Source organism: Acidovorax sp. JHL-3 (assembly GCF_000526295.1).
Taxonomy (GTDB): domain Bacteria; phylum Pseudomonadota; class Gammaproteobacteria; order Burkholderiales; family Burkholderiaceae_C; genus Acidovorax; species Acidovorax defluvii.
Genome location: NZ_JAFU01000001.1, coordinates 2950515 through 3062598, shown reverse-complemented (window position 1 = coordinate 3062598; position 112084 = coordinate 2950515). Strand labels below are relative to the sequence as shown.

Annotated in this window: 105 protein-coding genes, 3 tRNA genes, 1 other RNA gene and 2 riboswitches (2 of these 111 only partly in view); of the genes, 71 read left to right on the top strand and 38 right to left on the bottom strand. The window is 63.8% G+C overall.

Annotated elements, in window-relative coordinates:
- Together murI and K226_RS0114240 are read right to left on the bottom strand one after the other, a co-directional pair.
- Positions 1–581 carry the 5' portion of a glutamate racemase gene (gene murI, locus K226_RS0114245; RefSeq protein WP_024815463.1) on the bottom strand. It extends 280 nt beyond the left edge of the window, so 581 of the gene's 861 nt are visible here — the first part of the coding sequence; its start codon is at positions 579–581; its stop codon lies beyond the left edge, outside the window.
- Between the two features lie 101 nt (positions 582–682).
- Positions 683–2251 (bottom strand): fumarate hydratase, encoded by a 1569-nt coding sequence (locus K226_RS0114240; protein WP_024815462.1) that lies wholly within the window; start codon positions 2249–2251, stop codon positions 683–685.
- A 217-nt stretch (positions 2252–2468) separates the two neighbouring features.
- Here K226_RS0114240 and fumC point away from each other — a divergent pair, with 217 nt between their 5' ends.
- Positions 2469–3875, top strand: coding sequence for a class II fumarate hydratase (fumC, locus tag K226_RS0114235; protein WP_024815461.1), 1407 nt, complete (start codon positions 2469–2471; stop codon positions 3873–3875).
- A gap of 129 nt (positions 3876–4004) precedes the next feature.
- On the opposite strand, the gene proX is transcribed toward fumC, so the two are convergent.
- The 4 genes from proX to K226_RS0114215 form a co-directional block, all read right to left on the bottom strand.
- Positions 4005–5021, bottom strand: coding sequence for a glycine betaine/L-proline ABC transporter substrate-binding protein ProX (gene proX, locus K226_RS0114230; RefSeq protein WP_024815460.1), 1017 nt, complete (start codon positions 5019–5021; stop codon positions 4005–4007).
- 63 nt (positions 5022–5084) lie between these two features.
- Positions 5085–6347: a glycine betaine/L-proline ABC transporter permease ProW gene (gene proW / locus K226_RS0114225; RefSeq protein ID WP_024815459.1), complete on the bottom strand. Its 1263-nt coding sequence runs from the start codon at positions 6345–6347 to the stop codon at positions 5085–5087.
- Positions 6344–7600 carry a glycine betaine/L-proline ABC transporter ATP-binding protein ProV gene (gene proV, locus K226_RS0114220; protein ID WP_024815458.1) on the bottom strand — a complete coding sequence of 419 codons (1257 nt, stop codon included), beginning with the start codon at positions 7598–7600 and terminating at the stop codon, positions 6344–6346. Before proV ends, proW begins: the two co-directional genes overlap by 4 nt.
- Before the next feature lie 587 nt (positions 7601–8187).
- Positions 8188–8787 carry a TIGR00645 family protein gene (locus K226_RS0114215; protein WP_024815457.1) on the bottom strand — a complete coding sequence of 200 codons (600 nt, stop codon included), beginning with the start codon at positions 8785–8787 and terminating at the stop codon, positions 8188–8190.
- Between the two features lie 142 nt (positions 8788–8929).
- On the opposite strand from K226_RS0114215, the gene acs reads away from it, so the two are divergent.
- Both acs and K226_RS0114205 read left to right on the top strand, forming a co-directional pair.
- Positions 8930–10924, top strand: coding sequence for an acetate--CoA ligase (acs, locus tag K226_RS0114210; protein ID WP_024815456.1), 1995 nt, complete (start codon positions 8930–8932; stop codon positions 10922–10924).
- Positions 10925–11109: 185 nt separating this feature from the next.
- A complete protein-coding gene (locus tag K226_RS0114205) occupies positions 11110–11577 on the top strand; it encodes a hypothetical protein (protein WP_024815455.1) in 468 nt (155 codons plus the stop codon).
- Positions 11578–11716: 139 nt separating this feature from the next.
- On the opposite strand, the gene K226_RS0114200 is transcribed toward K226_RS0114205, so the two are convergent.
- A complete protein-coding gene (locus tag K226_RS0114200; protein ID WP_024815454.1) occupies positions 11717–12022 on the bottom strand; it encodes a c-type cytochrome in 306 nt (101 codons plus the stop codon).
- A 116-nt stretch (positions 12023–12138) separates the two neighbouring features.
- Here K226_RS0114200 and K226_RS0114195 point away from each other — a divergent pair, with 116 nt between their 5' ends.
- Both K226_RS0114195 and ilvD read left to right on the top strand, forming a co-directional pair.
- On the top strand, positions 12139–12381 hold the full coding sequence (locus tag K226_RS0114195) for a TIGR04438 family Trp-rich protein (RefSeq protein ID WP_024815453.1): 243 nt from the start codon (positions 12139–12141) through the stop codon (positions 12379–12381).
- Positions 12382–12470: 89 nt separating this feature from the next.
- On the top strand, positions 12471–14327 hold the full coding sequence (ilvD, locus tag K226_RS0114190; RefSeq protein WP_024815452.1) for a dihydroxy-acid dehydratase: 1857 nt from the start codon (positions 12471–12473) through the stop codon (positions 14325–14327).
- A gap of 132 nt (positions 14328–14459) precedes the next feature.
- Here ilvD and K226_RS0114185 read toward each other — a convergent pair whose 3' ends face one another.
- Both K226_RS0114185 and K226_RS0114180 read right to left on the bottom strand, forming a co-directional pair.
- Positions 14460–17417 carry a DEAD/DEAH box helicase family protein gene (locus K226_RS0114185; protein ID WP_035241103.1) on the bottom strand — a complete coding sequence of 986 codons (2958 nt, stop codon included), beginning with the start codon at positions 17415–17417 and terminating at the stop codon, positions 14460–14462.
- Positions 17414–19450 carry a site-specific DNA-methyltransferase gene (locus K226_RS0114180; RefSeq protein ID WP_024815450.1) on the bottom strand — a complete coding sequence of 679 codons (2037 nt, stop codon included), beginning with the start codon at positions 19448–19450 and terminating at the stop codon, positions 17414–17416. The genes K226_RS0114185 and K226_RS0114180 overlap by 4 nt, the downstream gene beginning before the upstream one ends.
- A 98-nt stretch (positions 19451–19548) precedes the next feature.
- Between K226_RS0114180 and K226_RS0114175 the strand changes: the two genes are divergently transcribed.
- Both K226_RS0114175 and lgt read left to right on the top strand, forming a co-directional pair.
- Positions 19549–19986: a hypothetical protein gene (locus tag K226_RS0114175; RefSeq protein ID WP_024815449.1), complete on the top strand. Its 438-nt coding sequence runs from the start codon at positions 19549–19551 to the stop codon at positions 19984–19986.
- A gap of 123 nt (positions 19987–20109) precedes the next feature.
- Positions 20110–20937, top strand: coding sequence for a prolipoprotein diacylglyceryl transferase (lgt, locus tag K226_RS0114170; RefSeq protein WP_024815448.1), 828 nt, complete (start codon positions 20110–20112; stop codon positions 20935–20937).
- Between the two features lie 52 nt (positions 20938–20989).
- Here lgt and K226_RS0114165 read toward each other — a convergent pair whose 3' ends face one another.
- On the bottom strand, positions 20990–21823 hold the full coding sequence (locus K226_RS0114165; RefSeq protein ID WP_024815447.1) for a hypothetical protein: 834 nt from the start codon (positions 21821–21823) through the stop codon (positions 20990–20992).
- A gap of 353 nt (positions 21824–22176) precedes the next feature.
- Here K226_RS0114165 and K226_RS0114160 point away from each other — a divergent pair, with 353 nt between their 5' ends.
- The 5 genes from K226_RS0114160 to K226_RS0114140 all read left to right on the top strand — a co-directional run bounded on the left by K226_RS0114160 (position 22177) and on the right by K226_RS0114140 (position 27797).
- Positions 22177–22845 carry a GntR family transcriptional regulator gene (locus tag K226_RS0114160; protein ID WP_024815446.1) on the top strand — a complete coding sequence of 223 codons (669 nt, stop codon included), beginning with the start codon at positions 22177–22179 and terminating at the stop codon, positions 22843–22845.
- Positions 22842–24329 (top strand): malonyl-CoA decarboxylase, encoded by a 1488-nt coding sequence (locus K226_RS0114155; RefSeq protein ID WP_024815445.1) that lies wholly within the window; start codon positions 22842–22844, stop codon positions 24327–24329. Before K226_RS0114160 ends, K226_RS0114155 begins: the two co-directional genes overlap by 4 nt.
- A gap of 64 nt (positions 24330–24393) precedes the next feature.
- Complete coding sequence (locus K226_RS0114150) at positions 24394–25386, top strand: tripartite tricarboxylate transporter substrate binding protein (protein WP_024815444.1); 993 nt, start codon at positions 24394–24396, stop codon at positions 25384–25386.
- Between the two features lie 20 nt (positions 25387–25406).
- The gene (locus tag K226_RS0114145; protein WP_024815443.1) at positions 25407–26225 is read left to right on the top strand and encodes an enoyl-CoA hydratase/isomerase family protein; all 819 of its coding nucleotides are present in this window, start codon (positions 25407–25409) and stop codon (positions 26223–26225) included.
- Between the two features lie 6 nt (positions 26226–26231).
- A complete protein-coding gene (locus tag K226_RS0114140) occupies positions 26232–27797 on the top strand; it encodes a malonyl-CoA synthase (protein WP_024815442.1) in 1566 nt (521 codons plus the stop codon).
- 109 nt (positions 27798–27906) lie between these two features.
- Here the strand turns inward: K226_RS0114140 and K226_RS0114135 are convergent, their stop codons facing one another.
- Positions 27907–28350, bottom strand: coding sequence for a universal stress protein (locus K226_RS0114135; protein ID WP_024815441.1), 444 nt, complete (start codon positions 28348–28350; stop codon positions 27907–27909).
- Positions 28351–28455: 105 nt separating this feature from the next.
- Here K226_RS0114135 and K226_RS0114130 point away from each other — a divergent pair, with 105 nt between their 5' ends.
- The 9 genes from K226_RS0114130 to K226_RS0114090 all read left to right on the top strand — a co-directional run bounded on the left by K226_RS0114130 (position 28456) and on the right by K226_RS0114090 (position 36484).
- The gene (locus tag K226_RS0114130) at positions 28456–30897 is read left to right on the top strand and encodes a cation-translocating P-type ATPase (protein ID WP_024815440.1); all 2442 of its coding nucleotides are present in this window, start codon (positions 28456–28458) and stop codon (positions 30895–30897) included.
- The gene (gene ccoS / locus K226_RS0114125; protein WP_024815439.1) at positions 30897–31034 is read left to right on the top strand and encodes a cbb3-type cytochrome oxidase assembly protein CcoS; all 138 of its coding nucleotides are present in this window, start codon (positions 30897–30899) and stop codon (positions 31032–31034) included. The genes K226_RS0114130 and ccoS overlap by 1 nt, the downstream gene beginning before the upstream one ends.
- Positions 31035–31098: 64 nt before the next feature.
- A complete protein-coding gene (gene ccoN / locus K226_RS0114120; RefSeq protein ID WP_024815438.1) occupies positions 31099–32538 on the top strand; it encodes a cytochrome-c oxidase, cbb3-type subunit I in 1440 nt (479 codons plus the stop codon).
- An 18-nt stretch (positions 32539–32556) separates the two neighbouring features.
- Complete coding sequence (gene ccoO / locus K226_RS0114115; protein WP_024815437.1) at positions 32557–33189, top strand: cytochrome-c oxidase, cbb3-type subunit II; 633 nt, start codon at positions 32557–32559, stop codon at positions 33187–33189.
- 12 nt (positions 33190–33201) lie between these two features.
- Complete coding sequence (locus tag K226_RS0114110; protein ID WP_024815436.1) at positions 33202–33339, top strand: cbb3-type cytochrome c oxidase subunit 3; 138 nt, start codon at positions 33202–33204, stop codon at positions 33337–33339.
- 24 nt (positions 33340–33363) lie between these two features.
- Positions 33364–34278, top strand: coding sequence for a cytochrome-c oxidase, cbb3-type subunit III (ccoP, locus tag K226_RS0114105; protein ID WP_024815435.1), 915 nt, complete (start codon positions 33364–33366; stop codon positions 34276–34278).
- Positions 34279–34355: 77 nt separating this feature from the next.
- Positions 34356–35801, top strand: coding sequence for a cytochrome c oxidase accessory protein CcoG (ccoG, locus tag K226_RS0114100; protein ID WP_024815434.1), 1446 nt, complete (start codon positions 34356–34358; stop codon positions 35799–35801).
- 65 nt (positions 35802–35866) lie between these two features.
- Entirely contained in the window at positions 35867–36139 is a 273-nt protein-coding gene (locus K226_RS0114095; RefSeq protein WP_024815433.1) for a FixH family protein, read from the top strand.
- Positions 36140–36190: 51 nt separating this feature from the next.
- Positions 36191–36484 (top strand): hypothetical protein, encoded by a 294-nt coding sequence (locus tag K226_RS0114090; RefSeq protein ID WP_024815432.1) that lies wholly within the window; start codon positions 36191–36193, stop codon positions 36482–36484.
- A 56-nt stretch (positions 36485–36540) separates the two neighbouring features.
- Here K226_RS0114090 and fnr read toward each other — a convergent pair whose 3' ends face one another.
- Positions 36541–37263 carry a fumarate/nitrate reduction transcriptional regulator Fnr gene (gene fnr / locus K226_RS0114085; RefSeq protein WP_024815431.1) on the bottom strand — a complete coding sequence of 241 codons (723 nt, stop codon included), beginning with the start codon at positions 37261–37263 and terminating at the stop codon, positions 36541–36543.
- Between the two features lie 181 nt (positions 37264–37444).
- Here fnr and hemN point away from each other — a divergent pair, with 181 nt between their 5' ends.
- The 4 genes from hemN to K226_RS0114065 all read left to right on the top strand — a co-directional run bounded on the left by hemN (position 37445) and on the right by K226_RS0114065 (position 43397).
- Positions 37445–38827 carry an oxygen-independent coproporphyrinogen III oxidase gene (gene hemN, locus K226_RS0114080; RefSeq protein WP_024815430.1) on the top strand — a complete coding sequence of 461 codons (1383 nt, stop codon included), beginning with the start codon at positions 37445–37447 and terminating at the stop codon, positions 38825–38827.
- 31 nt (positions 38828–38858) lie between these two features.
- Positions 38859–39596: a sulfite exporter TauE/SafE family protein gene (locus K226_RS0114075; RefSeq protein WP_024815429.1), complete on the top strand. Its 738-nt coding sequence runs from the start codon at positions 38859–38861 to the stop codon at positions 39594–39596.
- Positions 39597–39687: 91 nt separating this feature from the next.
- On the top strand, positions 39688–40959 hold the full coding sequence (locus K226_RS0114070) for an HD-GYP domain-containing protein (RefSeq protein WP_024815428.1): 1272 nt from the start codon (positions 39688–39690) through the stop codon (positions 40957–40959).
- A complete protein-coding gene (locus tag K226_RS0114065) occupies positions 40956–43397 on the top strand; it encodes a bifunctional diguanylate cyclase/phosphodiesterase (protein ID WP_024815427.1) in 2442 nt (813 codons plus the stop codon). The genes K226_RS0114070 and K226_RS0114065 overlap by 4 nt, the downstream gene beginning before the upstream one ends.
- Before the next feature lie 85 nt (positions 43398–43482).
- Here K226_RS0114065 and K226_RS0114060 read toward each other — a convergent pair whose 3' ends face one another.
- From K226_RS0114060 to K226_RS0114050, 4 genes are all read right to left on the bottom strand, one after another.
- Positions 43483–44298 carry a sulfite exporter TauE/SafE family protein gene (locus tag K226_RS0114060; RefSeq protein ID WP_024815426.1) on the bottom strand — a complete coding sequence of 272 codons (816 nt, stop codon included), beginning with the start codon at positions 44296–44298 and terminating at the stop codon, positions 43483–43485.
- A 74-nt stretch (positions 44299–44372) separates the two neighbouring features.
- A non-coding RNA gene (gene ssrS, locus K226_RS19565) (6S RNA) lies at positions 44373–44552 on the bottom strand.
- A 70-nt stretch (positions 44553–44622) separates the two neighbouring features.
- Positions 44623–44982 carry a cell division protein ZapA gene (locus K226_RS0114055; RefSeq protein WP_024815425.1) on the bottom strand — a complete coding sequence of 120 codons (360 nt, stop codon included), beginning with the start codon at positions 44980–44982 and terminating at the stop codon, positions 44623–44625.
- The gene (locus tag K226_RS0114050) at positions 44979–45200 is read right to left on the bottom strand and encodes a hypothetical protein (protein WP_024815424.1); all 222 of its coding nucleotides are present in this window, start codon (positions 45198–45200) and stop codon (positions 44979–44981) included. Before K226_RS0114050 ends, K226_RS0114055 begins: the two co-directional genes overlap by 4 nt.
- Positions 45201–45236: 36 nt before the next feature.
- A riboswitch (cobalamin riboswitch) is annotated at positions 45237–45474 on the top strand.
- 80 nt (positions 45475–45554) lie between these two features.
- Between K226_RS0114050 and K226_RS0114045 the strand changes: the two genes are divergently transcribed.
- The 14 genes from K226_RS0114045 (at position 45555) to K226_RS0113970 (ending at position 59721) form a co-directional block, all read left to right on the top strand.
- Positions 45555–47456, top strand: a complete 1902-nt coding sequence (locus K226_RS0114045; protein ID WP_024815423.1) for a TonB-dependent receptor domain-containing protein — start codon at positions 45555–45557, stop codon at positions 47454–47456.
- Positions 47457–47568: 112 nt separating this feature from the next.
- Positions 47569–48942 carry a cobyrinate a,c-diamide synthase gene (locus K226_RS0114040; RefSeq protein WP_024815422.1) on the top strand — a complete coding sequence of 458 codons (1374 nt, stop codon included), beginning with the start codon at positions 47569–47571 and terminating at the stop codon, positions 48940–48942.
- A 2-nt stretch (positions 48943–48944) separates the two neighbouring features.
- Complete coding sequence (locus tag K226_RS0114035) at positions 48945–49544, top strand: bifunctional adenosylcobinamide kinase/adenosylcobinamide-phosphate guanylyltransferase (protein WP_155886552.1); 600 nt, start codon at positions 48945–48947, stop codon at positions 49542–49544.
- Positions 49541–50500 carry an ABC transporter substrate-binding protein gene (locus K226_RS0114030; RefSeq protein WP_024815420.1) on the top strand — a complete coding sequence of 320 codons (960 nt, stop codon included), beginning with the start codon at positions 49541–49543 and terminating at the stop codon, positions 50498–50500. Before K226_RS0114035 ends, K226_RS0114030 begins: the two co-directional genes overlap by 4 nt.
- Positions 50497–51573, top strand: coding sequence for an iron ABC transporter permease (locus tag K226_RS0114025; protein WP_024815419.1), 1077 nt, complete (start codon positions 50497–50499; stop codon positions 51571–51573). The genes K226_RS0114030 and K226_RS0114025 overlap by 4 nt, the downstream gene beginning before the upstream one ends.
- Positions 51574–52362, top strand: coding sequence for an ABC transporter ATP-binding protein (locus K226_RS0114020; RefSeq protein WP_035241091.1), 789 nt, complete (start codon positions 51574–51576; stop codon positions 52360–52362).
- 34 nt (positions 52363–52396) lie between these two features.
- Positions 52397–52966: a cob(I)yrinic acid a,c-diamide adenosyltransferase gene (gene cobO, locus K226_RS0114015; protein ID WP_024815417.1), complete on the top strand. Its 570-nt coding sequence runs from the start codon at positions 52397–52399 to the stop codon at positions 52964–52966.
- Between the two features lie 335 nt (positions 52967–53301).
- Positions 53302–54288, top strand: a complete 987-nt coding sequence (gene cbiB, locus K226_RS0114000) for an adenosylcobinamide-phosphate synthase CbiB (RefSeq protein WP_051463542.1) — start codon at positions 53302–53304, stop codon at positions 54286–54288.
- Positions 54285–55343 carry an aminotransferase class I/II-fold pyridoxal phosphate-dependent enzyme gene (locus K226_RS0113995; RefSeq protein ID WP_035241088.1) on the top strand — a complete coding sequence of 353 codons (1059 nt, stop codon included), beginning with the start codon at positions 54285–54287 and terminating at the stop codon, positions 55341–55343. The genes cbiB and K226_RS0113995 overlap by 4 nt, the downstream gene beginning before the upstream one ends.
- The gene (locus K226_RS0113990) at positions 55340–56833 is read left to right on the top strand and encodes a cobyric acid synthase (protein ID WP_035241086.1); all 1494 of its coding nucleotides are present in this window, start codon (positions 55340–55342) and stop codon (positions 56831–56833) included. The genes K226_RS0113995 and K226_RS0113990 overlap by 4 nt, the downstream gene beginning before the upstream one ends.
- Before the next feature lie 21 nt (positions 56834–56854).
- A riboswitch (cobalamin riboswitch) is annotated at positions 56855–57046 on the top strand.
- Positions 57047–57090: 44 nt separating this feature from the next.
- Complete coding sequence (gene bluB / locus K226_RS0113985) at positions 57091–57849, top strand: 5,6-dimethylbenzimidazole synthase (RefSeq protein ID WP_024815413.1); 759 nt, start codon at positions 57091–57093, stop codon at positions 57847–57849.
- Between the two features lie 98 nt (positions 57850–57947).
- Positions 57948–59018, top strand: a complete 1071-nt coding sequence (cobT, locus tag K226_RS0113980) for a nicotinate-nucleotide--dimethylbenzimidazole phosphoribosyltransferase (protein WP_024815412.1) — start codon at positions 57948–57950, stop codon at positions 59016–59018.
- 83 nt (positions 59019–59101) lie between these two features.
- On the top strand, positions 59102–59326 hold the full coding sequence (locus K226_RS0113975; RefSeq protein WP_024815411.1) for an AbrB/MazE/SpoVT family DNA-binding domain-containing protein: 225 nt from the start codon (positions 59102–59104) through the stop codon (positions 59324–59326).
- Positions 59323–59721 carry a type II toxin-antitoxin system death-on-curing family toxin gene (locus K226_RS0113970; protein ID WP_024815410.1) on the top strand — a complete coding sequence of 133 codons (399 nt, stop codon included), beginning with the start codon at positions 59323–59325 and terminating at the stop codon, positions 59719–59721. Before K226_RS0113975 ends, K226_RS0113970 begins: the two co-directional genes overlap by 4 nt.
- Before the next feature lie 144 nt (positions 59722–59865).
- Here K226_RS0113970 and K226_RS0113965 read toward each other — a convergent pair whose 3' ends face one another.
- The 5 genes from K226_RS0113965 to K226_RS0113945 all read right to left on the bottom strand — a co-directional run bounded on the left by K226_RS0113965 (position 59866) and on the right by K226_RS0113945 (position 64650).
- Positions 59866–60996, bottom strand: a complete 1131-nt coding sequence (locus tag K226_RS0113965; protein WP_024815409.1) for a GGDEF domain-containing protein — start codon at positions 60994–60996, stop codon at positions 59866–59868.
- Between the two features lie 205 nt (positions 60997–61201).
- Positions 61202–62122, bottom strand: coding sequence for a dioxygenase (locus K226_RS0113960; protein WP_024815408.1), 921 nt, complete (start codon positions 62120–62122; stop codon positions 61202–61204).
- Positions 62123–62161: 39 nt separating this feature from the next.
- Positions 62162–63142: a tripartite tricarboxylate transporter substrate binding protein gene (locus tag K226_RS0113955; RefSeq protein WP_024815407.1), complete on the bottom strand. Its 981-nt coding sequence runs from the start codon at positions 63140–63142 to the stop codon at positions 62162–62164.
- Positions 63143–63178: 36 nt separating this feature from the next.
- Positions 63179–63454: a muconolactone Delta-isomerase gene (gene catC / locus K226_RS0113950; protein WP_024815406.1), complete on the bottom strand. Its 276-nt coding sequence runs from the start codon at positions 63452–63454 to the stop codon at positions 63179–63181.
- An 11-nt stretch (positions 63455–63465) separates the two neighbouring features.
- Positions 63466–64650, bottom strand: coding sequence for a muconate cycloisomerase family protein (locus K226_RS0113945; protein WP_024815405.1), 1185 nt, complete (start codon positions 64648–64650; stop codon positions 63466–63468).
- 151 nt (positions 64651–64801) lie between these two features.
- Here K226_RS0113945 and cynR point away from each other — a divergent pair, with 151 nt between their 5' ends.
- Positions 64802–65698 carry a transcriptional regulator CynR gene (gene cynR / locus K226_RS0113940; protein ID WP_024815404.1) on the top strand — a complete coding sequence of 299 codons (897 nt, stop codon included), beginning with the start codon at positions 64802–64804 and terminating at the stop codon, positions 65696–65698.
- A gap of 202 nt (positions 65699–65900) precedes the next feature.
- Here cynR and nth read toward each other — a convergent pair whose 3' ends face one another.
- A complete protein-coding gene (gene nth, locus K226_RS0113935) occupies positions 65901–66539 on the bottom strand; it encodes an endonuclease III (protein WP_024815403.1) in 639 nt (212 codons plus the stop codon).
- 117 nt (positions 66540–66656) lie between these two features.
- Here nth and K226_RS0113930 point away from each other — a divergent pair, with 117 nt between their 5' ends.
- On the top strand, positions 66657–67847 hold the full coding sequence (locus tag K226_RS0113930) for a PLP-dependent aminotransferase family protein (protein WP_024815402.1): 1191 nt from the start codon (positions 66657–66659) through the stop codon (positions 67845–67847).
- Positions 67848–67855: 8 nt separating this feature from the next.
- On the opposite strand, the gene K226_RS0113925 is transcribed toward K226_RS0113930, so the two are convergent.
- Positions 67856–68488, bottom strand: a complete 633-nt coding sequence (locus tag K226_RS0113925; RefSeq protein WP_024815401.1) for a TetR/AcrR family transcriptional regulator — start codon at positions 68486–68488, stop codon at positions 67856–67858.
- Between the two features lie 56 nt (positions 68489–68544).
- Here K226_RS0113925 and K226_RS0113920 point away from each other — a divergent pair, with 56 nt between their 5' ends.
- The 4 genes from K226_RS0113920 to K226_RS0113905 all read left to right on the top strand — a co-directional run bounded on the left by K226_RS0113920 (position 68545) and on the right by K226_RS0113905 (position 72816).
- Complete coding sequence (locus K226_RS0113920) at positions 68545–70659, top strand: NADPH-dependent 2,4-dienoyl-CoA reductase (RefSeq protein WP_024815400.1); 2115 nt, start codon at positions 68545–68547, stop codon at positions 70657–70659.
- A gap of 376 nt (positions 70660–71035) precedes the next feature.
- Positions 71036–72031 carry an aldo/keto reductase gene (locus K226_RS0113915; RefSeq protein WP_024815399.1) on the top strand — a complete coding sequence of 332 codons (996 nt, stop codon included), beginning with the start codon at positions 71036–71038 and terminating at the stop codon, positions 72029–72031.
- A gap of 97 nt (positions 72032–72128) precedes the next feature.
- The gene (locus K226_RS0113910) at positions 72129–72347 is read left to right on the top strand and encodes a SlyX family protein (RefSeq protein WP_024815398.1); all 219 of its coding nucleotides are present in this window, start codon (positions 72129–72131) and stop codon (positions 72345–72347) included.
- A 115-nt stretch (positions 72348–72462) separates the two neighbouring features.
- Positions 72463–72816, top strand: coding sequence for a DUF6172 family protein (locus tag K226_RS0113905; protein ID WP_024815397.1), 354 nt, complete (start codon positions 72463–72465; stop codon positions 72814–72816).
- On the opposite strand, the gene K226_RS0113900 is transcribed toward K226_RS0113905, so the two are convergent.
- Positions 72817–74079 (bottom strand): DEAD/DEAH box helicase, encoded by a 1263-nt coding sequence (locus K226_RS0113900; protein WP_024815396.1) that lies wholly within the window; start codon positions 74077–74079, stop codon positions 72817–72819.
- A gap of 327 nt (positions 74080–74406) precedes the next feature.
- Between K226_RS0113900 and K226_RS0113895 the strand changes: the two genes are divergently transcribed.
- From K226_RS0113895 to K226_RS0113885, 3 genes are read left to right on the top strand one after another with little or no spacing between them, the layout of a single operon-like run.
- Complete coding sequence (locus tag K226_RS0113895) at positions 74407–74892, top strand: DUF2721 domain-containing protein (RefSeq protein ID WP_024815395.1); 486 nt, start codon at positions 74407–74409, stop codon at positions 74890–74892.
- Between the two features lie 10 nt (positions 74893–74902).
- Positions 74903–75271, top strand: coding sequence for a translation initiation factor Sui1 (locus tag K226_RS0113890; protein WP_202899889.1), 369 nt, complete (start codon positions 74903–74905; stop codon positions 75269–75271).
- A 2-nt stretch (positions 75272–75273) separates the two neighbouring features.
- Entirely contained in the window at positions 75274–75516 is a 243-nt protein-coding gene (locus tag K226_RS0113885) for a DUF3820 family protein (protein WP_024815393.1), read from the top strand.
- Between the two features lie 143 nt (positions 75517–75659).
- Here the strand turns inward: K226_RS0113885 and K226_RS0113880 are convergent, their stop codons facing one another.
- Entirely contained in the window at positions 75660–76571 is a 912-nt protein-coding gene (locus K226_RS0113880) for an HTH-type transcriptional regulator ArgP (RefSeq protein ID WP_024815392.1), read from the bottom strand.
- A gap of 70 nt (positions 76572–76641) precedes the next feature.
- Between K226_RS0113880 and K226_RS0113875 the strand changes: the two genes are divergently transcribed.
- Both K226_RS0113875 and K226_RS0113870 read left to right on the top strand, forming a co-directional pair.
- Entirely contained in the window at positions 76642–77277 is a 636-nt protein-coding gene (locus K226_RS0113875) for a LysE/ArgO family amino acid transporter (RefSeq protein ID WP_024815391.1), read from the top strand.
- Positions 77278–77452: 175 nt separating this feature from the next.
- Positions 77453–78067, top strand: coding sequence for a DUF1566 domain-containing protein (locus K226_RS0113870; protein WP_024815390.1), 615 nt, complete (start codon positions 77453–77455; stop codon positions 78065–78067).
- A gap of 153 nt (positions 78068–78220) precedes the next feature.
- Here K226_RS0113870 and K226_RS0113865 read toward each other — a convergent pair whose 3' ends face one another.
- Positions 78221–78694, bottom strand: a complete 474-nt coding sequence (locus tag K226_RS0113865; protein ID WP_024815389.1) for a group III truncated hemoglobin — start codon at positions 78692–78694, stop codon at positions 78221–78223.
- The gene (gene ytfE / locus K226_RS0113860) at positions 78685–79428 is read right to left on the bottom strand and encodes an iron-sulfur cluster repair protein YtfE (RefSeq protein WP_024815388.1); all 744 of its coding nucleotides are present in this window, start codon (positions 79426–79428) and stop codon (positions 78685–78687) included. The genes K226_RS0113865 and ytfE overlap by 10 nt, the downstream gene beginning before the upstream one ends.
- 91 nt (positions 79429–79519) lie before the next feature.
- Between ytfE and K226_RS0113855 the strand changes: the two genes are divergently transcribed.
- Complete coding sequence (locus K226_RS0113855) at positions 79520–80008, top strand: Rrf2 family transcriptional regulator (RefSeq protein WP_024815387.1); 489 nt, start codon at positions 79520–79522, stop codon at positions 80006–80008.
- Between the two features lie 29 nt (positions 80009–80037).
- On the opposite strand, the gene serB is transcribed toward K226_RS0113855, so the two are convergent.
- The 4 genes from serB to mfd all read right to left on the bottom strand — a co-directional run bounded on the left by serB (position 80038) and on the right by mfd (position 85241).
- A complete protein-coding gene (serB, locus tag K226_RS0113850) occupies positions 80038–80754 on the bottom strand; it encodes a phosphoserine phosphatase SerB (RefSeq protein WP_024815386.1) in 717 nt (238 codons plus the stop codon).
- Positions 80755–80837: 83 nt separating this feature from the next.
- Positions 80838–81011 (bottom strand): DUF3149 domain-containing protein, encoded by a 174-nt coding sequence (locus K226_RS19560; protein WP_081739383.1) that lies wholly within the window; start codon positions 81009–81011, stop codon positions 80838–80840.
- A gap of 96 nt (positions 81012–81107) precedes the next feature.
- The gene (locus K226_RS0113840; RefSeq protein ID WP_024815385.1) at positions 81108–81764 is read right to left on the bottom strand and encodes a hypothetical protein; all 657 of its coding nucleotides are present in this window, start codon (positions 81762–81764) and stop codon (positions 81108–81110) included.
- 3 nt (positions 81765–81767) lie between these two features.
- A complete protein-coding gene (gene mfd, locus K226_RS0113835) occupies positions 81768–85241 on the bottom strand; it encodes a transcription-repair coupling factor (protein ID WP_024815384.1) in 3474 nt (1157 codons plus the stop codon).
- A 96-nt stretch (positions 85242–85337) separates the two neighbouring features.
- On the opposite strand from mfd, the gene K226_RS0113830 reads away from it, so the two are divergent.
- Positions 85338–86183 carry a 2-C-methyl-D-erythritol 4-phosphate cytidylyltransferase gene (locus K226_RS0113830; protein WP_024815383.1) on the top strand — a complete coding sequence of 282 codons (846 nt, stop codon included), beginning with the start codon at positions 85338–85340 and terminating at the stop codon, positions 86181–86183.
- A 25-nt stretch (positions 86184–86208) separates the two neighbouring features.
- Entirely contained in the window at positions 86209–86688 is a 480-nt protein-coding gene (gene ispF / locus K226_RS0113825) for a 2-C-methyl-D-erythritol 2,4-cyclodiphosphate synthase (RefSeq protein WP_024815382.1), read from the top strand.
- Between the two features lie 121 nt (positions 86689–86809).
- Here the strand turns inward: ispF and K226_RS0113820 are convergent, their stop codons facing one another.
- On the bottom strand, positions 86810–88333 hold the full coding sequence (locus tag K226_RS0113820) for a sensor histidine kinase (protein ID WP_024815381.1): 1524 nt from the start codon (positions 88331–88333) through the stop codon (positions 86810–86812).
- 7 nt (positions 88334–88340) lie between these two features.
- Positions 88341–89072, bottom strand: coding sequence for a two-component system response regulator OmpR (gene ompR, locus K226_RS0113815; RefSeq protein WP_024815380.1), 732 nt, complete (start codon positions 89070–89072; stop codon positions 88341–88343).
- A gap of 217 nt (positions 89073–89289) precedes the next feature.
- On the opposite strand from ompR, the gene K226_RS0113810 reads away from it, so the two are divergent.
- Positions 89290–90003 carry an SIMPL domain-containing protein gene (locus tag K226_RS0113810; RefSeq protein WP_024815379.1) on the top strand — a complete coding sequence of 238 codons (714 nt, stop codon included), beginning with the start codon at positions 89290–89292 and terminating at the stop codon, positions 90001–90003.
- A gap of 185 nt (positions 90004–90188) precedes the next feature.
- Here K226_RS0113810 and K226_RS0113805 read toward each other — a convergent pair whose 3' ends face one another.
- Positions 90189–90971: a 3-hydroxybutyrate dehydrogenase gene (locus K226_RS0113805; RefSeq protein WP_024815378.1), complete on the bottom strand. Its 783-nt coding sequence runs from the start codon at positions 90969–90971 to the stop codon at positions 90189–90191.
- 69 nt (positions 90972–91040) lie between these two features.
- Here K226_RS0113805 and K226_RS0113800 point away from each other — a divergent pair, with 69 nt between their 5' ends.
- From K226_RS0113800 to rimO, 6 genes are all read left to right on the top strand, one after another.
- The gene (locus K226_RS0113800) at positions 91041–92066 is read left to right on the top strand and encodes an alpha/beta fold hydrolase (RefSeq protein ID WP_024815377.1); all 1026 of its coding nucleotides are present in this window, start codon (positions 91041–91043) and stop codon (positions 92064–92066) included.
- The gene (locus K226_RS0113795; RefSeq protein WP_024815376.1) at positions 92063–94276 is read left to right on the top strand and encodes a bifunctional (p)ppGpp synthetase/guanosine-3',5'-bis(diphosphate) 3'-pyrophosphohydrolase; all 2214 of its coding nucleotides are present in this window, start codon (positions 92063–92065) and stop codon (positions 94274–94276) included. Before K226_RS0113800 ends, K226_RS0113795 begins: the two co-directional genes overlap by 4 nt.
- Positions 94277–94387: 111 nt before the next feature.
- A tRNA-Val gene (locus tag K226_RS0113790) sits at positions 94388–94464 on the top strand.
- 377 nt (positions 94465–94841) lie between these two features.
- Positions 94842–95222 carry a hypothetical protein gene (locus K226_RS0113785; protein ID WP_024815375.1) on the top strand — a complete coding sequence of 127 codons (381 nt, stop codon included), beginning with the start codon at positions 94842–94844 and terminating at the stop codon, positions 95220–95222.
- A 186-nt stretch (positions 95223–95408) separates the two neighbouring features.
- Positions 95409–95972 carry a polyhydroxyalkanoate synthesis repressor PhaR gene (gene phaR, locus K226_RS0113780; RefSeq protein WP_051463489.1) on the top strand — a complete coding sequence of 188 codons (564 nt, stop codon included), beginning with the start codon at positions 95409–95411 and terminating at the stop codon, positions 95970–95972.
- 61 nt (positions 95973–96033) lie between these two features.
- A complete protein-coding gene (rimO, locus tag K226_RS0113775; RefSeq protein WP_024815373.1) occupies positions 96034–97425 on the top strand; it encodes a 30S ribosomal protein S12 methylthiotransferase RimO in 1392 nt (463 codons plus the stop codon).
- 196 nt (positions 97426–97621) lie between these two features.
- Here the strand turns inward: rimO and efp are convergent, their stop codons facing one another.
- From efp to K226_RS0113760, 3 genes are all read right to left on the bottom strand, one after another.
- A complete protein-coding gene (gene efp, locus K226_RS0113770; protein ID WP_024815372.1) occupies positions 97622–98176 on the bottom strand; it encodes an elongation factor P in 555 nt (184 codons plus the stop codon).
- A 148-nt stretch (positions 98177–98324) separates the two neighbouring features.
- Complete coding sequence (earP, locus tag K226_RS0113765) at positions 98325–99479, bottom strand: elongation factor P maturation arginine rhamnosyltransferase EarP (RefSeq protein ID WP_024815371.1); 1155 nt, start codon at positions 99477–99479, stop codon at positions 98325–98327.
- Complete coding sequence (locus K226_RS0113760; protein WP_024815370.1) at positions 99476–100381, bottom strand: LysR family transcriptional regulator; 906 nt, start codon at positions 100379–100381, stop codon at positions 99476–99478. The genes earP and K226_RS0113760 overlap by 4 nt, the downstream gene beginning before the upstream one ends.
- Positions 100382–100526: 145 nt before the next feature.
- Between K226_RS0113760 and K226_RS0113755 the strand changes: the two genes are divergently transcribed.
- The 11 genes from K226_RS0113755 (at position 100527) to K226_RS0113705 (ending at position 111468) form a co-directional block, all read left to right on the top strand.
- Positions 100527–101759, top strand: coding sequence for a CaiB/BaiF CoA-transferase family protein (locus K226_RS0113755; RefSeq protein WP_024815369.1), 1233 nt, complete (start codon positions 100527–100529; stop codon positions 101757–101759).
- Positions 101756–102736 (top strand): hydroxymethylglutaryl-CoA lyase, encoded by a 981-nt coding sequence (locus K226_RS0113750; protein ID WP_024815368.1) that lies wholly within the window; start codon positions 101756–101758, stop codon positions 102734–102736. The genes K226_RS0113755 and K226_RS0113750 overlap by 4 nt, the downstream gene beginning before the upstream one ends.
- A 66-nt stretch (positions 102737–102802) precedes the next feature.
- Entirely contained in the window at positions 102803–103780 is a 978-nt protein-coding gene (locus tag K226_RS0113745; RefSeq protein ID WP_024815367.1) for a tripartite tricarboxylate transporter substrate binding protein, read from the top strand.
- 72 nt (positions 103781–103852) lie between these two features.
- On the top strand, positions 103853–104833 hold the full coding sequence (locus K226_RS0113740) for a tripartite tricarboxylate transporter substrate binding protein (protein WP_024815366.1): 981 nt from the start codon (positions 103853–103855) through the stop codon (positions 104831–104833).
- Positions 104834–104945: 112 nt separating this feature from the next.
- On the top strand, positions 104946–106937 hold the full coding sequence (uvrC, locus tag K226_RS0113735; RefSeq protein ID WP_024815365.1) for an excinuclease ABC subunit UvrC: 1992 nt from the start codon (positions 104946–104948) through the stop codon (positions 106935–106937).
- A 31-nt stretch (positions 106938–106968) separates the two neighbouring features.
- The gene (gene pgsA, locus K226_RS0113730) at positions 106969–107535 is read left to right on the top strand and encodes a CDP-diacylglycerol--glycerol-3-phosphate 3-phosphatidyltransferase (RefSeq protein WP_024815364.1); all 567 of its coding nucleotides are present in this window, start codon (positions 106969–106971) and stop codon (positions 107533–107535) included.
- Positions 107536–107605: 70 nt separating this feature from the next.
- Complete coding sequence (locus K226_RS0113725; protein ID WP_024815363.1) at positions 107606–108691, top strand: tartrate dehydrogenase; 1086 nt, start codon at positions 107606–107608, stop codon at positions 108689–108691.
- A gap of 303 nt (positions 108692–108994) precedes the next feature.
- The gene (locus K226_RS0113720; protein ID WP_024815362.1) at positions 108995–109267 is read left to right on the top strand and encodes an HU family DNA-binding protein; all 273 of its coding nucleotides are present in this window, start codon (positions 108995–108997) and stop codon (positions 109265–109267) included.
- A 15-nt stretch (positions 109268–109282) separates the two neighbouring features.
- Positions 109283–109358 (top strand) — tRNA-Val (locus tag K226_RS0113715).
- Positions 109359–109418: 60 nt separating this feature from the next.
- Entirely contained in the window at positions 109419–111332 is a 1914-nt protein-coding gene (locus tag K226_RS0113710; RefSeq protein WP_024815361.1) for a SurA N-terminal domain-containing protein, read from the top strand.
- Positions 111333–111392: 60 nt separating this feature from the next.
- Positions 111393–111468, top strand: a tRNA-His gene (locus K226_RS0113705).
- 518 nt (positions 111469–111986) lie between these two features.
- Here K226_RS0113705 and K226_RS0113700 read toward each other — a convergent pair.
- Positions 111987–112084 carry the final stretch of a phasin family protein gene (locus K226_RS0113700; protein ID WP_024815360.1) on the bottom strand. Its footprint extends 451 nt past the window's final position, so 98 of the gene's 549 nt are visible here — the last part of the coding sequence; its start codon lies off the right edge, out of view — the gene reads right to left on this strand; it ends in the stop codon at positions 111987–111989.

Below are 112084 nucleotides of genomic sequence, written 5' to 3'. Positions count from 1 at the left end.
TCGATGTGGCCCGTTTCGGTACCAAATGTGCCCATCGCGCCGATGTAGCGTGCACACAGTGCTCTGGGTTCGGTAGCAAAAGGGTCGGTAGGCAAGGGCCGCGCCGTGCTGTCCTCGATGGCGCGTGCCAGGCCATCGCAGGGCTGGACAATGAATTCAGCCTGTCCGGCCAGCGACGCCAGCAGCCTGGAAAATTTCTCGCTGGTCAGCGTGCCGCGCGTACCGATGACGCCAATGCGCCCGGTTTTGCTCAACGCTGCAGCGGGCTTTAGGGCGGGCTCCAGCCCCACCAGCGGCAGATCGGGCTGGCTGCTGCGCACCTCATGGATGGCGGCAGCCGTGGCCGTGTTGCAGGCCACCACCAGCGCCTTGATGTGGTGCTGTTCACGCAGGTAACAGGTAATGGCGTGCGTACGGGCGCTGACAAAAGCGTCGCCCCGCGCATCGCCATAGGGTGCATTGCCGCTGTCGGCCAGATAGACAAAGCGCTCGTGGGGCAATTCGGCGCGCAGCGCCTGCAGCACGCTCAGGCCCCCGATGCCACTGTCGAAAACGCCGATGGGTTGCGCAGCACGGTTCATGGTGTCAGGCAGGTAAAGGAAACAGGGGCAGGGCGGATGGTTTCACCCGCTGTGTGCAGAGGCAACCCCGCGCCATCGGCGCGCCGCCATGCCCGTTGGCGTCAGGCTGCTGCGACTTCGATGCCCTTGAATTCGCCTGTGGCGATGCGCTTTTGCCACTCGGCGGGGCCGGTGATGTGGGCGCTGGTGCCGCCCGCGTCCACGGCCACGGTGACGGGCATGTCTACCACGTCGAATTCGTAGATGGCTTCCATGCCCAGGTCTTCAAAGCCCACCACCTTGGCGGTCTTGATGGCCTTGCTGACCAGGTAGGCGGCACCGCCCACGGCCATCAGGTAAGCGCTCTTGTGGTTCTTGATGGACTCGATGGCGACCGGGCCGCGCTCGGCCTTGCCGATCATGGCAATCAGGCCGGTCTGCTCCAGCATCATGTCGGTGAACTTGTCCATGCGCGTGGCGGTGGTCGGGCCGGCGGGGCCCACGGCCTCGTCACGCACGGGGTCGACCGGGCCCACGTAATAGATCACGCGGTTGGTAAAGTCCACGGGCAGCTTCTCGCCCTTGGCCAGCATGTCCTGAATGCGCTTGTGTGCGGCATCGCGGCCGGTGAGCATCTTGCCGTTGAGCAGCAGCGTGTCGCCGGGCTTCCAGCTGGCCACTTCTTCCTTGGTGAGGGTGTCGAGGTTGACCTTCTTGCTCTTGTTGTAGTCGGGCGTCCAGTTCACGTTGGGCCACAGGTCCAGGCTAGGGGGCGTGAGGTACACGGGGCCCGAGCCGTCCATCACAAAGTGCGCGTGGCGCGTGGCGGCGCAGTTGGGGATCATGGCAATGGGCTTGCTGGCCGCGTGCGTGGGGTACATCTTGATCTTGACGTCGAGCACCGTGGTCAGGCCGCCCAGGCCTTGGGCGCCAATGCCCAGGGCGTTGACCTTTTCAAACAGTTCGAGGCGCAGGGCTTCGACCTTATCGAGCGCGGGGCCGCCGGTCTTGGCGGCTTCGGCCTTGGCCTGCAGCTCGTACATGTCCAGGTCGTCCATCAGGCTTTCCTTGGCCATGAGCACGGCTTTTTCCGCCGTGCCGCCAATGCCGATGCCCAGCATGCCGGGCGGGCACCATCCGGCACCCATGGTGGGCACGGTTTTGAGCACCCAGTCCACCACGCTGTCGCTGGGGTTGAGCATGTACATCTTGGATTTGTTCTCCGAGCCGCCGCCCTTGGCCGCCACGGTGATGTCCACGGTGTTACCAGGGACGATCTCGGTGAAGATCACGGCAGGCGTGTTGTCCTTGGTGTTCTTGCGGTCGAACTGGGGGTCGGCCACCACGCTGGCGCGCAGGGTGTTGTCGGGGTGGTTGTAGCCACGGCGCACGCCCTCGTTGATGGCGTCGTCCAGGCTGCCGGTAAAGCCTTCCCAGCGCACGTCCATGCCCACCTTCAGGAAGACGTTGACGATGCCGGTGTCCTGGCAGATGGGGCGCTGGCCCGTGGCGCTCATCTTGCTGTTGGTCAGGATCTGCGCAATGGCGTCCTTGGCAGCGGGGCTCTGCTCACGCTCGTAGGCGCGGGCCAGGTGGGCGATGTAGTCGGCGGGGTGGTAGTAGCTGATGTACTGCAACGCGGCGGCGATGGACTCGATCAGGTCTGCTTGGCGAATGGAGGTCGTGGTCATGGCAGGTGGGGTCAGTGGGGTAAATCGCGAACCCTGAATTATCCCCCTGCGGGCTTGCGCGGTGCTGTCAGGCACGATGGTGGGGCGGTGGCTGGCGCAAGAGGCGGCGGCGGCGACCCCAATGGGTAGCGCAGCACAGCGTTGCATGGGTATGCTGCGCCCTGGTGTTTCTATCCCTTCATTCCATTGGCTCGCAGAGCAGCAAGGCAGAACTGTGATGACATCCCGACCCGACCCGACCGCAGTCCGCACCGAGAAAGACAGCTTTGGTCCCATCGATGTGCCCGCCCAGCGCCTGTGGGGCGCGCAGACCCAGCGTTCGCTGCAGCATTTTGATATTTCGGGCGAGCGCATGGCGCCGGAGCTGATTCGTGCCCTGGCCCAGGTCAAGCGCGCCAGCGCCTATGTGAACAATGCGCTGGAACTGCTGAATGCCGCCACGACCACGGCCATTGTGGCGGCGGCCGACGAGGTGATTGAAGGCGGCCATTTGCAGGAGTTTCCGCTGGTGGTATGGCAGACCGGCTCGGGCACCCAGACCAACATGAACATGAACGAGGTGCTGGCCAACCGCGCCAGCGAGCTGCTGGGCGGACCGCGCGGCGAGGGGCGCCTGGTGCACCCCAACGACGATGTGAACAAGAGCCAGTCGAGCAACGATGTCTTTCCCACCGCTATGCACCTGGCCGCGGTGGAGGCGCTGACGCACCGGCTGCTGCCTGCCTTGCAGCAACTGCGCACCACGTTGGCGGACAAGGCCACAGCCTTTGAAGACATCGTCAAGATTGGCCGCACCCATCTGCAAGACGCCACACCGCTCACACTGGGGCAGGAAATATCGGGCTGGGTGGCGCAGCTCAAGCATGGCGAGCAGCATGTGCGTGCGGCACTGCCGCACCTGTGCGAGCTGGCGCTGGGCGGCACTGCCGTGGGAACGGGGCTCAATGCGCCCGCCGGTTATGCCGCGGCGGTGGCGCGCGAACTGGCCGACCTGACGGGGCTGCCCTTGATCACCGCGCCCAACAAGTTCGAGGCCCTGGCCAGCTGTGATGCGCTGGTGCATGGCCACGGTGCGCTCAAAACCCTGGCGGCCAGCCTGATGAAGATCGCCAACGACGTGCGCTGGCTGGCCAGCGGGCCGCGCAGCGGGCTGGGCGAAATCACGATTCCCGAGAACGAGCCGGGCTCGTCCATCATGCCGGGCAAGGTGAACCCCACGCAGTGCGAGGCACTGACCATGCTGTGCGCGCAGGTGATGGGCAACGATGTGGCCATCAACATCGGCGGTGCTTCGGGCAACTTCGAGCTGAATGTGTTCCGCCCCCTGGTGATCCACAATTTTTTGCAAAGCGTGCGCCTGCTGGCCGACGGCATGGCCAGTTTCAACCACCATTGCGCCCAGGGGATCGAGCCGCACCGCGCCCGCATGGCCGAGCTGGTGGAGCGCTCACTGATGCTGGTGACGGCGCTGAACCCGCACATCGGCTACGACAAGGCCGCGCAGATTGCCAAAAAGGCCCACACCGAAGGCAGCAGCCTGCGCGATGCGGCCATTGCCTCGGGCCATGTCTCGGCCCAGCAGTTTGACGCCTGGGTGGTGCCGCAAGACATGGTGGGCCGATAGCCGACACCCGCCAGCGCCCGTGGTGCTGCACGCCAGCAGTCATGCAGGGACTTGAAATGCTATAAAAAACATAGCTGCTAGCGCTTTATGGTATTGCGCTAGAGCCTGTTTTTTTCATTAATTTGCGTGCTATTTTGCCGCGGCAATGGCCTGGGCAATCCAGCTGTCAAACGTCTTTTGGTGCGCCTTGATCCAGCCGTCGGTGTGGCGTGCGATGTCGCTGGCCTTGTTTTCGCCCCGGCTCATGCGCAGGTTCTGGGCGTTGATGTCGGCCACGGGCAGCTGCATCACCTCAAACAGCCGGGCGGCCGCCGGGTTCTGGTCGGCAAAGGCCTTGTTGGCCATGATGTGTTGCTGGTTCACCTTGAACCCGTAGTTTTTGCCGTTGGACAAACGGGTGTCGTCCTGCGCTGCGGCCGTGGGGGAATCGGGCACCTCCAGCCAGACCACATCGGTGCCGGGGCGCAGCACGGCGCTCACCCAGTAGGGCGTCCAGGTGTAATAAAGGATGGGCTGCCCTTGTTTGAAGCGGGCAATGGTGTCGGCGATCAGCGCGGCATAACTGCCCTGCTTGTGGGTGATGGAGCCGCCGAGCTGGTAGTTTTTGAGGTGGCGTTCGATGGCCAGCTCGCAGCCCCAGCCAGGGTTGCAGCCGGTCAGGTCGGCCTTGCCGTCGCCGTCGGTATCAAACAGCTTGGCCAGTTGGGGGTCTTTGAGCTGGGCGAGGTTGGTGATCTGGTAACGCTCGGCGGTCTTCTTGTCGATCAGGTAGCCCTGGGCGGCGTTGTCGGAGTACACGCCCTTGCGGTAGAGCTTGGCGTCGCCACCGCTGTTTTTGTAGAAATCGGCGTGCAGCAGATTCCAGTGCGTTGCCATGAAGGTGGCGTCGCCGTTGGCAATGGCCAGGTGCTCTGTAGCGGGCTCCAGGTCTTTCATGGGCTGCACGTCGTAGCCCAGTTTTTCCAGGGCGCGCGCAACCAGCAGGGTCTGGAAGGCCTCTTCGGCAAGCGAGCTCTTGAGGGGCTGCACGCTCACGCCCTTGCCGGGCAGGTTTTGCGCATGGGCGGCTCCTGCCAGGCCGAGGGCCAGCAAGCTGGCAGCGATGGCGGTCTTGGCGCCGTGGGTGAAAAGTGGCTGATTGGACATGGCTGCGGTCTCCTTGAATGAGGGTGCGGGAAATTCGATCAATGGTGGTATGCGGCCCAAGCCCTAGCGGCGGGCCGGTGCCAGATCGGCGGGGGCTTCAGGTGCCGCCGACGCTGCGGGTGTGGTGGTGGCGGTGGCGGTGCGGCGCACCAGGCGCCACGCCAGACCGGCCGGTCCGGTCTGCCACCAATGGCGCACGCCCCGGCGCGGCCGGCCCATGGCCTGGGTGATGCGGTCCAGCGTGACGGCCAGCAGCACAATGCCCAGACCGCCCACGGTGGCCAGGCCCATGTCCAGGCGGCCAATGCCACGCAACACCATCTGGCCCAGGCCGCCCACGGCAATCATCGAAGCGATCACCACCATCGACAGCGACAGCATCAGCGCCTGGTTGATGCCCGCCATGATGGAAGGCATTGCCAGCGGAAGCTGCACCTTGACCAGCAACTGCCAGGGTGAAGCGCCATAAGCACGCGCGGCTTCGATCAGGTCGGGGCGCACCTGGCGCAACCCCAGGTTGGTCAGGCGCACCAGCGGCGGCAGCGCAAACACGATGGTGACAATCACCCCCGGCACGTTGCCAATGCCAAACAGCATGACCACCGGCACAAGGTAAACAAAGGCGGGTGTGGTCTGCATCGCATCCAGAAACGGGCGCATCCAGCGCTGGGCGCGGTCGCTGGCTGCAAGCACAATGCCCAGCGGCAGACCGATCACGATACAAAATGCCAGCGAGGTCAGCACCAGCGACAGCGTCACCATGGCCTCGGACCAGATGCCCAGCATGGCCACCACCAGCAGCGAGGCCACGGCGACCAAGGCCACGGCGCGGCCGGCAAACTGCCACGCCAGCAGACCCAGCAGCGCCACCATGGCCAGCGTGGGTACGCCGGTGAGCAGGCCTTCCACCCAGGTCAGCGTGCCGTCAATCGGCGCGCGCACCGTCTGGAAGAAGGGGCGAAAGTTCTCCACCACCCAGCCCAGTCCCTCGTTGATCCACGATTCGATGGGCAAAGAGCCATCCCACAGTTGCTGGATGTGCCAGCCACGGGACGCGGCATCGGTGCTGTCCAAAGACGTGGTTGCGGCCTGTTCCGGGGCATCCAGCCAGCTGCCGTTGCTGTCGGTGGCGTCACTGCCGGCCGGGGCTGCGCCCCATGGGTCGGCGTTGTCGGTGGTTGCTGCCGTAGAGGGCGCATCCGACGCTGCGGCAGGCAGATCCCAGGGCGTGACGGCTGCGCCGGAATCTCCCGCTGTGGCCCAGGGGGCGGTATCGGCGGGCGGTGGCAGCGCGGTTGCCGCGGGCGTGTGCAGTGCATCGGTCATGCGAAGCTCCTTTCTTGGGCGATGGTTTCCTCAGGCGGTGCCGAGGGCGGAACCGGCGGGGTGTCGCGGTCCAGAAACTTTAGCAACGTGGTTTTGCTGATGGCGCCCTGAAATTCGCCTTGCGGCCCCAGCACCGGCAGTGCGCAGGGCGCCTGCGCCACCTGGCCAAACAGGTCGGCCACCGCCATGTCGGCGGCGATGGGCTCCACATTGGGCAAAAAGGCGTGTTGCAAACCCCTTGGCCCCACATGGCCCTCGAGTGCGGTGCGCAGCGAATCGGCCGACACGGTGCCCAGGTAGCGCTGCGTGGGACTAATCACGTAGGCAAAGTCACCGTCCTGCTCTTCGAGCTGCTTGAGTGCGGCGCGCGAGCCCCGGTCGCTGTGCTCGGATACCACGGTGAAGCGCTTGCGCGCAATATCGCCCGCCTTGAACACGGCAGCAGCATCCACGCCCCGCACGAAGTTGCGCACGTAGTCGTTGGCGGGGTTGCGCAAAATATCGTCGGGCGTACCCACCTGCACCACCTGGCCGTCCTTCATGATGGCGATGCGGTCACCGATGCGCATGGCCTCGTCCAGGTCGTGCGAGATGAAGACGATGGTGCGCCGCCGGACCTGCTGCAGGCGCAGCAACTCGCTTTGCATTTCGGTGCGGATGATGGGGTCGAGTGCCGAGAAGGCCTCGTCCATGAGCAGGATGGACGGATCGGACGCCAGCGCGCGCGCCAGGCCCACGCGCTGCTGCATGCCGCCCGACAGCTCGTCGGGATAGCTCGCGCCCCAGCTGGCCAGGCCCACCTGCTCCAGTGCCTGCGCTGCCTGCGCCTGGCGCTCGGCCCGGCCCACGCCCGCCAACTCCAGCCCCAGGGCGGTGTTGTCGAGCACATTCATGTGCGGCATCAGCGCGAAAGACTGGAACACCATGCTGATGTCCTTGCGCCGCAGTGCGCGCAATTGCCCACTGGTCAGGCTGCTGATGTCGGTGCCGTCCACCAGAATGCGGCCGGCCGAGGGCTCGATCAACAGGTTGAGCAGGCGTACCAGCGTGGATTTGCCAGAACCGGACAAGCCCATGACCACAAAGATTTCACCCGCCTCAATGGTGAAAGTGGCGTCGAATACGCCGATCGAGTTGCCGGTACGCTCCAGAATCTCGTGCTTGCTGCAACCCTGGCGGACAAGCTCCAGTGCCTGCTGCGGCGCATCGCCGAAGATTTTGAACACATGGTCGATGGTGATTTTTTTTGCCACGCTGGTGGATCTCCCTCGTTGAATGGGTGGAACACAGCCCGCCCGCCATTGGCGGACAGGTTCGAAGCCCTTGTGAGGCCCTGATGCGGCGGCCAACCCTGGCTGAGATCAGCACACGGGAGGGCACGAAATGGATAGGCACTGGCCGTGCCAGCTTGGCCCGAATGGCACGCAAGGTGGTGCGCAAGGGCCAGAGGTGTGTTCCGGCAGCGGACCCGGGGGAGGACGCTGGGACCACGGCTGCCACCGGGCAAAGGCACGGCGGCGGGGCATCAGGGACAAACTTTGACGGGCTGGAGCGACCGCGAAGGCCACACCAGGAACACATTGCAACCCCGTTGGGGCTGAATTACCTGCGTTGCAGGTGGTGAATGAGAACCGAAGTATACGGATTCAGTGTTTTTGGGTCAAAACAGGGGTTTTTCAAAACCGGGTATACACGCGCGTTGTTCCGGTCGCGATGCGCCCCGACCGGGTCCCGTCGGCGGGGGCATCCTTCTTTTATAGAGGTGTGCTTGCTATAAAATTAATAGCTTCATGCGCTTTATCTATAAGCGCTTGAGGTTAATTTGACTAAAAATTATGGCTCAATGCTTTACATGGCTGCTGTTGAGCAGCTTGTCGGTGTAGGCAATGGCCAGTGCACTGGTAAGGAAGACCACATGGATGATGGTCTGCCACATCAGCACCTTCACGTCGTAATTGGCGGCGTTGATGAAGGTCTTGAGCAGGTGGATGGAGCTGATGCCGATGATTGACAGGCCCAGTTTCACCTTCAGCACCGAGGCATTCACGTGTCCCAGCCATTCGGGCTGGTCGGGGTGGTCGTCCAGGCCCAGCCGGCTCACAAAGGTTTCATAGCCGCCCACGATCACCATGATGAGCAGGTTGGAGATCATCACCACGTCGATCAGCGCCAGCACCACAAGCATGATCACGGTTTCGTTCAGCGCGGTGATCTGCACCTCGGGCTTGTAGCCGATGCTGGTCACCAGGGCCTGTAGCGCCGTCTGGCTGCCAAACACTGCTTCGACCAGGTGCCAGAGTTCGAGCAGGAAATGCCACACATACACGGCCTGCGCCGCAATCAACCCGAGGTAAAGCGGCAGCTGCAGCCATCGGCTGGCAAAAATCAGCGCAGGCAGGGGACGCAGGGGAGACGGGGGTTTGGGCGTTGGGGTGGACATGAAGGCCTGAGCAGGAAATGGAATGACGCCGGATTTTAGGTTGCGCGCGGGCTGACAAGCTTTAAGCTGAGGCCCGTCAGTGGCTTGTAAGTGGGGTGGCAGACAGTACCGCACAGTTCCATCAGACCCAGGAGACAACACCATGAGTTCGCCCAATTCCTCTATCGAGTCCGTGCTCGTCGAAAACCGCGTGTTTCCGCCCTCGGACGCGATTGCCAAGGCAGCCCGCATTTCGGGCATGGCGGGTTACGAAGCGCTGTGTGCTGAGGCCGACAAGGATTTCGAAGGTTTCTGGGCCCGCCTGGCACGCGAAAACCTGCAATGGACCAAGCCTTTCACCCGCACCCTGGATGAATCCAATGCGCCGTTCTATCAGTGGTTTGCCGATGGCGAACTCAATGCATCGGCCAATTGCCTGGACCGCCACATCGGCACCCCCACCGAAAACAAGACGGCCATCATCTTCGAGGCCGACGACGGCGCGGTAACCCGCATCACCTACAAAGAGCTGCTGGCCCGCGTGAGCCAGTTTGCCAACGCCCTCAAGGCCCACGGGGTGGAGAAGGGCGACCGGGTGTTGATCTACATGCCCATGACGATCGAAGGCGTTGTCGCCATGCAGGCCTGCGCACGCATTGGCGCCACGCACAGCGTGGTGTTTGGCGGCTTCAGCGCCAAGGCGGTGCACGAGCGCGTCATCGACGCGGGTGCCGTGGCCATCGTCACGGCCAACTACCAGATGCGCGGCGGCAAAGAGTTGCCGCTCAAGGCCATCATCGACGAAGCATTGGCCACTGGCGGCTGCGACACCCTGCGCAACGTGTTTGTGTACGAGCGCACGCCCACGGCGTGCAACATGGTCGAGGGGCGCGACAAGACCTTTGCCCAGGCACTGGCCGGCCAGAGCACCGACTGCCCGCCCGTGGCGGTGGGTGCCGAGCACCCGCTGTTCATCCTCTACACCTCGGGCTCTACCGGCAAGCCCAAGGGCGTGCAGCACAGCACGGGCGGTTACCTTTTGTGGGCCAAGCTCACGATGGAATGGACGTTTGACCTGCGTCCCGACGACATCTTCTGGTGCACGGCCGACATTGGCTGGATCACGGGCCACACCTATGTGACTTATGGCCCGCTGGCCGCAGGCGCCACGCAGATCATCTTTGAAGGCATCCCCACGTTCCCGAATGCCGGGCGCTTCTGGCAGATGATCGAGCGCCACAAGTGCTCCATTTTCTACACCGCTCCCACGGCCATCCGCTCGCTCATCAAGGCAGCCGAGGGCGATGCGGCAGTGCACCCCGCGCGCTCCGATCTTTCGAGCCTGCGCATTCTGGGCAGCGTGGGCGAGCCTATCAACCCCGAAGCCTGGATGTGGTACTACAAGCATGTGGGCGGCGAGCGTTGCCCCATTGTGGACACCTTCTGGCAAACCGAAACCGGCGGCCATGTCATCACGCCGCTGCCCGGTGCAACGCCGCTGGTGCCCGGCAGCTGCACGCTGCCACTGCCCGGCATCACTGCTGCCATCGTGGACGAAACAGGCAACGACGTGGCCAATGGCGCGGGCGGCATCCTGGTCATCAAGCGCCCATGGCCCAGCATGATCCGCACCATCTGGAACGACCCCGAGCGCTTCAAGAAGAGCTATTTCCCTGAAGAACTCAAGGGCTACTACCTGGCCGGCGACGGCGCCGTGCGCAGTGCCGACCGTGGTTACTTCCGCATCACCGGCCGCATTGACGACGTGCTCAACGTCTCGGGCCACCGCATGGGCACGATGGAAATCGAATCGGCACTGGTCGCCAAGACCGACTTGGTGGCCGAAGCCGCCGTGGTGGGCCGCCCCGACGATGTGACCGGCGAGGCAATTTGCGCTTTTGTGGTGCTCAAGCGTTCGCGCCCCACCGGCGACGAGGCAAAGGCGATTGCCAAAGAGCTGCGCGACTGGGTGGCCAAGGAAATCGGGCCGATTGCCAAGCCCAAGGACATCCGATTTGGCGACAACCTGCCCAAGACCCGCAGCGGCAAAATCATGCGCCGCCTGCTGCGCTCCATCGCCAAGGGCGAAGCCATCACCCAGGACACCAGCACGCTGGAAAATCCCGCAATTCTGGATCAGTTGTCGCAGACCAACTGATCCAGAAGGGCGCCGCAGGCGCCCGCGCGCAGCGCTTGCACAGAGTGCCACCTGCACTTGCCACTGTAGGACGGCACCGGCACCTTCCAAAGTTCCAGGCCGGGTGACGTGGTCATGAGGTACAACACAGCATCTGCATCCTGGCCATGTCGGCCGGGGTGATGCTTGCCTACCGGAGTACTTTCATGCACATGCGATCAACCATCTTGCTGTTCATCGTGCTGGCCATCGCCGCACTGGCCGCGCTCAACTGGGAAATACTGGCCGCTTCATCGCTGGTTTCCGTGGGGTTGATGACCTTTGAGGCACCCCTGGGGTTGCTGATGTTGGGCTTGACCACGCTACTCGGCGTGTTCTTTGTGGCCTATGTGCTGTCCTTGCAGGGCTCGGTGCTCATGGAGACACGTCGCCACACCAAGGAGCTGCAAGCCCAGCGCGAACTGGCGGACAAGGCTGAAGCGTCGCGTTTCACGGAACTGCGCAGCTTCCTTGAGGCCCAGCACTTGAAATCCCATACCGATTTGCTGGCGCGCCTGGACATCCTGGAGTCGCACCTCGCGGCCAGGGCAGAAGAGTCTGACAACACCACTGCCGCCTATGTGGGGCAGCTCGAGCAACAGTTGCTGGGACGCCCTGGCTCCAGCGTGGTGTGAAGCAACGCCTTGCCGGTTGTGCTCGGCCAAAGTGAGGAGTGCGCGGTGTGAAGCGCCCAAAACAATGGCCGCGTTTCCCGGAGGGAAAGCGCGGCCAGAGGATGCGGAGCGTTGCGCTCCGCAGCGGGCATGGGCCGAATTACTTCTGCGTCATCACCCAGGCAGCCAGCTTCTTGGCATCTGCTTCAGCAACTTGAGCGTTGGCGGGCATGGGAACGGGACCCCACACGCCAGAGCCGCCCTTGATGATCTTGGTGGCAAGCTTGTCGACAGCGTCTTTTTGGCCGGCGTACTTGGCTGCCACATCCTTGTAGGACGGACCAACCATTTTCTTGTCGACAGCGTGGCAAGCCATGCAATTCTTCGAAGTGGCCAAGGCCAAGTCAGCCATTGCAGGAGCTGCGACCGACAGTGTCATGGCAAGAGTAATCAGCGTACGTTTCATGGTGGGTTTCCTGAGGTTGAGTTACAGTGCTTTCAACGAAATTGTAGTGACTTGGGTTGACATTGCCACGCCTTTTGTCAATTCATTCATCAGAATTGTGTTTTTTGGAGATAACCATGTATCTGTTAGGTCTCGGTCTCGTTCTGGCGCTGCTCAAATATCTTGAAATCGGACCCGTCGCTGCATGGTCCTGGTGGTGGGTGCTGTCGCCGTTTGCCATCACCACCTTATGGTGGGCATGGGCCGACTCCACGGGCTACACCAAGCGCAAGGCCATGGAGAAAATGGACCAGCGCAAGCAAGACCGCATCAACAAGCACAAAGAAGCGCTGGGGATCCAGCCGCGCAAGCCGCGCTAGGCATGGTGGCGATGCCCGACCGCCAGCTGTCGCGATAATTGCGTACACATTGCCCCTGATTCCCGCGTAACCCTTTACCCCACATCACGATGCCCGTTTACCGCTCCAAAACCTCTACCGCCGGTCGCAACATGGCAGGTGCGCGCTCGCTCTGGCGTGCCACCGGCATGAAGGACGACGACTTTCAAAAACCCATCATTGCGGTCGTCAATTCGTTCACGCAGTTCGTGCCGGGGCATGTGCACCTCAAGGACATGGGCCAGCTGGTGGCGCGCGAGATCGAAGCGGCTGGCGGCGTGGCCAAGGAATTCAACACCATCGCCGTAGACGACGGCATTGCCATGGGCCACGACGGCATGCTGTATTCGCTGCCCAGCCGCGACATCATTGCCGACTCGGTGGAATACATGGTCAATGCGCATTGCGCCGACGCCATGGTATGCATCTCCAACTGCGACAAGATCACGCCCGGCATGCTTATGGCTGCCATGCGCCTGAACATCCCCGTGGTGTTTGTCTCGGGTGGCCCGATGGAAGCGGGCAAGGTCAAGCTGGCCAACCCCGGCACGCACAAGCTCGAATTCAAGAAGCTCGACCTGATCGACGCCATGGTGATGGCGGCTGACGACAATGTTTCAGACGCCGACCTGGCCGAGGTGGAGCGCTCTGCGTGCCCCACCTGCGGGTCCTGCTCGGGCATGTTCACCGCCAACTCGATGAACTGCCTGACCGAAGCGCTGGGCCTGTCGTTGCCCGGCAACGGCACCGTGGTGGCCACGCACGCTGACCGCGAAGCCTTGTTCAAGCGCGCCGGCCACCTTGCAGTGGAACTGTGCAAGCGCTACTACGAACAGGACGATGCCACGGTGCTGCCGCGCTCGATGGGCTTCAAGGCCTTCGAAAACGCCATCACGCTGGACATCGCCATGGGCGGCTCCACCAACACCATCCTGCACATCTTGGCCATTGCCCAAGAGGCCGAGATCGACTTTACCCTGGCCGACATTGACCGCCTCTCGCGCGTCGTGCCCCAGCTGTGCAAAGTGGCACCCAATACCGACAAATACCACATCGAAGACGTGCACCGCGCGGGCGGCATCATGGCCATTCTGGGTGAGCTGGACCGTGCGGGCAAGTTGCACACTGACACCCCCACCGTGCACGCCAAGACGATGAAGGACGCACTGGACCAGTGGGACATCGCCCGCAACCCGTCGCAAGCGGTTCAAACCTTCTACAAGGCCGGCCCCGCCGGCATCCCCACCCAGGTGGCGTTCAGCCAGAGCACCCGCTGGCCCAGCCTGGACATCGACCGCGCCAAGGGCTGCATCCGCTCTGCGGACCATGCTTTCTCGCAAGAAGGTGGCCTGGCGGTGCTGGTGGGCAATATCGCGCTCAACGGCTGCGTGGTGAAAACGGCCGGGGTTGATGACGCACTGATGGTGTTCGAAGGCCCAGCCCACGTGGTCGAGTCGCAAGACGAAGCGGTGGCCAACATCCTGGCCGACAAGGTCAAGGCAGGTGACGTGGTGATCGTGCGCTACGAAGGCCCCAAGGGCGGCCCCGGCATGCAGGAAATGCTCTATCCCACCAGCTACATCAAGTCCAAGGGCCTGGGCAAAGCCTGCGCGCTGCTGACCGATGGCCGCTTTTCGGGTGGCACCTCGGGCCTGTCCATCGGCCATGCCTCGCCCGAGGCCGCAGCCGGTGGCGCGATTGGCCTGGTGCGCAATGGTGACCGTATCCGCATCGACATTCCCAACCGTTCCATCAACGTGCTGGTGTCGGACGAAGAGCTGGCCAAGCGCCGCGCCGAGCAAGACAAGCTGGGCTGGAAACCCGCGCAGCCACGTCCGCGCAAGGTGTCCGCCGCCCTCAAGGCGTATGCCAAGCTGGTGATGTCGGCCGACAAAGGTGCCGTGCGCGACCTGTCGCTGCTCGACTGACACCGCCCGGCGCGCAGGCGCTGCGCACAAAAACCCGCCGGTGGCTCGCACGGCGGGTTTTTTTATGGTGCTTTGTTTTTGATAGCTGGTGACGTTTATTCCATCAGCGCCAGAGGCTGTTTTGCCTGTCAATCAAAGCAAACTGGCTTGTAGCGATGCGCTGGCCAGTGGCCGCAGCCTTGCGTAGTCCAGCAACTCTGCCAAGTGTGCCCCTTTGGCCTGCCATTCGTGCACCACGTTCTCGGCCAGCAGCACGTAATGCCAAGGCAGGCCCTGCCGGTGTTTTGGTGCCAAGGCATTGATGCGCTCGCACCACGCGATGGCCGCTTTCAGTTTGCGTTGCACGTTGGGGTGAATCGCCTGCTGCTGCGCCTTGGTTTCCACCAGAAAAATACCGCTGGCCGTGCGCACCAGAAAGTCCGGCGAATAGAACGCGGGCAGCCCATCGTCCTTCACATAGCGCAGGCGGGCAAAAGTGTGGCGGTTTTCGCTGATCTTGCAAAACGCCAGAACCTGCGCATCGGCCTGCGCCCAGTGGATGAAAGCGCGCTCCAGCCCTCCATTGCGCGCGGGCCAACCCAGGCGGGTGTAGATGCACTTGCTCACCTCCACCGAATGGGCCTCCCGCAGCATTAGGCGCGGCACTTCGCTCAGGTAGCGCGCGTGCACCTCGGTGTGGCCGCTGGGGTGCTGCTCTTCGGATTCGAGCAGCGCCACGGCAAACACCTTGGTAATGTGCTCCACCACCGGCTGCAGCAGCAAAAGTCGCCAGTTTTCATCTTCCAGCGGGTTGAAGGCGGCGCCAAACAGCCGCGTCCAGATGTAGTCGTCCAGCCAGCCAGTCAAATCGGCGGTATTGACCTGCAAATAGGGCTTGGCCAGGTGCGTGGCAATTTTGTTGCCCTTCGGCAATGGTTCGCTCAGCGCCTGGCTGATGCGCCGCGTCAGGCGCGCCAAATAGTCGTTGTAGCCGCCCACGTTCATCACCGCACCATCGACGCGGTAGTCGCCAAACAGTGTGGCGCTTTGCAGGTCTTGCGAGATGAAGGTGTCGCCCTTGCCCAGCAAGCCGCGCAAGGCGTCTGCCGACATCGCCGTGAAGGCGGGCAGCGCCTGCACATCCACGGCGGCATGGTCGCGCAGTTCGTCCGCCTCGCGCAGGATGAATGGAATGCCGAAGTCAAATTTCTCGAAGCCCTCGCGCAGCTCGGCGGCGATCACGTCGCCGGTGCTGGAGGTGTCGTCCATGCTGTCGCCCGTGGTGCCCGCCACGCCTTCCTTCAGCAGCTCGTCGTAAAACGACTGGAAGGCCGGGTGCTCGACGATGCTCAGCACATCGATCAGGTTGGCCGGTTCCTGCCCGGCGTTGATGCGCTCGCGGTTCTCGCGTTTCAGGTCCGTGTATTCAGCGTCGCGCCACATCAGCCGCAGGCCCCGGCCAATGGTTTGCTCCAGCAGAATTTGCGCTTGTGAACTGCGCAGTGGAACGATGACGCAGATGTTGTTCACGTCAAAACCCTCGCGCAGCATCAGCACGCTGACGATCACGCGCGGCGTGGCGTGCTTGTCCACGCTGAACAGGCGCTCGCGCACCGGTGCCCAATCCTTCTCGCCCAGCTCGGCCTTTTTACCCGAGTCGATGGTCATCACCTCGTCCGGCTGCAAGCCTTCCTGCTCTTGCAGAAACTGCGCGACCAGGGGCGACACTGTGGTGTCTTCGCACACCACCAGCATCTTGGGGTGGCGCGCGGGGTCGATGCGGGCAAAGTCCGCCTCCAGCTTGCGCAGTTTTTTGAGGCCAGCCCTCAGCATCACGCGCTGGCCTTCGCTCAGGGCCGGGTTGCCCGCCTCGTCCCGCTCGGCTTTGAACTCCAGCGGCAATGCGCCTATCTCCTTGCGCCGGTCCAGCACCAAAGACTTGACCAGCCCGGCGCGCATGGCGGCCTTCAGGTCAAAGTCGGTGACGATGTGCGCAAAGTACAGCTTCTTTTTGTTCTTGCCGCTGCCCACGTCGTTGTACGGTGTGGCAGAAAAGTCCACCTGCACAAAGCGCCGGCCCTTGGTTTCGGCAATGCGGCTCAGGCTCTTTTGCCACTCCACCTCGGTCACCTCGCCCTCGCGCTTGAACTCGTGGATGTGGTGCGCCTCGTCGTTGAACACCATCAGCTCAGGCAGAGCGGCCAGAAACTCCAGCACGTCGCCGCGCGCATAGCGGCGGTCGAGCACGTCCAGGCTGTTGCCCGTGGCGCGGCCGGGCGTCAGGGGCAGCACGGCGTTCACCACCTGCTGCGGCTCCAGTGGCGCGCCAGGCGCTTCCACTGCTTCCACGTCGTCCACCACCTCGCCCTCGGCCAGCAAATGCCAGTTGGTGATGGCGATCATGCCGTTGCCCGTGGCCTTCAGGCCGACCTCGCCCTTGCTGCACACATTGCCGCGCACAAAGGCAAACACTGCGTCGCGGTGCGCCTCGGGGATGAACAGGTCGGCAAACTGCGCCATGTCTGAAGTGGCGAAATCTCTTGCCCCGCTTGCGCTGCCTGCTATCAATTTTCCGCAAAATGCATCCAGCAGACGCTCGTACACAATCAGCCCCGGCGCCACCACCATGAACTGACGGGTAAAGCGCGCATCGTCCTGCCCCTCGGCCAGCGCTGCGTTTTTGTTCAGCAGTTGCCAGATCAGCAGCGCCTGCAGCACCCAGGTCTTGCCCGTGCCCGTGGCCATCTTGAAGCAGTATTTGGGGTGCGCGTGCTTCGCGGCAGACACCTCGGTCAGCCGGGTGCCCGCCAGCAGCGCATCGGGCGCCACCTGCTGGTACAAATCCTGCAACGATGCCGCGCCCAGCACCTCGTGCGCCACGATGGCATTCAGGATGGCCTGCTTTTGCCCGGCATGAAAGTTCAGCCCGCCGCGCGCAGCCACCATGTCTTCGCCAAACCACCATCGCAGCAGGTCCGCCGTGGTGGGGGTGACGAGATCCAGTATGTCGGCAGCCCCGGATTCAAGGCCCAGGCTCAGTTGCCGGGTTCTGGCCGTCAGCCCGGTGGACAGGGCCATGGGGTCGTGCGGGGTTTGCAGCGCGCTCGTCATGCGGCCTCCACCGTGGTCACCACCTCGGCCTCAAAGCCAAATACATCCACTACCCGCACGCACACCCGGCGCGGGCCGCTGTGGGCGGGCACGCTCAAAGTGGCCTGCGTCACGACGCGCAGTGCGTCGGCATCGTTGGCTGTGTTGCCCCGGTAGTCTTGCCACACCGAGCGAAATACTTTGCCGTCGTAGTCCGGGTCCACCGCCCAGTATTCGATCAGCGCCAGCGGCTCGGCATTGGCCACGGCCTGCAGCTTGGCGCGGTTGGTGTCGTCGAGGTTGATGGCCTCGGGCGAGAGCAGCACGTAGTTTTTCAGGCGCACGCTCAGGGTTTCTTCGCTGCCCTGCACGCGCCGCTGTACCGGGTGAATTGTCAAATACTGCAAGCTGGAAAAGCGCACCTGCCCGCGCAGCTTGTCGATGCCGCCCTTCTTTTTCAGGCGGTCCATCAGGTCGGGCGGAATCACCAGGACTTCGAGCCGGTCATCGTTCAGCGCGGTGATGGTTTCGCCAATGCTGGGCTCAAAGTTCCAGCCCAGCACCACCACGCGGTCCCAGCCGCCCAGCAGGTTGTCGCGCTGGGCAATGGCTTTCTTCAGGGTGGCGGTGCCGGTGAGCTTGTTGGGCGAATCGGCCAGCACCAGCGTTTTGCTGCCACGCCGGCCATTCAGTTCGACGCCCGCAATCTGGCCCAGGTTGCGCTGCGGGTTGACCTCGGACGGCAGGGGCAGGGCGCCGTACAGCGACAGCACGATCTGCGACAGATCGCCAATGCGGAAGTCTCGCCCCAGCGTGGCCTTGGCGGCTTCTACCTGGTAATCACCGATGGCCTGGTAGAGGAAAGGTTTCGCTTCGAGGTCGATCAGGCGCTTGCGCATGATCATGCAGGCGGGTTTGCCCAGTTCGGTGGTGATCCAGCGGCGGCTCAGTTTTTCGGCGACGGCGGCGGTGGTGCCGGAACCTCCAAAAACGTCAAGAACGATCCCGTTCCTTGGGCACGACGCATGGAATATTCGCTCAAGAAGCTGCTCTGGCTTTTGGGTTGCGTAGTCGACCCGCTCTTTGGATGAGGATGAAATGATGGGGATATCCCACACGTCAGAAACGGCTTTGCCCTCAGCCAGTATTTCATCAACGCGCCGCAGCTTGTTTTTTGAATTGCCTTTGCCCCCGGGCATCCAAATCCATTCGACATTATTTGCATCTACATGAATTGCTTGCTTCCTGCTCTTCATGAGGTCGTCTTTAGTCCACTCCGTCTTCGGCATAACAAAATGCGTTTCGGTGCCTTTCCCGTAGAAGAACAAAACGTCGTGTTTGCGATTGAAGAATCCCGGTAAGTCCATCATGCGAAACGAGTAGTCCCAAACGATCTCGTTTTTGAAGTTGCCTTTCCCAAACACCTCATCCATCACCAGCTTGACGTAATGCCCCACATGCCAATCCAGATGCACATAAATCGAGCCGGTGTCCGCCAGCAATTCCCGCATCAAGATCAGGCGCGGCGTGATCATGGCCAAGTAGGACGCGGTGCCGTCGCTCCAGGTGTCCGAGTACGCAAACTGCTCAATGACCGTGGGCTTTTGCTCCAGCTCCACGCCCGGTAGCGTGACCTTGGTGCGGTAGTCGGCCTTGCTGTCGAATGGCGGGTCGATGTAAATCAAATCGACTTTGCCGCGCAGGCTGGGCGTGTCTTCATCGCCCGCCAGCAGTGCGGCCATGGCCAGCAGGTTGTCGCCGTAGATCAGGCGGTTGGCCCAAGGCGCCGGGGTCTGAGTCTCGGGTGCGGTGCCCAGCGTGGCTTGCGGGCTGGCCAACAGGCTACCTTGCCCCGGTGCGAACACGTTTTGCTGCGCGCTGCGCTGTTGCTGCGTCACCCAGTCTTGCGCAGCGCTGTCCTTGGCGGGCAACACCACCTCGCGCGTTTGCAGGCGCACGCGCTGGCGGCTTTCCAGGCTCTCCAGGATGCGTTCGGCTTGTTTGCGCCCGTTGGCGACGATTTCGGGGAGTTGTTCGAGCAGGGATTTAGGCATGGAGAGGCAAAGGTCTTACAGAACATACCCAAAAGGGGACGTTTTGCGTCAACTGTAAGGGATTTTTGCTGGCGGTTCCGTTGCCAACTTGCGCTCCTATGAGTGAAAAGCAGGAGTTCAGTGAGCGACTACGGGCAGCCATGCAGGCACTGCGCTTGGCGCCCAGCGCGGCCGTTCTGGAACGCGAGTTCAATCTGCGGTGGTCGGGCAACCCCATTCGCAGGCAGGCAGCATGGAAATGGCTCAATGGCGAGGCGATACCCACACAAGACAAGCTGCAGGAGCTCGCCCGCTGGCTCAAGGTGGAGCCGCACCACTTGCGGTTTGGTGAACATGCGCTTCGACATTTGCGCAGTGAGCAGAAGCGCTGGGACGAAGGCGTGGGCTACCTGGAGCGCGAAACCTTCGACGCCTTCCTGCAGTTGCCCGCCCCGCAGCGCAAACTGATCCGCGAAGTCATCCTGACTTTTGCCAAAGTGCACCAGGGCGGCGCGGCGCCACGCGATGCCTCGGCAGGCAAGGCATCGTCGGATTAATCAAAAACCATAGCTGCTTGCGCTTGCTGCATAAGCGCTAGAGCCTAATTTTGCTCAAAAACCCGGGGATTGCTGCTGTGGTTTTCACCCCGGCCCGCAGCGCCGGGCACAATACCGGCCACCATGCTGACCTATCCCCACATCGACCCTGTCGCCCTGCAGATTGGCCCGTTGGCCATCCACTGGTACGGCCTGACGTATCTTGCGGCCTTTGGCCTGTTCATGCTGCTGGGAATTCGCCGCCTGCGCCATGAGCCCTTTACCTCCATCACCGGGCCGGGCGCCTGGTCGCGCAAGGATGTCGAAGACATCCTTTTTCTGGGCGTGGTAGGGGTGGTGGCCGGGGGCCGACTGGGCTATTGCCTGTTTTACAAACCCGGCTATTACCTCACCCATCCCCTGGAGATCTTTGCCGTGTGGCAAGGCGGGATGAGCTTTCATGGAGGGCTGCTGGGCGTGATTGTGGCCATGCTGTGGTTTGCCCATTCGCGCAAGCGGTCCTGGCTGCAGGTGGCCGATTTTGTGGCGCCCTGTGTGCCCACGGGGCTGGCGGCCGGGCGGGTGGGCAACTTCATCAATGGTGAGCTGTGGGGCCGCTTTGCCAGCCCCGACTTGCCTTGGGGCATGGTCTTTGCGCACAGCGGGTCGATGCAGCCGCGCCATCCGTCGCAGGTGTACCAGTTTCTGCTGGAAGGCCTGCTGCTGTTTGTGCTGCTGTGGCTGTATGCGCGCCGCGAGCGCCGCCCAGGCCAGGTGGCGGCAGCGTTTCTGGTGGGTTACGGCACGTTCCGTTTCATCGCCGAGTATTTCCGGGAACCCGATGCCTACCTGGGTCTGCTTTCGCTGGGCATGAGCATGGGCCAGTGGCTGTGCCTGCCCATGATCGCGGGCGGTGTGGGCCTGTGGCTGTGGGCGCAACGCCAGCCAGTGGTTGCTCGGAAATTTGGGTGAAATAAGGCTCTAGCGCTTGATGGGTAAGCGCTAGCAGCTATTAAAAGCATAGTTACTGCCGGGCGCTGAGTTCGGCCACCTGCTGGCGCAGGGCAGCGTTTTCGGCCGTCAGCTCGGCAATGCGCTGCTGCAGGGCGGCCACGGTGTCGGGTGCGGGTTCGCCTGCCGACACCACCGGTTCTGCGCGTGGCTTGCGCTGGGCTTCGCGCACGCGCTTGGCTGCCTGCTTCAGCTCATCCTTGCCGGCCATGGCGGCTGCCACCTGTTCTTCGGCGGGCAGGCTGGCCACCGCGGCGGCCGCGTTGATCGAGATCGTGCCGGACTTGACCGCCGCCACCACTTCGGGGGCCGCCTGCTTGCGGATCTTTTCGATCATCACCACCTGGCTGCTGCTCAGCCGTGCGGCCCTGGCAATGGCTTCACGGCTGCTCAGGGGGTCGGTGGGCGGCGGCTGGGTGACAGGGGCCGAGGGCTCTGCGTTGCTGGTCGCGTCGTGTTCGTTGTGCGCGGCGTGCCCGGCGGGCGTTTGCGAAGGGCTGGATGCCGCCAGTGCTGCGGCGCGCCGCTCGGCCACGATCTCGCGTTTGCGCAGTGCCAGCACGCCACGCTGAAAATCCGAAACGCTGCGCCGCCCCAGGTGCTGGTCGATCATCCACAGGTGCACGTCCTGCATCGACTGAAAGCGCGTGTTCTGTACCGTCTGGAACGGCAGTCCATGCTTTTGGCAGATGCCATAGCGGTTGTGGCCGTCCACCAGCACATCGCCCCACAGCACCAGGGCGTCGCGGCAGCCCTCGGCCAGCAGGCTGCGCTCCAGAGCTTCGTGCTCCTCGGGGGTCAGCGGGTCGATATAGGCTTTGAGGTCTTGGTTGATGACGATGTTCATGGCGGTATGGGTGGGCAGGGCAGGGGCGGCATTGTAGGTGCACGGGGTGCGGTGCAGGCCGGTGCTGGCCGTCAGCCGGGGGCCTTGGCAGTGCGCTACCGAAAGAGGGTGGGGGCGGCACTGGACAAGGTGTCCAGCCACCGCGGGCCGTTGGGGCCTTGGCCTATAACGCCTCGTGCTGGAAAGCCCTGATGGATTTAGTTCGCATCATTTTCCATAATTATGAAAAATTACATTGAATGTGCTGCCTTGGCGTCGTGTTCGATGCGATTGCTGGATGATGCGTCTTGGGCCTGTGTCGGGGTGGCAGCACCCCATGCCGGGCCCGGTCAACCCAGGAGCCATTTGCCGCCATGCGCCCCGTTCCCAACTCTCTGCACGACGAAGCCGCATCGCGGCTGCGCGAGCAGATCTTTGCGGGGTCGTTGCCGCCGGGCAGTTTTCTGGACGAGGCCGCGCTGTGCGAGCGACTGGCCATATCGCGCACTCCCCTGCGCGAGGCGCTCAAGGTGCTGGTGGCCGAAGGCTTGCTGCGCCACGAGCCGCGCCGTGGCTGCTTTGTGGCCGAGGTCACCGAGCGAGATCTGGACGAAATTTTCCCCGTGATTGCCTTGCTGGAGGGCCGGGCGGCGCATGGGGCCACCTGCCGGGCAGGCGATGCCGATGTGGCAGCGCTGCAAGTGCTGCACCAGCGCCTGCAGCAGTGTGCCGCCGAGGGGCGCATTACCGACTACTACGCGGCCAATCACGCCATTCACGAAGCCTTCATCACGCTGGCCGACAACCGCTGGCTGGCCCAGGCGATCGGCGATTTGCGCAAGATATTGCGCCTGGCCCGTTTGCAGCAACTGCATGCACCGGGCCGCCTGCAGCAAAGCCTGGCCGAGCATCTGGCGGTGTTTGACGCCCTCAAGCGCCGCGACAGCGAAGCGGCGGAGGCCGCCATGCGCACCCATCTGCTGCACCAGCGCGAGGCGCTGCGTGATGTGGCCCGCAATCAACAATCCAGGTTGAACCCATGACCAACACCACCGAATGGATCACCCGCAGCGTGTCGCGGCTGCGTTCCGGGGCGTCGTCCACCGACAAGGCACCCAAGGCGTCCAAACCCGCGGCCGACAAGCAGGTGGCCGATGGCGCAGCCACCAAGGTGCCAGCGCCGCGCTCCACGCACGAGCGCCTGCAGGCCACGCTGCGGCGCGGCAATGAGTCGCTGTCGCCCCGCGCCCTGCGCCGCCTGCTGGCCGATCTGCAAGACGTAGTGGCGCCACAGGTCAGCGAGCTGGAAGGTGGTCGCCGTGCCCAGGTGGTCGCCGGCTGGTACGGCCAGGCCGAGCCCGAAGAGCGCCGCGACATGTGGTTGCTGCTGTGCGAGCAGTTTGCGCCCGATGCCACGCGCTTTCAATCGGCGCGCCAGCGCTACGAAGCCGCCGCCGGCACAGCCGACGAAGGGCAGGCCGAAATCAGCCTGCGCCGGGCCCTGGTGTCGCCGCGCACGCGGCTGATGCAGCGTTTTGCCGTTTTTCCTGAGGGCATGCGCTTTCTGGTGGACTTGCGCGCCGAGCTGCTGCCCCAGCTCAAGTCCGACAAACGGCTGGTGGCGCTCGATGCCGATCTGGAGCACCTGTTCACCACCTGGTTCGACGTGGCCTTTCTGGAGCTCAGGCGCCTGTCGTGGGATTCGCCGGCCTCGCTGATCGAAAAGCTCATCAAATACGAGGCCGTGCACGACATCCGCAGCTGGGCAGACCTGAAAAATCGGCTCGACAGCGACCGCCGCTGCTACGGCTTCTTTCACCCGCGCCTGCCCAACGAGCCGCTGATTTTTGTGGAGGTGGCGCTGGTGGACCGCATATCCAGCAGCATCACGCCGCTGCTGGACGAGGCGGCGGCACCTGCCGATCTGAAAAAGGCCACGACCGCCATCTTCTATTCGATCAGCAACACGCAGCCGGGGCTGCGCGGCGTGAGCTTTGGCGATTCGCTCATCAAGCATGTGGTGGAAACGCTCACAGCCGAGTTTCCGCGCCTGCGCACTTTTGCCACGCTGTCGCCCATTCCGGGCTTTCGGGGCTGGCTGGGCAAGAATGCAGGCGCCATGCTGGAGCGCCTTGACGAAAAACGGCGCACCGAGCTGGGCCGGGCAGTGGGGGCCGAGCCGCCGCAGTCTGCCCATCTGCTTGCTGCCGCAGACAAGGCGCTGGAGCTGGACGCGCGCTCGCCCGTGCGCCAGATGTTGATGGAATGTGCCGCTTACTATCTGGGGCGCGAGCTGCAAGATGGCAAACCCGTGGACGCAGTGGCGCGGTTTCACCTGGGCAACGGCGCCCGTGTGGAGCGCATCAACTGGGCAGGCGATCCGTCGGCCAAGGGAATGAAACAATCGTTTGGGCTGATGGTGAATTATTTGTACGACCTCAAGCGCATCGACAAGCACCGCAACCTGCTGGCCCAAGGCAAGGTGCCGGTGTCGGGGGACATCGATAGCCTGTGCCGCGGCGGATAGGCAGCACGCCAGGGCTTTGGGGGGGCTTTCTCTTTCCATTTTTACAACGACGACAGGAGACAAAATGAAAGAACACCGCATGCAACGCCGCACGCTTTTGGCTGGCGCCACCGCAGCCGGGCTGGCAATGGCCACAGGCGGCAGCTGGGCGCAGTCGGCCTGGCCCAACAAGCCTGTGAACCTGGTGGTGCCGTTTCCCGCCGGGGGCGGCACCGATGCCTTTGCCCGCCCCCTGGCCGCACAGTTTTCCAAGGTCACGGGCAAGACGCTGGTGATCGACAACCGGGGTGGGGCGGGCGGCACCGTGGGCGCCAGCTACGCGGCCAAGGGCGCCCCCGATGGCTACACCCTGTTCATGGGCGCTGTGCACCACGCCATTGCGCCGTCGATGTACCCCCGGCTCGATTACAACATCGAGAAGGATTTCGTCCCGCTGGCGCTGCTGGCCAATGTGCCCCAGGTGCTGGTCATCAACCCCAAGGCCGTGCCGGTCAGCAATTTCAAGCAGTTTTTAGAGCACGTCAAGCGCAACCCCGCCAAGCTCAACTACGGTTCGGCCGGCGCCGGCACCTCGCACCATCTGGCTGGCGAGCTGTTCAAGCAGCAAACGGGCACCTTCATCACGCACATTCCTTACCGCGGCGCCGGCCCGGCGCTGCAAGACCTGATTGCTGGCAATGTGGACATGATGTTTGACGGCCTGGGCTCGTCGGCCACGCACATCAAGAGCGGGCGCATCAAAGCGCTGATGGTGTCGGGCAATCAGCGCAACCCTGCCTTCCCCGATGTGCCGTGTGCCGCCGAGGTGGGCCTGCCCGACTACACCGTGACCACCTGGTACGGCCTGTGGGCGCCCAAGGGCACGCCGGCCGATGTGCAGGCGCGCATCGTCGAAGACATTCGCCGCATCGGCACTGCCGACGAAATCAAGGCCATCTGGGCCAGCAACGGTGCCGACTACGGAGGCATGACGCAGGCGCAGTTTGCGAGCTTTGTCAGCGCCGAGGTGGGCCGTTGGGCGCAGGTGGTCAAGGCCGCTGGCGCCAAGCTGGACTGAAGCACGCAGAAAGGGATCGTATGCCTGGGGAAGTTGTCGCGGCGCGGGCCGCAGGAGCGGCCGGCGAAGCGGGTGTGGTGCAGGTCACGCTGCGCCACACCGGCCGGCTCAACGCGATGTCACGCGCCATGTGGCGCCAGCTACGCTCTGTTTTTGAGAGCATTCAGCGCAATACAGATGTGCGCTGCGTGCAAATAGAGGGGGCAGATGGTACTTTCTGCGCTGGCGGCGATATTTCGGAATATCCGGCGTTCCGTTTCGACGCCGCCGCGCTGCGCGACTTCCACGAAAACGACGTCTGGGGTGGGCTGCAGGCCATGCTCGATTGCGACGTGCCCATCGTGGCGCACATCACCGGGGCCTGCATGGGCGCTGGCGTGGAGATTGCCAGCTGTTGCGATATCCGCATTGCCGGCAGCAGCGCACGCTTTGGCGCGCCCATCGCCCGGCTGGGTTTTCCCATGGCGCCGCGTGAAGCGCAGCTGGTGGCGGGCGCGGTGGGCGATGTCACCGCACGCCAGATGCTGCTGGAGGCAGCCACCTTTTCTGCAGCAGAGATGCTGGCACGCGGGTTTTTGAGCCGCGTGACCGAGCCCGCACTGCTGGCCGCCGATGCGCTGGGCACGGCCTGCCGCGTGGCAGCGCTGGCGCCTGGTGCTGCACGCATGAACAAGCAGACTTTTCGGGCATTAAAAGTGCCGCAAGCGCCCGATGGTAAAGCGCTGGCAGCTATTGAAAATATAGTAAATGGCACACCCGACCCCTATGCCTACGCCGACAGCGCCGAGCACCGCGAAGGCATCGCCGCCTTTTTGGCCAAACGTTCTCCTGTTTTTTGATTTGCCATGACCCAACCGAACAGCAACTCCAACCTGTTTTGCGCCCTGCGCGCCGCTTTTCCTGGCGACCTGGACCAGATCGCCGTCGAAACCACCTCGCCCCAGGGCGAGCCGCTGCTCTACACCTGGCGCGACCTGGACCACGCCAGCGCGCGCATCGCCAATCTGCTGGCGTCACTGAAGTTGCCTTCGGGCAGCCGCGTGGCGGTGCAAGTCGAAAAGTCGGTCGAGGCGATGCTGCTGTATCTGGCCACGCTGCGCGCGGGCTATGTGTTTTTGCCGCTCAATACCGCCTACCAAAGCGGCGAGATTGAATACTTTGTGGGCAACGCCGAGCCCGCTGTGGTGGTGTGCACGCCGGGCAACTTTGGCTGGGTGTCCAAGATCGCCTTCAAGGCGGGCACGCAGCATGTCTTCACACTGGGCGACGACCGCACGGGCAGCCTGCTCGATCGTGCCGCGCCCCATGCCGACGTTCACCAGCCTGTTGACAAGGGGGTGGATGACCTCGCCGCCATTCTGTACACCAGCGGCACCACGGGCCGCAGCAAGGGGGCCATGCTGACGCACGGCAACCTGCTGAGCAATGCCGTCACGCTCAAGGACTACTGGGGCTTCCAACCCGGCGATGTACTCATCCACGCGCTGCCGATCTTTCATGTGCACGGACTGTTCGTGGCCATCCACGCCGCGCTGCTCAACGGCAGCAAGATGATCTGGATGGCGAAGTTCGACCCCAAGGCCGTGCTGGCGGCCATGCCGCGCGCCACCGTGTTCATGGGCGTGCCCACGCTGTATGTGCGGCTGCTGGCCGAGGCGGGGTTGAACAAGGACGCCACGAAGAACATGCGCCTGTTCATCGCAGGCTCGGCGCCGTTGCTGATTGAGACCTTCAATGCGTGGCGCGAGCGCACCGGCCACACCATTCTGGAGCGCTACGGCATGAGCGAGACCATCATGCTCACCTCCAACCCCTATGGCGGCGACGCGCGCCATGGTGGCCAGAGCGAGCGGCGCGGCAGCACCGTGGGTTTTCCACTACCGGGGGTGGGCTTGCGCGTGGTCGATGACGCGGGCAAGGCCTTGCCGGTGGGCGAGATCGGCAACATCCAGGTGCAAGGGCCCAATGTGTTCAAGGGCTACTGGCGCATGCCCGAGAAGACGAAAGAAGAGTTCAGCGCCGACGGCTGGTTCAAAACCGGCGATGTGGGCAAGGTGGACGAGCGCGGCTACGTGAGCATTGTGGGCCGCAGCAAGGACCTCATCATCAGCGGCGGCTACAACGTGTATCCCGCCGAGATCGAGAGCGCCATCAACGACATGCCGGGCGTGGCCGAGAGCGCGGTGGTGGGGGTGCCGCACCCCGATTTTGGCGAGGTGGGCGTGGCCGTGGTCATTGCCAAGCCGGGCGCAAAGCTCGACGGCGACGCCATCCTGGCGCAACTCAAGTCGCAGCTGGCCAATTTCAAGATTCCCAAGCGCTGCTTTGTGGCCACAGAGTTACCGCGCAACACCATGGGCAAGGTGCAAAAGAACCTGCTGCGCGAGCAGCACAAGGGTTTGTTTGCCTGAACGCCCGGCTTGCCGACCATGAAAAAACGGGGCCATTGTGGCCCCGTTTTGCTTTACTTTTAATAGCTGCTAGCGCTTATGGGTAAAGGGCTAGAGGCTTATTTAATGCTTAACGCAGCACCAGCACAGGAATGTGCGAGTGGGTCAGCACATGCTGGGTTTCGCTGCCCAGCAGCAGGCGCTTGATGCCTTTGCGGCCGTGGGATGCCATCACGATCAGGTCGCACTTGTGCTTTTTGGCAGCCGAGATCACGGCTTCTGCCACCAGGTCGGACTTGGCGATCACGGCCTTGACCGTCACGCCCTCGGCGCTGCCCTGGGCTTTCACTTTGTCAACGAGTTCCTGGGCGGCGTCGCTCCATTGCTGCTCGATGCGTTTCACGTCAACCATGTCAACCGGCATGCCGCCCTCAAAATAGCTGCGCGGGTAGCGCGGAACCACCTTGAGTGCCACCACCGTGGCGCCCGACAGGGCCGCCAGGGACAGGCCAGTTTCAACCGCCTTGTTGGACAGTGCAGAACCGTCGGTGGCAACCAGAATGCGTTTGTACATGCTTGACTCCTCGAAATAGGGATGATGAGAGCTTAGAGAGGACCACGATTCGCCGCTTGATCCAGGTCAATGTGCGTGTCATGCTACCTTCGGTAGGCTAGAACCATGTCCACGAACTCCTCCACTTTGCCAGATATGGCGGCCCATGTGCTGCTGGACGACCCCCAGGAATGGGCGGCCTTTGGGCGCATGCGCCGGTCTTCGGGCAGCAATACCCGAGATGCGGCGGCTGCGCCGACCGCGCCTGAGGCGCCAGAAGATGTGGTGTCCGACCCGGTGTGGGAGTCCAACGTCGTGCTGGAGGGCATGCACTGCACCGCCTGCGCCTTGACCATTGAAGACGCCCTGCGGGCGGTTCCGGGCGTGGAGCAGGTGGATGTGAGTGGCGCAACGCACCGGGCGCGTGTAGTTTGGCGCCCCAACCAGGTGCTGCCATCGCAGTGGATGGCAGCGGTTCAGAAGGCGGGCTATCGTGCCTTGCCTGCCATGGACTCCCACGCCCGCGAACAGCGCCAGCGCGAGAGCCGGCTTGCGCTGTGGCGCTGGCTGGTGGCGGGCTTTTGCATGATGCAGGTCATGATGTACGCGTGGCCCGCCTACGTGGCGCAGCCGGGCGATCTGACCGGCGAAATGGAGCAATTACTGCGCTGGGCCTCGTGGGTGCTGACGCTGCCGGTGGTGTTCTTTGCCTGCGGACCGTTTTTCACCAGCGCGCTGCGGGATATCCGCCAGCGCCGCATCAGCATGGACTTGCCGGTGGCTCTGGGCATGGGCATCACCTTTGTGGTGAGCACGGCAGGGACGTTCGACCCTTCGGGAATCTTTGGCCGCGAGGTTTTTTACGATTCGCTGACCATGTTTGTCTTTTTTCTCCTGACCGGTCGGTGGCTGGAGCTGCGTTTAAGAGACCGCACGGCCGGTGCGCTGGAGGCCGTCATGAACCGCCTGCCCGACAGCGTGGAGCGGCTGGGGGCCGATGGTGTCTTTGCACGCGTGGCCGCCCGTCGGCTGGCTGTGGGGGACACCATTCGTGTGCTGCCGGGCGAGGCTTTTCCTGCCGATGGCTGCATTACGCGAGGCAACACCCAGGCCGATGAAGCCCTGCTCACGGGTGAATCCACCCCGGTTGAGCGCCCCGAAGGCAGTCAGGTAACGGCGGGCAGCTACAACCTTCAGGCGCCGGTCGAGGTGAGGGTGGAGGGGATTGGTGGTCAGACCCGTTTCGCCCAGATTCTGGCCTTGATGGAAAGCGCTTCATTGCAAAAGCCCCGCCTCGCCCAACTGGCGGACCGTATTGCGCGGCCCTTCCTCTTGGCTGTGTTGCTGGCGGCCGGGCTGGCGGTTGTCTGGTGGTGGCCTTCTGACCCGGGCCACGCGCTGATGGTGGCCGTGGCGGTGCTTATCGTCACCTGCCCATGCGCCTTGTCTTTGGCTACGCCGGTGGCCATGTTGACGGCGGCGGGCACGCTGGCCCGCCATGGCGTGCTGGTGCGCAACCTGCAGGGGCTGGAGGCCCTGGCCAGCGTGGATGCACTGGTGTTTGACAAGACAGGCACGCTCACCCGGGACGGCATGGCTGTGCATTCGGTGCGGTGCGCACCAGGGCTGGACCGGGACGAGGCCCTGGCTCTGGCCGCCACGCTGGCGCGGCAGTCCATGCACCCCGCGTCCCGCGCCATTGTGGCGGCGGCACCGGCGGACAGCACTCGCTGGAGCGCGTTGAGCCTGCGTGAAGAGGCGGGCCAGGGGTTGACCGCCGAAGTGCACGACGCATCGGGCAGCGCTGCCCCGCGCTGGCTGCGCTTGGGTTCGGCTCGCCACGCGGGGGTGCCCGCGCAAGATGGTGGCGAGGCGCTGCAAGTGGTGCTTTCGGGGCAGGGGAGCGACGGCCAGTTCACTGAACTGGCGCGGTTTGATGTGATTGAAGATGTACGGCCCGAGGCAGCAGAGGTGGTGCGTGCGCTGCAACAGGCGGGAGTGTCGGTGCAGATATTGTCGGGAGACCGTCTGGGCGCGGTGCAGCGGGTGGCCACGCAGGCAGGCATATCCCAGGCGCAGGGCGAATGCACCCCCCAGGACAAGCTGGTTGCCTTGCAGGGGCTGCAGGCGCAGGGGCGCCATGTGGCCATGGTGGGCGATGGCCTCAACGATGGCCCAGTTCTCGCCGGGGCCAATGTATCGTTCGCCTTTGGGCGTTCGGTGCCGCTGGCACAATCACGTGCTGATTTCGTGGTGCTGGGGGGTAGCCTGTCGCTGGTTGCGCAGGCCGTGCTGCTGGCGCGTCAGACCTTGCGCGTGGTCAGGCAGAATCTATGGTGGGCTGCAGGCTATAACGCGCTGTGCGTGCCCTTGGCGCTGGTCGGCTGGATGCCGGCCTGGCTAGCGGGGCTGGGCATGGCGCTCAGTTCGCTGCTGGTGGTGCTGAACGCTGCCCGTTTGTCCCGTGCCTTGCCGGGTGCGCAGGCATCTGGCCCGTACATGCCAGAACAGGTGAAAGGCCCAGCCCCCATGACCACTGCTTCCCAATCTTCCCTGGACCCGGTCTGATGGACATCCTGTATTTGCTGATCCCCTTGTCTGTTATTTTGGTCTTGATGGTCCTGGCAGGTCTGTGGTGGGCGATCTATCACGGCCAGTTCGAGAGCGTGGAGCAAGAGGGCGAGCGTATTATTCGGGACGATTGACATGCATCAATGTCAAATAACCCTACTTAAATAAAACTATTCCAGTAATAAAACGAGGTGCCCGATGGATTCTCCAAAAACAATGACTGCGCACTACAACGACACGGTTGTGCGTCAGTTTTCTATCATGGCCGTGGTCTGGGGGGTGGTTGGCATGCTGGTGGGCGTGTTCATCGCCGCCCAGCTTGCTTGGCCAGAACTCAATTTCGGTATTTCCTGGCTTAGTTATGGGCGCTTGCGACCACTGCACACCAACGCGGTGATTTTTGCGTTCGGTGGTTGCGGCCTGTTTGCCACCAGCTATTACGTGGTGCAGCGTACGTGCCAGACGCGCTTGTTCGCACCGTCGCTGGCTGCGTTCACCTTCTGGGCCTGGCAGCTGGTCATTGTGGCTGCGGCGATCAGCTTGCCCCTGGGTTACACCCAGGGCAAGGAATATGCCGAACTGGAATGGCCTATCGACATCCTGATTGCCGTGACCTGGGTGTCCTATGCCATCGTGTTTTTTGGCACGATCGGCACGCGCAAGGTCAAGCATATCTATGTGGCCAACTGGTTCTTTGGGGCCTTCATCCTGGCGGTAGCCTTGCTGCACATTGTCAATAGTGCTGCCATTCCCGCAGGGTTCATGAAGAGCTATTCGGCCTATGCGGGTGTTCAGGATGCCATGGTGCAATGGTGGTACGGCCACAATGCTGTGGGCTTTTTCCTCACCACCGGCTTCCTGGGGATGATGTATTACTTCATCCCCAAGCAGGCGGGCCGTCCGGTGTACAGCTATCGCCTGTCCATCGTGCACTTCTGGGCACTGATCTTCACCTACATGTGGGCGGGCCCACACCACCTGCACTACACCGCGCTGCCTGACTGGACGCAATCGGTGGGCATGGTGTTCTCCCTGATTCTGCTGGCCCCGAGCTGGGGCGGCATGATCAACGGAATCATGACCCTGTCGGGCGCCTGGCACAAGCTGCGTGACGACCCCATCCTGCGCTTTTTGATCGTGTCGCTGTCGTTCTACGGCATGTCCACGTTCGAGGGTCCGATGATGTCCATCAAGACCGTCAATGCCCTGAGCCACTACACCGACTGGACCGTGGGTCACGTGCACTCGGGTGCCTTGGGTTGGGTGGGTCTGATCACCATGGGTTCGCTGTATTACATGGTTCCCCGCCTGTTCGGGCGCGAAAAGATGCACTCCATCAAGGCGATTGAGCTGCACTTCTGGATGGCCACCATCGGTATCGTGCTGTACATCGCCGCCATGTGGATTGCCGGTGTGATGCAGGGCCTGATGTGGCGCGCCATCAATGCGGACGGCACGTTGACCTATACCTTCGTTGAAAGCGTGAAGGCAACCTATCCGTTCTACGTGATCCGCGTGGCCGGTGGGCTGCTGTATCTAGGCGGCATGATCATCATGGCCTGGAACGTGTGGGCAACCGCTATTTCTGGTCGTTCGGTCAAGGTAGCCATTCCCGCCGTGAACGCTGCCCACGCCTGAGCCCGAAGGAGCCCATTCATGTCTGATAAAAACCAAAATGCTTCTGCCGGCTTCACCCATGAAAAGGTGGAAACCAACAATTTTCTGATGATCGTGCTGATCCTGCTGGTGATCGCCATCGGCGGCCTGGTGGAAATCGTGCCTCTGTTCTTTCAGAAGTCCACAACCGAGGCGGTAACCGGCGTGCAGCCGTACTCGTCGCTTCAGCTGATGGGGCGCGATGTCTACATTCGTGAAGGTTGCTACAACTGCCATTCACAGATGATCCGGCCCTTCCGCGCAGAAACCTTGCGCTATGGCCACTACTCGGTTGCTGGCGAATACGTGTACGACCATCCGTTCCAGTGGGGCAGCAAACGCACCGGCCCTGATCTGCATCGTGTGGGAGGAAAGTACAGCGACGAATGGCATCGCATTCACCTGAACAATCCGCGCGACGTGGTGCCCGAGTCCAATATGCCCGCGTATCCATGGCTTGAGAAAAACACCCTTGATCCAGCCGATGTAGCCCCGCGCATGAATGCGCTGCGAACCGTGGGCGTGCCTTATACCGATGAGCAGATCGCTGCGTCTGCCGCTGATGTGAAGGGCAAGACCGAGATGGATGCCTTGGTGGCTTACCTGCAAGTCATGGGCCGTGCGCTCAAGTAAAGGAAATTTGCCATGGACATCACGACCATGCGCATCGTCGCCACACTGGCATCGATGGCTTGCTTTATTGGCATCTGGGTCTGGGCCTACAGGGGCCGCAACAAGTCCAGGTTTGATGAGGCAGCCCAGCTGCCCTTCAAGCAAGATTGACCTTCACCAGAACGAGAACATCCCATGAGTGACTTCACCAGCAATTTCTGGTCGGTCTTTGTGACCACGCTGACCCTTGTCGGCATCATCGCCTGCGGCATTCTGCTTTGGATGGCGGGCCGCAAGAAAGTCTCGGCCACGGCCGACAACACCACCGGCCACGTCTGGGACGAGGATCTGGTCGAAATGAACAACCCCCTGCCGCGTTGGTGGGTGTGGCTGTTCGTTATCACCATCGTCTTTGGTCTGGGCTATCTGGCAGCCTATCCCGGTCTTGGCACCTTCACAGGCAAGCTGAACTGGACGCAAAAGGGCGAGTACGAGGCCGAAATGGCCAAAGCCAAGGCGGAAATCGAGCCTCTGTATGCACGCTTTGCGTCCATGAAGCCTGAAGACGTGGCCGTGGATCCGCAGGCACATGCCATTGGCGAGCGCCTGTTCATGAACAACTGTGCCCAGTGCCACGGTTCGGATGCTCGTGGCAGCAAGGGTTTTCCCAACCTTGCGGACAACGACTGGCTGCATGGCGGCAACCCCGAAAAGATCCGCGAAACCCTTGAAAAGGGGCGCATCGGCAATATGCCTCCCATGGCTGCTGCCGTCGGATCTCCGGAAGATGTCCGCAATCTGTCGCACTATGTCTTGAGTCTTTCGGGCAGCCCCCATGATTCCGTGCGGGCATCCTTGGGTAAGTCCAAGTTTGTCTCATGCGCGGCCTGCCATGGTATGGACGGCAAGGGCAACCAGGCTCTGGGAGCCCCCAACCTGACGGACGACATCTGGTTGCACGGCTGGGGCGAAGCGGCCATCACCACTATGATCAATAGCGGCAAGGTCAACGAGATGCCTGCGCAAGCAGACAAGCTGTCAGAAGCGCAGATCGGCGTGCTGGCTTCCTATGTATGGGGCTTGTCCAACAAGCCCGCCGCAGCCCGCTGAAATCGGGGCGACCCCGCCACCTCTGGCTGGGGTCGTCGTCCTGAAGTGTTTGTTTTTCTGCCTCCACCGCCAGCACCATGAAATCATCTGACAGGCCACCGCGCAAGGTCATTCCCATTGCGGCGGCCACACCCGATCCATCGGCAGAGGGCGAATTTGTTTCCCTCTACGAGGCGCAAAAGAAGATTTACCCGCGATCCATCAGTGGGTACTTTGCGCGTTGGCGGTGGGCCATGGTGTTTCTGACCCAAATCGTTTTTTATGGGTTGCCTTGGCTTGAGTGGGGCCAGCGCCAGATGGTGCTGTTTGATCTGGGTGCTCGCCGTTTCTATATTTTCGGCTTGGTTCTGTACCCACAGGATTTCATCTATCTGACGGGGCTGCTGATCATTTCGGCGCTTTCGCTGTTTCTGTTTACTGCGGTTGCGGGCCGGTTATGGTGCGGATTTGCTTGCCCACAAACGGTCTACACCGAGATATTCATGTGGATCGAGCACAAGATCGAGGGAGATCGCAGTGCGCGTCTGCGGCTGGATGCGGGCCCCTGGACATTTGAAAAAATCCGCAAGAAGTTCCTGAAGCAGGCCGTATGGGTGGCCGTGTCCCTTTGGACCGGTTTCACCTTTGTGGGTTATTTTGTGCCGATTCGGGAGCTGGGTCCTGAGCTGTTGGCTTTTGCTGGCGGCTGGCAGATTTTCTGGGTGCTTTTCTACGGATTGGCCACCTACGGCAATGCCGGTTTTATGCGGGAGCAGGTGTGCAAATACATGTGCCCCTATGCCCGTTTCCAGAGCGCAATGTTCGATCGAGATACGCTCATCGTCACCTACGACGAAGCCCGAGGCGAGCCGCGTGGCCCCCGAGTCAAGACGGTGGACTACAAGGCCAAGGGGCTGGGCGACTGCATTGACTGCACCTTGTGTGTTCAAGTGTGCCCGGTGGGTATTGATATCCGCAAGGGTCTGCAATACGAATGCATTGGCTGCGGCCTTTGCGTGGATGCCTGCAATACCGTGATGGACAAGATGCACTACCCCAAGGGCTTGATACGGTATTCAACCCAGAATGGTGTTCTCAATCGCTGGAATCAGTCGCAAATTTTGCGACATGTCTTGCGCCCTCGTGTGCTCATCTACACCGCCGTTCTGGTCGCATTGTGCGTGGGTATGTTAGTCAGCCTCACAACACGGACACCGCTCAAAGTGGATATTGTGCGGGATCGCGCCGCCTTGTCCCGCATTGTGGCGGGGGGCAAGCTTGAAAATGTTTATCGGCTGCAAATCATGAACGCTACAGAGGCTACGCAGCGCTATCGCATTTCAGCATCGGGCCTGGATGGCCTTGAGGTGGCCTCGGAGCAAGAGGTAGACATAGGCGCTGCGGAGTCTCGTTGGGTCGCAGTGCGGTTGCAAATCCCCTATGGATCGGCACCTCCAGGTTCTCACGCGATTCATTTCGACATTTCAGCGCTGGAAAGCGGCGGCAAAGTGGCTGAAAAATCCATTTTCCTGGTTCCACGCTGAGTGAAAGTCACTGTGCCCTACATGGTGGTTTGTGCGCTGTATTGCTGATGTTTCAAGGAGATTCCATGTCGTCCAACCCCGTTATCAATCGTGAACCGCAACCTTGGTGGAGATTCGGTCATGTCTGGCTGGTGATTGCCGGGCCGGTCATTGTGGTGATCGCTGGTTTTGTCACCTTGTGGCTGGCCATCAGCCGCCCAGACCCCGTTGTGGCCGAAGACTATTACCGCAAGGGGCTTGAAATCAACCAGACGCTGGCGCAACCAGAAAAAAGCTTGGCTCCTGCACTGAAAGCCCGGAACCACGCGGCGACTCCTGCCGGAGATCAGCCCCGCTGAGTTGGCACTCCGCATGCGCAATCTTTTGCCAAGATTAAAGGAAACAAGACGATGTGGACACAACGCCTGATGTGGATTGCATGGCCTGCCTTCATGGTGGCGGGCATTCTCGAAATGCTGGTTTTTGCCATGGTGGATCCGCAGGATCTGCATTGGTTTGGCCAGCCCTTGACGCTGTCTCGCGAGGGTGTCTACACCCTCGCTTTTTTCGTGTTCTGGATCATCACCATGGTTGCCAGTGCTATGACAACCCTGCTGTCCATGTCACCTTTTGAGCTCAATCGTTGTCCTGTGCCTGCGCATGCTCGGCCCGACGATTGTCACAAAGTGACGCCCTGCCCGTAGCCGCCATGCCGTTGCAGTGAGGCGACTCAGTGGGGGGCGCGATTTCAGGTGGCTGCTCAGTGGCAGGCCTGTTGGTTGTTGACGATTCGCCTGAGGGCTTCGGTGTCCAGAATGCGAACGTGGCGCTGCTTGACTTCCACGATGCCGTCTTCCACAAATTTGGAGAACGTTCGGCTCACCGTTTCCAGCTTGAGACCCAGGTAGCTGCCGATTTCCTCTCGTGTCATTCGCAGCACCAGCTCTGATTGAGAGAACCCGCGGGCATGAAGGCGTTGCACCAGATTGAGAAGAAAGGCTGCGAGGCGCTCCTCTGCGCGCATACTGCCAAGCAAAAGCATCACGCCGTGCTCGCGCACGATTTCACGGCTCATGATCTTGTGAACGTGGTGTTGCAGTGCAGAGACTTCGCGCGACAGCTCTTCGATGCGATCGAAAGGCATGACACACACTTCGGCGTCTTCGAGCGCGACGGCATCGCAGGTGTGGTGATCGTTGACGATGCCATCCAGTCCGATGATTTCACCGGCCATCTGAAAGCCCGTGACCTGATCGCGTCCGTCTTCCGTGGCGACGCAGGTCTTGAAAAACCCGGTACGGATGGCATAGAGCGAAGTGAACGACTCGCCATTGCGAAACAGCGTACTTCCCCGTTTGATTTTTCGTCGTACAGCCACGACTTCATCAATCCGTTGCAGCTGCTGCTCGTTCAGACCAACGGGCATGCAGAGTTCTCGCAGGTTGCAGTTGGAGCAGGCGACTTTGATGGTTTGCGGATTCATGGACACTGGAGTCTAGTTGGGCAGGGATAATTGGTGTGTGGCTGGCGGGACGCGATTTGTGCGCTCGGCTGCTGACATGAATCAAATTGTCGCCGCTACGTCCGACCATCCTCTTGATTAAAGTCAAGGACGTTGGGCGAAGGGTACGGCACAGTACTGCTGCACGCAAGGATATTTTCCAATGACCGCTGTTTCACCAGAACTTCTGCGCCGTTTTGACGTGCCAGGGCCCCGTTACACCTCATACCCAACGGCCGACAGGTTTGTCGAAGCTTTTGGGCAGGAGGATTATGCCCTCGCGCTTTCGCAGCGTCGGCTTGGCACCACGGCGATGGCGTTGCCATTGTCCCTGTACGTCCATATCCCCTTTTGCGAATCGCTGTGTTACTACTGCGCTTGCAACAAAATCATCACCAAGCACCACGACCGTGCGGATGTGTACTTGCGCTACTTGAGCCGCGAGATTGATCTGCACACGGCCCATTGCGGCACCGGGCAGGTTGTCAGTCAGCTGCATTTGGGGGGGGGAACACCTACGTTCCTCTCGGACGATGGATTGCGGCAGCTCATGGCCACGCTGCGGCGCAGCTTCACTTTCGCCCCGGGCGGAGAGTACTCCATCGAAGTGGACCCACGCACTGTCACGGCAGATCGGCTGGCGGTGCTGGCCGAGTTGGGCTTCAATCGTCTGAGCTTCGGCGTTCAGGATTTCGATGCCGAGGTTCAGAAGGCCGTGCACCGCATCCAGCCCGCAGAGCAGGTCTTCGCGCTCGTGGAGGCGTCGCGCGCGCTGGGCTTTGAGTCGGTCAATGTCGATTTGATCTACGGGCTGCCACGCCAGACACCCGAGTCATTCGACCGCACTTTGGCTCAGGTGGTCCAGTTGCGCCCAGACCGGATTGCTCTGTATGCCTATGCGCACTTGCCAGATCGCTTCAAGCCTCAGCGGCGCATTCTCTCGACAGAACTGCCCGCGGCGTCAGCCAAGGTGACCATGCTCTCGCGCTCGCTGGACACTTTCATGGAAGCCGGGTATGTCTATGTGGGCATGGACCATTTTGCTTTGCCCACCGATGCTTTGGCCGTTGCCAAGCGGCAAGGGCGACTGCACCGCAATTTTCAAGGTTACAGCACCCAACCCGATTGCGACCTCATTGGCTTGGGGGTGTCGGCGATCGGCAGGGTGGGTGCCACCTACAGTCAGAACGCCAAGTCGCTCGAGGAATATTACGACCATCTGGACCAGGGACGTTTGCCTGTGGTGCGTGGATTGGCGCTGAACCGTGACGATCTGGTCCGAAGGGCTGTCATCATGGCGCTCATGTGCCAAGGTGAATTGCAGTTTGAACCCATTGACCAAGCGTGGCTTATTGATTCTCGGAAGTATTTTGCGCCCGAGCTGGAGCAGCTGGAGACCATGGCCGAACAAGGTCTTGTTGTGCTGAATTCAGAGAGCATCAAGGTGACGGCCATGGGATGGTTTTTTGTGCGCGGCATCGCAATGGTGTTTGACCGCTATTTGCAGGCGGACCGCAATCGGGCCAGGTTCTCACGCATCATCTAGCGTTGACTGAATGGACTGTGCACCCTAATAAATGCTTGCGCCTCTCGCCGTAACTGCCTTGTTCATGGGTCTCGCAGGCGGGCCCCATTGCTTGGCCATGTGCGCTGCACCTTGCGGTGCGCTGGTGGGGCAGGGCGGGGCGCGTTCCACTGCGGACGAAACCGGCAACGTTGCGGTTCAGGCAGTGCAGTGGGTTCCGCAAGGCGGCATGCCGCGCCGGTTGCTGGCGTTTCACCTTGGGCGCCTGTTTGGCTATGCCGGGGCGGGCGCGCTGGCAGCGCTGGCCATGGAGAGCCTGGCCTGGCTGACGCAGCAAACCATGGCCCTGAGTCCGGTATGGACCTTGATGCACGTTGCAGTCATGGCCTGGGGCTTGATGATGATGGTGCAGGCGCGTCAGCCGGTGTGGGTGGAGCGGGCCGGGCGCACGGCTTGGCGCCGCGTGCAACCTCTTGTCCGTGCACCTGGAGGGCTGATGGTGGCGGGGCTGCTTTGGGCCCTCATGCCTTGCGGATTGCTTTATTCGGCGCTGCTGGTTGCCGCGCTCAGCGGTGGTGCACTGCAGGGCGCCGTCACCATGCTGCTTTTCGGAGTGGGCAGCGGTCTTTGGCTTGTGGGTGGCCCTTGGTTGTGGGGCCGCTTGCGTACACGCATCAATGCGGTGCGCGCCAGCTGGGGAACCCGGCTGGCGGGGGCGCTACTGGTGGGGGTTGCTGGTTGGGCCCTGTGGATGGATCTGATCTACAAACCCTCCTTGTGGTGCCGTTAGTTGCAAGGCAACCGTGTTGGAGTCGGTGATCGGGCGATAATTGCAGTAACTCTTGGTGGAATTCATCTCACCATGTATCTTTTTATGTGCTGTGAATTCTTCCCTCCTCATTGACATCAGTCAGCTTCGCATCGGCATGTACGTTCAGTTGGACGTGGGCTGGTTGCACCATCCTTTCCCAGTGAGCCGCTTTCGCATCGTTTCGGCGAGCCAGATTGCCACGCTCAGGGAGCTTGGTCTTTCCGAAGTTCGTTACTATCCCCATAAAAGTGATCCCGCACTGGACGCGGTCGTGGCCAAGGTGCCTGATGTGGACGACCCGGAATTGGCAGCAGACCCGGTTGTCCCGGCTGTAATTGCAGATTCCATCGCCGCCCAGAATCGCGCCCACTTGCAGCGTCAGAACCAGCTATTGGCCGCATGCAACCAGCGTTTCGAGGACGCGACACGGCAGTATCAGGCCGTAGAGCGTGCAGTTGGCGCGCAGCGAGACCTGGCTCGCCATCACAGCGAAGCGCTGGTGGCGGACTGCCTGAAGGAATTGCTGCAGAACGGGGACGTAGTGATCCGTCTCCTGTCAGAAGGCGTGGGCGAGAGCAGCGCGCTGCACCCCGTCAATGTCATGGTGGTCAGCCTCTTGCTGGGCAAGGCTTTGGGCATGAAAACCCCGGAAATGCACCAGCTCGGGATGGCTGCGTTGCTGCACGATCTGGGCAAGCTCAACGCACCAGCTGACGCCGGGCTCACTCCGGCCGCGCGAGAGCGTTATGAGGCGCATGTGGGGCATTCAGTCGCTTTTGCCCAGCAAATGGGACTGTCAGATGCTGTTCTGACCGCAATAGCCCAGCACCATGAAATGGCAGACGGTAGCGGATTCCCCCTGCGTCTCGTGGGCGAAGATATGGGGCGCGCGGGCCAGATTCTGGCCTTGGTCAATCACTACGACCGCATGTGCAACCCGGTGGGAAGTGTGGAGGTCCTGACTCCCCACGAAGCCCTTTCGGCGATTTTTGCCCAGCTCAAGTCGCGCTTTGATCCGGTGGTACTGGGAGCCTTCATCCGAATGATGGGGGTTTATCCGCCAGGATCCGTAGTTCAGCTGGTGAATGACCGTTACGCGATTGTGGTTTCGGTCAACTCTTCCAGGCCGCTGCGCCCCAAGGTGATTGTTCACGACATCCGCGTTCCCAAGGACGAGGCGCCGGTGCTGGACCTGGAGGAGATGCCCGAACTGGGTATACGACGCAGTCTGAAGCCTGCCCAGTTGCCTCGCGATGCACTCGATTACCTGTCGCCTCGCAAGCGGATCTGTTATTTTTTTGAGCGCGCCGTAGACCCCGGTTCCGATAAGGCGCAAGCGTGAGTCTTTTTCCGACGCACGCCTGGCTGGATGGCTTGCTGGAGGCCGTTTGGCTCGTGGACGAAAAGAGCCTGTGCATCTTGCAGGTGAACAAGGCGGCGGAGCGGTTGGCTGGACTGCCAGGCAGCGACATGGTAGGCAAGCCCGTGACAAGCCTGGCAGCGACGCCCCAGGACCATGCCTTCTGGGCCGAGCCCAAGGCCACCCTTGCAGCTGGCATTCACTCTCACACCAGCATGTTGCGAGCAGATGGTGTGCTGGTGCCTGTGGATCGACGCGTCACATGGGTGAACCCGGGCGATGGGCACGCTGTTCTCATGCTCACCATGCTGGACCGCAGTGCCCAGAACGCTACCGAGCAGGAGCTGGAAACCTTGCTCTCCGAATTGCGCGCCACCCTCGACTCCGCTGCCGACGGCATGCTGGTGTGCGGGCTTGACGGGCGCGTGCGTGCCTTTAACCAGCGGCTGGCGCAAATCTGGAATATTCCGCGGGCGCTATTGCTGCAGCGCAATGACGCTGCGGTGCACGAGCATCTCTCATCCATGGTGGTGGATGTAGAGGACTATCAGGCGCGCCTTGCCGCCATTGAATGTGAGCCGCTGCTGGAGCGCACCGACATCCTGGAGTTGCACGGCGGCATGACGGTGGAGCGCCGCGTTGTGCCCCAGCTTCACAAGGGACGACCCGTGGGACGTGTGTATTCCTTTCGGGACATCACCCGCCAGACCGAGGTGCAGGCTAGCCTGCGTCTGGCGGCACGGGTTTTTGATTCCAGCCTGGACGCCATCTTCATTGCAGATAGCCAGCACCAGCTCATGCGCATGAATCCGGGCTGCGAGCGTTTGGTTGGGCCTTGCTCTGCAGCGTTTGAGGGATGCCTGGCGGCGTCCTTGTTTGGTAGTGGTTCGGACGCATCCTTCATGGAACAGGTGCTGGCCGGATGGGATCGTGAAGGCTTCTGGGAGGGCGAGCTCTGGTTGCCACGCGACAACGGTGCCTACTGCGCCGTGCATCTTTCATGGGTTGCGCTGCGCGATGATGAAGGCCGGGTTGTACAAAGCATTGGCTTCATGCGCGACCTCACGTTGCAGCACGCGGCCCAGAAACGCATTGAAGAACTTGCCTACAGCGATGTGCTGACCGGTTTGCCCAACCGGTTGCTGCTATCGCAGAGGGTGCACACCGCGATTCAGGGCGGGCGGGCCAGCGACACCGGCTTTGCCATCCTTTTCCTGGATCTGGACCGGTTCAAGATCATCAACGACTCTCTGGGCCATCCCTTTGGTGATCGGGTATTGCAGTTGGTCGCCGAGCGCCTGCAGGCTTGCCTGCGACAGACCGACATGTTGTGCCGCCTCGGTGGCGACGAGTTCGTGATTTATTTGCATGGCGCCGACGCCGTGGTGGCGGAAAGCGTGGCAGGCCGGATACTGGACGACATGCTCAGGCCGTTCTTGCTGGATGGCATGGGGTTCTCCATCCAGTGCAGCATTGGCATGGCGCTGTATCCGCAAGACGGGGTCACGCTGGACGATCTCATCAAGCAGGCCGACACGGCTATGTACCGCGTCAAGGAGCGGGGGCGTGGCAGCTATGGCTTTTACCAGCCACAGATGAACGCCAACCTGCTCTCGCGCATGAAGCTCGAGCACGCCATGCGCCAGGCGCTGGGTGAGCAGCGCCTGTCTGTGCATTATCAGCCGCAGGTGAACCTCATTACCGGCAGGATCATCGGGGCAGAGGCGCTGATCCGATGGATGGACCCTGAGTTTGGTGCCGTATCACCCGCACAGTTTGTGCCGTTGGCTGAGGAGTCCGGCTATATCGTGACGCTGGGGGCATGGGTGATGGAGCAGGCTGTGCGCGAAGCTGCGCAATGGATGCGGGATGGCATGCCCATTGTGGTGTCCGTCAACGTTTCTGCGCTGGAGTTTCGCCAGGCCGATTTCGTGGAACGTCTGACGCGTCTGCTGGCAGTGCACCAGTTGCCACCGACCTTGCTCGAACTGGAGCTGACCGAAACCATCTTGCTGCAGGATGCGCACGAAATGGAGCTGCGCTTGGGAGCCCTGTCAGAGCTTGGTGTGAGCCTCGCCATCGACGACTTTGGGACGGGCTACTCCAGCCTTGCTTATCTGAAGAAGCTGCCCATCCACAAGCTCAAGATCGACCAGTCGTTCGTGCGGGGCCTGCCCGAAGACGATGGGGACCGTGCCATTGTCAGTGCTATCATCAGCATGGGGCGCGCGCTGCATATCGAAGTGGTGGCAGAGGGTGTGGAAACATCTGCCCAACGCGCCGTGCTGCAACAGATGCAGTGTGGCCATTTTCAGGGATACCTGTGTTCGCCTAGCCTGCCTTCGGCCGAGTTCCGGCAACTGCTGGGCAAGTCCACCCTCGGGCTGGCGCAGTTTGCGCCAGAGAGGCCTGCCACCTAGACTGGGCGAATAGCTCGCTCCCGCAGCGCAAGAGCACGGGGAGGGCGCTCAGCATGTGGCCTTACCGTATCGCAGGGGGTTTCCCTCAGAACGCGGACACGCCCTTCCAGAGCATGTAGGCCGCCAGCACGAACAGCAAACTGGCAAACACACGTTTGAGCTGTTTCACGGGCAGTTGGTGCGCGGCGCGGGCGCCCAAGGGCGCTGTCATGACGCTGCAGGTGGCGATGACTGCCAGAGCCGGCAGCCAGATATAGCCGAGCGAGGCTGCGGGCAGGCCGTCCACGGATTGACCGCCCACCGCATAACCCACCACATTCGCCAAGGCAATCGGAAAGCCCAGTGCGGCACTGGTGGCGACGGCATTGTGAATGGCCACGTTGCACCAGGTCATGAAGGGCACGCTGACAAAACCACCACCGGCACCCACCAGGCCGGACAGGAAACCAATCAGCCCCCCGGCCGCCAATTGACCGCCGGGTCCCGGCATCTGTCGGGACGGCGCCGGTTTTTTGTCCAGAAACATCTGAAATGCGGAGAAGCTCACAAAAAGCCCGAAGAAGATCGCCAGAAATGCACCCTTGAGCAGCGAAAAAACGCCCAGGCTCGCCACCAGTCCGCCGATAACGATGCCCGGCGCCAGCCGCTTCACGCTGTCCCAGCGCACCGCACCCCGCTTATGGTGTGCGCGCACGCTGGAAATCGAGGTGAACATGATGGTGGCCATGGAGGTGGCAATGGCCATCTTGACGGCGAGATCGGGGGCTACTTGCTGGTGGCCCAGGATGTAGGTCAGGAAGGGCACCAGCAGCATGCCACCACCAATGCCGAGCAGGCCCGCCAGAAAACCTGTGCCCAGACCGAGGATTCCGAGTTCAACAATCAGAAGGGGGTCGAGCATCATGCAAAGGATTCCGGGGGTACTGAAGGCGCGACGTCTGCGCAGAGCGTTGCTGCACTGACGGGGGCAAAAAGAGGGTGTCTGCAAGTGCCACCGGACCGGCATCCTGAACCGGGGGTTCAGGTGGGCGAGGGCAGCCAGGCGTTGGGTTCATCTGACGCGAGATGATCACGCTCACCGGGCGATGTACCAAGCCCGTGCTCAATGAGCATTGGTTCAAGGAAATATAAAGCCCGGCAGCACCGCAGACACCTCCATTGTAGGCGCTGGATGCATGCCCTGCAGGCGCTGCCGTTGTAAACAGTGGCTGCAGGTGCGATTTGCTCAGAGCAGTCGCCCGTCTTCCCCCAAGGCGTCATCCAGGCGACGCACAAGCGCCTGCAGCTGCTGATCATCGGTGCTCGCGTCGAAAGGCTGGCTTGTTGACCCGATGGTGTGGGCGTGACCGGCTGGTTGTGCACGCTCGGCCGCCAGGTCAGCGGCTTCGCGGTCGGCAATGTCAAACGCCAGATTCAGCGCCGCCAGCACGGCAATGCGTTCGCGCGACCGCACCTTGCCGGCATCGCGGATGCGCGTCATGGCGGTGTCTACACGCTCCACCGCTTCCAGCAACCTTGACTCGTGCCCTTCGGGGCAGGACAGCAGGTAGCTTTGCTGCAGGATCTGCACCTCGATTTGTTTCATTCGGCGTCCTTGGGGGAGGGGGCGGTGGGCAGGCGTTCCAGCAGGGCATCCACCCGGGCGCGGGCGGCGCTCAAGCGTGATCTGAGGGAGTCGCGCTCTTGCGTGAGGCTAGCCACCTGGCTTGCCAGCAGGGCGTTGGTGCGCTGGAGTTCCGCGTGGCGCAAGAGCAGCCGCTCAACGCGTTCGGCGATCTGGTCGGTGGTGGAAGGAGCGTCCATACTGCCAACGATTGTAGAGGGGTGCACCTGGAATGCCCTTAAAATCGCGCCGTTGGTGCTCGCGGTGTGGTTCACATACCGCAGTTCAACGGGAAGCAGGGAGGTTCCGCCAAACATGGTGGGCCCAGCCTGCGCTGCCCCCGCAACGGTCAGCGGACGAATCATCCGATTCCCTCTTCATTCACACGCCACTGGGTGCCTTGAACAAGCGCCTGGGAAGGCATTGGAGGGTGCTCCGCCAGCCCGGATACCGGCCAACACGGTGGTTTCGTGCGCCTTTCAGGGCAAACGAAGCCTTGTCACCCACATGCTGGCGGGGAAGCCGGCTCGGGTTGTTTGTTGATGATGATTCCTATGAAAATCCGTACCCCTCGTGCGCGCCGTATGGCGCCGCTGTGCCTGCGCCCCTGCGTGCTGGCTGTCCTGTCGCTGGTGTCTGCCCAGGTGGTGGCGCAAGCGCAGCCATGGGCTGCGCCCGTACTGCTGGCGCAAAACGCACGCATGCCTTCGCTGCAAGACACCATGGTGACCGCCACGCGCACCGAGCAGCCCCTGGCCGATCTGGTGGCCGACGTGTCCATCGTGGACCGCGAAACCATCGAAGGCAGCGGTGCCACGGGCCTGGCCGATGTGCTGGCACGCCTGCCGGGTATCGAGATTTCACGCAACGGTGGCGTGGGCAACGCCAGCAGCGTTTTTCTGCGGGGCGCTGAATCGCGCTTCACGGCGGTCTATATCGATGGCGTGCGCATTGACTCGCAGTCCACCGGCGGCGCGCAGTGGGAGCAGATTCCCCTGTCGCAGATCGACCGCATCGAGGTGCTGCGCGGCCCGGCCGCTGCGGTCTATGGATCGGACGCCATTGGCGGCGTGATCCAGCTTTTCACCCGCCGGGGCGAAGGCCCCGCCAGGCCCTCTGTGGGCGTGGGCATTGGCAATCAGGGCACCCGCAAGATCGAGGCCGGCATCAGCGGCGCTGCCGGGCAGGATGGGGTGTTTGATTATTCGCTGGGCATTGCGCGTGAAATCAGCGATGGTTTTGACGCCAAGGTGAGCGGCTCCCACAACCCCGACCGCGATAGCTACCAAAGCACCTCGGGCAACGCACGGCTGGGCTTGCGCATCAATGCCCGGCACCGTCTGGATGCGACGCTGCTGGCCAGCCGCATGAAATCAGGGTATGACGATTTCTCCTACAGCCCAGCCAAGCCCACAGATGACCGCAACATGAACCGACTGCGCACGGCAGGCCTCACCTGGGCGGCGCAATGGTCGGATGTGTACAGCACGCGCGTGTCGATTACCGATTCGGTCAACCGCTACGAGACCACGCCATCGCTTTACCTCACCGAGACCCAGCTGCGCGGCTACCTCTGGCAAAACGATTTCCGCTGGGGCGCACATCGTTTCAGTGCCGCCCTGGAACGCCGCGAAGACGACCTGCAAAACGCCCCCATCCAGAATGGCCGCTCGCAGGACGCGCTGGCTCTGGGCTATGGCTTCAACGCGGGGCGCCACACGCTGCAGCTCAATGTGCGCCACGACTCCGACAGCGAGTTTGGTGGCAAGGACACGGGCAGCGCGTCGTATGGCTACGCCTTTGCCCCGCGCTGGCGCGCCACGGCCTCGGTGGGCACTGCTTTTCGGGCACCTACCCTGTACCACCGGTTCAGCGAATACGGCGTGGCCACGCTGCAGCCCGAGACCAGCCGCAACGCCGAACTGGGCTTGCGGTATGCACAAGACCGCAGCAGCTTCTCGGTGGTGGCTTACCGCAACCGGGTCTCGAACCTGATCTCGTTCGCGGGTGCAGGCACCTGTGCATCTGCCTTCGGTTGCTATGCCAACACGGCCCGCGCGCAGTACGAGGGTGTAACGTTTGCCGGGTCTTACCACCTGTCGGGTGTGCAGCTTCACGGCTCGCTCGACCTGCAAAACCCACGCGACCTGGACACGGGCAAGCAGCTGGCGCGCCGGGCCAAGCGCCATGCCACTCTGGGTGCCGACACGCGCATTGCCGACTGGACCCTGGGCGCCGAGGTGCAGGCCTCGGGTCGCCGGTTTGACAATGCGGCCAACACCAATGTGCTGGGGGGCTATGCGCTGTTCAACCTGTATGCAAGCACCCGCATTGCCCGTGATTACACGCTGCTGGCCCGCATCGATAACCTGGCCGACAAGGACTACCAGTTGGCCCGCACCTACGCCACACCTGGCCGTACGCTCTATGTCGGCGTGAAGTGGGCGCCGCAGTGAACATAGCCCCCAAGCTCTCTCACTTCGTGTGGTCGCTGCCCCCCGAGGGGGCGCAGCCTTGCTTGGGGCGGCCCGGCGCGGCGGCTCAGTCTCTGGTCGGTACGCGCTCAGCATGACTCCACCTTCATCGGCCCGCTGCCCGGCGCTGCTGGTCGCCGCACCCGCGTCCGGCCAGGGCAAGACCACCGTTACGGCGGCCCTTGCGCGGCTGCATGCGCGCAGGGGACTTCAGGTGCGGGTGTTCAAGTGCGGGCCCGACTTTCTGGACCCGCACTGGCACCAGCTTGCCAGCGGGGCCCCGGTGCACCAGCTCGACCTGTGGATGACGGGCGAAGCCGACTGCGCCCGGCGCCTGCATGCGGCGGCGCAAGAGGCCGACCTCATCCTCATCGAAGGCGTCATGGGCCTGTTCGATGGCGATCCGAGTGCGGCCGATCTGGCCCAGCGCTTCGATGTGCCGGTGCTGGCGGTGGTGGACGCGTCGGCCATGGCTGGCACGTTTGGTGCACTGGCGTTTGGCTTGCAGCACTACCGCCCGGGTTTGCCTTGGGCGGGCGTGCTGGCCAACCGCGTGGGCAGCGCACGCCATGCCGACATGCTGCAGGCTGGCTTGCGCGAGCCCCAGGATTGGCTGGGTGCCGTGATGCGGGTGACCTTGAAAGCTGATGTGGGCGCTGCCCGTGCTGCCGGGGCCTTGCTGCCCGAGCGGCACCTGGGCCTGGTGGCGGCGCACGAGCTGCTGGACAGCCAGCAGCGCCTGGATGCCGCTGCCGACGCGCTGGCGGCCACGCCGCTGGGGCAGATGACGGCCCAGGACCTGCAACGCTGGGCGGTGGATTTCCCCGCGCCCGCGCACACGGCTGCCGTGCCCGCCTTGCTGGCGGGCCGCACGGTGGCCGTGGCGCGCGATGCCGCGTTCTGCTTCATCTACGCCGCCAACGTGCAGTGCCTCACGCATATGGGCGCGCGCGTGGTATTTTTTTCGCCCCTGCACGACGCGGCGCTGCCCCAGTGCGACGCCGTGTGGCTGCCCGGTGGCTACCCCGAGCTGCACGCCGCGCAGATTGCCGCCAACACCGGCATGCAGGCCAGCCTGCGTGCACATGTGGGCGCAGGCAAGCCGCTCTGGGCCGAGTGCGGCGGCATGATGGCGCTGATGGAATCCATCGCTCTGGCCGATGGCAGCACCGCCCCACTGTGGGGGCTGCTGCCCGGCCAGGTGACCATGCAAAAGCGCCTGGCAGCGCTGGGGCCGCAGCAACTGGCCGTGGCGGGGCATACCCTGCGTGGCCACACGTTTCATTATTCGACCTGCGACAGCAGCGCCACCGTGGTGGCCCGCACGGCCCGGCCGGGTGAAGTGCCCGCGCCGGATGCTGGCGAGGCGCTGTACCAGCAGGGCAGCATCCACGCCAGCTACTTTCACGCGTGGTTTCCTTCCAGCCCCGAGGCTGTGGCCCACCTGATGGGCGGAGTGCCCCTATGACCATGCCGCACGCAGCCATCACCACCGAACTTATCCTGGGCGGCCAGAAAAGCGGCAAGTCGCGCCGCGCCGAGCTGCTGGCGCGCGACTGGCTGGCGCAGGCGGGCGACCACCGCGCGGTGCTGATTGCCACGGCAGAGGCCTGGGACGACGAAATGCGCGAGCGCATCGCGCGCCACCAGCGCGACCGCGCCGCACGCGTGCCGGGCCTGCAGACTGTGGAAGAGCCGCACGACGTGGCCGCAGCCGTAGCGCGGCACAGCGCTGCCCACACGCTGGTGGTGGTGGATTGCCTCACGCTGTGGCTCACCCACTGGACAATGCCTTTCGGTGTGGAAACCATGGATATTGAGCAAAAACAGGCTCTAGACCATATCTGGCAATCGCAAGCAGCTATGTTTTTTGAAGCGATCAGGCAGTCCCCCGGGCCCGTGGTTCTGGTGGGCAACGAAATCGGTCTGGGCGTCATCCCGATGGGACGCGAGGTGCGTGCCTTTGTCGATGCCCTGGGCACGCTCAACCAGCAAGTGGCGCAGTTGTGCCCGCGCGTCACCCTCATGGCGGCCGGGCTGCCTTTGATTTTGAAAGAACCCCGCCCATGAAACCAACCCCCGTGCGCCGCATCCTGTGGGTGATCGCCATCCTGGTCGCGCTGGGCCTGCTCATGGCCGGCCTGGCGCAGGCGCAGGCGCAGACGCAGACGCAGACGCTGATATCTGCCCCGGCCATCCAGGTCACCGACGACCGTGGCCGCACCGTCACGCTGCCACGGCCGCCCCAGCGCATCGTGAGCCTGCTGCCCTCGCTCACCGAAGCCGTCTGCGCGCTGGACCAGTGCCATCGCATGGTGGGGGTAGACCGCTATTCCAACTGGCCCGAAGCCATTACCCGGCTGCCGCAGGTGGGTGGCGGGCTGGACCCGAACATTGAGGCCATTGTGGCGCTGCGGCCTGATGTGGTGTTGATGGCAACGTCGTCGCGCGCGTCGGCCCGGCTTGAATCGCTGGGCGTGGCGGTGGTGGCGCTGGAGCCCAAAACCCACGCCGACGTGCAGCGCGTGTTGGGCAAGATCGGCCAGGTGCTGGCCGTGCCCGACGCGCAGCGCGTGTGGCGCCGCATCGACGCCGCGGTAGAGGCGGCAGCGCAGTCGGTGCCGCCCGCCGCCCGTGGCGCGCGTGTGTATTTCGAGGTGAACCGGGGGCCCTATGGCGCGGGCACCTCGTCGTTCATTGGCGAAACGCTTACGCGCCTGGGCGCCCGCAACATCCTGCCCACAGCGCTGGGGCCTTTTCCCAAGCTCAACCCCGAATACGTGGTGCGGGCCGACCCGGACCTGATCATGGTGGGTGCGCGCAGCGTGGAGGGCCTGGCCGAGCGCCCCGGCTGGGGCAGTCTGCGCGCGCTGCGCGAGCAGCGGCTGTGCGTGTTCTCGCCCGAAGAATCCGACGTGCTGGTGCGGCCCGGTCCGCGCATGGCCGAAGGCGCGCGCCTCATGGCCGGTTGCCTGGCCAGCAAGGCAGTGCCTGCCGCCACGGGCGCTGCGGCGGGGCGTTCATGAGCTTGTCGGTTGCACGGCGCGGGCGCTGGCTGGGGCTGGCGCTGGTGTTGGCCAGCCTGCTGCTGATGCCGCTGGGCACCAGTGTCGGCAGCGTGGGGCTGGAAAACCTGTGGCCCGCATTGTTTGGCGACGGCACCGAGCCCGCAACCCGCGCCACGGCCTGGCAGATCGTGTGGGACATTCGCCTGCCGCGCACACTGGGCGCCTGGTGCGCCGGGGCCCTGCTGGGCCTGGCGGGCGCGGTGGCGCAGGGGCTGTTTCGCAACCCGCTGGCCGACCCGTATCTGTTGGGCAGCGCCTCGGGCGCGTCGCTGGGTGTGGCCTTGGCGCTGGCGCTGATGGGCGGCGGTGCGGGCATGTTGGGGGGCGCATCGGCTGCAGCGGCCGTGTCGGTGTTTTCAAGCCACTGGCTGGTGCGGCTGGGGCTCACCGGGGCCGCATTTGCCGGGGCCGTGCTGGCGGTGATGCTTACGCTGGCACTGGCGCGCGGGGTGCAGCACACGCTGCGCCTGCTGCTGGCGGGCGTGATTGTGGGTGTGGTGCTGGGGGCCTTCACCTCGCTCATCTTGCTGATGTCGCCCGATTCGTTGCAGGCCATGCAGGCCTTTTTGCTGGGCTCCACCGGTTTTGTGGGCTGGACATCGTGCCTGTTGATGGCCGGGGTGTGGCTGCTGTGCCTGGTGGCGGCCTGGGCGCTGTCGCGCGTGCTCGATGGCCTGGCGCTGGGCGAGTCCACCGCGCACAGCCTGGGTCTGCCGCTGGCGCCGCTGCGTGCCGCCTTGGTGGCGGTGCTGGCGCTGGCCACGGGCACAGCCGTGGCCCAGACGGGGTTGATCGCCTTCGTGGGCCTGGCGGCGCCGCATCTGGTGCGCGCGGTGGTCAAGGTGCCGCATGGCCGCCTCATGGGGCTGGCCAGCCTGATGGGCGCCGTGCTGCTGGCGGCGGCCGATTTGCTGGCGCGCGGGCTCATCGCCCCGCAAGAGCTGCCGGTGGGCGTGCTCACCGCCGTGCTGGGCGGTGGCTACCTGCTGTGGCTGATGCACCGGCGCACCGGCCCCGGGGGGCTGCTATAAATGGAATTTGCTACCAAAAATATAGCTGTAGGGGCTTATGGTGTAGGCGCCAGCATCGGAAAAGCTTCTGTATTGCACGGCATTACGCTGCAGCTCGCGGCCGGCCGCTGGACGAGCATTGTGGGCCCCAACGGCGCGGGCAAGTCCACCTTGCTGCGTGCGCTGGCGGGGCTGATGCCGTGCAGCGGCAGCGTGCATCTGCTGGGCCGTCCGCTGGCCGAATGGCCGCGCGGTGATCGGGCTCGGGCCCTGTCGTGGCTGGGCCAGAACGAGGTGGCTGCCGATGACCTCACGGTGTATGACGTTGCCATGCTGGGCCGCCTGCCGCACCAGCCCTGGCTGTCGCCGCCCAGCGCGGCCGACCATGCTGCGGTCGAGCAGGCCTTGGGCGCCACCCAGGCGTGGGACTGGCGCCACCGCGCGCTGGGCCAGCTCTCGGGCGGCGAGCGCCAGCGCGTGCTGCTGGCCCGGCTGCTGGCTGTGCAGGCGCAGGTGCTGCTGATGGACGAGCCCCTGGCCAACCTCGACCCGCCGCACCAGTCCGACTGGCTCTTGCTGGTGCGCGCCCTGGTGGCGCAGGGCAAAACCGTGGTCAGCGTGCTGCACGAGGTGTCGTTTGCGCTGCAGGCCTGCGACATGGTGGTGCTGGCGGCAGGCCGCGTGCTGCACCACGGCGCCTGCAATGCGCCCGCAACGCACGCCGCGCTGGAGCAGGTGTTTGACCACCGCATACATGTGCGGCAACTGGAAGGCATGTGGATGGCGCTGCCCCGCTTGCAGGCCCCCTGATGCTTATCCCTTTTCCTCTTGAAAGACCCATTCGATGCAGATTGAAGCCGCCCCCACTGAAAAACGCTACGAAAAACCCGAGGGCGAGCGCCGTGGCCTCGTCATCGTCAACACTGGCGATGGCAAGGGCAAGAGCACCGCAGCCTTTGGCCTGGCGCTGCGTGCGCATGGCCGGGGCAAGGCCGTGAAGATTTACCAGTTCATGAAAGTGCCCACGGCGCGGTTTGGCGAGCACCGCATGTTCGAGCAGATCGGCATCCCCATCGAAGGGCTGGGCGACGGCTTCAGCTGGAAGAGTCAGGACCTGGAGCATTCGGCGCAGCTGGCGCGTGACGGCTGGGAGAAGGCGCGTGCCGCCATCCTGTCGGGTGAATACTTCATGGTGGTGCTGGATGAAATCACCTATCCGTTGATCTACGGCTGGCTGCCGCTTGAAGGCGTGCTGCACACCCTGCGTGAGCGCCCCCGTGATGTGCATGTGGTGCTCACTGGCCGTCGTTGTCCCGAAGAGATCATCCAACTGGCCGACACCGTGACCGAGATGCGGCTGGTCAAGCACGCGTTCAAGGCGGGCGTGCCCGCGCAGCGGGGCATTGAGGACTGATGGTGACGGCAGCGGATGGCGCAGACAGCGTGCATCCTTACCTCCAAGCCTTTGCGCCAGGTGAGGCATGGGCGTGTACCGGGCAATTTTTGAACGAGGCGGCACGCGCCCGTTCGCCGGCGGCCATGCGCACTGCGTGGGCTTCATGCAGCCCTGACGCAGCGACCCGAGGACGCGGAGCTGATCGGCTTGCAGTGCCCGGGGCCGGTGCAGGCGATTGATGACGAGCCCCTGCTGGTCCCCTCCGGTTGGGCCCGGCGCCAGCCGCTGGATGCGCTGGCGTCTGTCGGTGCCTGGAGCCAGGCCAGCATCCTGTTTCCCTGAGAATGGACACCATGGATCTCGAAGTTTTAGGGTTGCCCCAATCCCTGGGGACCGCGTTGTGGGGTGCGATGGCCTTGTTAATGGCGGTGTGGCTGGACCGCCTGGTGGGCGAGCCGCCCGAGCGCGTGCACCCCGTCGTGTGGATGGGGAAGGTGCTGCGCTGGTGGGGCGAGCGGCTTGCGCCGCTGTCGCCCAGGGCGGCAGATTGGAAGTGTTTTTGGGCTGCAGCGCTTGTCTGGTGTGCGCTGGCAGCTATGGTTTTTGTGATTTTCTGGGGCCTGCAACGCGCCGCAATGCAACTGCACTGGGTGCTGGCGCCAGCAGCGATGGCGCTGCTGCTCAAACCGCTGTTCGCCTGGCGCATGCTGTGCGACGAAGTGCTGGCCGTGGAAGACGCCCTGGCCCGCTCGCTCCCAGAAGGGCGCGAGCGCCTGGCGCGCCTGGTGAGCCGGGACGTGTCGCAACTCAGTGCACTGCAGGTGCGCGAATCGGCCATTGAGTCGCTGGCAGAAAACCTCAACGACTCGGTGGTGGCGCCGCTGTTCTGGTTTGCACTACTGGGCCTGCCCGGCGCCGCGCTGTACCGCTTTGCCAACACGGCCGACGCGATGTGGGGCTACCCCGGAATGCGCGGCGGGCGTTACTGGCAATGGGCGGGTAAATGGGCAGCGCGCGCAGACGATGTGCTTTCGTGGCTGCCCGCGCGCATCACGGCTTTATTGCTGGCGCTGACCGTGCGTGGCCTGCCGCTGCGCACGCTGGCGCGCCAGGCACGTAAGACCCCCTCGCCCAACAGTGGCTGGCCGATGGCGGCGATGTCCATGGCACTGGGGGTGCGGCTGGCCAAGCCGGGGGTGTATGTGCTCAACGGCAAGGGCCGCGATGCCGGGCCGCTCGATACGCGGCGCGCGCAAAAGCTGGTCTCCCTGGTGGTGATGGTGCTGGTGCCGCTGGCGGCAGTGGCTCACTTCCTGGTCGCCCTGGCGACCGGCGCATGACCCACGTGGTGGCGTTCCCCATGCATGGTGGCCCCGATGCCGCAGGCGTGCCGCTGCACGATTTTTCGACCAACAGCAACGCTTGTGGCCCGTGCCCCGAGGCACTGCACGCCGTGCAGTCGGCCGATGCCACGCGCTACCCCGACCCGGCCTACACGGCGCTGCGCGAGGGTTTGGGTGCTTTTCATGGCGTGACCCCGGCGCGCATTGTGCTGGCGGCCAGTGCCAGCGAGTTCATTCACCGCATGACCGCCCTGGCCGCACAGCAAGGCGCGGTGCAGGTGGCAGTGCCGCCGCACAGCTATGGCGACTATGCCCAGGCTGCGCAAGTGCGCGGGCTCGATGTTGTGCGGGGAGGTGGTGCTGCGGCGGGTTTGCAATGGGCGTGCGAGCCATCCAGTCCGCTGGGTCGGGCAGATCCTGCGGTGCGCACATGGCAGGACGGCAGCACCGTCGCTGCGCTGCGCGTGCTCGACTGCGCTTATGCGCCGCTGCGGCTGGACGAGGAGGGTGCCTGGGCTGGATCGCCATCGCCGCACCTGCCATCGGCCTGCTGGCAGCTGTGGACGCCTAACAAGGCCATGGGGCTGACGGGCGTGCGTGCGGCCTATGCGGTGGCGCCAGCAGATGCCGATGAGCGGGTCGATGTTTTGAACGCCATGGCTCCCTCGTGGCCCGTGGGGGCACATGGGGTGGCTTTGCTGCATGCGTGGATGCAGCCCGCGGTGCAGCAGTGGCTTTTGCACAGCCTTGGTCGACTGCGCGACTGGAAAACCCGCCAGCATGGGCTGTGTGCCGACATGGGTTGGCAGGTGCAGCCGGGCAGCCTGGCCAACTACTTTTGCGCACGACCCGATGGCTTCGCCCAGTCAAAAGCCTTTTTGCAAATACTCCCCGGCTTGCGCAGCGCTGGCATCAAGCTGCGCGATTGCACCTCGTTCGGCTTGCCTGGCGTGGTGCGCCTGGGTGTGCTGCCACCTGCTTCGCAGGACGCCCTGGCTGCCGCGTGGCGCGGGATTCAGGTGACCCTCCCCCATCAGAAAGACATGGCATGACAACGACTTTTCTGGGGCGCCCCCTGGCCCGCTGCGTCATGGTGCTGGGCACCACCAGCGGCGCTGGCAAAAGCTGGCTCACCACCGCGCTGTGCCGTCACTACGCCCGTCAGGGCCTCAAGGTGGCGCCCTTCAAGGCGCAGAACATGAGCAACAACGCGCGTGTGGTCGAGGGCATAGACGGCGCCTGGGGCGAGATCGGCTCGGCGCAGTACTTCCAGGCCCTGGCCGCGCGCGCTGTGCCTGATGTGCGCATGAACCCGCTGCTGCTCAAGCCCGAGGCCGACACGCACAGCCAGGTGGTGTTGATGGGCCAGGTAAGCGCAGAGCTGACAGCCATGCCCTGGCGCGGCCGCAGTGAAAAGGTTTGGCCGCAGATCGCGACAGCGCTCGATGCGCTGCGCGCCGAAAACGACGTGGTGGTGATCGAAGGCGCGGGTTCGCCTGCCGAGATCAATCTGCACGCCAGCGACATCGTCAACATGCGCGTGGCGCGCCATGCGCAGGCGCGTTGCCTGCTGGTGACCGACATCGACCGGGGTGGTGCCTTCGCCCACCTCTACGGCACCTGGGCGCTGCTGCCCGAAGACGAGCGTGCGCTGATTGCAGGCTTTGTGCTCAACAAGTTTCGGGGCGATGCTGCCTTACTGGCGCCCGCGCCGCAAATGCTGCAAGCGCTGACCGGCGTGCCTACCGTGGCCACCATACCGATGTGGTGGCAGCACGGCCTGCCCGAAGAAGACGGCGTCTTTGACGACCGCACGCTGACCGCCGGTGCCGTGCACACCACGGTGGCCGTAGTTGCCTACCCGCGCATCAGCAACCTCGACGAATTCCAGCCGCTCAAGAACGTGCCCGGCCTGCGCCTGCAGTGGGTGCGCAGCCCGGCCGACGTGGCGGGGCTGCGGCGCAACGACTGGATTGTGCTGCCGGGCTCCAAGGCCACAGCCGCCGATCTGGCCTGGCTGCGCACGCAGGGGCTGGACCAATCCATCGCCGCGCACGCGGGCCGGGGCGGCACCGTGCTGGGCGTGTGCGGTGGCCTGCAGATGCTGGGCGAGGCGCTGATCGACCCCGAGGGCATCGACGGCAACGGCCCCGGCCTGGGCCTGTTGCCGCTGGTCACCGTGTTCGAGCCCGCCAAGACCGTGCGGCGCACCAGCGCAGCCTTCGGGCAGCTCACGGGCGCCTGGGCACCGCTCTCGGGCGTGCGTGCAGAGGGCTACGAAATCCACCACGGCCAGACCGCCCAGCACCCCGCCATGGCCGCCAAGGGCGACGTGGTGCGCGAAGTCATGCCCGGCATCGCCTGGCAGAACCCGGCGGGCAATGTGCTGGGTTTGTACCTGCATGGTTTGTTCGAGGATGCCGCCGTGCTGCACGCCCTGTTCGGCGCCCAGGCGCCCACGCTGGAGACCGTGTTCGACGGCCTGGCCGATGGCGTGGCCCGGCACTTCGACCCGGGCGTGCTGGACGCGCTGATCGCGTAAGAAATGCGCGGCTTGCGGCTGCTATCATCGCGCCCCTCAGGTGCCCAATGCGATGAAGCAAAGGGAGAATCGGGAAGGCGGTGCAAATCCGCCGCGTGCCCAACGCTGTAAGGACGATGACCCCCGCTCAATGCCACTGGCCGCCAAGGCCGGGAAGGCGCGGGGGCCAGATGACTCCAAGCCAGAAGACCGGCCTGAATATTCAACGCGCTGCAAGGCCAGGCAGCGCGCTACCTATTCACGCACAGGGGACTGCAATGAATACCGCACCGGCGCAAGCCACGCCCAGCGCGCACGCCTTCACGCAAGAAGCCCGTGACGCCATCTACCACGCCATCTTTTCACGCCGCGACGTGCGCGGGCAGTTTTTGCCCACGCCCGTGCCCGACGAGGTGCTCAGCCGCATCCTCACCGCCGCGCACTACGCGCCCTCGGTGGGCTTCATGCAGCCCTGGAACTTCCTGGTGGTGCAGTCGCAGGAGACCAAGCGCCGCGTGCACGACGCCTTTGCCAAGGCGCATGCCGAAGCCGCCGATATGTTCGAGGGCGACAGGCGGGCCACCTACCAAAAGCTCAAGCTCGAAGGCATCGTGGAGTCGCCCATCGGCATCTGCATCACCTGCGACCGCGAGCGCACCGGCCCGGTGGTGGTGGGGCGCACCCACATGAAAACCATGGACCTGTACAGCAGCGTCTGCGCCGTGCAAAACCTGTGGCTGGCCGCGCGCGCCGAAGGGCTGGGCGTGGGCTGGGTCAGCATCTTCCATCAGGCCGACCTGCAAGAGGCGCTGGGCATCCCCAAGGGCATCACGCCCATCGCCTACCTGTGCGTGGGCTACGTGAGCCACTTCCACGCCAAGCCCGAGCTGGAAACCGCTGGCTGGCTGCCGCGCCTGCCCATGAAAGACCTCGTGTACTTCGAGCAATGGGGCCGGCGCGACGACCAGCAGCCGCTCATCGCGCATTTGCAGCGCGACCAGGCCGCCGCCCAGCGCGGGCGCGAAGCCCTCGCCTGACCTTGCCACCACGCGCGCCGACCCGGCGCGCACCGCCTTTGATCGCGCGGGCCTGCGTGTGCGGACCGCGCTCCACCTGATTGAAAGTTGAACAAGCCATGAATACCCACTTGCCGCTGATTGCCGACATCGCCGACCCGCAGCTCACCCAGGCCCTGCAGCACAAGCTGGACCACAAGACCAAACCCCTGGGTTCTCTGGGCCGTCTGGAGCAGCTCGCGCTGCGCATCGGCCAGATTCTGGGCACCGAATCGCCCCGGCTGGAGCAGCCGCAAATGGTCGTCTTCGCGGGCGACCACGGCTTGGCCGCGCGCGGCGTGTCGGCCTTCCCCAGCGACGTGACCTGGCAGATGGTCGAGAACTTTTTGGCCGGTGGCGCTGCCGTCAGCGTGCTGGCGCGCCAGCATGGCCTGGCGCTTACCGTGGTGGATTGCGGCGTTGCGCGCGACATTGCGCCGCGCGCTGCCGTACCCGGCCAGCCCCAGCTGCTGGTGCGCAAGGTGGCTGCCGGCACGCAAGACGCGTCCATCGGGCCCGCCATGACGCCTGCGCAATGTGCCCAGGCGCTGCACAACGGCATGGATGTGGTGCGTGGTTTGCCCGGCAACGCGCTGCTGCTGGGCGAAATGGGCATTGGCAACACCTCGGTGGCGTCGCTGTTGCTGGCGCGGCTGTGTGGCGTGTCGCTGGAGGACTGCACCGGCGCCGGCACCGGCCTGGATGCGGGCGGGGTGGCACGCAAGCGTGCCGTGCTGGCGCAGGCGCTGGCGGCCAATGAAGGCGCGGTCAACCCGCTCGACGCACTGGCCGCGCTGGGCGGCTTCGAGGTGGCCACGCTGGTGGGCGCCGTGCTGCAGGCTGCGTCAGAGCGCCGTGTGATCGTGGTCGATGGCTTCATCACCAGCGCCGCCGTGCTGGTGGCTGCCCGCCTGCAGCCCCACGTGCTGCAGCGCTGCGTGTTCGCCCACGGCTCGGCCGAGCCGGGCCATGCGCACATGCTGGCGCACCTGCTGCCTGGCCAACAGGCCCAACCGCTGCTCGACCTGGGCCTGCGCCTGGGTGAAGGCTCGGGCGCGGCCCTGGCCTGGCCGCTGTTGCAATCGGCTTGTGCCGTGTTGCGCGAGATGGCCAGCTTTGAGGCGGCGGGGGTGGCAACGCAGTCGGTGTGAGCGGTGTGAGGCATGAGGCGCGCACGGTTTTGACGCTGTGCCGCACTCGCGTTAGTATTACAGACGTTATTACGAAAGCGACCATGCACACCCTCAAACTTACCCAGATCGGCAACTCGGTCGGCGCCATCTTTCCCAAAGAGTTGCTGGCGCGCCTGCAGCTCGAAAAAGGTGACGAGCTGTACGTCACCGAAACCCCCGACGGCCTGCGCATCACCACGCACAACCCTGAATTTGAAGCGCAGATGCGCGTGGCGCGCGAGATCATGAAAGAGCGCCGCGCCGTTTTGCACGAGCTGGCCAAATGACGCGCGAATGGGTCTGGCTGGACCGCGCCGTCATCCTTGCCATCCACGATATGCAACTGGCTGAACACGGCGGCGGCGCGGGTGTGCGCGATGCCGGCTTGCTCGACTCGGCGCTGGGCAAGCCCCTGCACCTGCAGGCCTACGGCGAGCCGCCCCCTGACGCGGCTGCGCTGGCCGCCTCGTATGGCTACGGGATCTCTCGCAACCATCCATTTATCGACGGCAACGAGCGCACCGGCTTTGTGGCGGCTGAGCTGTTTTTGCGCCTCAATGGACTGGCGCTGCACGCCGACGATGCGTCGTGCGTGCTGACGATGCTCGCTGTCGCCGCAGGCGACATGCCAGAAGAAGAGTTTGCCGCGTGGCTGCGCGCGCACACTGCGGCGCGGGCATGAGTTGATTTGAAAATTTAAGCTATTTAGGCCTCTGGCGCTTATATGGTAAGCGCTAGTAGCTATCAATAGAATAGCTAGCGGGGTGGCTGCCATGGTGTGCGCGTGTGCGTGGCGCGCCAGGCGGTGCTCCCAAATGGCAGCTGATCAACCAACGCAGGTCTGGTTGCGCCCCTGTTCCTTGGCTTGGTAAAGGGCGGCGTCGGCGCGCGATAGCATGGCGTCCAGGGTGTCCGCCGGGCCGTGCCAGCTGGTCACCCCGATGCTGAGCTGGCAATCGAGCGGGTGGCCGGCCTGCAGCAGGGCATGGATGCGTTGCGCCACACGGCTGGCGGCAAGGGCATCGGTGTCGGGCAACAAGACCAGAAACTCTTCGCCCCCATAGCGACCCAGCCGGTCCTCGCTGCGCAAGGCCGCTGCCGTACAGGCCGCGAAATGCACCAGCACCGCATCGCCGTGCTGATGGCCGTGCGTGTCGTTCACCATCTTGAAGTTGTCCAGGTCGAGCATCATGATCGACGGCCCGTGGCCATAGCGGCGGGCGCGGTCCAGTTCTTCCTGGCACGCCAGCATGACGGCGCGGCGGTTCAAGGCCTGGGTGAGCGAGTCGTGCGTGGCCAGGTGCTCCAGCTCGGTGCGCAACCGGTCGGTGGCCAGCAGGATGGCGCCGATGGACAGCATCAGCACCGTCAGCACATAGGCGCCGATATACACCGTCTGGTAAAGCGAGGACTCCATGATGTCGTTGCCCGCCCGGCCCATTAGCACCGAGATGAACCGCGTGCACAGCACCAGGATGTGCGTGGCCAGAACCACCTGGACCAGGCGCATGGGAAAGCCCTTCCCACCGTGACGCCAGAGAAAGCGCAGGTGCGCGCCGTACAGCGTGGCCATCATCAGCGTGAAGATGGCGATGCGCAGCGAATAGCTGGGCGCAACGTAGGTCAGCCACATGAATACCACTGTGGACGCTGCCATCACGCTGCCCCACACGACCCACCCCCCACCATGCCCCAGGAATCGACGGCTCCCGATATAGTGAACCGTTGCGCCCAGCACCAGCGCCTGGTTGGCAAGCACCATGGTCAGCAAATCGGGCAGCTCGTCCCGTGCGCTGAAGAGCACGGTGGAGGCCAGCCACAGCACCGGTGCGGCCGCCCAATAGTCCAGACCGCGGATATTGGGCGGGTAGTTGCGCCGCATGAACAAAAGCACCACCGCCATCATGGCGGACATGAAGCCACCCATGGCTATGAGGGAACGCGGATCGAGTTGCATTTTCCGGCGTTGGGTGAGGGGGCGGGCTATGTAAGGAAGTGTTTCGTTCAGTATAGTCAGCCCGCCCATTTTGGGCGAACGAATTTGTGCAGTGGCAGGCCGCAAGCGGTGCGGATGCTGTGCTTGGCTTGGTCAACGCAGTGCAACCGGCATAAGAAAAGCCGCCCACTGGTGGGCGGCTTGGGGTTTGTGAGCGCCGTGCCGCTCAGGTGGGGGTGGTCACACGCTCCATGCGGGTGAGCGGCAGGGCTTCATCGGCATTGGTGGCCGTTTGCATCACAAAGTTGAACTTTGAGCGCGTGAAGGGCGCATGGATGCACAGCGATTCGTAGCCTGCGGGCGCCACGTTCTTCTCCAGCCCCACGATCAGGCCATCGCGCGTGGCGAAGGCAAAGTCGTCGTCAATGTAGGTGTCGCCCGGAATGTTGACCTGTGTGGTCAGCGTGCGCATGCCCGGCGCCACCACCAGAAAGTGGATGTGCGCGGGGCGGTTGCCATGGCGGCCCAGGGCCTCGAACAGCTCGGACGTGGGGCTGTTGGGTGGAATGGCGTAGCCCGGTGGCAGGAACGAGCGAAAGCGGTACTGGCCCTTGGCATCGGTCTCGATGCGGCGGCGCAGCTCATAGGGCTTCATGCCGGGGAAAAAGTGCGAATAGCCGCCCTGCTCATTGGCATGCCATACATCCACGGTGGCGTGGGGTACGGGTTGGCCGTTCAGGTCCAGCACCTGGCCTTCCATCACAAACACTTCGCCCTTGGGTTCGCCTTCGTCAAGGCGCACTTCGACCTGGGACATGGGCGCGCCCGCCACAAACAGCGGACCTTCGATGGCGCGCGGCGTGCCGCCGGTGCGGCCCGCCTTCGCGTCGGCCTCGTCGGCGCGGATGTCGAGCAGGCGGTCAAAGCCCAGGCCTGCGGTGATCAGGCCTGTCTGGCCCGCGGCGCCCAGGCGTGTCAGCCAGCCGGTGGCAGCCCAGAACTCGTCCGGCGTCACATCGAGTTCGTCAATGGTCTTGAACAGATCGGTGACGATGCGCTCGGTCAGCTGGCGCACGCGCGCGTTGCCGGGGGCCATTTTCTTGGTGTTGACCAGCTCCAGCAGTTGGGCCTGGGTGAGTTCGGACATGGATGTCTCCTCTGTGGGATGGAATGAATGAGCGTGGGTTCAGTCGAGCTTGATGCCGCGCTCGGTGATCAGCTGGGTCCAGCGCTCGGACTCGCGCGCCAGGTGTTGGGCCAGCTCGTCGGGGGTGGAGCCCACGGGCTCGGCGCCGATGGTTTCAAAGCGTTTGGCCACTTCGGGGTCTTTCATGGCGTCCAGCAAAGCTTTGTTGAGCTTGCTGACGATGGCCTTGGGCGTGGCTGCTGGCATGAACACGGCAAACCAGGGTGACACTTCATAGCCGGGCACACCTGCCTCGGCCAGCGTGGGCACGTTGGGCAAGGTGCTGGAGCGCTTGGCCGTGGTCACGCCCAGGGCGCGCAGCTTGCCCGACTCGATGTGCGGGCGTGCCGAGGTGATGCTGTCAAACATGTAGTTGACCTGTCCGCCCAGCAGGTCGGACACGGCCGGGCCGCTGCCCTTGTAGGGAACGTGCAGCATGTCCAGCTTGGCCAGTGACGTGAACACTTCGCCCGCCAGGTGAATGGAGGTGCCGTTGCCGGCCGACGCATAGGTGAGCTGGCCGGGGGCCTTGCGGGCAGCGGCGATCACATCCCGTGCGGTCTTCACATCGGGCTGGGTGGCGTTGGTGACCAGCACATTGGGCACCACGGCCAGCACGCTCACGGGCGCAAAGTCCTTCACCGGGTCGTAGTTGAGCTTGCCGTACAGGGGCTTGTTGGTGGCCATGCCGATCGACGTGATCATCATCGTGTAGCCGTCGCCCGGTTGTTTGGCCACGAAGTCTGCACCAATGTTGCCGCCAGCGCCCGGCTTGTTTTCAATCACGAAGGGCTGGCCCAGCGACTTGGCGGCCTTTTCGCCCAGCGTGCGCGCGATGGCGTCCATGGCGCCGCCGGGCGGGAAGGGCACCACCCAGCGGATGGGCTTGTTGGGCCAGTCGGCAGCCGCAGCTTGTGCGTGGGCAGTGATACCGAGGCCGGCAAGGGCCAGCAAGGCCAGCAGATTGCGTTTGGAGTGCATGGTGTTTGTCTCGTGGGTTTTGTGGTGAGAGGTGGCTCAGATGGCCGAGGGATGCTGCGCCAGCGGGGTGACGGAGATCTTCATGAATGGGAACAGCGGCAGGCCTTGCAGCAGTTGGTGCAGTTCATCGTTGGAAGCCACATCAAAGATGCTGTAGTTGGCGTATTCGCCCACCACGCGCCAGATGCTCTTCCAGCGGCCGTCGCGCTGCAGGTCCTGCGAATAGGCTTTCTCGCGGGCCTTGATCTCGTTGGCTTGCTCTGTGGGCAAGTCGCGCGGAATGTTCACATCCATACGTACCAGAAACAGCATCGGTGTTCTCCTTAAACGGGGGTGGGGGTGTGTGCGGCCATGTCCACATGCACGGCGGTGAGGCCCTGGCGGGCGCGGTCAAAGCGTTCGAGCTGGGCCAGCGAGATTTCGACGCCAAAGCCGGGGCCGTCGGGCAGTTGCAGCTCGAAGTCGACGATGGGCATCTGGGATTCGACGATGTCGTCCACCAGCAGTTGCGGGCCGAACAGCTCGCAGCCATGGTGCGCGCTGCCCAGCGTGGCAAACACATGCGCCGATGCAGCGCTGCCCAGCGAGGTCTCCAGCATGGTGCCGCCGTACCAGCCGATGTCGGCGGCCTCGGCAATGGCGGCCACCTTGCGCGTGCGCACCAGGCCGCCGTGCTTGGCCACCTTGAGCGAGAACACATGGCTGGCTTTTTCGCGCGCCAGCATCATGGCGTCCTGCGGGGTGCAAACGGTTTCGTCGGCCATGATGAGCGCGCCATCGAGCGTGGCGGTGAGGTGCTTGAGCGCCTCCACGTTCCACTGCGCCACGGGCTGCTCGATCAGCGTCACACCGGCTTCGACCAGCTGGGGCAGGTAGCGGCGTGCGGTGTTGCCGTCCCAGGCCTGGTTCACGTCCACGGTGAGCTTGGCCTTGCCCTGCAGGCCGCGCGCGATCTGCGACACATGGGCCACGTCGTCCTGCGGCGCGCGCGCGCCGATTTTCATCTTGAAGATGTGGTGGCGTTTTTGTTCCAGGCGCAGGTGGGCTTCCTGCAGGTCGCGCTCGACATCGCCGCTGGCCAGCGTCCAGGCCAGGGGCAGGCTCTGGTGCACCTTGCCGCCCAGCAGTTGCCAGGCGGGCAGTGCGAGAGTGCGGGCCACGGCGTCGATCAGCGCCATCTCGACGGCGCTCTTGGCAAAGGCGTTGCCCTTGCAGGCCTTGTCCATGCGCGCCAGGGCGGCCTCAAAGCCGCCCGCGTTCTGGCCGACGAGGGCGGGCGCGAGGTAGTTTTGAATGGCGTGCAGGATGCTCTCGGGCGATTCTTCGTTCCAGGAGGGGCCGCCGATGGTGGCCGCCTCGCCAAAGCCGGTGGCGCCGTCCTTGAGCCACACCTGAACGATGACTGGACTTTGGCGGCTGATGGAGCCAAACGAGAGCTTGTGCGGGCGGATCGTGGGAATGTCCAGAATCCGCGCCTGCATGCGTTCGATGGTGAAGCGGCTATGCATCGATGTGTACCTTGTTGGTTGGGCCGGGGCAACTCGCTGGCCCATCAGGGAGTCAGAAAAAAGGCAAGATTAGATTTAATCCGTGTGACGTTCCAATGATTTATTTGCGACTTATCATTCGATTTTGTCGAACGAATAAGGGGTGTCTTTGATGGAGATACGGCAGCTTCGCTACTTCCTGGACATCGCCCAGACCGAGCACCTCACCCAGTCTGCGCAGAACCTGTTTGTCACCCAGTCCACCTTGTCGCATGGTCTGCGCCAGCTGGAGCAGGAACTGGAGATTCAGCTCTTTGACCGGCTCGGACGGGGTCTGCGGCTGTCGCAGGCGGGGGCGGCGTTTCGCGTGCATGCCGCCCGCGCCTTGCAGGAGATCGAGGCCGGACGCATGGCGCTGGCTGACATGACGGGGTTGCAGTCGGGCACGCTCACCGTGGGCGTCATTCCCACCTTTTTGCACACCCTGGTGCCGGCCACGGTGGCGGCCTTCAGCATGGCGTATCCCAGGGTGAACATCGTGGTGCGCGACCTGCGCGCCGGGCCCATCGAGGAGCAACTGGTTGAGGGCCTGCTGGATGTGGGCATTGCCTTTCACCCCACGCAGCGCGAGGAGGTCGAGACCGAGCCCCTGTTCGAGGAGCGCATGCAACTGGTGGTGAACCGCGCCCACCCGCTGGTGCGCCGGCGCAGCCTGGCCCTCAAGGGCCTGGCCCAGGTGCCGCTGGCCATGCTGCCACGCGCTTTCACCACGCGTCGCCTGGTTGACGACAGCCTGCGCGAGGCTGGCGTGCAGCCCTGGGTGCGGGTGGAGATGGAGTCTGTGGAGGGCCTGATCGACGTGTGCCGCTGGGGGGATCTGGCATGCATCGTGCCCGAGCGCGCAGCGCGCCAGGCGCCAGACATGCATGCCATTCAGCTGCATTCGCCGCAAATGGTGCGCCACGCCGGCATTCTGTGGCGCCGTGGCACATCCCGCAGCCGGGCTGCTGTCGAGTTTGCGGCCTTGCTTCGGCCAGAGCATCGGCTGCCCGGCGGGCCTGTGCGCTGAGGTGGGGCGCAGGCGCGTGCCATGCTCACGCTGGCGCTCGCACGGTGTCGCTCAATAATAGGGGTTAAATATGCCTCTGGCGCTTATGTATAAAGCGCTAATAGCTATGTTATTTGTAGCGAAATTGCCGCTGCAACGGTGCCTGCAAAAGTGCGCTGTTGGTCCGTCGGCTGCGCGGCGATGCCCTGGCGCTTCAGGGGTGTCATGGTGCCGGCGTCTTGGGCTGAAAGTCGCAGTACGGCGCCACCAGGCATTCCCAGCAGCGCGGCTTGCGTGCCTGGCACACATAGCGGCCCAGCAGGATGAGCCAGTGGTGCGAATCCACGGCGTAGGCGGGTGGCACGCGCTTCATCAGCTGCATCTCCACCGCCAGCGGGTTTCTGCCCGGGGCCAGACCGGTGCGGTTGCTCACGCGAAAAATGTGCGTGTCCACCGCCATGGTGGGCTCGCCGAACGCCACGTTGAGCACCACGTTGGCCGTCTTGCGGCCCACACCGGGCAGGGCTTCGAGCGCCTCGCGCGTGCGCGGCACCTGGCCGCCGTGTTGCTCCACCAGGATGCGGCAGGTCTGCAGCAGGTGGCGCGCCTTGCTTTTGTAGAGGCCGATGGTCTTGATGTAGCCCTCCAGGCCGTCCTGCCCCAGCGCCAAGATGGCCTGCGGCGTGCCTGCCACCGGGAACAGCTTGCGTGTGGCCTTGTTCACGCCCACGTCGGTGGCCTGGGCCGACAGCAGCACGGCGGCCAGCAACTCGAACACGGTGGTGTATTCCAGCTCGGTGTTGGGCAGCGGGTTGGCCGCCTTCAAGGTGGCAAAAAAGGGTTCGATCTGCGCGGTTTTCATGGCGGGCAGTGTAGGGCGCAGGCACGGCATGTTTGCGGGTCGCCGTCGGCAAAGCCGCAATTGGCGGCTGCCGATTGGCGACAATGCGCTATTGCCCGTCCACTGAAAGCACCGTCCATGCAATTTGCCGACCGCCTGAACAACGTAGAAACCTCCGCCATCCGCGAACTCTTCAAGCTGCTGGGCAAGCCCGGCATCATCAGCTTTGCGGGCGGCTTTCCCGACAGCGCCATGTTCGACGTGGAAGGCATCCGTGCTGCGAGCAACGCCGCCCTCTCCGAAGAACCTGGCGCTGCGCTGCAATACGGCGCGACCGAAGGCTACAACCCGCTGCGCGAACAGCTGGCGGCCTTCATGACCAGCAAGGGCGCCAAAGAGGTGGCGGCTGACAACCTCATCGTCACCACCGGCAGCCAGCAGGCGCTGGATTTGCTGGGCAAGACGCTCATCAGCCCCGGCGACAAGGTCATTGTGGAAGGCCCCACCTTTCTGGCCACCATCCAGTGCTTTCGCCTGTATGGCGCTGAACTCATCAGCGCGCCCATTGATGGCAATGGCGTAAAGACCGACGAGCTGGAAAAACTCATCGCCGAGCACCAACCCAAGTTCGTCTACCTGATCCCCACCTTCGGCAACCCCAGTGGCGCCATGCTGAGCCTGGAACGCCGCAAGGCCGTGCTGGAGATGGCTGTGAAGCACAACACGCTGATCGTCGAGGACGATCCCTACGGCGACCTGTACTTTGGCGACGCGCCGCCCCCCAGCCTGCTCAACCTGTCGGCCAGCGTGCCCGGCAGCCGCGAGCTGCTGGTGCACTGCGGATCATTGAGCAAGGTGCTCTCGCCCGGCCTGCGCGTGGGCTGGATGATTGGCCCGGCCGAACTGCTGGCCAAAGCCACCATGTGCAAGCAGTTCTCTGATGCGCACACCAGCACCTTTGCCCAGGCCACGGCGGCGCAGTACCTCAAGGCGGGCCGCATGCCTGCCACGCTGGCGAACGTGCGCAAGGTGTACGCCGAACGCGCCCAGGCCATGGGCGATGCGCTGCGCAACGACCTGGGCGATGCCATCGAGTTCGTGCAGCCGCAGGGCGGCCTGTTTGTGTGGGCGCGCCTTACGGGCGCGGGCGGCAAGGTGCAGGATGGCAATGTGCTGGCCAAGCGCGCCATTGAAAAGGGCGTGGCCTTTGTGCCTGGCACGCCGTTCTTTTGTGCCAACCCCGACCACGCCACATTCCGCCTGTCGTTCGCCACGGCCGATGCCGACAAGATCCGCGAAGGCGTGGCCCGCCTGGCGCAGGCGTTGTAAACAGCTTTTTACGCCCGCACCGCCCGCCATGCAGCGGCGGCCAGTTCTTCCCGGTAGATGGCGGGCGAGGTCAGGGCGCTCGGGCCCTCCTGGCCAGATAGCCAGGCGCGACAATAGCTTTGCACCGGGCCCATCACCAGCGAAGGCATTAGCTCGCAAGGCAGGTTGCGCACCGCGCCCGCCTGGCGGTGGGGTTCGAACCATGCCACCAGGGCCTGGTTGCGGCGGCTGGCGGCCTGGGCCAGATCGGGCGTGCGCGGGCCTGCCGCCACGGCGCTGCGCGCCTGGAATAAAAAGCGCGCCCGCTCGGGTTGCGCCACTACCCAGTCCAGATAGCCCGTGACCAGGGCGCGCACGCCTGCTTCGACACCACGCGCGGCATCAAGCTGCGCCTGCACGCTGCGCGACTGGTCGTGAAAGATGTCGAAGAACAGCGCCGCCACGATGCCGTCCTTGTTGCCGAAGTGGTGGTAGATGCTGCCCACGCTGGCCCCGCAGCGGGCGCGCACGCCGTCGATGGAAACGGCATCCACCCCGCCATCCACCGCGCAGGCCAGCGCGGCGTTCAGGATGTCCTGGCGGCGGTCGGTGGTTGCTTCGGAGGTCGGGGCGGACAGGGTAGGGGTGATACGGCTTGCCATGGAACAGGATTCTAGAATAAAGTTCTAGAAAAACCTTCTACTCCTCACGAGACGCCATGTATTCCGCCACCACCACCGCGCCCGCAACTTCCGCCCCCACGCCACCCACGCCTAGTGCCGCCCTGTATCCGCACCTGCTCGCCCCGCTGGATCTGGGCTTCACCACCATCAAGAACCGCGTGCTCATGGGCTCCATGCACACGGGGCTGGAAGACGGGCGCGACCTTACGCGCATGGCGGCGTATTTTCGCGAGCGGGCCGAGGGCGATGTGGGGCTGATCGTGACCGGCGGCTTTGCACCCAACATCGCAGGCTGGGCCAAGCCGTTTGCGGGCACGCTGGCCACCTCGGGCGCCGCCAGGCGCCACCGGGTGGTGACCGACGCGGTGCACGGCGCGGGCGGCAAGATCGCGCTGCAAATTTTGCACACGGGCCGCTATGCCTACCACCCGCTGGCGGTGGCCCCGTCGCGCTTGCAGTCGCCGATTTCACCCTTCACGCCGTTCGCGCTGTCTGCGCGCGGGGTGGAGCGACAGATCCGCGCGTTTGTGAACTGCGCCATGAAGGCGCGCGAGGCGGGCTACGACGGCGTGGAGGTGATGGGTTCCGAGGGCTACTTCATCAACCAGTTCCTGTCGCAAACCACCAACCTGCGCACCGACGCCTGGGGCGGCGATTACAGCCACCGCATGCGCCTTCCGGTGGAGATTCTGGCCCGCATGCGCGAGGCCGTGGGGCCGGACTTCATCATCATCTACCGCCTGTCGATGATTGACCTGGTGCCCGGCGGCAGCGCCTGGGACGAGATCGTCACCCTGGGCAAGGCCGTGGCCACGGGGGGCGCCAACATCGTCAACACCGGCATCGGCTGGCACGAGGCGCGTGTGCCCACCATTGCCACCAGCGTGCCGCGTGCGGCGTTTGCCTGGGTCACGCAAAAGATGAAGGCCGAGTTTGCGGCGGCGGGCATCACCACGCCGCTGGTCACCTCCAACCGCATCAACACACCTGAGGTGGCCGAGCAGGTGCTGGCCGATGGCTGCGCCGACATGGTCTCGATGGCGCGGCCGCTGCTGGCCGATGCGGCGTTTGTGAAGAAGGCCGCGCAGGGCCGGGCCGACCGCATCAACACCTGCATTGCCTGCAACCAGGCCTGTCTGGACCATGTGTTTCAGAACAAGACCAGCAGTTGCCTGGTGAACCCGCGCGCCTGCCACGAGACCGAGCTGGTCTATCGGCCGGTCACCGCGCCTTCGGACCGCAAACGCATTGCCGTGGTGGGCGCCGGGCCGGCAGGCCTTACCGCCGCCACCGTGGCGGCCGAGCGCGGGCATGAGGTGCACTTGTTCGATGCCGCAGCGGCCATCGGTGGTCAGCTCAACATGGCCAAGGTGGTGCCGGGCAAGGAAGAATTCCACGAAATGCTGCGCTACCTGGCCACGCGGGTGCATGACACCGGTGTGCACCTGCACCTGAACCAGCGCGTGCAGGCCGCTGACCTGATGGATTACGACGAGGTGGTGATCGCGACCGGCGTGGAGCCGCGCGACCCCCAAATCCCCGGCCAGGACCACCCCAAGGTGCTGAGCTACATCGACGTGCTGCGCCACGGCAAGCCCGTGGGCCAGCGCGTGGCCGTGATCGGCGCGGGCGGCATCGGCTTTGATGTGGCCGAGTTTCTGGTGCACGGCAACCACCCTTCCACCACGCTCGACCTGCCGGCCTGGAAGGCCGAGTGGGGCATCACCGACCCGGCCGAGGCGCGCGGAGGTCTTGCCACCGCGGGCCCGCATGTCACGCCACCAGCGCGCCATGTGACACTGCTGCAGCGCAAAAAGGGCAAGCAGGGCGCCGGGCTGGGCAAGACCACGGGCTGGATTCATCGCACCACGCTCAAGATGAAAGCGGTGGAGATGGTGGGCGGCGTGAACTACGAGCGCATTGCCGACGAGGGTTTGCTCGTCTCGTACGGCGACAAGCGCGAGAACCCCACCTGGATCGCCTGCGACACCGTGGTGCTGTGCGCCGGGCAGGTGCCGCTGCGCGCTCTGGCGCAGGCGCTGGAGGGCCAGGGCATCAAGCCGCACCTGATTGGGGGCGCGCTGGAGGCGGGCGAGCTCGATGCCAAGCGCGCCATCGACCAGGCGGCGCGGCTGGCGGCACGGCTGTAAGAACCTGTTCAAGATCTTTTCATGGGGTACGTTGCCCCGCAAAGGCTGTGGCCGCAAGGCGCAAACCACAGCCGGGCTGGTGGCCCGGCGAGGATTTGCAACGCCGCGGACGCAGCCTTTGCGGGGCAACCCGAAGGGCATGGCTCCAAAACCGCCGCGCTCGTCGTTGCCCACCTTGCCCATACATGGGTATGGGCTGCGGCGTGCGCCTAGAGCGTCGCGGTTTTGAAGCCATGCGGACCCCATGAAAAGATCTTGAACAGGTTCCAAGGGCCCGCTAGGTCGAGGCTTTGGCCGCAGTAGCATGCTGTGCCGGTCTGGGCAGAGGGTGCCGGGCCGGTGCTTTCCGCTCTTACCCACACTCCAGGCCCATTCCATGCAATACCGCAACCTTGGCAAAAGCAATCTCCAGGTCTCCCGTCTTTGCCTGGGCACCATGATGTTTGGTGACCAGACCCCGCGCGAAGAGGCAGCCGCCATCGTGGCCGATGCCCATGCCCAAGGGGTGAACTACATCGACACGGCCGATGTGTACACCAAGGGCGCTTCTGAAACCATGCTGGGCGAACTGCTGCGCGGCCAGCGCCACCACTGGGTGCTGGCCACGAAGCTCGGCAACCCGATGTCGGACCGCGTGAACGAGGCGCACTATTCGCGCAGCTGGATGCTGCGTGAGGTCGAGGCGAGCCTCGGGCGGCTGCAGACCGACCATGTGGATATTCTCTATCTGCACCGCGACTACAACGGCATGAACCTCGAGGAGCCCCTGCGGGCGCTCGATGCCATGCTGCGCGCGGGCAAGATCCGCTACTGGGGCGTTTCCAATTTTCGGGGCTGGCGCATCACGGAGCTGGTGCACCTGGCCCGGCAGATGGGCATGCCGGGGCCGGTGGTGTGCCAGCCCTACTACAACCTGCTCAATCGCATGCCCGAGGTCGAGATATTGCCGGCCTGCGCCCACCATGGCGTGGGCGTCACCCCTTACAGCCCGGTGGCGCGCGGCGTGCTCACGGGCAAATACCTGCCCGGTCAGCCACCGGTGGCCGGCTCGCGGGCCGCACGGGGTGACAAGCGCATCGCTCAGACCGAGTGGCGCGAAGAGTCGTTGCAGATCGCCCAGACACTGCAGCAGCATGTGCATGAGCGGGGAGTGACGCTGGCCCAATTTGCCACGGCCTGGGTGCTGGCCCACCCGGCCGTGAGCTCGGTGATCGCCGGGCCCCGAACCCTGGCACAGTGGCAAGACTATGCCCCCGCGCTTGGCTATGCCCTGACCGAAGAAGACGAAGTGCTGGTGAACTCGCTGGTGGCGCCGGGCCATCCGTCCACGCCGGGATACAACGATCCAGCCTACCCGCTGGATGGGCGGTAGGCCGCAGCGCTCCCACGGGCCCGTGGGTTGCGCTGCAAATGGCTTTCCTCCATTCCGAACCCGGATTGCTTTTCCCGGATTGCGTTCCAATAGCGCCATGCAAGATTCCTCCCCCCTCGAACAGCGACTGAACGATCTGGAGATCAAGGCCAGCTACACCGAAGACCTGCTCGATCAGCTCAATCTCACCGTTTATCGCCAGCAGCAGCAGATTGACGACCTGGCCCGTGAACTGCTGCGCTTGCGCCAGCAGGTGCCCGAGGGCGGCGGCGCGGCCCCGCGCAACCTGCGCGACGAGCTGCCGCCCCACTACTGATGGACTGGCCGGGCAGGCTGCCGCAGGGGGGCCCGCAGGCACTGAAAGCTGTGTGCAGCGCGGCCTTTAGTTCTTGGATTTGTTGATGCCACTGCCGCAGGCGGTACGATCACCCATGAAAAAAACTTTCCAGCTCCACATTGAAGGCAAGAACCGCGACCGCGTCCTCGAAGCCATCAAGCATGAAATCCGCAAGTACATCAAGCGCGAGCGCGGCCGCCCCGTGCCCGCCGGGGCGGATTTTTGGGATTTCGACTGCAAGTTCGGCAGCACTGAAGCAACCGCCGAAGTGGCCCACCTTGCTGCCCTGATCGGCCTGATTGACGGCGTGTCCCGCGAAGGCGGTGCGCAGTTTTATGTCGAAATTCTGGCCAAGGGCGGGCATCGCCAGGCCCGTCCTGCCCAAGTGGCCGAAGAAGGCGAGGGCGGCGACACCATCGACGCCAACAACGTCAAAGACGCCGACTGATCACGCTTCTTTCTCACCTGTTGCCGCTTGCGCTGCTGCAGCGGCAGCGCGCAGCTTGTCCTTCTTGCTGGGCCGCTTGCCCTTGATGCCGCCCGTGCCCGCTGCCGTGCCCTCGGGGGCCACCTCGGTGGGCTCGAAACCGGGGATCTGCTCGCGCGGCAGGGTGAGGTGCTGGCGGTTCTCGATCAGGCGCCAATGCGCTTCGGTGTCGGCACTGACAAAGCTCACGGCCATGCCGCTTTCGCCCGCGCGGCCCGTGCGGCCGATGCGGTGCACGTAGTCCACCGCAGAGCGGGGCAAATCGTAGTTCACCACCGCAGGCAGCTGGGCAATGTCGATGCCACGCGCTGCCAGGTCGGTGGTCACCACCACTTGCCAGCGGTCGTCCTTGAACTCTTGCAGCACCTGTTTGCGCGCGCCCTGGCTCAGACCGCCGTGGAACGGTGTGGCAAAGATGCCGGCCTTGTAGAGCTTTTCGGCGACATGTTCGGCCGCATATTGCGTGGCCACGAACACCAGCACGCGGCTCCATTCGTTCTCCTTCACCAGGTGGCGCAGCAACTGCGTGCGGCGGCTGGCGTCTACCGCAATGGCGCGCTGCACGATGCACGGTTCGTTCGCAGGGGTGTCGGCCACGGCCACGCGCACGGGGTCTTTCAGCAACGACTCGGCCAGCGTTTGCACGTCTGCCGGAAAGGTGGCCGAAAAGAACAGGTTCTGGCGCCGCGCTGGCAGCAGCGCCAGGGTGCGCTGCAGTTCCTCGGCAAACCCCAGGTCCAGCAGCCGGTCGGCTTCGTCCAGCACCAGCAGGTTCACGCTGGCAAGCTGCAGCGCGTTGTGGTCCACCAGATCGAGCAGGCGGCCCGGCGTGGCGACCACCACATCGGCACCACCGCGCAAGCCCATCATCTGGGGGTTGATGGAGACGCCGCCAAACACCACGGCCACCTTCACGGGCTGGGGCAGGTGCTGGGCCAGGCTGCGCACCACCTCGCCCACCTGGGCGGCGAGCTCGCGTGTGGGCACCAGAATCAGCGCGCGCACCCGCCGCGGTGTGTGGGTCGCACCGGCTTGCAACTGTTGCAGCAGGGGCAGGGCAAAAGCTGCCGTTTTGCCCGAACCCGTCTGGGCCGATCCCACGACATCGGCGCCGCGCAAAATGGCCGGAATGGCCGCCTCCTGGATGGGTGTGGGGGCGACAAAACCCATGGCCGTGGCGGCCTGGGTGAGTGCGGGAGAAAGACCGAGGGCAGAAAATGGCATGGTGTAAGACAAAAAATTCAGGCCATGCACCCGGCGCCAACGCGCAAAAAGATCATGGCCAGCAAGAAGAACTGCGCGACACATTCAGGGGCCGCAGGCACAGCGGCTGTAGCGCAACATTGTTCACCGCCTGGCAGCCGCTAGAAGGGCCTCCACGCGGTGCAACCCCAAAAAATGCCGACTTGCCGGTGCTTTGAAGGGGCCGGCCGACCACTCGGCGCAGTGCCTGGCGCCGCGCCGCCTGTGGGCGTGCATTGTGCGCCACCCACGGGGGTGGCGATAATCGCTGCCCGTGCGCGCCGCGTGCGGCACTGCCTTTTCGACACCATGAACCTCGCTCTTGATTCATCCACCATCACCCACAGCATCCAGCTGGCCGTGGCCCCGGTGTTCCTGCTGACCGCCGTGGCCGGCATGATTGGCGCGGTGGCCGGGCGCCTGGCGCGCATCATCGACCGCGCCCGTGTGGTAGAAGACCGGGCCCGCCACACTGATGAGGCCGATTTTCTGCAGCGCGCCGTGCTGGAGCTGGGTTACCTGCGCACCCGTGGGCGCATGGCCAATGGCTGCATTGGCCTGCTCACGCTGTGCGGGTTTCTGATTGGGGTGACCATCATCCTGCTGTTTCTGGGAGAGACCACCGACTTTCGCGGCCACACCTTGGCACTGGGAAGCTTTTTGAGTGGTGTGCTCTCGTTCCTGCTGGCCCTGGTGCTCTTTTTTGTGGAGACCGTCATGGCCACGCGCCTGCTCAATTTCCACATGCTGCGCACGCCGGTGCTGGCGCCAGCGCCCGCCCCAAAGCAGTCGTGAGGCCGACACCATGAAATCCTTGCGTGATCTGGCGGGCCTGGGCGGCCTTGTGTATTCCACCGACCATGGCCGCATGTGCCCCGACTGCCGCCAGCCCCAGGCGCAGTGCGTTTGCAAGCGGGCGCCCGTGCCGACAGGCGACGGCATCGTGCGCGTCTCACGCGAAACCAAGGGGCGCGGCGGCAAGGCCGTGACAGTGGTGAAGGGCGTGGTGCTGGATGCCGATGCATTGGCTGGGCTGGGCAAGCAGCTCAAGGCCGCCTGCGGCAGCGGTGGCACGGTCAAGGACGGCATGATCGAGGTGCAGGGCGACCATGTGGAGCGCGTGATGGAGGCGCTGAAAAAGCTCGGCCACCAGGTCAAGCGCGCCGGGGGCTGATGATGGACCCCAGCCAGCTGCAACGCCTCGTCACCGTGTCCATGCCTTTTGGCAAATACAAGGGCCGTGTGCTGGCCGATCTGCCCGGCAACTACCTCAACTGGTTTGCCCGCGAGGGCTTTCCGCGCAGCGACCTGGGGCGTTTGCTGGCGCTCATGCACGAGATCGACCACAACGGCCTTTCGCAGCTGCTCGAACCCCTGCGCTCTGCCGCCGGGCTGCCCCCACGCGCGCAGGACGACTGAGGCACGCCCCGAAGGAGCCTTCGAGGCGGATCGTGCTCAAAACACCGGTCAGCGGGCTCTGGCGGCGCAATTTTGAGTAAAAATGGACTGCAGCCCAATACTGGTAAGCGCAAGCAGCTATTATTTTTGATGGCTCAATGCGCTCAAGTGGGCTTGGTCGGCACCAGCCACTGGCGTGCGGCCACCATCACGCACTGGGTCAGCCGCTCCAGGCCTGCCTGGGCCGAGCGGGCGTGCACCCAATACAGCGGCATGTCCATGCCGGTGCCGGGCAGCAACTCCACCAAGGTGCCGGCGTCGAGCTGGTGCTGGATCAGCGACGTGGGGTGCATGCCCCAGCCCATGCCCACCTCGCAGCCGCGCACAAAGCCGTTGTTGGACGGCAAAAAATGCTTGGGCGGGTTGTGGCGCGAGGCCAGCCCCTGCTGCTGCATCCATTGCTCCTGCAGGCGGTCCTTGCGGTCGAAGGTCATCATGGGGGCGCGGCCAATGGCTTCGGCGCTGACCCCGTCCGCAAAATGCCGCGCCACAAACGCGGGGCTGGACGCGGCCACGTAGCGCACCGACCCCAGCGGCCAGGTATTGCAGCCCGCAATGCTGCCCGCGCTGGCCGTGACGGCGGCCAGCACGTCGCCTTCCTTGATGCGCTGGGCCGTGTGGTCCTGGTCGTCGATACGGATGTCCAGCAGTTCGTTGCCCCCGGCGGTGAAAGCGGCCATGGCGTCCATGAACCAGGTGGACAGCGAATCGGCATTCACCGCCAGCTTCAGCGTGGGGGGCGTGGCATGGCCGTCGGGCATCAGGCCCGGGTTGGTGCGGCGCAGTTCGTTTTCGAGCAGCGCCACCTGCTCCACATGCAGGCACAGCCGCCGCCCGGCGTCGGTGCCGGTGCAGGGGGTGCCGCGCAGCACCAGCACCTGGCCCGTGCGCTCTTCCAGCTGCTTGATGCGCTGCGACACTGCCGAGGGTGTGATGTGCAGTCTGCGGGCCGCCCGCTCGAAGCTGCCTTCCCGCACCACGGCGGCCAGGGCCTGGAGTCCGGTGTAATCCAGCATGAAAAATTGCTAACTTTGGTTCAGGTGAATTAATTTTACTTAATCACGGCCGCTGTCCAGAATCGGTGGCATGTGGACTGCCAATGTTTCTTCTTCGTGGCTTGCCGGGTTTACCGTGTGCCTGTCGCTCATCGTATCGATCGGGGCCCAGAACCTGTATGTGCTGCGCCAGGCCGTGAGTGGCCAGCATGTGCGCGCCTGCGTCGCGTGGTGTGTGGCCAGCGATGCGCTGCTGATTGGCGTTGGCGTGGCCGGCATGGCGCAGTTGCTGGGGCACTCGCCCACGCTGGCCTATTACCTGAGTGTGGGCGGCGCGGTTTTTCTGCTGGCCTATGGCCTTTTTGCCTGGTGGCGCGCCTTCACAGCGCCCGATGCCAGCGTTGGCACCACGCCCGTTGCGGCCCCGCGTGGTTTGCTCAGCGTGATTGGCACCCTGGCGGTGATCACGCTGCTCAATCCCCATGTTTATCTGGACACCGTGGTGCTGGTGGGCTCGATTGGTGCACGCCAGGACGGTGGTCTCAAGTGGGTGTTTGTGATGGGGGCGGCTTCGGCCAGCCTGGTGTGGTTTGCCGCGCTGGCGCTGGCCGGGCGGCGGATGCAGGGGCTGTTTGCCAATCCCCGCGCCTGGCGGGTGCTGGACGCTGTGACCGGCTGCATGATGCTGGCGCTGGCGTGGTGGGTGTGGCAAGGGGTTGCGGGCTGACGCAGGCCACGGCGGCAGACGGGTGCTGTGCCCGCAATGCGGGTCAGCCCCGTTGGCCGGGGGTGAAGGACGCGTTTGTCGGGGATACTTCAGGCGCACCGCCTCCCGGGGGCTTGTTCCTGCAAGGGGGGCATCAGGCGGGCCGCCGCCATTTTTTGCCAGGGAGCCTCGCACCATGAAACAGCCTTTATTTGTTCGCCCCTCCTGGTTGTTGCTGGGCGGCATGTGGCTTGCTGCAGGCGCCCAGGCGGCAGACCCGGCCGGCTCGCCCGCCTCGCCCATGCTGGTGCCGTCAGAGGATGGTGCCTCTATCATTGATTTGCGCGCCCGGCTGGTGTGGCCGCGCTGTGTGGAGGGCATGCAGTGGAACGGCAAGACCTGCACCGGCACCCCGCAGCGGCTGGACCATGCGCAAGCCGTGGCCTTGGCCAATGCCCGCTGGAAGGCCGACGGCATGCGCTGGCGGCTGCCGCGCGTGCCAGAGCTGAAGCGACTGGTGGACAAGACGATCAGCCCGGCGGGGCTTGACCCGGCGCTGTTTCCCGCCGCGCCGCACGACTGGCATTGGTCGGGCACTGCCAATGTCAGCACGGGGTCGGGCAACCAGTACAACTACGGCAACGTCATGAACAGCCGCTCCGGTGGCGGCGACATGGCCTTTCGCCAAGGCTGGGCGGTAAACCTGGAAACCGCAGAGAGCCGCGGCGACGTGGGCAAGGGGACCCGGCTGTTGGTGCGGCTGGTGCGGCCCCATGTTCCGGCGCCAGAACCTGTCGGGGCCGAGCGGTAACCCTATGGCCGAGGCCGCTGGATGCGCGGTCAGGGCGCTGCAGTGCGCGGGGGGAGGGCCGTGCAGCCTGGGCCGACAATCCAGCGTTAAATTTGAATGAAATGCGCTTCTAGCCCATGTAGATAAAGCGCATTGCGCTATTAAATCAGGAGTCTAGTGACCGGCCGCTGACGAGGCGCCTTCGACGTCGGCACCATTGCCAAACACAGGCTGCGTGCCGAAGTATCCGAGAAACAGGTTGCGGGCGATGCCGTGGGCGGTGATCTGCAGGTCGCGCGCCACCTCGGGCGCGAAAAGCCGTTCGGTCTGCTCGCCCCACAGGCGCACCCACACGGCAAAGTGCGCTGGCGTCACACCCTGCAGCGCCATGTGCTTGCCAAATACGTTGCCACGAAAACGCTTGCTGCCCAGTGCCACCGTGCTCCAGAAATCAACCATGCGCGCCAGATGGGGCTCCCACCGGTCACGCAGGGCATTCTCGAACACGGGGCCCAGCAGGGCGTCGGCCCGAACCGCAGCATAAAAGCCGTGCACGAGCTCGGTCAGGCTTTCCACGCTGGGCGTGCGCCACTCGCCGCCATTGCCACTACCGGGCGACGGGCTGGGCGCAGAGGGGCTCAGCTGCATCCGCAGCCCGATGTGCCACCGCAGCCACCGCGTGCCGCAGGTGCGGCCTGCTGGGCGGCTTCGAACTGTGGGAACAGCACGTTGTTTTCGAGGTGGATGTGGTTGATCAGGTCGTCGCCAAACTGGGCAATGCCCGCGTACAGGGCGCGCCAGGTGTTGCAGGCGCCGGCAGGTGGCGTGGCGTCATGGGTCAGGGCGTTCAGCTGCTCAAGCGCTGCGCCATGGTCCACGTGTTCGGCCCGCATCATGCCGATGGGCTGGTTCACGAACGGGTTGCCGCCCGACTTGAGCATGGGGAACAAAATGGCTTCTTCCTTTTGCATGTGCGACAGCAGTTCTTGCTGAATTTCTTCCAGCAGGTTACCCAGACCGGCAGGCACATCAGGGTTGGCGCGGTGCACGGCTTCTACGCGGTGTGCCATGCGAATCAATTCGGGCAACTGCACGCGATGCACGTCGTGGTAGCGCGCGAGGATGTGGTCCACCAGTGCGCCGGGCTCGCTCACACCAGGAAGGGCGCTGGGGCGCTGCAGGGCAGCCAGCTCGGACAGCACGGCATTCACGTCCAGGCCTTTCTCAGCAGCGGCGGTTGCCAGAGGGACCTGGCCGCCGCAGCAAAAATCCAGTTTCAGACGGCGGAAGACGGCGGTAGCGCCGGGCAATTGGACTGCAATCTGGCCGATTTGCTGATCGGCACTCAGGGCGGCGGCGGCGGTTTCCAGGCGGGCGTTCATGGGGTGTTCCTATAAAGATACATTTGATATGAATATTTTATGACATAAAATTCATGCCAACTATTCCTTTTAATTGACCTGCGGCAATCCAATGCGTCTGACCCAATGGACCGACTACACGCTGCGCGTGCTGATGTATTGCGCGGCCACTGAAGGGCGTTTGCAGCCCGTCACCATCAGCGAGGTGGCAGAAAGCTATGACATTTCGCGCAGCCACCTGACCAAGATCGTGCAGGAGCTGTCAGCCCAGGGTCTGCTCGAAACCACGCGCGGACGGGGGGGCGGCATGCGCCTGATGAAGCCTGCAAACGACATCAACATCGGTGCCGTGGTGCGTGCCACCGAAACCGATTTCAACCTGGTCGAGTGCTTTGACCCCGAGCACAACCAATGCCGACTGAGCAGCCATTGCTATCTCAAGGGGGTGCTTGGTCAGGCCATGCGGGCCTTCTTTGCCGTACTGGACAAGGTGACGCTGGCCGATCTGCTCGCCGATCCCCAGAGCGTGGTGGCGATGCCCACATCGCGCCGCCTGGCCGCTAAGCCCCTTGTGCCGGGGCTACCGGACAAGGTGGCGTAACGCCTCAAAAGAAGCGTCGGGCAAGCGCTTCAGGGCCGCAGCACTTCCAGAAGTCGGTCCAGCCCGCCTTGGTTGATCGCAATGTTGGCCTGCGCCCGCACGGCGGGCTTGGCGTGGTAGGCCACTGACAGGCCGGCTGCACCCATCATGGGCAGGTCGTTGGCGCCATCGCCCACGGCAATCGCCCGCGAGGGATCGATGCCCATCAGCGAAGCCATCTCCAGCAAGGTACGGCGCTTTTCCGCGCCGTCGCAGATGTCACCCCAGGGCTGGTCCACCATGCGGCCGGTCAGCAGGCCGTCTTCAACTTCCAGCCGGTTCGAGCGCGCAAAATCAATACCCAGGCTGGCCTTCACACGGTCAGCAAAAAATGTGAAGCCACCCGAAACCAGCAAGGTGGTCAGGCCAGCGGCCTTGGCGGCGGTGATGAGTTCCTTGGCACCGGGGTTGAAGCGCAGGCGTTCAGCGAACACCTGTTCCATGTGACCCACGGTGACCCCTTTGAGCAGGGCCACGCGCTGGCGCAGGCTTTCCTTGTAGTCGGTGATGAGGCCCTGCATGGCGGCCTCGGTGATGGCTGCCACTTCGGCCTTGCGGCCGGCGGCATCGGCAATTTCGTCTACACACTCAATGTTGATGAGGGTGGAGTCCATGTCAAAGGCAATGAGTTGGTAGCTCGACAGGGACAGCGGAGGCTCAATGCCCTGGACGACGAGGCCGGGGGCGAATTCGGTGGCGTGGGTCATGGAAAACTGCGGAGCGTTGCGGATACGAAAGCCGCAATGTTAGCCCGCCTGCCTGGGCTCCACGCCTGAGGGGCCACCGTTCGTCAGCGGGAGCCTGGTGGCCGAGGGGCTTGTCCCGATGTGCTGTTGCTTGCGCTTTCATCCATCTTGCCCAGAAACAGGCGAATGAAGAAAACCATCATGCCCAGCATGAAAAAAATGCCGATGATGCTCATCAGGCCGTAATCGGTGGAAAAAAGATCGGTCAGCAATTTCATGAAACCCTCCTGTTTGAATGGGTTTACTACTATTGCGCCGCAGGCTGTCCAGCGCGTTGATTTACGTCAATTGCTGGTGCAACGGTTGCCCGCCGCCTACCTCGAATGCCCAAGATAGAGCGGATCGGACCAGGTGGCCAGCCATTGCGGTTTGAAGGCCACAAAGACGGCCGTGAGCATGCCCGTGACAAACGCATCACCCCAGGCCATCAGCCAGCGCGCCACGAGTGAGAGCTCGTCGCCCACGCCAGGCAACAGATGACCATTCCATTGCGACAGGGCGCCTGAGGCAAAGAGGCACAGCACCGTGCCCAGAAAGGCGCGGCCCAGCACATAGACGAAGAGCTTCGTGCCGATGAAATGCCGCACCAGCGCCCCCACCATCAGCGCCAGGGTCGCGGGGATTACGCCTTGCCAGGCGATAGCTCCCAGCGATTCGGGCCAGCCCATGGCCGGAGAGATCAGGCAGGCGATCACCCCCACCACCACCAGCACGGGAATGGCCAGGGGCCAGCCCAGCATCAGCACCACCATGCACGCACCCGACCACTGCAGTTGCAGCGGCATGGCATGCAGCGTGGGCAGCGCCCACATCCATGGCAACACCACCAGCGTAGCCAGCAAGGGTGTGAGCAGGGGTGACAGCTCCTGGTCGGGCCCGTTGGCCGCCTTGCGACTGCCAAGCAGGCGCCAGGGGCGCAACCCAAGCGCCACCAGCAGGGCGATGACTGTCAGCGCAGCTTCCAGCACCATGGCTCAGGCGGCGACAGGCTGTGCCAGCGGCTGCCCCAGGCTGCGCAAGATGTCGCGCACCATCTGCGCGCGGTCTTTGGGGTCTTTCAGCTCGCGCTCAATGCGCAGCTTTTCGTTGCCGGCCAGCTTGATGTGCTTGTTCTTCTGGATCAACTCAATGATGCGCATGGGGTCGACGGGCGGCTGGGGCTTGAAGGTGATGGTGATGACGCCGGGCGCAGCATCCACCTTCACCACGCCATAGGGCTGGCTCAGCACGCGCAGGCGGTGCACATCGATGAGCGTTTGTGCCTGCGGCGGCAACTTGCCAAAGCGATCCACGATTTCTTCGAGCAGACCGTCGATCTGGTCGGGTGTCTTGGCGGTGGCGAGCTTTTTGTAGAACGACAGGCGCAGGTGCACGTCGCCGCAGTAGTCGTCGGGCAAAAGGGCCGGGGCGTGCAGATTGATGTCGGTGGTGACGGACAGGGGCGAGAGCAGGTCGGGCTCCTTGCCCGCCTTGAGGCAGCGCACGGCCTGGGAGAGCATCTCGTTGTAGAGCTGAAAGCCCACCTCCAGCATGTTGCCGCTCTGGTTCTCGCCCAGCACTTCGCCCGCGCCACGGATCTCCAAATCGTGCATGGCCAGATAAAAGCCGCTGCCCAGTTCCTCCATGGCCTGGATCGCATCAAGCCGCTGCTGTGCCTGCTTGGTCAGGCCTTCGACGTCGGGCACCATCAGGTACGCATACGCCTGGTGGTGGCTGCGTCCCACACGGCCGCGCAGCTGGTGCAGCTGCGCCAGGCCAAACTTGTCGGCGCGGCTCATGATGATGGTGTTGGCCGTAGGCACGTCGATGCCGGTCTCGATAATGGTCGAGCACAGCAGGATGTTGTAGCGCTGGGCCACAAAGTCGCGCATCACGCGTTCGAGTTCGCGCTCGGGCATTTGTCCGTGGGCCACGGCGATGCGCGCCTCGGGCAATATCTCTTCGAGCTTCTGGCGGCGGTTCTCAATCGTCTCGACCTCGTTGTGCAGAAAGTAGCACTGGCCGCCGCGCTTCAATTCGCGCAGCACGGCTTCGCGGATCACGCCCGTGCCTTCGCTGCGCACAAAGGTCTTGATGGCCAGGCGCCGCTGCGGCGCGGTGGCGATGACCGACAGGTCGCGCAGGCCTTCGAGCGCCATGCCCAGCGTGCGCGGGATGGGCGTGGCCGTGAGGGTAAGCACGTCCACTTCGGCGCGAAACTGCTTCATCGCCTCCTTGTGGCGCACACCGAATCGGTGCTCCTCGTCGATGATCAAGAGGCCCAGGTTGTGGAACTTGGTCGATTCGCTGAGCAGCTTGTGCGTGCCCACCACGATGTCTACCGTGCCATCGCCAATGCCCTTGATGGCGGCGGTGATCTCCTTGCCCGAGCGAAAGCGCGAGACCTCGGCCACCTTCACCGGCCATTTGCTGAAGCGGTCTACCAGCGTCTGGTAGTGCTGCTCGGCCAGCAGCGTGGTGGGCGCCAGAAACGCCACCTGCTTGCCGCCCGTGACGGCCACAAAGGCGGCACGCAGGGCGACCTCGGTCTTGCCAAAGCCCACGTCTCCGCAGACCAGGCGGTCCATGGGGCGGGGGCTGATCATGTCCTGGATCACTGCGTGGATGGCTGCGTTCTGGTCAGCGGTTTCTTCAAAGCCGAAGTCGTTGGCAAAAGTCTCGTAATCCTGCGCGCTGTAGCGGAAGGCGTGGCCCTCGCGCGCAGCGCGGCGGGCATAGATGTTGAGCAACTCGGCCGCGCTGTCGCGCACCTGCTCGGCGGCCTTGCGTTTGGCTTTTTCCCACTGGCCGCTGCCCAGCTTGTGCAGCGGGGCTTCGTCGGCGCTCACGCCGGTGTAGCGGCTGATTAGCTGCAGCTGGCTCACGGGCACATACAGCACGGCCTTGTCGGCGTATTCCAGGTGCAAAAACTCCTGCATGGCGGGCGTGCCGTCGGGGTTCTTGTTGCCCACGTCCATGTTGACGAGGCCGCGGTAGCGACCGATGCCGTGGGCGCTGTGCACCACGGGGTCGCCCACGTTCAACTCGGCCAGATCTTTGATCAGCGCCTCGACGTCGCTCACCTGTTCCTGCTTCTTGCGCCGGCGCGTGGTGGGGCCTGCGGCGAACAGCTCGGTCTCGGTCACGAAGTCGATGCCGTCCTCGATCCAGCTGAAGCCCGCGTTCAGGGCTGCCGTGGCGATACCCACCTTTTCGGTGGCGTCGCCCTGGAACTCGGCCAGCGAATCGAACGCAGGAGGGTTTACCCCGCTGGCGCGCAAGAAGTCGAGCAAACTCTCTCGCCGGCCATCGCTTTCAGCCAGCAGTAGCACGCGGTGTTGCGTGTTGCGGATGTGTGCGTGCAGGCGGGCCAGCGGGTCCTCGGCTCCGCGCACCACAGACAGGTCACCCAGCTTCTGAAAGTGCGGGTTGTCATCCACATCCTGCACACCTGGGCGCAGCGACAGTTGCGCGTGCAGGTTGGCGCGCGTGTAGAACTGGTCCACGGACAGGAACAGCGACTCGGGCGGCAGCGCGGGGCGCTCAGGGTCGCCCTGGATCAGGCGAAAACGGTCTTTCGTGTCCTGCCAGAAGCGCTGGAAGGCCGGTTCCAGGTCGCCATGCAGTACCACCGTGGCTTCGCCTCCCAGGTAGTCGAACACCGTGGCCGTGTCGTCAAAGAACAGTGGCAGGTAGTACTCGATACCGGCCGTGGCCACGCCCGCGCCCATGTCCTTGTAGATGCGGCTCTTGGTCGGGTCGCCCTCCAGCATTTCGCGCCAGCGGCTGCGGAACTTGGCGCGCGCCTCGTCGTCCATGGGGAACTCGCGGCCTGGCAAGAGGCGCACCTCGGGCACGGGGTACAGGCTGCGTTGGCTGTCGGGGTCGAAGGTGCGGATGGAGTCGATTTCGTCGTCGAACAGGTCCACGCGGAAGGGCACCAGCGAGCCCATGGGGAACAAATCAATCAGCCCGCCGCGCACGGCGTACTCGCCCGGGCTCACCACCTGCGATACATGGCTATAGCCCGCCAGCGTGAGCTGGGCCTTGAACTTCGCCTCGTCGAGCTTTTGCTTGACCTTGAAGTGGAAGGTGTAGCCCGCCAGGAAGGACGGTGGAGCCAGCAGGTACAGCGCCGTGGTGGCGGGCACCAGCACCACGTCGGCTTCGCCCTGGCTGATGCGCCACAGCGTGGCCAGCCGCTCGCTGATCAAATCCTGGTGCGGCGAGAAGGTGTCGTAGGGCAGGGTTTCCCAGTCGGGAAACAGCGCGCAGCGCAGGGCGGGCGCAAAAAAAGCCATCTCGTCGATGAGGCGCTGCGCATCGGTGGCGTCGGCCGTGACGATGGCGGTGGTGCGGCCACCGGCCTTGTCGCGCTCGGCCAGGCGGGCCAGCAGCAGCGAATCTGCGCTGCCCAGGGGGCGGGGCAGGGTGAAACGTTTTCCGGGGGAGAGTTTGGGCAGTTCCATGCGGACGGTGTCGTCTGGGCCCGCCGCATCCCCTGGGGCGCAAAACGCGCACGGGCTGGATGGGTGGGCAGCGGGAGATTTTAGAATGAGCGACACATGACTGCTCCGCTCCTGCACCCACCGCTCGCTCCCTTGTCCACCCAGGGGCGTTTTTGGGCGCTGGTGCCGTGTGCGGGCATGGGCTTGCGTGCCGTGCCTCCTGCTGCCACGCCAGCCGCGGCATCTGCCGACACGGCCCTGCCCAAGCAATACCATCTGGTGGCAGGGCACCCCATGGTGATGCACACCCTGGCAGCGTTTGCCGGGGTGAGCCGCTTGCTGGGCACGCTGGTGGCGGTGGCGCCGGGCGATCATTTTCTGGACGCCTACGCCCACCCTGCCTTTTTCACGGTGGAATGCGGTGGCCCCACGCGCGCAGATACCGTGCTGGGTGGCTTGCGGGCCCTTGAGGAGCGCGGGGCACAGCCCGACGACTGGGTACTGGTGCACGACGCAGCGCGCTGTCTGGTGACGTCCGCACAGATCGATACGCTGATGGATACCTGCCAGCACGATGGTGTGGGCGGTTTGCTGGCCCACAAGCTGGCCGACACGCTCAAAACATCGATTGACGGGCCCGGCGGCGTGCGCGTGGCGTCCACTGTGGACCGCAGCGATAAATGGCTGGCCCAGACCCCCCAGATGTTCCGCATGGGCCCGCTCAAAGCGGCCATCGAGCATGTGGGTTCGGGTGCCACCGACGAAGCCAGCGCCATGGAGGCGATGGGCCTGCACCCGCGGCTGGTGCCCGGTGGGGCACAAAACTTCAAGGTGACCTATCCGGACGACTTTGCCCTGGCGGCCGCCGTGTTGGCGCAGCGCGCGCATGGCGCCACGCTCGATCGTTTTGGTGGCGCGCGCGGGCAGGTGGCCCCAGCGGTTGGCAAAAAGACCATTTTTTGAACCCCGCGTGGGTGAAGGTGACTCGATGAATTTCAGGATTGGCGAAGGCTGGGATGTGCACGCGCTGGTGCCCGGGCGCCGGCTGGTGATTGGCGGGGTGGAGATTGCCCATTCCATGGGCCTGCTGGGCCATTCGGATGCAGACGTGTTGTTGCATGCGATCACCGACGCCTTGCTGGGGGCTGCTGCGCTGGGCGACATCGGTAGCCATTTTCCGGATACCGACGTGGCATTTCGCGGAGCGGACTCGGGTGTGCTGCTGGCAGAGGCGGCGCGCCGGGTGCGCGCGGCGGGCTACGACATCGGCAACATCGACAGCACCGTGGTTGCGCAAGCGCCGCGCCTTGCCGCCCATATTCCTGCCATGCGCGTGTGCATTGCGGCCGCCGCGGGGGTGGGGCAAGCGCAAGTGAACGTCAAGGCCAAGACCGCCGAGCGCCTGGGCCCGGTAGGTCAGGGGCTGGCCATGGAAGCGCGCGCCGTGGTGTTGCTGTTCAAGGCCTGACCCTGTCGGCATGGGCTGCGGGCCAGGCAATGTGCGCCATTGCATTGCCCTGTCCTTGCAATCATGGCTTGTCGGCACAGGCGATGAAGGCCCCGTGCCGCTGGCTGGCGTTGCAGAGCAGTCAGTCCGCGTGGTCCTCAGCCCGGCGGCGCGGGAGTTGCCGCTTGATGGCAGGGCGCTGCAGGCGTTGCTTGGGGTCTTCCCCCTCGGGTAGGTTGGGGGCCCGCTGCAGCTGGATATGCGCCACCAGCCCGCCGCTGGTGGAATTGGCCAGCGCAAAAATGCCACCCATGCGTTGCACCGTCTTGTCCACGATCGACAGGCCCAGCCCGGCGCCAGCGGCTGCGGTGCGCGCCGAGTCGCCGCGAAAGAAGGGCTTGGTCAGGTTGGATAACTGCTCGGGTGGCACGCCGGTGCCATGGTCGCGCACCTTGATCAATACCCAGTTTTCGCGGCCCTTGGCGGCAATGTCCACGTGGGTGACGGCGGTGTCCACCGTCTTGCCATAGCGGCGTGCGTTCTCCAGCAGGTTGGAAATCACGCGCGCCAGTTCCACCTCGTCCGCCAACACGTTGAGGTCTTCCGGGATCTCCATGGTGATCTGCAGCTCGCGGTGGTCCTGCACCGCGTAAACGCAGGACGACACTACGCCGTGCAGGTTGACGGGGGTGAGCGTGACGTGGTCGGGGCGTGCGTAATCAAGAAACTTGTCGATGGTGGCGTCAAGCTGCACGATGTCGGCCACCATGTGCTCGCGTGCGATTTCATCCACCACGCTCATTTCGGTTTCGAGCCGCAGGCGCGCCAGCGGCGTGCGCAGGTCGTGCGAAATGCCGGCCAGCATGACGGCGCGGTCCTGCTCCAGCTTGGCAAGCTTTTGTGCCATGCGGTTGAAGCCGATGTTCACTTCGCGGATTTCACTGGTCACCGCTTCTTCGTCGAGGCGGCTGGCGGCGAAATCACCATCGCGCACGCGGTTGGCGGCATACGAAAGCTGCTTGAGAGGCCGGTTGATCAGCCGGGCAATGGCAGCAGCGCCGGCCAGCGAAAGGGCGCCTGCCGTGATGAGCCAGATCAGCCAGGTGCGGCCGCCGGCGGGGCTGAAGCGCGAGCGGTCCATCAGCAACCAGTTGGGGTCGCCATTGATGTTGAAACCAACCCACAGGCCATTTTCTCCGTTCACGTTCTGGGCCACGATGGTGTCAGGGCCCAGGCGCTGGGTGAGCTCGTGGGTCAGGCGGTTACCCAGTGCAGTGCTGTCGAGCAACGTGAATTTGTCGCCCGGCTCGCGCGGCAGGATGCGCACCCCTTCCTGGTCGGCCATGGTTTTGATGAGCGACACGCGCGCGATGGCATCCGCGTGCACCAGCGCTGCACGGCTGAGGTTGACCAGCGACGCAATCTGCTGGGCCGTGTGCAACGTGCGCGGCTCAAACTCCAGGGCGCGCAGCGTCTGCAGCCAGGCAAGGATGCTGCCCACCAGCAGCAGCGCCAGCAGGAAAAAGGTGCGCCAGAACAGGTTCAGCCCCACGCGCGCACGCTGCTCGCGCGCGCGGCGCAGGGACTCCAGGGGGGCGGGACTGGTGGCGTCGGACGGTGCGGTCACCGGCTGTCGGGGTGCCGGCCGGCCTTCGGATTTGCGCATGAAATGGTCAGTTCGTTCCGTCCGGTACGAAAACATAGCCTACGCCCCACACCGTCTGGATGTAGCGTGGTGCGGCGGCGTCCACTTCTACCAGCTTGCGCAGGCGCGACACCTGCACATCCAGGCTTCGGTCGAAGGGCTCGAACTCGCGGCCGCGCGCCAGCAGGGCGAGCTTTTCGCGCGACAGGGGTTGGCGCGGGTGTCGCACCAGGGCCTTGAGCATGGCGAATTCGCCCGTGGTCAGCGGCAGCTCTTCGCCATTGCGCTGCAGCGCGCGCGTGCCCAGGTCAAACGTGAAGGGGCCGAAGGTGACCACTTCGTTGTCGCCCGAGGGGGCGCCGGGCGCCTCTTGCGCAGGGCGGCGGCGCAGCACGGCATGCACGCGCGCCAGCAGTTCGCGGGGGTTGAAGGGCTTGCCCAGATAGTCATCGGCGCCCACTTCCAGGCCCACGATGCGGTCCACGTCTTCGCCCTTGGCGGTGAGCATGATGATGGGCGTGCGGTCGTTGGCGGCACGCAGGCGGCGGCAAATGGACAGACCGTCTTCGCCGGGCATCATCAGGTCAAGCACGATGAGGTCCACCGTTTCGCGCAGCAGCAGGCGGTTGAGCGCCTTGCCGTCTTCGGCGACCATGACTTCAAAGCCTTCCTGGGTCAGGTAGCGGCGCAGCAGATCGCGGATGCGTGCATCGTCATCCACCACCAGAATCTTGTCGGTACGGTTGGTTGTTGTAGCCATGGTGATTGCAGGTCCAATTTGTAACAGAGCCAATTCTGACCAGCTTCAGCCCGGAAGTTCGGGTTTCTGCCCGGTGTTTGACCAACTGTTACAAGTTTTGCCCCGGTGTGCAGGCCGCTCACGCACGGTTCATGAAGGCCGGCATCTGCAGCGGTTACTGTCGAAGCCTGTGCAGCACCGGTGTGGTGCAGTGCGTTGATCGCAAGGACTTTTTGACATGAAAAATGCTATTCGTTTGATAGCTGCCAGCGCTTTTATGGTGTGCGCTGGGGCTGCTTTTTCTCAAAATTCCCAAACCGCTGAACCACGCAATGTGATGCAACTCTCAGCCTCTGGAACGGTAGAGGTGCAGCAGGATTTGCTGGTGCTGGCGCTGTCCACGAGCAAAGAGGGCGCAGACGCGGCTTCCACGCAGGCACAGCTCAAGCAGGCGCTGGATGCTGCACTGGCGGAGGCCAAGCGCAATGCGCAGCCTGGGCAAATGGACGTGCGTACGGGCCCCTTCGGGCTGTACCCGCGCTACGGCAAGGACGGCAAGATCAATGGCTGGCAGGGCCGGGCCGAGCTGGTGCTGGAGGGCCGAGACTTTGCCCGCATCACAGCCACGGCAGGAAAAATCCAGACAATGGCCATCAGCCAGGTGGGGTTTGCCTTGTCACGCGAGGCCCGCGCCAAGGTGGAGGGCGAGGCCCAGACCCTGGCCATCGAACAGTTCAAGGCGCGCGCCGCCGATTTGAGTCGCGGGTTTGGCTTTGCCAACTACAGCCTGCGCGAGGTGTCTGTGAACAGCAACGAGATGTCTCCCGGCCCCCGCCCGCGCGCAATGGCCATGGAGGCCAAATCGGCAGCGTATTCGGACGCGCCGGTGCCGGTGGAAGCGGGCAAGGCGCAGGTGGTTGTCAACGTCTCGGGCTCGGTGCAGATGCGCTGACGCTGGCCGAAAGATGGGCCAGGGGTGTATTTAACGTTAAAATGGCCTCTAGCCCTTATGGGGTAAGCGCTAAAAGCTATTGAAATGATAGCGTCTGTGGCGGGCATGGCGGCAGGCTGTGGCTGCCTGTTAATGCTGCGCCGCCGACTTCTGCCCGCCGCTGCCCCTTTGATCTGGTGGCCCGCTTACTGGGCTGTCCAGCCGCCGTCCATGTTCCACGCCACGCCACGCACGTTGTTGGCGGCCGGAGAGCAAAAGAACACCGCCAGCTCACCCAGCTCTTCGGGCGTGGTGAATTGCATGGAAGGCTCTTTTTCGCCCAGCAGCAGGCGCTTGGCTTCTTCGTTGGTGATGCCGCGCTCTGCCGCCTTGGCATCCACCTGTTTTTGCACCAGCGGCGTCAGCACCCAGCCGGGGCAAATGGCGTTGCAAGTGACGCCAGAGGCCGCATTTTCGAGCGCCGTCACCTTGGTCAGGCCCACGATGCCGTGCTTGGCCGCCACGTAGGCCGATTTTTGCGCCGAGCCCACCAGCCCGTGCACCGAGGCCACGTTGATGATGCGCCCCCAGTTGGCCGCCTGCATGGCGGGCAGGGCCAGCCGCGAGGTGTGGAAGGCGCTTGTAAGGTTGATGGCGATGATCGCGTCCCAGCGCTCCACCGGAAAATCTTCGATGCTCGCCACGTGCTGGATGCCGGCGTTGTTCACGAGGATGTCCACACGACCGAACTGCGATGCAGCGGACTTCATCATGTCCTCGATATCGGCTGCGCGGCTCATGTCGGCGCCGTGGTAGGCCACCTGGACACCTGCCGACTGACCGGCGGCCAGCACCTCGGCGCGTGGGCCGTCCACATCGCCAAAACCATTGAGCACGATGTTGGCGCCCTGGCGGGCGAGGGCCTTGGCGATGCCCAGACCAATGCCACTGGTGGAGCCGGTAACGAGTGCGGTTTTGCCTTTGAGCATGGGAGTCTCTCCGAATGAATTACGATGCAACGCAGCAATTATCGAACGCTGTTGCCGGATCCTGCACCCATGATTGAACCTACGCTGAACTACGTACTGTGCCCGGGCGCTGCCTCTGCGGCGGGCCCCTTTTCCGGCGCGCTGGCCAGCCCTCCCGCGCAGCATCGCATGGCGTACTGGGAGTGGAACGGCACGGGCAACCCGGACCATCCGCACGTGGTGCTGTGTGTGCATGGTCTAACGCGGCAGGGGCGGGATTTCGATACCCTGGCGCGTGCGCTCAGCCGCCATGCCCGGGTCATCTGCCCGGACGTGGTTGGTCGGGGTCAAAGCGACTGGCTGGCCGACCCCGCTGGCTACCAGGTACCCCAATACGCGGCCGACATGCTGGCTTTGCTGGGTCAGTTGCAGCAGCAGGCCCCTGTGCAGAAGCTGGACTGGGTGGGCACCAGCATGGGCGGGCTGATCGGCATGGCCCTGTGTGGCCAGCCCGGGCTGGGCGTGGCCGATGAGCCCGCTGAATCGGCCGGCGGTTCTGCCAAGGCCGTGGGAAGCCTGTGGCCGCTGGGCGTGCCGGTGCGCCGGCTGGTGCTCAACGACGTCGGCCCCGCCATCGAATGGCTCGCCTTGCAACGTATCGGCCAGTATCTGGGAGCGCCGGTTCGGTTTGATTCGCTGCAGCAGGCCGCCGATGCCATGTGGATCATGTCGTCCAGCTTTGGTCCGCACACCGCCCAGCAGTGGCTGGAGCTGTCGCGGCACATGGTGCGTACCTTGCCGGATGGTGGCCTGGCCATGCACTACGACCCGGCCATCGCGCAGGCCTTCAAGGCCATGACGCCCGAGGTTTCTGCCGCAAGTGCAATGCAGCTGTGGCAGCTGTACGACCGCATCCACGCGCGCACACTGCTGCTGCGGGGCGCGCAGTCTGACCTGCTTTCGCCAGAGACCGCCCAGGCCATGGTGCACCGTGGGCCGATGGCAAAGCTGGTCGAGTTTGAAGGTGTGGGGCATGCCCCTACCTTGATGGCGCAAGACCAGGTGCAGGTTGTTTCAGAGTTTTTGCTGGCCCCCGAAGCAACGGTGGCCGCATGAAAACGTACCCGCCGGCCGCCGCTGCGCAGGCACCTGCGGCTGACACCCTGCCGCAACTCCTCGCCGCAACGGCCCACACACTGCCAGAGCAGGTCAATGCCCTGGCGCGCGCTCGCGCCTTTGCCGAGCCCCTTATGGCGGGCGAGATGCTCGATTCCGGTGAAAACACGCTGGCCCATGCCGACGCCGTGGCCGCCATCCTCAAAGCCATTGGCGGATCGGACGCCATGCAGGCGGCTGGCTACCTGGTGTATGCCTGCGGACACCTGAACAAACCCCGTGAGGTGATCGCCAAGGCCTTTGGCGACAACTTTGCGGCCCTGGCGGTGGAAACCACCAATCTGATGCGTGTGCAGCGGCAGGCGCGTGGTGCGCAGCAGGTGGACGACCCGGCGGTGCAGACCGAAAACGTGCGCAAGATGCTGCTGGCGTTCTCGCGCGACCTGCGCGTGGTCATGCTGCGCCTGGCCTCGCGCCTGCAAACGCTGCGCTTTCATGCCGCCAGCAAAACCCCGGTGTCGCCCAGCCTGGCGCGCGAATCGCTGCAGGTGTTTGCACCATTGGCCAACCGGCTGGGCATCTGGCAGGTGAAATGGGAGCTGGAGGATCTGTCGTTTCGCTTCCTGGAGCCCGAGACCTACAAAGAGGTTGCGCACCTGCTCGACGAAAAGCGCGGCGAGCGCGAGGTCTACATGGAGCAGCTGCGCGCCCGGCTGGAGTCCGACCTGCGCGCGCGCAGCATCAGCGCCAGCGTGCAGGGGCGGCCCAAGCATATCTATAGCATCGTCAAAAAAATGCGCGGCAAGTCGCTCAATTTTGACCAGGTGCTCGACATCCGGGCCTTGCGCGTGGTGGTGCCATCGGTCAAGGACTGCTATGCGGCCCTGAGCTGGGTACACGAGCAGTTCACACCCGTCGTGGAAGAGTTCGATGACTACATCGCACGCCCCAAGCCCAATGGTTATCAGTCGCTGCACACCATCGTGCGCGACGCTGCTGGCAAGCCCATCGAAATCCAGATCCGCACCCAGGCCATGCACGACCATGCCGAGCATGGCGTGGCCGCGCACTGGGCCTATAAAGAGGCGGGCAGCAAAGGATATGCGGGCGTGTCGGCCACCGGCGATTACGACGCCAAGATCGCGGTGTTGCGCCAGTTGCTGGCGTGGGAGCGCGACCTGGTCGGCACAGCGCAAAACCGGGGTCTTTTTGACGATCGTATCTACGTGCTGACCCCCGATGCGGCCGTGGTGGAGTTGCCCCAGGGCGCCACACCGGTCGATTTTGCCTACGCGGTGCACACCAGCTTGGGCCATCGCTGCCGGGGTGCCCGGGTGGATGGCGCCATGGTGCCCCTTAATACCCCGCTGCAAAACGGCCAGACCGTGGAAATCTCCACCGTCAAGGAAGGCCGCCCCTCGCGCGACTGGCTCAATGCCGAACTGGGCTACCTCACCAGCAACCGGGCCAAGGCCAAGGTGCGTGCCTGGTTCAATGCCCAGGCCACCAATGAAACGGTGGCGCGCGGGCGCGAGGCGGTTGAAAAACTGCTGCAGCGCGAAGGCAAGACGGCCATGAAACTGGACGATCTGGCGGTGCAGCTGGGGTTCAAGTCGGCCGATGCACTGTTCGAGGTGGTGGGCAAGGACGAGTTTTCACTGCGCAGCATTGAAACCCTTTTTCGACCGCCAGAGCCCGTGCTGCAGCACGACGATTACCTGCTGCTGAAGAAGACCCGCACCAACGACTCAGCGCCCAAAGGCGGCGTGCTGGTGGTGGGCATCGACTCGCTCATGACGCAACTGGCCAAGTGTTGCAAGCCTGCGCCACCCGACGATATCCGTGGCTTTGTCACCCGGGGCAAGGGCGTGAGCGTGCACCGCGCAGACTGCAGCAATTTCCGCGAGATGGCAACGCGCAATGCCGAACGGGTGATCGAAGTCGAATGGGGCGCTCACAAACCGTCGGCGGGTGCTGCGGTGTACCCGGTGGACGTTGCGGTGGAGGCGGCCGATCGCCAGGGCTTGTTGCGCGATATCTCGGAAGTTTTTGCCCGCGAGAAGACCAATGTCATTGGTGTGCAGACCCAGTCGGTCAAGGGCACCGCCTGGATGACTTTCACCGTGGAGGTTGCCGATTCAGGTCGCCTTAACAAGGTGCTGGGCATTGTGGGCGGCGTTGCCGGAGTGCGCTCTGCACGGCGGCGCTGAGCTGCGTGCGCCGTATCCGCGAAAGTTGAAGAGGGCTCTTCACCAAGATTTGTTGAAGCGTCAGCCAAACAGCCTGATTTTTATGGCTATAATTGAAATCTAAACAACGACAGGCGCGTAGCTCAGCTGGTTAGAGCACCACCTTGACATGGTGGGGGTCGTTGGTTCGAGTCCAATCGCGCCTACCAACTAACCATTGGTCAAAGCCTTCCAAATCAACGATTTGGAAGGCTTTTTTATTGGTGCCGCAGATCAATCGGGTTTTATCGGGGCGGCAATGCGCTCGATGGGTGATCTGCCACGGGGGCAGTACGTACATGCCATGTGCTGTCGTTTGCACGAGCGAACGTTGCCCCAATGGTTCTTTCGCGGGCGCCGGTGGAAAGGCTACTGGCAAACCTCGTTGTGGGCACCTAATGGCGTGCGCCACCGGTGGCGGTGCCGCGGGATGCTGTCTGACGGTGCCACAGCCTCTTGGACCACGCAAAGAGCGCGGTGTGGAATTTACAACGGTGGTAAGCGAGCGTTTTCGCTCGCGTCCCCGTCCACTTCCCCAGGAGCACACATGAACTCATTGACTTCTCAGCCGACGAGCGCACAACCGGTTGACCCAGACCTTGCCGAGCAGGCTGTTCCCGGGCATGGTGTGCCGTCCCAGGATCCGACTCCCGCAGCCCAGGTTGGGCTCACTCCCGAAGAGACCGAGCGGGAATCGAAGTCTGCCTTGATCGGTGGCGGTGTTGTGGCGGGTTCGGCTGCGGGTGCGGCCGTTGGTGCCGTGGTTGCAGGTCCGGTTGGTGTCTTGGTCGGTGGCACGCTTGGCGCAGTGGCTGGCGCGATCAGTGGCGGTGCCGCCGGCGAGCTGACGAATCCGGAAGGCACGGTCGATGCAGACGTTGCGCCCACAGTTACCGACGCCACCAAAGACCGCAGCCTGCCTCGCTGAATTGCGTGGTGAGCCAGCCCGGATTTAGTGACGCATGCGGTGGCAGCGCACCAAAGCACACTCCCACTCGCGCGATTGCTGCCGCCATGGTGCAAGGTCGGTGGGAATAGCCCGCTCGGACTCATCAGGGTATTCCTTTGCCGGAGAGGGGGCTATCACTCTCTAGAATCTGCTGCACTGCAATAAATGGGCCTTGCGCCCGAGGAGTCCGTAGTGCCCGACAAGAAAAGCGCCCCCGCCGCCAAGACAGCGCAGCGCGTGATCAAGAAATACCCGAACCGCCGCCTCTACGACACCGATACCTCTACCTACATCACCCTGGCCGAAGTGCGTCAGCTCGTCATGGCCCACCAGAATGTGGTGGTGCGCGATGCCAAGACGGGCGAAGACCTCACGCGCAGCATTCTGCTGCAGATCATCCTCGAAGAAGAGGCTGGTGGCGCACCCATGTTTACCGAGGCGGTGCTGGCCAACATCATCCGTTTCTATGGCCATGCGATGCAGGGCTTCATGGGGGCCTACCTGGAAAAGAACGTGCAGGCTTTCACTGATGTGCAGGCCAAGCTGGCCGAACAGTCGCAAAACGTCACACCCGAAATGTGGGCGCAGTTCATGAGCCTGCAGTCGCCCATGCTCAAGGGCATGATGGGCAACTACGTGGAGCAATCGCAATCGATGCTCAACCAGATGCAGGAGCAGATGCAAAAGCAGACCGAGCAGATGCTGGGTGCCTTTGGTCTCAAGCGCTGATTTGCGCCTCAATCCCAATGTCCGGACTGCCGGGTCGCCGGAACTGGGACAATACGGGAATATGAGCGAAGCACTCTCCCCCACAAAAGCCCCCAAGGTCGGGTTTGTCAGCCTCGGCTGCCCCAAGAATCTGACCGACTCCGAACTCATCCTCACGCAACTCAGCGCCGAGGGTTACCAGACCGCCAAGACCTTTGAAGGCGCGGACCTGGTCATCGTCAACACCTGCGGCTTCATCGACGATGCCGTCAAAGAGAGCCTGGACACCATTGGCGACGCCCTGGCCGAGAACGGCAAGGTGATCGTCACCGGCTGCCTCGGCGCGCGCTCGGGCGAGGGCGGTGGCAACCTGGTGCAGCAAATGCACCCCAGCGTGCTGGCCGTGACCGGCCCGCAGGCCACGCAGGAGGTGATGGACGCCGTGCACCGCAACCTGCCCAAACCGCACGACCCCTTTCTCGACCTGGTACCCGGCGCCTTTGGCGAGGCGGGCATCAAGCTCACGCCGCGCCACTACGCCTACCTGAAGATCAGCGAGGGCTGCAACCACCGCTGCACCTTCTGCATCATCCCGTCCATGCGCGGCGACCTGGTGTCGCGCCCCATTGGCGATGTGCTGAAAGAGGCCCGGGCGCTGTTTGAAGGCGGCGTCAAAGAGCTGCTCATCATCAGCCAGGACACCTCGGCCTACGGCGTGGACGTGAAATACCGCACCGGCTTCTGGGATGGCAAGCCCGTCAAGACGCGCCTGCTGGAGCTGGTGCAGTCCCTGGGTGAAATGGCCGCGCCCTACGGTGCCTGGGTTCGCCTGCACTACGTGTACCCGTACCCGAGCGTGGACGAGATCATTCCGCTGATGGCGCAAGGTTTGGTGCTGCCCTACCTGGACGTGCCTTTCCAGCACAGTCACCCCGACGTGCTCAAGCGCATGAAGCGCCCGGCCAGCGGCGAGAAGAACCTCGATCGCATCCAGCGCTGGCGCGAGGCCTGCCCCGAGCTGGTGATCCGCAGCACCTTTATTGCGGGCTTCCCCGGCGAGACCGAAGAGGAGTTTCAGCACCTGCTCGACTTCATGCGCGAGGCGCAGATCGACCGCGCGGGCTGCTTTGCCTACAGCGACGTGAATGGCGCCGAGGCCAACAACCTGCCAGGCATGCTGCCCCTGGAGGAGCGCGAGGCGCGCCGCGCGCGCTTCATGGCAGTGGCCGAAGAGGTTTCGGTGGCCAAGCTGCAGCGCCGCGTGGGCGCAACCATGCAGGTACTGGTGGACCACGCCCCCGCCATGGGGCGCAAGGGCGGCGTGGGCCGCAGCTACGCTGATGCGCCCGAGATTGACGGCACCGTGCAGTTGCTGCCGCCCGAAAAAATCAGCAAGCAGATGAAGGTGGGCGAGTTCACCCGCGCACGCATTGTGGGTGTGCAGGGCCACGACCTGGTGGCGCAGCCCATCTAAAAAGTGAGCAGCTAGCGGTTTTCTCCATTGGATTTCATGCTGTTTTTACATTGAAACCGTTGATTGGAAAGCGCTACCAGCTCATTTTTCAATAGCACTGGTGAAGTACTGCCATGGCACCAACCAGCGCCACGCCAGCAGGCACACCAAGAAAAAAGGCCTCCCGAGGGAAGCCTTTTTGCTGCATGAGACATGCTTACACGCGCTTGCGGTATTCGCCGGTGCGGGTGTCGATTTCAATCTTGTCGCCTTGCGATACGAACAGCGGCACGGGCACTTCGAAGCCGGTGGCAATCTTGGCGGGCTTGAGCACCTTGCCGGACGTGTCGCCCTTGACGGCGGGTTCGGTCCAGGTGATTTCGCGCTCGACGCTGGTGGGCAGTTCGACCGAGATGGCCTTGCCGTCGTAGAACACCACTTCCAGCGTCATGCCGTCTTCCAGGTAGTTCAGTGCGTCGCCCATGTTTTCGGCTTCGACTTCGTACTGGTTGAACTCGGTGTCCATGCAGACATACATGGGGTCGGCAAAGTAGGAGTAGGTGCACTCCTTCTTGTCCAGGATCACGTTGTCGATCTTGTCGTCGGCCTTGAACACGTTTTCAGTGCCGAAGTTGCCGATCAGGCTTTTGAGCTTCATGCGCACGGTGGCAGCGCCGCGACCGCCGCGTGCGTATTCGGTCTTGAGGACGACCATGGGGTCCTTGCCGTGCATGATGACGTTGCCGGCGCGGATTTCTTGAGCGATTTTCATAGCAGGTTGCTTGGGTTGGGGCCGCTCAACGCGCTCGCTGGTGGCCTTCAGGGAAGAAGGCGCGCCGTGCCGATGCATGTTCCGCGGCGAAAATGCGCAAAGGCGGGGCACCGGTGTGCCGCGCCTTGTTTGCGCAAAGCCTTGGATTTTACCGTTTTTCGCGCACAAAGCGCCAAAGTTGCGCCACCAGGTTGTCCTGCATCAGCAGTTGTGCGCGGGCCGCCTGCACGCAGGCCGTCCATTCGGCCAGGGTGACAGCGTCGGGCATCACCAGCGGTGTGTTGTCCAGCCCGTTCCAAGCAGCGTGAAACCGCCGCAGCGAGGGCGGGGCTTTCAGCCAGTCGAGAAAAGCCATGAGTTTGTCGTGGTGGGCGTTGTCGTGCTGCGGGTAAATCTGCCACACCAGCGCCTGCCCGGCCCACAGCGCCCGCACCAGGGAGTCCTCGCCGCGCACCAGGTTCAGGTCGCAGGCCCACAGCATGTCGTCAAACGCAGGTTGGGTGCAGTGGGGAAGATACGAAATGGATAGCAGATCGCGCTTTTCCATCAAGGGCTGGCAGCCGTTTTCGTTAAATAAATGGCCCACGGCGTTGTACACGGCCTGCGTGGCACGGCCGGGCGTGACGAGAAGGTGCGTGGGGGTTTTGGTGCATTGCGCCAGCAAGTCGGGCAGGGCCGGGGGCTCATAGCAAAAAAGCGAGATCCAGCGTTGCGGATCGAGCGTACTGACGTCACTGGCGTCACAAGGGTCACTGATAGCACTGGCAGCCTGCGCGGCACGCCAGGCGGTGGCGTCCATCGCGTTGCGGCGCTCCAACAGGTCCGGTTCGCGCAGCAGGCCGCCCGTGCCAGCGGTGAATCCGGGGTAGAAAAACCAGCGTGTCCATCCCGCGGCCGGGCCTGAGAGGATGGGCGAGGGCAGGCGGTGGTTGCGCTCCACATAGCCTTCTGCGGACAGGTATTCAAGATTGATCCAGACGGGTTTTTGGCCCCTTGTGCTTGCCTGGTAAGCGCTAAAAGCTATGAATTCAGGAGCAATTTCGCAACCGAAGGCCTCCAGCATCACATCGGGTGGCGTCTCGTGCGCGGCCGGCACGGGCGAGCCCCAGGCACGCACCTCTACCCCCGGGCAGCCTTCGGGCGCCATCCACTGCAGGGCCGAAGCGTCGTCCACCCACAGGCGTACCTGCTGGCCTTGCCCGGCCAGTTGTGTGGCCAGGCGCCAGCAGACGCCGATGTCGCCAAAGTTGTCGATCACGCGGCAAAAAATGTCCCACTGCAGGGGGGCGAGGGGCTGGTTCATGGCAGGGTGGTGGGGCGTTGTGGGTTGCGCAAGTGGTCCACCAGCAGGCGCGCAACGCTGGACAGGGATTCTTCGGTGCGCACGCCCAGCACCAGTCTGCGCTGGGCCCAGGGCTCGTTCAGCGTGACAGCCCGGATTGCCAGCGTGCCCTTGTACAGCGCGGCACTGCCGCGCGGCATGACGCCAATGCCCAGGCCGGCGGCCACCATCAGGCACAGCGCGTCGTAGCTGGTGACCTGGATGCGCAACCTGAGCGGCAAGCCCGCCTCGGCGGCTGCGCGCGTGAGCTGGTTGTTGATGGCGCTGCCCGGGTGCACCCCGACAAAGTCAAAAGCCAGTGCCTCGGTCATGGCAACCGCCTTGCGCCGCGCCAGCGCGTGGCCCGTGGGCACCACCAGCACCAGTTCGTCGGTGCGGTAAGGCAGCAGCGTGATGCGGTCGCCGTAGTTGCCATCGTTCAGGATGCCCACATCGGCGGCGTTTTCGGCCACCGACTGGGCTATGGATGTGCTGATCTGCTCCTGCAGGCGCACGTCCACCTGCGGGTGCAGCGCCAGAAAGCTTTGCAGCTCGCCGGGCAGAAACTGTGTGATGGCCGATATGTTGGCCACCACGCGCACATGGCCGCGCACGCCAGTGCCGTATTCGCGCATCTGGCTGGCAATGCCATCGAGGTCATTGAGCACGCCGCGCGCCATGTGCAGCAGGGCAAACGCCGCAGCCGTTGGCTCTGTGCCCCGGTTGCTGCGGGTGAACAGCTCTACCTGCAGCGCGGCCTCCAGGTCGGCCAGGCGGCGGCTGACGGCCGACGCGGCCAGGTGTTCGCGCGCGGCGGCGGCGGCGATGGTGTTTTCTTCCATCACGGCAACAAACAGGCGCAGGGAGACGGGATCGAGTTTCATGGGGTGCTGATGGTAACCACCCGGCCCGCCAGCCATGCTGGATTGCGATGGCAGCTTCGTGCATCAGCGTTTTACGGGCGGGGCGGGTGTGCGCATGATGCGGGCCAAACCCACACGGGCAGCGCGCCCACGGAGACCCCACTGCATGGAATCGTCGCAATCTTTTTCGGCCCCACCCCATGGCATTTCACCCGCCGCCCTTGCCGGTGTGCGCGTAGTGGAAATGGGCCAGCTCATCGCCGGCCCGTTTTGCGGCAAGACGCTGGGCGAGTTTGGCGCCGATGTCATCAAGATCGAGGCACCCGAGACCGGAGACCCGCTGCGCAACTGGCGCCTGATCAAGGAAGGCACCTCGGTGTGGTGGCAGGTGCAGTCGCGCAACAAGCGCTCGGTGGCGCTGGACCTGCGCCAAAAGGAAGGGCAGGCCATCGCCCGCCAGCTGATAGCCGAGGCCGATGTGCTGGTCGAGAACTTTCGCCCGGGCACGCTGGAAGGCTGGGGCATGTCGCCGCAAGAGCTGCACCAGCTCAACCCCGGCCTGGTGATGCTGCGCATCTCGGGCTACGGCCAGACCGGCCCCTACCGCGACCTGCCGGGCTTTGGCGCCATTGGTGAGGCGATGGGTGGCCTGCGCCATCTGACGGGCGAGCCCGGCCGCGTGCCGGTGCGCGTGGGCGTGTCGATTGGCGACACGCTGGCGGCGCTGCACGGCACCATCGGCGTGCTCACGGCGCTGTACCACCGCAAGGTCAACGGCGGCCAGGGCCAGGTGATCGACGTGGCGCTGCACGAGGCGGTGTTCAACGTGATGGAAAGCCTGATCCCCGAATACAGCGCCTTTGGCGTGGTGCGCGAGGCCGCAGGCAGCGCACTGCCAGGCATTGCGCCGTCCAACGCCTACCCGTGCCAGGACGGCTGGGTGCTGGTTGCGGGCAATGGCGACAGCATCTTCAAGCGGCTGATGGACACCATCGGACGCCCTGACTTGGGCGCTGCGCCCGACCTGGCCGACAACGCGGGCCGCGTGGCCCGGGTGCAAGAGCTCGATGCCGCCATTGGCGCCTGGAGCGCGCAGCGCACGGTGCAGCAGGTGCTCGATGCCCTGGGCAATGCCCGCGTGCCCGCAGGCAAGGTCTACACCGCCAAAGACATTGCCGAAGACCCGCACTACCGCGCCCGTGACATGCTGCTATCGCAAACCACGCGCGACGGCTTCACGGTGCAGGTGCCCGGCATCGTGCCCAAGCTCTCGGCCACGCCCGGCACCATCCGCAGCAGCGCGCCGCACCTGGGTGACGACACCGACGCCGTGTTGGCCGAAGCGGGTTTGTCGGATGAACAGATTGCGCTGCTGCGCAGCAAAGGGGTGATTCAATGAGTCCATCCAGCACGGTGTGGCAAGGTGCGGGGCGCCGCATCCACATGCAGGAAGTGGGCACGCGCGACGGCTTGCAGATGGAGCAGGCCTTTGTGCCCACCGAGGAAAAAATTGCACTGGTCAATGCGCTGTCGAATGCGGGGCTTTCCAAGATCGAGGTGACCTCGTTCACCTCGCCCACCGCCATCCCGGCGCTCAGGGATGCCGAGATCGTCATGCGCGAGATCACGCGCCTGCCAGGCACCGTGTACACCGCCCTGGTGCCCAATTTGCGCGGTGCCGAGCGTGCCATCGAGGCGCGCACCGACGAGTTGAACCTCGTCATGTCGGCCAGCGATACGCACAACATTTCCAACCTGCGCATGACGCGCGAGCAGTCTTTTGCCAGCCTGGCGCAGGTGGTTGCCACGGCGCAGGCCGCACAGGTGGCGGTGAATGTGTCGCTGTCGTGCGTGTTTGGGTGCCCCATGGAGGGCAATGTGCACGCGTCCGCCGTGTTCGATTGGGTGCAGCGTTTTGCCGACCTGGGCGTGCGCGGCATCACGCTGTGCGACACGACGGGCATGGCGTATCCGACCCAGGTGCACCAGCTCACCACTGCGGCGCGCGCGCGCTGGCCGGGCATGGATTTCACGCTGCACTTTCACAACACGCGAGGCATGGGGCTGGCCAATGTGCTGGCGGCCATTGATGCGGGAGCCGACCGGTTTGATGCCTCGCTGGGCGGGCTGGGCGGCTGCCCCTACGCGCCGGGCGCGTCGGGCAATGTGTGCAGCGAGGAAATCGTGCACGCGCTGCAGCTCATGGGCTACGACACGGGGGTGGACCTGACCCGGCTGGTTGCCGCAGCGCAGCGCCTGCCGGCCCTGATTGGCCACGATATTCCCAGCCAGATCGTCAAGGCGGGCCAGCGCCTGACGCTGCACCCGGTGCCTGCGGACTTTGAAGCCATTCGCGAACGGGCGCTGGCGCGCTGAGCGCCGATGTGCGAACGGTTCGCCGTGCTTGCCTTGTTTTATCCATAACACCAGGAGACAAAAACCATGACCCACCCCACGATGTCCCGCCGCATTTTTGCTGCTGCCGTGCTGTGCTCGGCCGCTTTCACGGCGAGCGCGCAAGACAAGTTTCCGTCCAAACCCATCACGGTGGTGGTGCCGCAGGCCGCAGGCGGTGCCAACGATGCGATTGCCCGCGTGGTGGCGCAAAAACTCGGCGAGCAGCTGGGCCAGAGCGTGGTGGTGGAGAACCGCCCTGGTGCAGGTGGCACCCTGGCCACGGGCACCACGGCCCGCGCGCGCAACGACGGCTATACGCTGCTGCTCACATCCGACAGTGCGCATGTGATTGGCCCCGCGATCTACAAGAACCCGGGCTTTGACCCGGTGAAAGACTTTGCGCCCGTCGCGCCCATTGCCACGGCCGGTTATGTGCTGGTGGCGCACCCCTCATTCCCAGGCAACACGGTGGCCGAGCTGGTCACGCTGGCCAAGGCCAGCCCCGGCAAGTATTCGATTGCCTCGGCGGGCAACGGCACGCTGAACCACCTGATTGGCGAGATGCTGCAAAAGGCCGCGGGCATCCAGTTACAGCACATTCCCTACAAGGGCTCGGCCGCTGCCGCCACCGATGTGGTGGGCGGGCAGGTGCCGCTGTCGGTGCAGAGCCTGCCGTCGGCCATTGCCTTCATCAAGGCAGGCAAGCTCAAGGTGGTGGGCGTGGTCAACGAAAAGCGCGTGGCGGCTCTGCCTGATGCGCCAACGATTGGCGAAACCATCAAGGGCTTTGGCCAGGCCCCCTGGTATGCGTTGTTTGCCCCGGCCGGCACGCCCACGCCCATCGTGGCGCAGCTGCAGGCCGAGGTGGCCCGCGCGCTGGAGCACAAGGACGTGGTCGAGAAACTGGCCGCCGTGGGTTGCGAGCCTTTCAAGGGCACAGCCGCCCAGCTGGGGGCGCTGGTGCAGGCTGACCTGCCCAAGTGGAGCCGCGTGGTCAAGGACACCGGTGCCACGGTAGATTAAGCGAGTGGGCGCGGGCTTCAGAGCCATCGCCCAACCGACAGTATTCAACAACAGTGAAAACGGAGACATCGCATGAAAACCAATCGCAAGCAATTCACCACCCTGGCCATCGCCGCGCTGGCCATGGGCCTGGGCAGTGCCGCCTGGGCGCAGGGCGCCTATCCCACCAAGACCGTGACCATGGTGGTGCCCACGGCCGCAGGGGGCACCACCGACCTGTCGGCGCGCATGGTGGCGCAGGCACTGGCGCCCGTGCTGGGCCAGTCGGTGGTGGTGGACAACAAGGGCGGTGGCAACGGCAACATTGCGGCCAGCATCGTCAAGCGGGCCGAGACCGATGGCTACACCCTGCTCATGCAGTACTCGGGCTACCACGTGATCTCGCCCCACCTGACCAAGGTGGCGCAGTGGGCGCAGAGCGACTTTCAGCCCATTGCCAACGTGATCTCGGCGCCGCAGATCATTGTGGTGCGTGCCGACCTGCCGGTGAAGACGCTGCCCGAGTTGATTGCCTACGCCAAGGCCAACCCGGGCAAGCTGAACTACGCATCGTCGGGCAACGGCTCGTTGCAGCACGTGACGGGCGCCATGCTGGAGCAGCAGGGCGGCATCAAGATGGTGCACGTGCCCTACAAGGGCACAGGCCCGGCCCTGCAAGACCTGCTGGGTGGCCAGGTAGACCTGACCTTTGGCACCGCGCCGCCCTACATGCCCCATATCCAGTCGGGCAAGCTGCGTGTGCTGGCCGTCACCGGCAAGGAGCGCCTGCCCAGCCTGCCCGATGCACCCACCACGGCCGAGGCGGGCTACCCCGGCGTGAATGCCACATCGTGGTTTGCGCTGTTCGCGCCTGCTGCCGTGCCAAAGCCCGTCATCGACAAGCTGGCCGCCGACCTGCGCACCGTGGTGCAAAGTGCGGCATTCAAGCAGAAGGCGCAGGAGCAGGGCGCCACGGCCGACTACCTGGGCCCGCAGCAGCTGGGCGAGCGCGTGAAGGCCGATCTGGCCAACTGGGCTGGCGTGGTGAAAAGCTCGAAAATCGAAGCCGAGTAATGGTAAAAATGGCTGCTGGCGCTTAATGGGTAAGCGCTGGTAGCTATTAAAATAATAGCATTCTGTTTTTTGATTCCCGGGTAGTACCTGGTGCGCGGCCACAATAGGCACCATGTCTGATCTGCATTCCGAAGAACTGCTGGCGCAGGTCGCTGCGCTGCCCGCGCTGCCCGGTGTTTACCGCTATTTTGACGCGCAGGATGCGCTGCTGTATGTGGGCAAGGCGCTCAACCTCAAGCGCAGGGTATCGAGCTATTTTCAAAAGAACCATGGCGGCACGCGCATCGGCCACATGGTCGGCAAGATCGTGCGCATGGAGACCACGGTGGTGCGCTCGGAGGCCGAGGCGCTGCTGCTCGAAAACAACCTCATCAAGACGCTGAACCCCAAGTTCAACATCCTTTTTCGGGACGACAAGAGCTACCCCTACCTCAAGATTACGGGCACCGCCAACGCCACGGGCGATGCGCCGGGCCAGGTGTTTCCGCGCATGGCCTATTACCGCGGCGCGGTGGACAAAAAGCACCGCTACTTCGGCCCCTACCCCAGCGCCTGGGCGGTGAAGGAGACCATCCAGCTGCTGCAAAAGGTGTTCCGGTTGCGCACTTGCGAGGACACGGTTTTTGCCAACCGCACGCGGCCCTGCCTGCTGTACCAGATCAAGCGCTGCACGGGGCCCTGCGTTCAGCTCATCTCGCCCGAGGCCTATGCGGCCGACGTGATGCACGCCGAGGCACTGCTGCGCGGCGAAACCCAGGAGCTGCTGCAGGCGCTGGAGGCGCGCATGATGGCGCATTCGGACAAGCTGGAGTTTGAGCAGGCTGCGGAGCTGCGCAACCAGATGCAGGCGCTGTCACGCGTGCTGCACCAGCAAGCCATCGAAACCGCTGACGACAAGGACGTGGATATTTTGGCCGTGCGCGTGCAGGGCGGCCGTGCTTGCGTGAACCTGGCCATGGTGCGCGGCGGGCGGCACCTGGGCGACCGGCCTTATTTTCCGGTGCATGTGGAAGATGCCGCCGGGGTTTTTGCGCAAGAGAGCGACGAGGAGACCCCGCCAGACGCCCAGCCACTGCGGCCCGTGGAAGCGCTGGTGCTGGAGGCCTTTATCGGCCAGCACTACATCGGCGTGCCCGTGCCGCCGCTGCTGGTCACCAGCGTGCCGGTGGACAAGGCCCTGTTGGCAGCGCTGACCGAGCAAAGCGGCCTGCGCGTGAGCGCCATCCACCAGCCACGCGAACAGCGCCGCGCATGGCTCGACATGGCGCAAAAAAACGCCGACCTGCAGCTGGCCCGTCTGCTGGCCGAAGAGGGCTCGCAGCAGGCGCGCACCCGTGCCCTGGCCGAGGCGCTGGACTTGCCGCCCGAAGACCTGGACCAACTCACCATCGAGTGCTTCGACATCTCGCACACGGCGGGCGAATCCACGCAGGCATCGTGCGTGGTGTTTCACCACCACAAGATGCAGAGCAGTGAATACCGCCGTTACAAGATCGAAGGCATCACCGGCGGCGATGACTACGCCGCCATGCGCCAGGTGCTCACGCGCCGCTACAGCAAGGTGGCCGAAGCCGCGCGCGAAGCCGGTGGCATCGACTTTGCGGCCCATCCCGCGCCAGGCGGGCAAGAGGCCGCCAGGCCCAAAGGCGTGGCGCGCCTGCCCGATCTGGTGCTGATCGACGGTGGCAAGGGCCAGGTTGGCGTGGCGCGCGAGGTGTTTACCGCACTGGGGCTCGACCTCACCCGCATCGTGGGCGTGGAAAAAGGCGAGGGCCGTAAGGTGGGCCTGGAAGAGCTGGTGTTTGCCGATGGCCGCGAGAAGATTTACCTGGGCAAGGACTCGGCCGCGCTGATGCTGGTGGCGCAGATTCGCGACGAGGCCCATCGTTTTGCCATCACCGGTATGCGTGCCGCGCGCGCCAAGGTGCGTGTGGGTGGCGGCCAGCTCGAAGAAATTGCTGGTGTGGGCCCCAAGAAGCGCGCCCGCCTGCTGCAGCGCTTTGGGGGCGTGCGGGGCGTGGCGATGGCCAGCGTGGAAGACCTGGTGACGGTGGACGGCATTTCGCGGGAACTCGCTGAAGAGATCTATCGCGCACTGCGCTGATGTCTCCATGCCAGCGTGACACAATCACACCATGTTTTTCACCATTCCCACCATCATGACCTGGACGCGCATCGTCGCGATACCTTTGATCGTGGGGGTGTTTTACGCGCCGCTCGACCCGGCCACACGCAATCTCATCGCCACCGTGATGTTCGTGGTGTTTGCCGCCACCGACTGGCTCGATGGCTTTCTGGCCCGCAAGCTCAACCAGACCTCTTCGTTTGGCGCCTTTCTCGATCCCGTGGCCGACAAGTTTCTGGTGTGCGCATCGCTTTTGGTGCTGGTGCATCTGCAGCGCGCCGATGTGTTCGTGGCGCTCATCATCATCGGCCGCGAAATCGCCATATCGGCCCTGCGCGAATGGATGGCGCAGATCGGCGCCAGCAAGAGCGTGGCGGTGCACATGATCGGCAAGCTCAAGACCGCAGTGCAGATGACGGCCATCCCGTTCCTGCTGTACGACGGGCACCTGTTTGGCGTGATCGACACGGGGGTGTGGGGCACCTGGCTCATCTGGGCATCGGCCGTGCTCACAGTGTGGTCGATGGTGTATTACCTGCAAAAGGCGCTCCCCGAGATTCGGGCACGCGTCAAATAATATTTAAGTCTTTTGTGCCTCTGGCGCTTGATAGATAAGCGCTAGTAGCTATATTTTCAGGAGCGTTTGAATGGCGAAACATCGCATTGCTGTCGTGGCTGGTGACGGCATTGGCAAAGAGGTCATGCCCGAAGGCCTGCACGTGATGGACGCCGCGGCCCGCAAGTTTGGCATTGACCTGCAGTTCGACCACTTCGATTTTTCGAGCTGGGACTACTACGAGAAGCACGGCAAGATGCTGCCCGACAACTGGAAGGACCAGATCGGCGGCCATGAGGCAATTTACTTTGGTGCGGTGGGCTGGCCCGAGAAAATTGCCGACCATGTTTCCCTGTGGGGCTCGCTGCTGCTTTTTCGCCGCGAGTTCGACCAGTACATCAACCTGCGCCCCGCGCGCCTGATGCCCGGCGTGATTGCCCCTGTGGTGCGGCGCGATGGCTCGCCCCGCCTGCCGGGTGAAATCGACATGCTGATCGTGCGCGAAAACACGGAGGGCGAGTATTCCAGCATTGGTGGCCGCATGTACGAAGGCACCCCGCGCGAGATCGTGATGCAAGAGACAGTGATGTCACGTTACGGCGTGGACCGCGTGCTGAAGTTCGCCTTTGAGTTGGCGCAGTCGCGCCCCAAAAAGCACCTGACCAGCGCCACCAAGTCCAACGGCATCGCCATCACCATGCCCTACTGGGACGAGCGTGTGGCCGAGATGGCCAAGGCGTATCCCGATGTGAAGGTGGACAAGTTCCATATCGACATCCTCACCGCACACTTTGTGCAGCGTCCCGACTTCTTTGATGTGGTGGTGGCCAGCAACCTGTTTGGCGACATCCTCTCGGACCTGGGCCCGGCCTGTACCGGCACCATTGGTATTGCGCCCAGCGCCAACCTGAACCCTTCACGCACCATGCCTTCGCTGTTTGAGCCCGTTCACGGCTCGGCCCCCGACATCGCGGGGCAGGGCATTGCCAACCCCATCGGGCAAATTTGGTGCGGCGCGATGATGCTCGACTTTCTTGGCTACCGCGCCGCGCACGACGCTGTGGTGGGGGCCATCGAGGCCGTGCTCGATCCGAAAAGTGGCGGCCCCCGTACCCCGGATCTCGGTGGAAAAGCCTGCACCCGGGATCTGGGGCGCGCCATCGCGTCAGCGCTGTAACCGTCAACACTGGCATGGTGTCAATCGGGAATGTTGCCCATGCAGCGGCTTTGATACAAAAGCGCCCTGCAAGCCCCGTCGCACCGTGAAATGCGACTAGAATTGTTTACTACGCTGCTACAAACCAGCGTGTTGTATTGACACCCGGAAACTCGATGGCTTTAATCTGATGCAGCAGCGCCTGCTGCACATGCCAGTCATTCCCCCGTCTGATGCCCGCCAGCCCCGAGGGTTGTGCTTTCGGACGTGTGAAGACCAGATATCCGCGAGACATTCCACCAACTCTTTTCCGAGAGGCTTCTTGTGAACAAAACCGAACTGATTGAGCACATCGCTACCAACGCCGACATCTCCAAGGCCGCTGCAGCGCGTGCCTTGGAATCCACGATTGAGGCCGTCAAGAAGACCCTGAAGAAGGGCGGCACTGTCTCGCTCGTCGGTTTCGGCACCTTCGCAGTTGGCAAGCGTGCAGCTCGCACTGGTCGCAATCCCCGCACCGGCGCTGCGATTAAAATCAAAGCTGCTAAAGTTCCAAAGTTTCGTCCAGGCAAGGCATTGAAAGACGCCTTGAATTGATGTCCAGTTAGGTCGGGGTCCTTAGCTCAGTTGGTAGAGCGGCTCCTTTACACGGAGTAGGTCGGCGGTTCGAGACCGTCAGGACCCACCACCACCGAACAAAGGCGAACGAAAGTTCGCCTTTTGTTTTTTTGTCACTGAAAGATCGACCATGTTTGAATCCATCCGCAAGCACTCCAAGATCGTGATGCTCTTGCTGTTCTTGTTGATCATTCCATCGTTTGTGCTTGTGGGCATCGACAGCAATTACTTCTCCGAAACCGGCGTTGTTGTTGCTCGTGTTGATGGTCAAGACATCAAGCAGACCGATTGGGACAACGCCCACAAGATGGAGACAGACAGAATCCGCGCCCAGTCGCCTGGCGTGGATGCAAAGCTGCTTGACTCGCCTGAGGCGCGCTATGCCACGTTGGAGCGCATGGTGCGAGACCGGGTTTTTCAGGCCGCCGCCCAGAAAATGCACCTCGTCACCAGCGACAGCCGCCTGGCGCGCAGTCTGCAAGAGATTCCTGCCATTGCCGAGCTCCGCCGCCCCGACGGTTCCCTGGATGCCGAGGCGTACCGTGCACTGGTCGGTGCCCAGGGGCTGACGCCTGAAGGCTTCGAAGCCAATGTGCGTCGGGATATTTCGGTAAACCAGGTCGTGGGTGGGGTGATGGGGTCCACCTTCAGCACCGATGCGCAGGTCAAGCTGTCGCTGGATGCCTTGTACCAGCGCCGCGAAGTGCAGATTGCGCGCTTCAACCCGGCGGATTTTTCTGGCAAGGTGACCCCAACCGATGCCGATCTGGAGAGCTACTACCAGACCCATACCGCTGATTTCCAGCAGGCTGAGCAGGCGGCGGTGGAATACGTGGTGCTGGACATCGACAGTGTGCGGGCGGGCATCACGCTGAACGAAGACGACCTGCGCACCTATTACAAGGAAAACGTAGCCCGTCTTGCAGGCAAGGAAGAGCGTCGCGCCAGCCATATTCTGATCAATGCGCTCAAGGATGCCCCTGCGGCAGACCGAGAAAAAGCCAAGGCCCGTGCAACCCAGTTGCTCGAGCAGGTACGCAAGGCCCCCGCCACTTTTGCGGAAGTTGCCAAAAAATCCTCCGAAGACACCGGGTCTGCTGCGACGGGCGGCGACCTGAATTTCTTTGGGCTGGGCGCCATGGTCAAGCCCTTTGAAGACGCAGCGTTTGCGATGAAAAAAGGGGATATCAGTGAAGTGGTGGAAACCGATTTCGGGTACCACATCATTTTGCTGACAGACATCAAGACCCCCCGCCAACCGAGCTTCGAAGAGCTGCGCCCCTCGATGGAAGCAGAGCTCAAGCAACAGCAAGCCCAGCGCAAATTTGCCGAGGTGGCCGAATCGTTTGCGAATGGCGTCTATGAGCAATCCGACAGTCTCAATCCCGTGGCCGAAAAGCTTCAACTCAAGGTCATGACGGCCTCGGGTGTCACCCGCACGCCGGCACCAGGAACCACGGGCCCCTTGGCAAACGGCAAGTTGCTGGAGGCGCTTTTCTCGTCGGATTCCATCGAGAACAAACGCAACACCGAAGCCGTGGAAATCGGCCCCAGCCAGATGGCAGCCGCCCGCGTCAGCACCTACACCGCTGCTCGCACCCTCCCTCTGGATGAGGTGCGCCCGCGCGTGCGCAGTCTGTACATCGCCGAAAAATCGGCCGAGCTGGCCCGCAAGGAAGGCGAAGCCAAGCTGGCGGCATGGAAATCCGCGCCCGACAATGCCGCAGGTTTGCTGCCTGCCATCGTTGTCTCGCGTGACCAACCCCAAAATCAGCCAAGGCCTTTAGTGGATGCGGTATTGGGCGCCAATACAGCCACCCTGCCAGCCTGGGTGGGTGTGGATCTGGGAGCCCAGGGATACGCCGTGGCCAAGGTCAATCGACTGGTTCCACGTGAGACACCCAACGAGCAAATCGCTCTACAAGAGCGTCAGCAATACCTGCAGTGGTGGAGCAATGCAGAAGGGCTGGCCTATTACGAACTGTTGAAAGACCGTTTCAAGGTTCAGATCAAGGTGCCACGCCCACAGGTCACGTCGGGTTGATTGGAAATTTGACTATTTTTGAGTGAAGCCCGTTTTCTCGGGCTATAATACAAAGCTACGGTGGCTGTAGCTCAGTTGGTAGAGTCCAGGATTGTGATTCCTGTTGTCGTGGGTTCGAGCCCCATCAGCCACCCCAAAATTCGATAGAGGCGCTCCAAGGGTTTGATTTCATCAGAAATCAAACCCTTTTTGCTGGGGGCATCAGTCTGGTTGTTTCACCGCCTGTCACACACGGTCAGACAGACCATGAAAACAAGCGCACTAGCAATTGACCAACGGGATAAGCGCGGAAACATTTACGTCCGACTTCATCACCTTGGTGCCATACGTTTTACCCACTTCTTTGCATCTAACGCACCTCATCCGAAGTCGCGTGTTGCCTCTCCCTGAGCGACGTGCGCTGCCATCTGTTGGGTTGCAGTGTCTGCGACGAAGGAGTCATGAAGCGCCCATATGCACGCGCTAAACACCAGTCGCGCAGGCAAAAAAAAGCCCGATCCTGGGATCGGGCTTTAAAAGGATCGCTGAAACGGGGGTTTCGAGAGGATCCAAGGAGACAACTGGATGCCCCGTTGCCAGGGCGATGTCCGTATTATCAGGGAAATCCCTGATGGCTGGCCAGAGTTCGCACTCTGCAGCGCAGCGATGTTTTGCTTAACGCTTGCGGGGAGTGGCCGACTTGGCAGCATCGGCAGCGGTGCTGGCGACGGCATTGAAGTTGGCTTCGGCAACGTCAGAAGCTTGCTTGACGG

Bases quoted from the DNA above. Each gene is read 5' to 3' on its own strand.
- K226_RS0114240 (WP_024815462.1), bottom strand. From the start codon at position 2,251: ATGACCACGACCTCCATTCGCCAAGCAGACCTGATCGAGTCCATCGCC.
- fumC (WP_024815461.1), top strand. From the start codon at position 2,469: ATGACATCCCGACCCGACCCGACCGCAGTCCGCACCGAGAAAGACAGC.
- proX (WP_024815460.1), bottom strand. From the start codon at position 5,021: ATGTCCAATCAGCCACTTTTCACCCACGGCGCCAAGACCGCCATCGCT.
- proW (WP_024815459.1), bottom strand. From the start codon at position 6,347: ATGACCGATGCACTGCACACGCCCGCGGCAACCGCGCTGCCACCGCCC.
- K226_RS0114215 (WP_024815457.1), bottom strand. From the start codon at position 8,787: ATGTCCACCCCAACGCCCAAACCCCCGTCTCCCCTGCGTCCCCTGCCT.
- acs (WP_024815456.1), top strand. From the start codon at position 8,930: ATGAGTTCGCCCAATTCCTCTATCGAGTCCGTGCTCGTCGAAAACCGC.
- K226_RS0114205 (WP_024815455.1), top strand. From the start codon at position 11,110: ATGCACATGCGATCAACCATCTTGCTGTTCATCGTGCTGGCCATCGCC.
- K226_RS0114200 (WP_024815454.1), bottom strand. From the start codon at position 12,022: ATGAAACGTACGCTGATTACTCTTGCCATGACACTGTCGGTCGCAGCT.
- K226_RS0114195 (WP_024815453.1), top strand. From the start codon at position 12,139: ATGTATCTGTTAGGTCTCGGTCTCGTTCTGGCGCTGCTCAAATATCTT.
- ilvD (WP_024815452.1), top strand. From the start codon at position 12,471: ATGCCCGTTTACCGCTCCAAAACCTCTACCGCCGGTCGCAACATGGCA.
- K226_RS0114185 (WP_035241103.1), bottom strand. From the start codon at position 17,417: ATGACGAGCGCGCTGCAAACCCCGCACGACCCCATGGCCCTGTCCACC.
- K226_RS0114180 (WP_024815450.1), bottom strand. From the start codon at position 19,450: ATGCCTAAATCCCTGCTCGAACAACTCCCCGAAATCGTCGCCAACGGG.
- K226_RS0114175 (WP_024815449.1), top strand. From the start codon at position 19,549: ATGAGTGAAAAGCAGGAGTTCAGTGAGCGACTACGGGCAGCCATGCAG.
- lgt (WP_024815448.1), top strand. From the start codon at position 20,110: ATGCTGACCTATCCCCACATCGACCCTGTCGCCCTGCAGATTGGCCCG.
- K226_RS0114165 (WP_024815447.1), bottom strand. From the start codon at position 21,823: ATGAACATCGTCATCAACCAAGACCTCAAAGCCTATATCGACCCGCTG.
- K226_RS0114160 (WP_024815446.1), top strand. From the start codon at position 22,177: ATGCGCCCCGTTCCCAACTCTCTGCACGACGAAGCCGCATCGCGGCTG.
- K226_RS0114155 (WP_024815445.1), top strand. From the start codon at position 22,842: ATGACCAACACCACCGAATGGATCACCCGCAGCGTGTCGCGGCTGCGT.
- K226_RS0114150 (WP_024815444.1), top strand. From the start codon at position 24,394: ATGAAAGAACACCGCATGCAACGCCGCACGCTTTTGGCTGGCGCCACC.
- K226_RS0114145 (WP_024815443.1), top strand. From the start codon at position 25,407: ATGCCTGGGGAAGTTGTCGCGGCGCGGGCCGCAGGAGCGGCCGGCGAA.
- K226_RS0114140 (WP_024815442.1), top strand. From the start codon at position 26,232: ATGACCCAACCGAACAGCAACTCCAACCTGTTTTGCGCCCTGCGCGCC.
- K226_RS0114135 (WP_024815441.1), bottom strand. From the start codon at position 28,350: ATGTACAAACGCATTCTGGTTGCCACCGACGGTTCTGCACTGTCCAAC.
- K226_RS0114130 (WP_024815440.1), top strand. From the start codon at position 28,456: ATGTCCACGAACTCCTCCACTTTGCCAGATATGGCGGCCCATGTGCTG.
- ccoS (WP_024815439.1), top strand. From the start codon at position 30,897: ATGGACATCCTGTATTTGCTGATCCCCTTGTCTGTTATTTTGGTCTTG.
- ccoN (WP_024815438.1), top strand. From the start codon at position 31,099: ATGGATTCTCCAAAAACAATGACTGCGCACTACAACGACACGGTTGTG.
- ccoO (WP_024815437.1), top strand. From the start codon at position 32,557: ATGTCTGATAAAAACCAAAATGCTTCTGCCGGCTTCACCCATGAAAAG.
- K226_RS0114110 (WP_024815436.1), top strand. From the start codon at position 33,202: ATGGACATCACGACCATGCGCATCGTCGCCACACTGGCATCGATGGCT.
- ccoP (WP_024815435.1), top strand. From the start codon at position 33,364: ATGAGTGACTTCACCAGCAATTTCTGGTCGGTCTTTGTGACCACGCTG.
- ccoG (WP_024815434.1), top strand. From the start codon at position 34,356: ATGAAATCATCTGACAGGCCACCGCGCAAGGTCATTCCCATTGCGGCG.
- K226_RS0114095 (WP_024815433.1), top strand. From the start codon at position 35,867: ATGTCGTCCAACCCCGTTATCAATCGTGAACCGCAACCTTGGTGGAGA.
- K226_RS0114090 (WP_024815432.1), top strand. From the start codon at position 36,191: ATGTGGACACAACGCCTGATGTGGATTGCATGGCCTGCCTTCATGGTG.
- fnr (WP_024815431.1), bottom strand. From the start codon at position 37,263: ATGAATCCGCAAACCATCAAAGTCGCCTGCTCCAACTGCAACCTGCGA.
- hemN (WP_024815430.1), top strand. From the start codon at position 37,445: ATGACCGCTGTTTCACCAGAACTTCTGCGCCGTTTTGACGTGCCAGGG.
- K226_RS0114075 (WP_024815429.1), top strand. From the start codon at position 38,859: ATGCTTGCGCCTCTCGCCGTAACTGCCTTGTTCATGGGTCTCGCAGGC.
- K226_RS0114060 (WP_024815426.1), bottom strand. From the start codon at position 44,298: ATGCTCGACCCCCTTCTGATTGTTGAACTCGGAATCCTCGGTCTGGGC.
- K226_RS0114055 (WP_024815425.1), bottom strand. From the start codon at position 44,982: ATGAAACAAATCGAGGTGCAGATCCTGCAGCAAAGCTACCTGCTGTCC.
- K226_RS0114050 (WP_024815424.1), bottom strand. From the start codon at position 45,200: ATGGACGCTCCTTCCACCACCGACCAGATCGCCGAACGCGTTGAGCGG.
- K226_RS0114045 (WP_024815423.1), top strand. From the start codon at position 45,555: ATGAAAATCCGTACCCCTCGTGCGCGCCGTATGGCGCCGCTGTGCCTG.
- K226_RS0114040 (WP_024815422.1), top strand. From the start codon at position 47,569: ATGACTCCACCTTCATCGGCCCGCTGCCCGGCGCTGCTGGTCGCCGCA.
- K226_RS0114035 (WP_155886552.1), top strand. From the start codon at position 48,945: ATGCCGCACGCAGCCATCACCACCGAACTTATCCTGGGCGGCCAGAAA.
- K226_RS0114030 (WP_024815420.1), top strand. From the start codon at position 49,541: ATGAAACCAACCCCCGTGCGCCGCATCCTGTGGGTGATCGCCATCCTG.
- K226_RS0114025 (WP_024815419.1), top strand. From the start codon at position 50,497: ATGAGCTTGTCGGTTGCACGGCGCGGGCGCTGGCTGGGGCTGGCGCTG.
- K226_RS0114020 (WP_035241091.1), top strand. From the start codon at position 51,574: ATGGAATTTGCTACCAAAAATATAGCTGTAGGGGCTTATGGTGTAGGC.
- cobO (WP_024815417.1), top strand. From the start codon at position 52,397: ATGCAGATTGAAGCCGCCCCCACTGAAAAACGCTACGAAAAACCCGAG.
- cbiB (WP_051463542.1), top strand. From the start codon at position 53,302: ATGGATCTCGAAGTTTTAGGGTTGCCCCAATCCCTGGGGACCGCGTTG.
- K226_RS0113995 (WP_035241088.1), top strand. From the start codon at position 54,285: ATGACCCACGTGGTGGCGTTCCCCATGCATGGTGGCCCCGATGCCGCA.
- K226_RS0113990 (WP_035241086.1), top strand. From the start codon at position 55,340: ATGACAACGACTTTTCTGGGGCGCCCCCTGGCCCGCTGCGTCATGGTG.
- bluB (WP_024815413.1), top strand. From the start codon at position 57,091: ATGAATACCGCACCGGCGCAAGCCACGCCCAGCGCGCACGCCTTCACG.
- cobT (WP_024815412.1), top strand. From the start codon at position 57,948: ATGAATACCCACTTGCCGCTGATTGCCGACATCGCCGACCCGCAGCTC.
- K226_RS0113975 (WP_024815411.1), top strand. From the start codon at position 59,102: ATGCACACCCTCAAACTTACCCAGATCGGCAACTCGGTCGGCGCCATC.
- K226_RS0113970 (WP_024815410.1), top strand. From the start codon at position 59,323: ATGACGCGCGAATGGGTCTGGCTGGACCGCGCCGTCATCCTTGCCATC.
- K226_RS0113965 (WP_024815409.1), bottom strand. From the start codon at position 60,996: ATGCAACTCGATCCGCGTTCCCTCATAGCCATGGGTGGCTTCATGTCC.
- K226_RS0113960 (WP_024815408.1), bottom strand. From the start codon at position 62,122: ATGTCCGAACTCACCCAGGCCCAACTGCTGGAGCTGGTCAACACCAAG.
- K226_RS0113955 (WP_024815407.1), bottom strand. From the start codon at position 63,142: ATGCACTCCAAACGCAATCTGCTGGCCTTGCTGGCCCTTGCCGGCCTC.
- catC (WP_024815406.1), bottom strand. From the start codon at position 63,454: ATGCTGTTTCTGGTACGTATGGATGTGAACATTCCGCGCGACTTGCCC.
- K226_RS0113945 (WP_024815405.1), bottom strand. From the start codon at position 64,650: ATGCATAGCCGCTTCACCATCGAACGCATGCAGGCGCGGATTCTGGAC.
- cynR (WP_024815404.1), top strand. From the start codon at position 64,802: ATGGAGATACGGCAGCTTCGCTACTTCCTGGACATCGCCCAGACCGAG.
- nth (WP_024815403.1), bottom strand. From the start codon at position 66,539: ATGAAAACCGCGCAGATCGAACCCTTTTTTGCCACCTTGAAGGCGGCC.
- K226_RS0113930 (WP_024815402.1), top strand. From the start codon at position 66,657: ATGCAATTTGCCGACCGCCTGAACAACGTAGAAACCTCCGCCATCCGC.
- K226_RS0113925 (WP_024815401.1), bottom strand. From the start codon at position 68,488: ATGGCAAGCCGTATCACCCCTACCCTGTCCGCCCCGACCTCCGAAGCA.
- K226_RS0113920 (WP_024815400.1), top strand. From the start codon at position 68,545: ATGTATTCCGCCACCACCACCGCGCCCGCAACTTCCGCCCCCACGCCA.
- K226_RS0113915 (WP_024815399.1), top strand. From the start codon at position 71,036: ATGCAATACCGCAACCTTGGCAAAAGCAATCTCCAGGTCTCCCGTCTT.
- K226_RS0113910 (WP_024815398.1), top strand. From the start codon at position 72,129: ATGCAAGATTCCTCCCCCCTCGAACAGCGACTGAACGATCTGGAGATC.
- K226_RS0113905 (WP_024815397.1), top strand. From the start codon at position 72,463: ATGAAAAAAACTTTCCAGCTCCACATTGAAGGCAAGAACCGCGACCGC.
- K226_RS0113900 (WP_024815396.1), bottom strand. From the start codon at position 74,079: ATGCCATTTTCTGCCCTCGGTCTTTCTCCCGCACTCACCCAGGCCGCC.
- K226_RS0113895 (WP_024815395.1), top strand. From the start codon at position 74,407: ATGAACCTCGCTCTTGATTCATCCACCATCACCCACAGCATCCAGCTG.
- K226_RS0113890 (WP_202899889.1), top strand. From the start codon at position 74,903: ATGAAATCCTTGCGTGATCTGGCGGGCCTGGGCGGCCTTGTGTATTCC.
- K226_RS0113885 (WP_024815393.1), top strand. From the start codon at position 75,274: ATGGACCCCAGCCAGCTGCAACGCCTCGTCACCGTGTCCATGCCTTTT.
- K226_RS0113880 (WP_024815392.1), bottom strand. From the start codon at position 76,571: ATGCTGGATTACACCGGACTCCAGGCCCTGGCCGCCGTGGTGCGGGAA.
- K226_RS0113875 (WP_024815391.1), top strand. From the start codon at position 76,642: ATGTGGACTGCCAATGTTTCTTCTTCGTGGCTTGCCGGGTTTACCGTG.
- K226_RS0113870 (WP_024815390.1), top strand. From the start codon at position 77,453: ATGAAACAGCCTTTATTTGTTCGCCCCTCCTGGTTGTTGCTGGGCGGC.
- K226_RS0113865 (WP_024815389.1), bottom strand. From the start codon at position 78,694: ATGCAGCTGAGCCCCTCTGCGCCCAGCCCGTCGCCCGGTAGTGGCAAT.
- ytfE (WP_024815388.1), bottom strand. From the start codon at position 79,428: ATGAACGCCCGCCTGGAAACCGCCGCCGCCGCCCTGAGTGCCGATCAG.
- K226_RS0113855 (WP_024815387.1), top strand. From the start codon at position 79,520: ATGCGTCTGACCCAATGGACCGACTACACGCTGCGCGTGCTGATGTAT.
- serB (WP_024815386.1), bottom strand. From the start codon at position 80,754: ATGACCCACGCCACCGAATTCGCCCCCGGCCTCGTCGTCCAGGGCATT.
- K226_RS19560 (WP_081739383.1), bottom strand. From the start codon at position 81,011: ATGAAATTGCTGACCGATCTTTTTTCCACCGATTACGGCCTGATGAGC.
- K226_RS0113840 (WP_024815385.1), bottom strand. From the start codon at position 81,764: ATGGTGCTGGAAGCTGCGCTGACAGTCATCGCCCTGCTGGTGGCGCTT.
- mfd (WP_024815384.1), bottom strand. From the start codon at position 85,241: ATGGAACTGCCCAAACTCTCCCCCGGAAAACGTTTCACCCTGCCCCGC.
- K226_RS0113830 (WP_024815383.1), top strand. From the start codon at position 85,338: ATGACTGCTCCGCTCCTGCACCCACCGCTCGCTCCCTTGTCCACCCAG.
- ispF (WP_024815382.1), top strand. From the start codon at position 86,209: ATGAATTTCAGGATTGGCGAAGGCTGGGATGTGCACGCGCTGGTGCCC.
- K226_RS0113820 (WP_024815381.1), bottom strand. From the start codon at position 88,333: ATGCGCAAATCCGAAGGCCGGCCGGCACCCCGACAGCCGGTGACCGCA.
- ompR (WP_024815380.1), bottom strand. From the start codon at position 89,072: ATGGCTACAACAACCAACCGTACCGACAAGATTCTGGTGGTGGATGAC.
- K226_RS0113810 (WP_024815379.1), top strand. From the start codon at position 89,290: ATGAAAAATGCTATTCGTTTGATAGCTGCCAGCGCTTTTATGGTGTGC.
- K226_RS0113805 (WP_024815378.1), bottom strand. From the start codon at position 90,971: ATGCTCAAAGGCAAAACCGCACTCGTTACCGGCTCCACCAGTGGCATT.
- K226_RS0113800 (WP_024815377.1), top strand. From the start codon at position 91,041: ATGATTGAACCTACGCTGAACTACGTACTGTGCCCGGGCGCTGCCTCT.
- K226_RS0113795 (WP_024815376.1), top strand. From the start codon at position 92,063: ATGAAAACGTACCCGCCGGCCGCCGCTGCGCAGGCACCTGCGGCTGAC.
- K226_RS0113785 (WP_024815375.1), top strand. From the start codon at position 94,842: ATGAACTCATTGACTTCTCAGCCGACGAGCGCACAACCGGTTGACCCA.
- phaR (WP_051463489.1), top strand. From the start codon at position 95,409: ATGGGCCTTGCGCCCGAGGAGTCCGTAGTGCCCGACAAGAAAAGCGCC.
- rimO (WP_024815373.1), top strand. From the start codon at position 96,034: ATGAGCGAAGCACTCTCCCCCACAAAAGCCCCCAAGGTCGGGTTTGTC.
- efp (WP_024815372.1), bottom strand. From the start codon at position 98,176: ATGAAAATCGCTCAAGAAATCCGCGCCGGCAACGTCATCATGCACGGC.
- earP (WP_024815371.1), bottom strand. From the start codon at position 99,479: ATGAACCAGCCCCTCGCCCCCCTGCAGTGGGACATTTTTTGCCGCGTG.
- K226_RS0113760 (WP_024815370.1), bottom strand. From the start codon at position 100,381: ATGAAACTCGATCCCGTCTCCCTGCGCCTGTTTGTTGCCGTGATGGAA.
- K226_RS0113755 (WP_024815369.1), top strand. From the start codon at position 100,527: ATGGAATCGTCGCAATCTTTTTCGGCCCCACCCCATGGCATTTCACCC.
- K226_RS0113750 (WP_024815368.1), top strand. From the start codon at position 101,756: ATGAGTCCATCCAGCACGGTGTGGCAAGGTGCGGGGCGCCGCATCCAC.
- K226_RS0113745 (WP_024815367.1), top strand. From the start codon at position 102,803: ATGACCCACCCCACGATGTCCCGCCGCATTTTTGCTGCTGCCGTGCTG.
- K226_RS0113740 (WP_024815366.1), top strand. From the start codon at position 103,853: ATGAAAACCAATCGCAAGCAATTCACCACCCTGGCCATCGCCGCGCTG.
- uvrC (WP_024815365.1), top strand. From the start codon at position 104,946: ATGTCTGATCTGCATTCCGAAGAACTGCTGGCGCAGGTCGCTGCGCTG.
- pgsA (WP_024815364.1), top strand. From the start codon at position 106,969: ATGTTTTTCACCATTCCCACCATCATGACCTGGACGCGCATCGTCGCG.
- K226_RS0113725 (WP_024815363.1), top strand. From the start codon at position 107,606: ATGGCGAAACATCGCATTGCTGTCGTGGCTGGTGACGGCATTGGCAAA.
- K226_RS0113710 (WP_024815361.1), top strand. From the start codon at position 109,419: ATGTTTGAATCCATCCGCAAGCACTCCAAGATCGTGATGCTCTTGCTG.